This is a genomic window from Proteus sp. LHD240705 (assembly GCF_047921555.1).
Lineage (GTDB): Bacteria > Pseudomonadota > Gammaproteobacteria > Enterobacterales > Enterobacteriaceae > Proteus.
In genome coordinates, this window is sequence record NZ_JBLRMI010000003.1 from 1 (window position 1) to 115343 (window position 115343).

98 protein-coding genes, 7 tRNA genes and 1 pseudogene are annotated in these 115343 nt (G+C 39.0%); 38 read left to right on the forward strand and 68 right to left on the reverse strand.

What is annotated here, in order from left to right; genetic code table 11:
• Nucleotides 1-45: 45 nt before the first annotated feature.
• From ACNART_RS06085 to ACNART_RS06100, 4 genes are all read right to left on the reverse strand, one after another.
• Entirely contained in the window at nt 46-393 is a 348-nt protein-coding gene (locus tag ACNART_RS06085) for a YfiM family lipoprotein (RefSeq protein ID WP_198620366.1), read from the reverse strand.
• A 131-nt stretch (nt 394-524) separates the two neighbouring features.
• Entirely contained in the window at nt 525-1883 is a 1359-nt protein-coding gene (pssA, locus tag ACNART_RS06090) for a CDP-diacylglycerol--serine O-phosphatidyltransferase (RefSeq protein ID WP_198626177.1), read from the reverse strand.
• 178 nt (nt 1884-2061) lie between these two features.
• On the reverse strand, nt 2062-4731 hold the full coding sequence (locus tag ACNART_RS06095; protein ID WP_160230056.1) for a bifunctional acetate--CoA ligase family protein/GNAT family N-acetyltransferase: 2670 nt from the start codon (nt 4729-4731) through the stop codon (nt 2062-2064).
• Between the two features lie 28 nt (nt 4732-4759).
• Complete coding sequence (locus tag ACNART_RS06100; protein WP_368927252.1) at nt 4760-5461, reverse strand: tRNA-uridine aminocarboxypropyltransferase; 702 nt, start codon at nt 5459-5461, stop codon at nt 4760-4762.
• 231 nt (nt 5462-5692) lie between these two features.
• On the opposite strand from ACNART_RS06100, the gene ACNART_RS06105 reads away from it, so the two are divergent.
• Nucleotides 5693-6856, forward strand: a complete 1164-nt coding sequence (locus ACNART_RS06105) for a tRNA/rRNA methyltransferase (RefSeq protein ID WP_100159391.1) — start codon at nt 5693-5695, stop codon at nt 6854-6856.
• Nucleotides 6857-6946: 90 nt separating this feature from the next.
• On the opposite strand, the gene emrB is transcribed toward ACNART_RS06105, so the two are convergent.
• The 8 genes from emrB to ACNART_RS06145 all read right to left on the reverse strand — a co-directional run bounded on the left by emrB (nt 6947) and on the right by ACNART_RS06145 (nt 16500).
• Nucleotides 6947-8464, reverse strand: a complete 1518-nt coding sequence (emrB, locus tag ACNART_RS06110) for a multidrug efflux MFS transporter permease subunit EmrB (protein WP_368927242.1) — start codon at nt 8462-8464, stop codon at nt 6947-6949.
• A 15-nt stretch (nt 8465-8479) separates the two neighbouring features.
• Complete coding sequence (emrA, locus tag ACNART_RS06115) at nt 8480-9658, reverse strand: multidrug efflux MFS transporter periplasmic adaptor subunit EmrA (protein WP_109374059.1); 1179 nt, start codon at nt 9656-9658, stop codon at nt 8480-8482.
• A gap of 192 nt (nt 9659-9850) precedes the next feature.
• Nucleotides 9851-10378, reverse strand: coding sequence for a transcriptional repressor MprA (mprA, locus tag ACNART_RS06120; RefSeq protein ID WP_023581117.1), 528 nt, complete (start codon nt 10376-10378; stop codon nt 9851-9853).
• A gap of 491 nt (nt 10379-10869) precedes the next feature.
• Nucleotides 10870-12078, reverse strand: coding sequence for an MFS transporter (locus ACNART_RS06125; protein WP_198620369.1), 1209 nt, complete (start codon nt 12076-12078; stop codon nt 10870-10872).
• Between the two features lie 166 nt (nt 12079-12244).
• Entirely contained in the window at nt 12245-12652 is a 408-nt protein-coding gene (locus ACNART_RS06130; protein WP_349443406.1) for a hypothetical protein, read from the reverse strand.
• Between the two features lie 10 nt (nt 12653-12662).
• Nucleotides 12663-13994, reverse strand: coding sequence for a phosphatase PAP2/dual specificity phosphatase family protein (locus ACNART_RS06135; protein WP_368927237.1), 1332 nt, complete (start codon nt 13992-13994; stop codon nt 12663-12665).
• A 104-nt stretch (nt 13995-14098) separates the two neighbouring features.
• Complete coding sequence (locus ACNART_RS06140) at nt 14099-15868, reverse strand: bifunctional alpha/beta hydrolase/class I SAM-dependent methyltransferase (protein ID WP_198626101.1); 1770 nt, start codon at nt 15866-15868, stop codon at nt 14099-14101.
• The gene (locus tag ACNART_RS06145) at nt 15865-16500 is read right to left on the reverse strand and encodes a CDP-alcohol phosphatidyltransferase family protein (protein WP_198620373.1); all 636 of its coding nucleotides are present in this window, start codon (nt 16498-16500) and stop codon (nt 15865-15867) included. The genes ACNART_RS06140 and ACNART_RS06145 overlap by 4 nt, the downstream gene beginning before the upstream one ends.
• Nucleotides 16501-17048: 548 nt before the next feature.
• On the opposite strand from ACNART_RS06145, the gene ACNART_RS06150 reads away from it, so the two are divergent.
• On the forward strand, nt 17049-19382 hold the full coding sequence (locus ACNART_RS06150) for a TonB-dependent hemoglobin/transferrin/lactoferrin family receptor (RefSeq protein ID WP_368927233.1): 2334 nt from the start codon (nt 17049-17051) through the stop codon (nt 19380-19382).
• Nucleotides 19383-19483: 101 nt separating this feature from the next.
• Here the strand turns inward: ACNART_RS06150 and ACNART_RS06155 are convergent, their stop codons facing one another.
• The 8 genes from ACNART_RS06155 to nrdH all read right to left on the reverse strand — a co-directional run bounded on the left by ACNART_RS06155 (nt 19484) and on the right by nrdH (nt 28034).
• The gene (locus ACNART_RS06155; protein WP_198620374.1) at nt 19484-19834 is read right to left on the reverse strand and encodes a ribonuclease G; all 351 of its coding nucleotides are present in this window, start codon (nt 19832-19834) and stop codon (nt 19484-19486) included.
• A 275-nt stretch (nt 19835-20109) separates the two neighbouring features.
• Nucleotides 20110-21105: a glycine betaine/L-proline ABC transporter substrate-binding protein ProX gene (proX, locus tag ACNART_RS06160; protein ID WP_075671542.1), complete on the reverse strand. Its 996-nt coding sequence runs from the start codon at nt 21103-21105 to the stop codon at nt 20110-20112.
• 134 nt (nt 21106-21239) lie between these two features.
• Nucleotides 21240-22439: a glycine betaine/L-proline ABC transporter permease ProW gene (proW, locus tag ACNART_RS06165; RefSeq protein ID WP_368927228.1), complete on the reverse strand. Its 1200-nt coding sequence runs from the start codon at nt 22437-22439 to the stop codon at nt 21240-21242.
• Nucleotides 22432-23631, reverse strand: a complete 1200-nt coding sequence (proV, locus tag ACNART_RS06170) for a glycine betaine/L-proline ABC transporter ATP-binding protein ProV (RefSeq protein ID WP_100159403.1) — start codon at nt 23629-23631, stop codon at nt 22432-22434. Before proV ends, proW begins: the two co-directional genes overlap by 8 nt.
• Before the next feature lie 622 nt (nt 23632-24253).
• The gene (gene nrdF, locus ACNART_RS06175) at nt 24254-25222 is read right to left on the reverse strand and encodes a class 1b ribonucleoside-diphosphate reductase subunit beta (RefSeq protein WP_196534186.1); all 969 of its coding nucleotides are present in this window, start codon (nt 25220-25222) and stop codon (nt 24254-24256) included.
• Nucleotides 25223-25246: 24 nt separating this feature from the next.
• Nucleotides 25247-27373 carry a class 1b ribonucleoside-diphosphate reductase subunit alpha gene (nrdE, locus tag ACNART_RS06180; protein ID WP_198620378.1) on the reverse strand — a complete coding sequence of 709 codons (2127 nt, stop codon included), beginning with the start codon at nt 27371-27373 and terminating at the stop codon, nt 25247-25249.
• A gap of 5 nt (nt 27374-27378) precedes the next feature.
• A complete protein-coding gene (nrdI, locus tag ACNART_RS06185; protein ID WP_198620379.1) occupies nt 27379-27798 on the reverse strand; it encodes a class Ib ribonucleoside-diphosphate reductase assembly flavoprotein NrdI in 420 nt (139 codons plus the stop codon).
• An 11-nt stretch (nt 27799-27809) separates the two neighbouring features.
• Nucleotides 27810-28034 (reverse strand): glutaredoxin-like protein NrdH, encoded by a 225-nt coding sequence (nrdH, locus tag ACNART_RS06190; RefSeq protein WP_023581131.1) that lies wholly within the window; start codon nt 28032-28034, stop codon nt 27810-27812.
• Nucleotides 28035-28317: 283 nt separating this feature from the next.
• On the opposite strand from nrdH, the gene ACNART_RS06195 reads away from it, so the two are divergent.
• Both ACNART_RS06195 and cspE read left to right on the forward strand, forming a co-directional pair.
• Nucleotides 28318-28791, forward strand: coding sequence for a methylated-DNA--[protein]-cysteine S-methyltransferase (locus ACNART_RS06195; protein WP_198626103.1), 474 nt, complete (start codon nt 28318-28320; stop codon nt 28789-28791).
• 197 nt (nt 28792-28988) lie between these two features.
• Nucleotides 28989-29198, forward strand: a complete 210-nt coding sequence (gene cspE, locus ACNART_RS06200; RefSeq protein ID WP_023581133.1) for a transcription antiterminator/RNA stability regulator CspE — start codon at nt 28989-28991, stop codon at nt 29196-29198.
• A 98-nt stretch (nt 29199-29296) separates the two neighbouring features.
• Here the strand turns inward: cspE and crcB are convergent, their stop codons facing one another.
• The 10 genes from crcB to rsfS form a co-directional block, all read right to left on the reverse strand.
• The gene (gene crcB / locus ACNART_RS06205; RefSeq protein ID WP_023581134.1) at nt 29297-29671 is read right to left on the reverse strand and encodes a fluoride efflux transporter CrcB; all 375 of its coding nucleotides are present in this window, start codon (nt 29669-29671) and stop codon (nt 29297-29299) included.
• Between the two features lie 13 nt (nt 29672-29684).
• Nucleotides 29685-30650 carry a lipoyl synthase gene (gene lipA, locus ACNART_RS06210; RefSeq protein ID WP_198630170.1) on the reverse strand — a complete coding sequence of 322 codons (966 nt, stop codon included), beginning with the start codon at nt 30648-30650 and terminating at the stop codon, nt 29685-29687.
• A 102-nt stretch (nt 30651-30752) separates the two neighbouring features.
• Complete coding sequence (lipB, locus tag ACNART_RS06215; RefSeq protein ID WP_109374076.1) at nt 30753-31397, reverse strand: lipoyl(octanoyl) transferase LipB; 645 nt, start codon at nt 31395-31397, stop codon at nt 30753-30755.
• Nucleotides 31398-31560: 163 nt separating this feature from the next.
• Nucleotides 31561-31824 carry a DUF493 family protein YbeD gene (ybeD, locus tag ACNART_RS06220; RefSeq protein WP_036912266.1) on the reverse strand — a complete coding sequence of 88 codons (264 nt, stop codon included), beginning with the start codon at nt 31822-31824 and terminating at the stop codon, nt 31561-31563.
• 200 nt (nt 31825-32024) lie between these two features.
• Entirely contained in the window at nt 32025-33236 is a 1212-nt protein-coding gene (gene dacA, locus ACNART_RS06225; RefSeq protein ID WP_198620382.1) for a D-alanyl-D-alanine carboxypeptidase DacA, read from the reverse strand.
• A 122-nt stretch (nt 33237-33358) separates the two neighbouring features.
• On the reverse strand, nt 33359-34360 hold the full coding sequence (rlpA, locus tag ACNART_RS06230; protein WP_198620383.1) for an endolytic peptidoglycan transglycosylase RlpA: 1002 nt from the start codon (nt 34358-34360) through the stop codon (nt 33359-33361).
• A gap of 10 nt (nt 34361-34370) precedes the next feature.
• Nucleotides 34371-35483 (reverse strand): peptidoglycan glycosyltransferase MrdB, encoded by a 1113-nt coding sequence (gene mrdB / locus ACNART_RS06235; protein ID WP_198620384.1) that lies wholly within the window; start codon nt 35481-35483, stop codon nt 34371-34373.
• Nucleotides 35484-35488: 5 nt separating this feature from the next.
• On the reverse strand, nt 35489-37384 hold the full coding sequence (gene mrdA, locus ACNART_RS06240; RefSeq protein ID WP_198620385.1) for a peptidoglycan DD-transpeptidase MrdA: 1896 nt from the start codon (nt 37382-37384) through the stop codon (nt 35489-35491).
• 38 nt (nt 37385-37422) lie between these two features.
• Nucleotides 37423-37893 carry a 23S rRNA (pseudouridine(1915)-N(3))-methyltransferase RlmH gene (rlmH, locus tag ACNART_RS06245; protein ID WP_004246050.1) on the reverse strand — a complete coding sequence of 157 codons (471 nt, stop codon included), beginning with the start codon at nt 37891-37893 and terminating at the stop codon, nt 37423-37425.
• Nucleotides 37894-37895: 2 nt separating this feature from the next.
• A complete protein-coding gene (gene rsfS / locus ACNART_RS06250; protein ID WP_006537732.1) occupies nt 37896-38222 on the reverse strand; it encodes a ribosome silencing factor in 327 nt (108 codons plus the stop codon).
• Between the two features lie 514 nt (nt 38223-38736).
• On the opposite strand from rsfS, the gene ACNART_RS06255 reads away from it, so the two are divergent.
• Nucleotides 38737-39483, forward strand: a complete 747-nt coding sequence (locus tag ACNART_RS06255; RefSeq protein WP_198626105.1) for a YbgA family protein — start codon at nt 38737-38739, stop codon at nt 39481-39483.
• A 10-nt stretch (nt 39484-39493) separates the two neighbouring features.
• On the opposite strand, the gene nadD is transcribed toward ACNART_RS06255, so the two are convergent.
• The 8 genes from nadD to ACNART_RS06295 form a co-directional block, all read right to left on the reverse strand.
• Nucleotides 39494-40165: a nicotinate-nucleotide adenylyltransferase gene (gene nadD / locus ACNART_RS06260; RefSeq protein WP_198626106.1), complete on the reverse strand. Its 672-nt coding sequence runs from the start codon at nt 40163-40165 to the stop codon at nt 39494-39496.
• A complete protein-coding gene (gene holA / locus ACNART_RS06265) occupies nt 40158-41192 on the reverse strand; it encodes a DNA polymerase III subunit delta (protein WP_198620389.1) in 1035 nt (344 codons plus the stop codon). The genes nadD and holA overlap by 8 nt, the downstream gene beginning before the upstream one ends.
• Entirely contained in the window at nt 41189-41737 is a 549-nt protein-coding gene (gene lptE, locus ACNART_RS06270) for an LPS assembly lipoprotein LptE (protein WP_198620390.1), read from the reverse strand. The genes holA and lptE overlap by 4 nt, the downstream gene beginning before the upstream one ends.
• A gap of 12 nt (nt 41738-41749) precedes the next feature.
• Entirely contained in the window at nt 41750-44332 is a 2583-nt protein-coding gene (gene leuS / locus ACNART_RS06275; protein ID WP_368887923.1) for a leucine--tRNA ligase, read from the reverse strand.
• Between the two features lie 326 nt (nt 44333-44658).
• Complete coding sequence (locus ACNART_RS06280; RefSeq protein ID WP_109374086.1) at nt 44659-45384, reverse strand: amino acid ABC transporter ATP-binding protein; 726 nt, start codon at nt 45382-45384, stop codon at nt 44659-44661.
• A complete protein-coding gene (gene gltK, locus ACNART_RS06285) occupies nt 45385-46059 on the reverse strand; it encodes a glutamate/aspartate ABC transporter permease GltK (protein WP_006537724.1) in 675 nt (224 codons plus the stop codon).
• Nucleotides 46059-46799 (reverse strand): amino acid ABC transporter permease, encoded by a 741-nt coding sequence (locus tag ACNART_RS06290; RefSeq protein WP_099075884.1) that lies wholly within the window; start codon nt 46797-46799, stop codon nt 46059-46061. Before ACNART_RS06290 ends, gltK begins: the two co-directional genes overlap by 1 nt.
• Nucleotides 46800-46915: 116 nt before the next feature.
• A complete protein-coding gene (locus tag ACNART_RS06295) occupies nt 46916-47809 on the reverse strand; it encodes an amino acid ABC transporter substrate-binding protein (RefSeq protein ID WP_109374089.1) in 894 nt (297 codons plus the stop codon).
• A gap of 365 nt (nt 47810-48174) precedes the next feature.
• Between ACNART_RS06295 and ACNART_RS06300 the strand changes: the two genes are divergently transcribed.
• From ACNART_RS06300 to ACNART_RS06315, 4 genes are all read left to right on the forward strand, one after another.
• Nucleotides 48175-48564 carry a metal resistance protein gene (locus ACNART_RS06300; RefSeq protein WP_198620392.1) on the forward strand — a complete coding sequence of 130 codons (390 nt, stop codon included), beginning with the start codon at nt 48175-48177 and terminating at the stop codon, nt 48562-48564.
• A gap of 84 nt (nt 48565-48648) precedes the next feature.
• Nucleotides 48649-50688, forward strand: a complete 2040-nt coding sequence (locus ACNART_RS06305) for a protein-disulfide reductase DsbD family protein (protein WP_416303476.1) — start codon at nt 48649-48651, stop codon at nt 50686-50688.
• The gene (locus ACNART_RS06310; protein ID WP_151434551.1) at nt 50688-51419 is read left to right on the forward strand and encodes a DsbA family protein; all 732 of its coding nucleotides are present in this window, start codon (nt 50688-50690) and stop codon (nt 51417-51419) included. Before ACNART_RS06305 ends, ACNART_RS06310 begins: the two co-directional genes overlap by 1 nt.
• Nucleotides 51419-51922 (forward strand): protein disulfide oxidoreductase, encoded by a 504-nt coding sequence (locus ACNART_RS06315; protein WP_198626109.1) that lies wholly within the window; start codon nt 51419-51421, stop codon nt 51920-51922. Before ACNART_RS06310 ends, ACNART_RS06315 begins: the two co-directional genes overlap by 1 nt.
• An 87-nt stretch (nt 51923-52009) precedes the next feature.
• On the opposite strand, the gene lnt is transcribed toward ACNART_RS06315, so the two are convergent.
• The 5 genes from lnt to miaB all read right to left on the reverse strand — a co-directional run bounded on the left by lnt (nt 52010) and on the right by miaB (nt 57477).
• Nucleotides 52010-53536, reverse strand: a complete 1527-nt coding sequence (gene lnt, locus ACNART_RS06320; protein WP_198620396.1) for an apolipoprotein N-acyltransferase — start codon at nt 53534-53536, stop codon at nt 52010-52012.
• 7 nt (nt 53537-53543) lie between these two features.
• On the reverse strand, nt 53544-54425 hold the full coding sequence (corC, locus tag ACNART_RS06325; protein WP_023581153.1) for a CNNM family magnesium/cobalt transport protein CorC: 882 nt from the start codon (nt 54423-54425) through the stop codon (nt 53544-53546).
• A 71-nt stretch (nt 54426-54496) separates the two neighbouring features.
• The gene (ybeY, locus tag ACNART_RS06330) at nt 54497-54964 is read right to left on the reverse strand and encodes an rRNA maturation RNase YbeY (RefSeq protein ID WP_151434555.1); all 468 of its coding nucleotides are present in this window, start codon (nt 54962-54964) and stop codon (nt 54497-54499) included.
• Nucleotides 54957-56018 carry a PhoH family protein gene (locus tag ACNART_RS06335; protein ID WP_368927213.1) on the reverse strand — a complete coding sequence of 354 codons (1062 nt, stop codon included), beginning with the start codon at nt 56016-56018 and terminating at the stop codon, nt 54957-54959. Before ACNART_RS06335 ends, ybeY begins: the two co-directional genes overlap by 8 nt.
• A 28-nt stretch (nt 56019-56046) precedes the next feature.
• Nucleotides 56047-57477 carry a tRNA (N6-isopentenyl adenosine(37)-C2)-methylthiotransferase MiaB gene (miaB, locus tag ACNART_RS06340; protein ID WP_198620398.1) on the reverse strand — a complete coding sequence of 477 codons (1431 nt, stop codon included), beginning with the start codon at nt 57475-57477 and terminating at the stop codon, nt 56047-56049.
• 205 nt (nt 57478-57682) lie between these two features.
• Between miaB and ubiF the strand changes: the two genes are divergently transcribed.
• Nucleotides 57683-58870, forward strand: coding sequence for a 3-demethoxyubiquinol 3-hydroxylase (gene ubiF, locus ACNART_RS06345; protein ID WP_349443412.1), 1188 nt, complete (start codon nt 57683-57685; stop codon nt 58868-58870).
• Nucleotides 58871-58924: 54 nt separating this feature from the next.
• On the opposite strand, the gene fghA is transcribed toward ubiF, so the two are convergent.
• From fghA to nagB, 13 genes are all read right to left on the reverse strand, one after another.
• Nucleotides 58925-59755, reverse strand: a complete 831-nt coding sequence (gene fghA / locus ACNART_RS06350) for an S-formylglutathione hydrolase (RefSeq protein ID WP_349443413.1) — start codon at nt 59753-59755, stop codon at nt 58925-58927.
• Between the two features lie 53 nt (nt 59756-59808).
• On the reverse strand, nt 59809-60921 hold the full coding sequence (locus ACNART_RS06355) for an S-(hydroxymethyl)glutathione dehydrogenase/class III alcohol dehydrogenase (RefSeq protein ID WP_198626112.1): 1113 nt from the start codon (nt 60919-60921) through the stop codon (nt 59809-59811).
• A gap of 18 nt (nt 60922-60939) precedes the next feature.
• Nucleotides 60940-61215 (reverse strand): metal-sensing transcriptional repressor, encoded by a 276-nt coding sequence (locus ACNART_RS06360; RefSeq protein ID WP_036938507.1) that lies wholly within the window; start codon nt 61213-61215, stop codon nt 60940-60942.
• 264 nt (nt 61216-61479) lie between these two features.
• A tRNA-Leu gene (locus tag ACNART_RS06365) sits at nt 61480-61564 on the reverse strand.
• Nucleotides 61565-61616: 52 nt separating this feature from the next.
• A tRNA-Gln gene (locus ACNART_RS06370) sits at nt 61617-61691 on the reverse strand.
• 5 nt (nt 61692-61696) lie between these two features.
• A tRNA-Met gene (locus ACNART_RS06375) sits at nt 61697-61773 on the reverse strand.
• A 32-nt stretch (nt 61774-61805) separates the two neighbouring features.
• Nucleotides 61806-61880, reverse strand: a tRNA-Gln gene (locus ACNART_RS06380).
• Between the two features lie 41 nt (nt 61881-61921).
• Nucleotides 61922-61996: transfer RNA gene (locus ACNART_RS06385), tRNA-Gln, on the reverse strand.
• A 27-nt stretch (nt 61997-62023) separates the two neighbouring features.
• Nucleotides 62024-62108: transfer RNA gene (locus tag ACNART_RS06390), tRNA-Leu, on the reverse strand.
• 7 nt (nt 62109-62115) lie between these two features.
• Nucleotides 62116-62192: transfer RNA gene (locus tag ACNART_RS06395), tRNA-Met, on the reverse strand.
• A 411-nt stretch (nt 62193-62603) separates the two neighbouring features.
• Nucleotides 62604-63836, reverse strand: coding sequence for a DNA-binding transcriptional regulator NagC (gene nagC, locus ACNART_RS06400; RefSeq protein WP_088493435.1), 1233 nt, complete (start codon nt 63834-63836; stop codon nt 62604-62606).
• A 13-nt stretch (nt 63837-63849) separates the two neighbouring features.
• Nucleotides 63850-65010 carry an N-acetylglucosamine-6-phosphate deacetylase gene (gene nagA, locus ACNART_RS06405; RefSeq protein ID WP_109374101.1) on the reverse strand — a complete coding sequence of 387 codons (1161 nt, stop codon included), beginning with the start codon at nt 65008-65010 and terminating at the stop codon, nt 63850-63852.
• Between the two features lie 124 nt (nt 65011-65134).
• On the reverse strand, nt 65135-65941 hold the full coding sequence (nagB, locus tag ACNART_RS06410; protein ID WP_109374102.1) for a glucosamine-6-phosphate deaminase: 807 nt from the start codon (nt 65939-65941) through the stop codon (nt 65135-65137).
• A gap of 480 nt (nt 65942-66421) precedes the next feature.
• Between nagB and nagE the strand changes: the two genes are divergently transcribed.
• From nagE to ACNART_RS06440, 6 genes and pseudogenes are all read left to right on the forward strand, one after another.
• Complete coding sequence (gene nagE / locus ACNART_RS06415) at nt 66422-68464, forward strand: N-acetylglucosamine-specific PTS transporter subunit IIBC (RefSeq protein ID WP_198620402.1); 2043 nt, start codon at nt 66422-66424, stop codon at nt 68462-68464.
• A 196-nt stretch (nt 68465-68660) separates the two neighbouring features.
• Nucleotides 68661-70328 (forward strand): glutamine--tRNA ligase, encoded by a 1668-nt coding sequence (glnS, locus tag ACNART_RS06420; RefSeq protein WP_368927209.1) that lies wholly within the window; start codon nt 68661-68663, stop codon nt 70326-70328.
• A gap of 639 nt (nt 70329-70967) precedes the next feature.
• On the forward strand, nt 70968-72362 hold the full coding sequence (gene chiP / locus ACNART_RS06425) for a chitoporin ChiP (RefSeq protein WP_109374105.1): 1395 nt from the start codon (nt 70968-70970) through the stop codon (nt 72360-72362).
• Nucleotides 72363-72920: 558 nt separating this feature from the next.
• Complete coding sequence (locus ACNART_RS06430; protein ID WP_196534167.1) at nt 72921-73760, forward strand: DUF817 domain-containing protein; 840 nt, start codon at nt 72921-72923, stop codon at nt 73758-73760.
• A gap of 61 nt (nt 73761-73821) precedes the next feature.
• Nucleotides 73822-74099 (forward strand): annotated as a pseudogene (locus ACNART_RS06435) (toxin HicA).
• Nucleotides 74092-74445 carry a type II toxin-antitoxin system HicB family antitoxin gene (locus tag ACNART_RS06440; RefSeq protein WP_198626114.1) on the forward strand — a complete coding sequence of 118 codons (354 nt, stop codon included), beginning with the start codon at nt 74092-74094 and terminating at the stop codon, nt 74443-74445. The pseudogene ACNART_RS06435 and the gene ACNART_RS06440 overlap by 8 nt, the downstream one beginning before the upstream one ends.
• Before the next feature lie 81 nt (nt 74446-74526).
• Here the strand turns inward: ACNART_RS06440 and fur are convergent, their stop codons facing one another.
• The 4 genes from fur to ybfF all read right to left on the reverse strand — a co-directional run bounded on the left by fur (nt 74527) and on the right by ybfF (nt 77266).
• Nucleotides 74527-74973: a ferric iron uptake transcriptional regulator gene (gene fur / locus ACNART_RS06445; RefSeq protein WP_023581171.1), complete on the reverse strand. Its 447-nt coding sequence runs from the start codon at nt 74971-74973 to the stop codon at nt 74527-74529.
• Between the two features lie 189 nt (nt 74974-75162).
• Nucleotides 75163-75690: a flavodoxin FldA gene (gene fldA / locus ACNART_RS06450; protein ID WP_004244384.1), complete on the reverse strand. Its 528-nt coding sequence runs from the start codon at nt 75688-75690 to the stop codon at nt 75163-75165.
• A 273-nt stretch (nt 75691-75963) separates the two neighbouring features.
• Nucleotides 75964-76272, reverse strand: a complete 309-nt coding sequence (ybfE, locus tag ACNART_RS06455; protein ID WP_109373935.1) for a LexA regulated protein — start codon at nt 76270-76272, stop codon at nt 75964-75966.
• A 211-nt stretch (nt 76273-76483) separates the two neighbouring features.
• Nucleotides 76484-77266: an esterase gene (gene ybfF, locus ACNART_RS06460; protein ID WP_368927206.1), complete on the reverse strand. Its 783-nt coding sequence runs from the start codon at nt 77264-77266 to the stop codon at nt 76484-76486.
• 460 nt (nt 77267-77726) lie between these two features.
• On the opposite strand from ybfF, the gene seqA reads away from it, so the two are divergent.
• The 7 genes from seqA (at nt 77727) to ACNART_RS06495 (ending at nt 82849) form a co-directional block, all read left to right on the forward strand.
• The gene (gene seqA / locus ACNART_RS06465) at nt 77727-78278 is read left to right on the forward strand and encodes a replication initiation negative regulator SeqA (protein WP_196573948.1); all 552 of its coding nucleotides are present in this window, start codon (nt 77727-77729) and stop codon (nt 78276-78278) included.
• A gap of 74 nt (nt 78279-78352) precedes the next feature.
• A complete protein-coding gene (gene pgm / locus ACNART_RS06470; RefSeq protein WP_416303477.1) occupies nt 78353-79993 on the forward strand; it encodes a phosphoglucomutase (alpha-D-glucose-1,6-bisphosphate-dependent) in 1641 nt (546 codons plus the stop codon).
• Between the two features lie 147 nt (nt 79994-80140).
• Complete coding sequence (locus tag ACNART_RS06475) at nt 80141-80623, forward strand: DUF1456 family protein (protein WP_098943871.1); 483 nt, start codon at nt 80141-80143, stop codon at nt 80621-80623.
• 157 nt (nt 80624-80780) lie between these two features.
• On the forward strand, nt 80781-81023 hold the full coding sequence (locus tag ACNART_RS06480; protein WP_109373939.1) for a type II toxin-antitoxin system ParD family antitoxin: 243 nt from the start codon (nt 80781-80783) through the stop codon (nt 81021-81023).
• A complete protein-coding gene (locus tag ACNART_RS06485; protein ID WP_198620407.1) occupies nt 81016-81309 on the forward strand; it encodes a type II toxin-antitoxin system RelE/ParE family toxin in 294 nt (97 codons plus the stop codon). Before ACNART_RS06480 ends, ACNART_RS06485 begins: the two co-directional genes overlap by 8 nt.
• 367 nt (nt 81310-81676) lie before the next feature.
• Nucleotides 81677-81883 (forward strand): YbfA family protein, encoded by a 207-nt coding sequence (locus tag ACNART_RS06490; protein ID WP_036912074.1) that lies wholly within the window; start codon nt 81677-81679, stop codon nt 81881-81883.
• 222 nt (nt 81884-82105) lie between these two features.
• Entirely contained in the window at nt 82106-82849 is a 744-nt protein-coding gene (locus ACNART_RS06495) for a type 2 GTP cyclohydrolase I (RefSeq protein ID WP_109373941.1), read from the forward strand.
• Between the two features lie 94 nt (nt 82850-82943).
• On the opposite strand, the gene ACNART_RS06500 is transcribed toward ACNART_RS06495, so the two are convergent.
• From ACNART_RS06500 to ACNART_RS06525, 6 genes are all read right to left on the reverse strand, one after another.
• Entirely contained in the window at nt 82944-85016 is a 2073-nt protein-coding gene (locus tag ACNART_RS06500) for an SWIM zinc finger family protein (protein WP_416303478.1), read from the reverse strand.
• Nucleotides 85013-86167, reverse strand: a complete 1155-nt coding sequence (locus tag ACNART_RS06505; protein ID WP_416303479.1) for a VWA domain-containing protein — start codon at nt 86165-86167, stop codon at nt 85013-85015. The genes ACNART_RS06500 and ACNART_RS06505 overlap by 4 nt, the downstream gene beginning before the upstream one ends.
• Nucleotides 86154-88736, reverse strand: coding sequence for a DUF5682 family protein (locus ACNART_RS06510; protein ID WP_416303480.1), 2583 nt, complete (start codon nt 88734-88736; stop codon nt 86154-86156). Before ACNART_RS06510 ends, ACNART_RS06505 begins: the two co-directional genes overlap by 14 nt.
• 99 nt (nt 88737-88835) lie before the next feature.
• Complete coding sequence (locus ACNART_RS06515; protein WP_100159446.1) at nt 88836-89945, reverse strand: ATP-binding protein; 1110 nt, start codon at nt 89943-89945, stop codon at nt 88836-88838.
• Between the two features lie 25 nt (nt 89946-89970).
• A complete protein-coding gene (locus tag ACNART_RS06520) occupies nt 89971-93699 on the reverse strand; it encodes a DUF4132 domain-containing protein (RefSeq protein ID WP_368927198.1) in 3729 nt (1242 codons plus the stop codon).
• Between the two features lie 380 nt (nt 93700-94079).
• On the reverse strand, nt 94080-95210 hold the full coding sequence (locus ACNART_RS06525) for a multidrug effflux MFS transporter (protein ID WP_198620412.1): 1131 nt from the start codon (nt 95208-95210) through the stop codon (nt 94080-94082).
• A gap of 102 nt (nt 95211-95312) precedes the next feature.
• Here ACNART_RS06525 and ACNART_RS06530 point away from each other — a divergent pair, with 102 nt between their 5' ends.
• The gene (locus ACNART_RS06530) at nt 95313-96074 is read left to right on the forward strand and encodes an AraC family transcriptional regulator (RefSeq protein WP_109373948.1); all 762 of its coding nucleotides are present in this window, start codon (nt 95313-95315) and stop codon (nt 96072-96074) included.
• An 80-nt stretch (nt 96075-96154) separates the two neighbouring features.
• On the opposite strand, the gene ACNART_RS06535 is transcribed toward ACNART_RS06530, so the two are convergent.
• Nucleotides 96155-97438 (reverse strand): citrate synthase, encoded by a 1284-nt coding sequence (locus ACNART_RS06535; RefSeq protein ID WP_100159450.1) that lies wholly within the window; start codon nt 97436-97438, stop codon nt 96155-96157.
• Between the two features lie 623 nt (nt 97439-98061).
• On the opposite strand from ACNART_RS06535, the gene sdhC reads away from it, so the two are divergent.
• From sdhC to ybgE, 12 genes are all read left to right on the forward strand, one after another.
• A complete protein-coding gene (gene sdhC / locus ACNART_RS06540) occupies nt 98062-98442 on the forward strand; it encodes a succinate dehydrogenase cytochrome b556 subunit (protein WP_129586864.1) in 381 nt (126 codons plus the stop codon).
• Entirely contained in the window at nt 98436-98780 is a 345-nt protein-coding gene (sdhD, locus tag ACNART_RS06545; RefSeq protein ID WP_006537664.1) for a succinate dehydrogenase membrane anchor subunit, read from the forward strand. The genes sdhC and sdhD overlap by 7 nt, the downstream gene beginning before the upstream one ends.
• Nucleotides 98780-100546 (forward strand): succinate dehydrogenase flavoprotein subunit, encoded by a 1767-nt coding sequence (gene sdhA / locus ACNART_RS06550; RefSeq protein ID WP_023581183.1) that lies wholly within the window; start codon nt 98780-98782, stop codon nt 100544-100546. The genes sdhD and sdhA overlap by 1 nt, the downstream gene beginning before the upstream one ends.
• A 34-nt stretch (nt 100547-100580) precedes the next feature.
• On the forward strand, nt 100581-101297 hold the full coding sequence (locus ACNART_RS06555) for a succinate dehydrogenase iron-sulfur subunit (RefSeq protein ID WP_006537662.1): 717 nt from the start codon (nt 100581-100583) through the stop codon (nt 101295-101297).
• 244 nt (nt 101298-101541) lie between these two features.
• A complete protein-coding gene (gene sucA, locus ACNART_RS06560; protein WP_109373950.1) occupies nt 101542-104346 on the forward strand; it encodes a 2-oxoglutarate dehydrogenase E1 component in 2805 nt (934 codons plus the stop codon).
• A 13-nt stretch (nt 104347-104359) separates the two neighbouring features.
• Nucleotides 104360-105565, forward strand: coding sequence for a 2-oxoglutarate dehydrogenase complex dihydrolipoyllysine-residue succinyltransferase (odhB, locus tag ACNART_RS06565; RefSeq protein WP_023581185.1), 1206 nt, complete (start codon nt 104360-104362; stop codon nt 105563-105565).
• A 161-nt stretch (nt 105566-105726) separates the two neighbouring features.
• Nucleotides 105727-106893 (forward strand): ADP-forming succinate--CoA ligase subunit beta, encoded by a 1167-nt coding sequence (gene sucC / locus ACNART_RS06570; protein ID WP_075671649.1) that lies wholly within the window; start codon nt 105727-105729, stop codon nt 106891-106893.
• Nucleotides 106893-107762 (forward strand): succinate--CoA ligase subunit alpha, encoded by an 870-nt coding sequence (sucD, locus tag ACNART_RS06575; protein ID WP_006537657.1) that lies wholly within the window; start codon nt 106893-106895, stop codon nt 107760-107762. The genes sucC and sucD overlap by 1 nt, the downstream gene beginning before the upstream one ends.
• A 1486-nt stretch (nt 107763-109248) precedes the next feature.
• The gene (cydA, locus tag ACNART_RS06580; protein ID WP_109373951.1) at nt 109249-110817 is read left to right on the forward strand and encodes a cytochrome ubiquinol oxidase subunit I; all 1569 of its coding nucleotides are present in this window, start codon (nt 109249-109251) and stop codon (nt 110815-110817) included.
• 14 nt (nt 110818-110831) lie between these two features.
• Nucleotides 110832-111989, forward strand: coding sequence for a cytochrome d ubiquinol oxidase subunit II (gene cydB / locus ACNART_RS06585; RefSeq protein WP_088493410.1), 1158 nt, complete (start codon nt 110832-110834; stop codon nt 111987-111989).
• A 12-nt stretch (nt 111990-112001) separates the two neighbouring features.
• Entirely contained in the window at nt 112002-112115 is a 114-nt protein-coding gene (gene cydX / locus ACNART_RS06590; protein ID WP_099075922.1) for a cytochrome bd-I oxidase subunit CydX, read from the forward strand.
• The gene (gene ybgE, locus ACNART_RS06595) at nt 112115-112399 is read left to right on the forward strand and encodes a cyd operon protein YbgE (protein ID WP_075672722.1); all 285 of its coding nucleotides are present in this window, start codon (nt 112115-112117) and stop codon (nt 112397-112399) included. The genes cydX and ybgE overlap by 1 nt, the downstream gene beginning before the upstream one ends.
• A 91-nt stretch (nt 112400-112490) precedes the next feature.
• Here the strand turns inward: ybgE and ACNART_RS06600 are convergent, their stop codons facing one another.
• Nucleotides 112491-113378, reverse strand: coding sequence for a LysR family transcriptional regulator (locus ACNART_RS06600; RefSeq protein ID WP_368927193.1), 888 nt, complete (start codon nt 113376-113378; stop codon nt 112491-112493).
• A gap of 89 nt (nt 113379-113467) precedes the next feature.
• Here ACNART_RS06600 and ACNART_RS06605 point away from each other — a divergent pair, with 89 nt between their 5' ends.
• Together ACNART_RS06605 and ACNART_RS06610 are read left to right on the forward strand one after the other, a co-directional pair.
• A complete protein-coding gene (locus tag ACNART_RS06605) occupies nt 113468-114838 on the forward strand; it encodes an MFS transporter (RefSeq protein ID WP_368927191.1) in 1371 nt (456 codons plus the stop codon).
• Complete coding sequence (locus tag ACNART_RS06610) at nt 114828-115235, forward strand: DUF4440 domain-containing protein (protein WP_311747355.1); 408 nt, start codon at nt 114828-114830, stop codon at nt 115233-115235. Before ACNART_RS06605 ends, ACNART_RS06610 begins: the two co-directional genes overlap by 11 nt.
• The last annotated feature ends 108 nt before the right edge of the window (nt 115236-115343 follow it).

Below are 115343 nucleotides of genomic sequence, written 5' to 3' on the forward strand. Positions count from 1 at the left end.
GTTTGGGGTTTCTCTGTCTCTATTTTATTTTTGAGGAATAAAACACTATTTTAATTGCTGATAAAGCAATGAACCCGCCGCAGCTCCCGCAACATCGTAAGCAAAATCATGCCAGCTCCAGCCAGTACCTTCTGGACGACTATCATAAAGCTCTTTTGCTGCACCTAAACTAATCGAAAACGAGAGCCCAATTAATAATCCTTCTCTATGACCATAATTTTGATGATCTGCATACGCATTTGCGCCCGCTGAAGCAACCATAGAAAATAAAAAATGTTGAGCTTTATCTTTGCCTTGCCAATTATCATTGGCAAAATGAAATGACTGGCAACCCGTTAAAGTCATTATTGATAATAAAATGATCAGAGAACCACATTTAAGCCTTAGTTTCATAAAAAATAAAAGCCTTTTCACTGATAAAAATATTTTAATATAAATGCTTATTAAGTATAGAAGATAATTTTAGAAAACAAAAAAGCCTTACTGATATTTAAGTAAGGCTTTAAGACGGGAAGCGTTAGCGTTTAAAGTATACGGCTAATTAATCTATCAACACGAATACGTCGTAATCGTTTGATTAATTTCTTCACTTTTAGAGGATAAAGTTTAATATTTTCTAGATCTTGGTAATGTTTTACGACAATAGTATGTTGGCGAATACAGGCTAACTCATTGTGTCGTTGCTCATGTAATTCATGTTTAGGATCATGAATTAATATGGCATTTTCTAAATCTAATCCCCATGCACGCGGATTAAGATTATTACCAGTAATTAATTGCCAGCTATCATCAACCCACATGCCTTTTAGGTGATAGGTATTATCGTTATCTTTCCAAAGTCTTACTGTTAATTGGTCATTATCAATAAAGCGTTGGAAACGTTGGGTAAATTTACGCAGATTGATCTCATAGAGATAAGGTAGAGCACCAATAATTTTAAATGGCTCTTCTGGTGGAATATAGAAGTCATTTGCAGTTTTATCACCAATAATAATTTCGACTTGCTTGCCATTTCTTAATAAATGACTGATTTGACGTACAAGGATCGCAGGTAAATTAAAATAAGGTGTACAAATAACAAGCTTTTCTTCAGTAGAAGCCATAAGGTGAGAAATTGTCTTATTTAAGATATTTTTCTTACCTAAACCCATTAAAGGTGTTACTGCCAGCTCGTTGTTAGACGCATTGGCTTTAATATCATAGCCATCACGAGTGCGTAAATTGAAACGAAATTGACGAATACAGTTTTTAATTTCGGCACAACGAACTCTATCTTTGATATCCAATCGTTGAATCGCTTCTGATTGCAAAAGATCAGTCACAATAAATTGCTTCATTGTGGAGGCTAATTCGCTATTTTGGATGATGTGATATCTGTCATAACGATATTTATCTAGTTTGTGCAAATAAACATTATTAATACTTGCGCCACTATAGATAACTGTATCATCAAAGATAAAGCCTTTAAGGTGTAATACACCTAATGCTTCACGAGTGTTTACGGGAATACCGTAAATAGGGATCTCGACATCAGGGTGTTGCTGTGCAACGTGGTAGTACCAATCTGCATTCGTTGCATCAGCAGAGACACCAATACGCCCACGTTGAGCACGGTGCCAGTCAACAATAACTGTAATGGATAATTCAGGACGTTGTTGTTTTGCGCTGTAAAGCGCATCAAGGATCTCTTCACCAGCCTCATCGTGCTCTAGGTAAAGAGCCGTAATAAAGATCTCTTTCTTTGCTTGAGCAATATATTTCAATAAGGTGCTGCGAAACGCGGACGTCTGATAAAGCGTTTCAACATCAGCAACTGACTGAGCTAATTTAGGCAGTTGTGCAAGGTGTTGTTGATGCTTAGCAAGTTTTAGTTTAGACAACATCACAGTGCTTAATTCTCTTGTTTATGATGGCAGATGGAGCCATCGTCCATGTAGATTTTCTTTAACCGATCTTCTGATCATAACATTAGTTATATGGGATGTACGCATAAAATCATCATATATAGCTAATTTATCAAAGGATGCGTGAACAATCACATAAAGAAACTTTCTCTTATGATTATAGCGTTGGGCTATCTTTTGATGTTCCAAGCTGCAAATCAAGATTGACTATTCCTTCATCAAATTGTACTTCAACAGAAAATCCCAGTTTTTTCGCTAAACTTATCATGTTGCGATTCTCAGGCATGGTTATCGCGGTCAAACGTTTAATGCCATGTTCTCTAGTATAGTTGATAAGTTTAGTCATAAGTTGATGACCTAAAGTATTTCCTTTTAAATCAGAACGCACAAGAATAGCAAATTCTGCATGCTGATTATCCGGATCTGCCATTGCACGGGCAACACCAATGATTTCAGGCCGATCTTCTGGATTTCGGATTGCAACAAAAGCCATTTCTCGATCGTAGTCAATTTGGGTCATATTCGCGAGATCGTCATGCGTAAACTCACTGATCTCACTAAAATAGCGATAATAAAGATCTTCTTTTGTTACTTGGTTTATAAAGGTTTTAAGTAACGGTTCATCTTCCGGCAAAATAGGGCGGATAAAGCAAGGATTGTTATCTCTTAGAAAGAAGGTTTCTTCTAATTCATTGGGATAAGGGCGAATAGAGAGCCTTTGATGAGGATCGCCTTGTAGAGGCGCTAACTCCATCGCGACATCGAGTAGTGTAAAATCATTACCTGAAGCCAGTAGAGGATGAATATCTAATCTGACAATTTGTGGACAATCTAAAAGTAAGTGAGAAACCTGCACCAAAAAATGGCTTAGACTTAATATATTTAGAGGCTGTAAAGCGCTTCTAGGCTGTATTTTTCCGCTTTTTATCGCATTAATAACTAGATAACGGGCAAGCGCCATATTAAGAGGTGGTAAAGCAACTGCAGCTTTAGTTTCTATTTGCCACTCAACTCCCCCTTCACCTAATACAATTAATGGACCAAAAATAGGATCTTGCTCTATTGCGACTCGTAGTTCTTGAGAGCCAGCTCTATTCGCCATACTTTGCACCAATAATCCCTGAATTTGTGCTTGAGGGTAGAGTTCTGTAACACGCTCTATAATAGCATGAGCTGCTGATGATACTTCTGTACTGTCTCGAAGATAAAGCATAACACCTTGTACTTCGGACTTATGAGGGATATCAGGAGAACGCAACTTCAGCGCAACAGGATAACCAATCTTTTCAGCAATATTGACAGCTTCTTGTGCATTATGGGCAATCCAAGTAGGAAGAGTATTAAAGCCGTAAGCTTCCATAATTGGCTGAACTTGGTGTGTGTCTAATCGATATTGCTTATTTTTTAATGCCTCTTCAATGCAACGATGTGCTTGTTGCGTATTCATTTTGACATCTAAAGGTAATGCCGGTGTCTCTTTTAACTGCTTCTGGTTACGGCGATATTCCACCATATGCATAAATGCAGTGACGGCACCTTCAGGTGTTCGATAGGTTGGAATTCCTGCTTCACTAAATAATTTGCGTGATTGCTGAGAGGAATACTCTCCGCCCCAGTTAGTGAAAACGGTAAGCCATTTACGTCGAGGGTGTTTATTGATGGCTTCTATGACTCGTTGCGCAGTTTCAATGCTAGGAGCAATGGCACTTGGTGTGTGAATAAGGAGTAAAGCATCATGATCATGGCTATCTAACAAACAATTCAATGCCAAAATATAACGTTCAACCGTTGTATCATCACCTAAGTTTAGCGGGTTGCGAATGGCATTTTCTTCTTGAATAACACTTTGTAGTTTTTGTTTTGTTTCATCTGTAAGTTGTGCGAGCTTTCCTGAATGCAAAAATAGCTCATCAACTGCCATTGCAGCAGGTGCAGAGCCATTACTCATAATCATTAATCTTTCGCCTTTTAAAGGCGTCATATAGCTAAGTGTTTCAACGGCAGAAAACATCTCATGGGTATCTTGTACTCGTAATAAACCCGCACGTTGAAAAGCGGCATCATAAGCCACGTCATAACTCGGTGTATCGCCCAATAACAGTTGAGCTTTTTGAGTACGACCACTTTTTATCACCAGAATGGGTTTATTACGCGAAGCACTACGAGATGCTGACATAAATCGTCGTGCATCTTTTATATGTTCGAGATGCAATAAAATAGCACTGGTTTTACTGTCCCTTGCTAGAAAATCTAATAAATCATCGACTTGGATATCTTGATTATCACCTAGCGCAATAAAATAGGAAAAGCCGATATTACGATAATAAGCCCAATCTAAAATCGTGTTGGCGACAGCCGCTGATTGCGAAATAAAAGCTAACTTTCCTTTTTTAACGGGAAGAGGTGAAAAGCTGGCATTTAAACCTTGCCACGGTGCTAAAAGCCCCAAACTATTTGGGCCAAGTAAACGGATATGATATTGCTGACAAAGTAATTTTATTGGCTGAAATTGTTCAGGTTGTGCAGAAAGCACAATCACGGCTTTGCAACCAGATCCACCTAATTGTTTTAGTAGCTCAAGGTTGCGACGATGATGTGTACAAATAATCGCGAGATCAGGAACTTGAGGCAATTTATCAATAGAAGGATAAGTGAAAACACCAGAGACAGAACCACGAGAAGGATTAATCGGAAACACTGGGCCATTAAATCCACCACTGAGCAAATTTTTCATCATGGTGGTTCCTGCTCGACCTAATTTTTCAGAGGCACCGATCACCGCAATAGATTTAGGACGTAATAGTGCTTCAAGACCTCGTTGGCTCATATCCACTCCAGAGTTTCATTATCAACTGCTATTCAATGTAGCTGATTTGATCTTCTTTTGCCTGACTCCGGTCTGGTTTTCCAAGTAAATATTGTTGACGAAAGTAACTAAAATGAGAAAAAAGTTGTTGTGAGGCTTGAATATCGCCGACATTCTCTAAAATAGAAGCTGCAACTTCTGCTGTACAATGTTGATCTTCCCTTGCTGCTTGGCGAAGTATGTACTCACATTTACTTGCCTCATTTAAAGAAAAGAGGGGTAATGAATTGAGATAAGGGCTTTTGCGAAACATTTTGCGTGCTTCACTCCAAGTGCCATCAAGGAGAATAAACAAAGGTGGTTTGCTATTTGCAGGGAGTTGGTTGTATACAACACGTTCATTTGGCGCATAGCTTTCAGGGAAGACAACATAAGCTTGCCGATCTGGTGTATTGATTAGATCAAGCAAGGCCTGTTCTGGAGCGGTTCGGGACCATAAAAAAGCCTGCGTGTTTGGCAATACGTCGGCAATTAATTTCCCCGTATTACTTGGCTTCATCACTTCGGTGTCATACATCAATAAACAAAATTGGCTTTTTGCAGGTTGATTGACAATCGTGTCACAAAGACATTGTTTTTCAGGTAATAAGCAAAAAGAGCAACGTTTGGTACGAAAACCTCGTGCTTTAAAAGGGCGAGTCGAAATCGAAAGTCGATATTGACGAAGTCGAGAGACTGCATTGTCACGCATAACAGATTGACCAATACTCATAAAAAAGAATCGAATATTATCATGTTCAAAACAAACAAACTATTCAGTCTGTTTTTATCATAAAAATCATACTGATATATTGGTTATGCATGAGATGGAGTTAATTATCAATTGATCCTGATTAGTTTATCGATTCCTGTGCGTGATTCTCTCGGTGACAGTTGCTAAACTATCATGTAATCTGCGCCCCTATTGCAGTTGGAGAGACAAATGAACGATTCTTATGAAGGTAAAAACGGCAAGGTAAAAGTAATGTATGTCCGTAGTGAGGACAATGCCGATAATAAACCTAAAAAACCATCCCGCCGTCCTGAAAATGGTCGTGGTGATAGCCGTGATAACAAACGCGGTGATAACCGTGACGACAAAAATCGTGATAATAGACGTGGTGATAACCGCGACGATAAAAATCGCGATAACAGACGTGGTGATAACAAATTTTCTCGTCGTGATGACCGCGGTGCAGGTAAGCCTTCAGGGCGTGGCGCATCACGTAATGAATCAAAACCTTCTCGCGATAGCGAAGGCGGAAGTTTTTCTCCATGGAAAACAGTTTCTCGCCCTGCTGGCGAAGAGGCAATTAAAGAGCACGATGGCATTACTGGTAAGAGCCAAATCGATCCTGAACAGTTGCGCCGCCAACGTTTAGAAGAAACGCGCATTTATGGTGAAAATGCGTGTCAGGCTATGTTTAAAAATCGTCCTGATGCTATTGTTCGTGCTTGGTTTTTACAAGATGTGACACCACGTTTTCGTGATGCACTAAAATGGATGGCTGCAAATCGTAAAGCCTATCATGTTGTTGAAGAAGAAGAGATGGTCAAAGCGGCTCGTACCGATCACCATGGTGGCGTATGCTTCTTAATTAAAAAACGTGTTGGTCATGATGCAGAAACCTATTTGAAAGATGCACCTGAACATGATTGCGTTTTAGCACTTGAAGATGTGGGAAATCCACATAACGTCGGTGCAATTATGCGTAGTTGTGCGCACTTTGGTGTGAAAGGGGTTATCTCTCCTGATTCCGCTGTATTAGAATCTGGTGCTGCTGTTCGTACCGCAGAAGGTGGTGCTGAATATATCCAAGGTATTGATGCTGATAACTTTGCTCAAACTTTAGATAAATTTAAAAAAGCGGGTTATACGCTGGTGGCAACATCAAGCCATAAAGGCAGTGTGCCATTATCAAAAGCACAATTACCAGCGAAAATGGTACTGATCTTAGGTCAAGAGAAAGATGGCTTAAGTGAAAGCACATTAAATCAAGGTGATATGAGCATTTACATCGGTGGTACTGGGCACGTTGAAAGTTTAAACGTTTCAGTGGCTTCTGGTGTGTTATTAGCAGAATGGTGGCGTCAGCACCAAGGCTAATCGCTTTATTGCTTTAAAGAATAAAAAATCCCGCTTAATCATTATGATTTTTAAGCGGGATTTTTATTTATAAGATCTACGCTAATAGCATTATTTTCCTGGTGAGAATGGCGGTTTAGCAAACCAAACCACAATCATCATGATAAGAAAAATACCTGCTGCTAACCAAAAAATTTCATTGGCTGAAATAATCAATCCCTGTTCTGTAATAGTCTTAGCTAAATACGCTGACGCTTGTTCATTTGAAAGACCCAGATCATTCATTTGTTGGTACGCCATTTGCGAATCTGGATCGAGTGGATTAATTTTTTCTACAAAGGTTTCATGGTGAAGTGATTCTCTTTGTGTCCAAATTGTTGTGGTTAACGATGCGCCAATTGCCCCTGCCAATGTTCTTAAGAAGTTCGAAAGACTTGACGCTGATGCCATTTTTTCTGGTGGTAACCCAGATAATGTCATTGTCGTTAATGGCATAAAGAAACACGCAACTGCTAAACCTTGCCAGAATTGTGGCCATGCCACAGTGGCAAAGTCCATTCCTGGTTCGAAGGTATAAGCTCGCCAATAAAAACACACAGAAAACATAATAAAGCTAAAGCTGATGATATAACGTAAATCCACTTTACCACCAAACTTACCTATAATTGGTGTGATAATTAAAGGCAATAAACCTACGGATGCTGATGCTAATCCAGCCCATGTTGCTGTATAGCCAAAGACTTCTTGTAAAAGTAGTGGCAGTAAAACAATAGTACCAAAATAGATCATATAGGCGAGGCTGAGTGTGACGCAACCAATGGTAAAGTTTCGACTCTTAAAGAGTGAAAGATCTATCACTGGATGATCGTCTGTTAACTCCCAAACAATTAAGAAGCTAAGTGCGACCACCGCCACAATAGTGAGGACTATAATTTCTGTTGAATTAAACCAATCGAGCTCTTTACCCTGATCAAGCATGATTTGCAAAGCACCTATACCCACGACGAGTAAAACAAGGCCAATGGTATCTATTGGTTTAATTTCAGTTTTTGTTTCGCGCCCAGATAAGGTGTTTGATATACACATAATAATCAACACACCAAATGGAACGTTAATAAAGAATATCCATCCCCAATGATAGTTATCGCTGATGTAACCACCTAAGATAGGGCCTAAAATCGGTGCAACAACAATAGTCACTGACCATAGTGCAAGCGCCATATTTCGTTTTGCTGGTGGATAGTTATTCAATAACAAACTTTGTGACAAAGGAATAAGTGGTCCAGCTACTAAACCTTGAAGCACACGAAAGAAAATAAGCATTTCAAGACTTTGCGAAATACCACAAAGCCAAGAGGTTAACGCAAAAAGTGCCGTTGACCACATAAAGAGTCGAACTTCACCAATACGTTTTGCTAACCAACCTGTAATTGGGATAGAAATAGCATTCGCCACACCAAAAGAGGTAATAACCCAAGTCCCCTGTGAGTTAGAGGCACCTAAGTTTCCTGCAATAGTTGGAATGGCTACGTTAGCGATTGTAGAATCGAGAACTTGCATAAAGGTTGCCAACGCAAGGGCGATGGTCATTAAAGCAAGTTTTCCTCCTTGTAATGGCTCTTTGAACACCTTTACACCTCGCCTTTATTGTCCTGCATTTTGTTCAATGATTTCATTGATCAGTTTATTAATCTCTGACATATCAATGGTTAAAGCATCAGTATGGTAAGCAGGTGTTTGGCGTTCGCTGTGTGATAATACTTTTCCATCAAGGTTAATCGTATCGACAGTCACTTCAGAAGAAAGACCAATACGTAATGGTTTTTCTGCTAATTCTTTTTCATCTAATGAAATACGAACGGGTAAACGTTGAACGACTTTTATCCAGTTACCACTGGCATTTTGCGCAGGTAATAATGAGAAAGCACTCCCTGTTCCCATATCTAAACCTAATACCGTACCGTGATAAATAACTTTTTTGCCGTAAAAATCTGTTGTGATTTTTGCTGGTTGGCCAATACGCATATTGGCGAGCTGGGTTTCTTTAAAATTGGCATCAATCCACATACCCGTTACAGGAACAACGGCCATTAACGGTTTACCTGGTGAGACTTGTGCGCCAACTTGAACGCTACGACGTGAAACATAGCCATCTGTTGGGCTTAAAATTTTAGTACGTTCTAAGGCAAGCCATGCATTACGAACATCAGTTGATGCTTGTAAAACAGAGGGTTGTTTTGCAATTGGTGTATTTAATATAATTGCCTGGTTAGCATTATATTGCTCTCTTGCAACTTCTAAAGCCGCTCTTGCAGTAGAAACAGCTTCTCTGGCGTGTTGAAGTTCTTCTTTACCAATAACATTGCGTTCGCCTAAAACTTCACGGCGACGAAGATCATTCTGTAATTTAGTGAGCTCTGTTTCGCGTAAAACGATGTTTGCTTTTAATTGACGGCCGTTGATGATTTGCTGATGCATTTGGCGAACACTATTAGCTAATGCTGTTTTTGCTTTTTCTAATGCCAGTTTTTCATCACTTGAATCTAATAAAACTAAGGGTTCACCCGCTTTTACAAAATCAGTGTTATCCACATAAACGGTGGTAACAGAACCAGAAATCTGTGGCATCACCATGATTTGATTACCAGTCACATAAGCATTATCTGTCGTTTCATGATGTCTTAGCACCAAAAACCAATAAGCTGTGTAAGCTGCGCCAGCAACAATAAATAGGATGGTTAGCAACAGTAGAACATTTCGGCGAGTTCGTTTTTTATTGCGAATGGGAGCCTGAGGGGGGGTATTTTCCTCATTAACACTCATTTAGAAGATCTCCATAAAACCAGAAAAACATCATTAGATATGTTTCCAGTATTAAAACTGGAAACATAATTATAAAGTCAATCTTAGAATAATTATTAGCGTGAAGGTAAATTATAAATGCTAATGGGTAAGTATGTTTGCCGATTTATGGCGTAAATAGGATTAGATCAATAAAACTATTTATTATGCTACTTATTCACAACCTTTTTCAGCCAAAGTATCTAATTGTAATAATAACTTACGCATTAGCGTTTCAAGCTGTCTTTGTTCGGATTGATCTAATACAGACCAGATTTGTTTTAAACACTGATGCTGCGGTGGTAATAAGCTATTTAAAAACTCTTCACCTGCATCAGTTAAATGGAGATGTAAACAACGGCGGTCATTATGACTTTCACGACGTTCAATCCAACCTTGCTTTTCAAGTTCATCAGCAATACGGGTTGCATTTGTTCTTGAAGAGCCCAAAGCTGCACTTAATTCTGATGGTTGAATACTACGATTTTCTGTCGTATCTAAAATCATTAGTGCCATAAATAATGTCTCGTTAATACCCTGAGACTTCAACATATTATTACGACTTTCAAGAAGTTTGCTTTGAACATGCATAGAAAGGCGAGTTAACAAAATTTCTTGATAAGGAATATCTTTGTTAAGCGATTTCTGTTGTGTAGCGCGAGTGTTTAGTAATTCTTCTGTTGGCGTAAATGAGCTTTCCATTTTTAGACACCTTGTTAGTTTCGAAAATTAGGATAATTTTGTTATCAACATGTTAAATGGTATATTAAACACACAATTTAGCAATTTTTATTATTTATAGTCACTATGTTTTTTTGATTATGTTACCTGATTCATAAATTTTCTGAATGATAACACAAAAAAAAGATAGGTACTTATCTCTTTGCAATAAGTTAATAAAATCAATTTATCACTTATCTGACAATGAATAGTAGTCTATTTGCGAAAAAAGGGATCATTTTTTACGATAAAACACGTAATAAATTTATTATCACTATCAATGGTTGGTATGTAGATAGTATCTAAATGAAATTATTTATACAGTGCTTTATTGGGTAGATTGATATAATTTTCTTAATAAAGAATGGGATGATGATATACATTAATAGTAATCACGCTGTTAAAACATTCACATTTTATTCTGATTAGTGGGGGGGTGAAGAAATAATATAACCCATCCTTGGGTCTAAAAATTATTCGGCGTGGATTATTGGATCATTTTTATAACCTAAAAACCAAACAATCAGACCGATAACACCAATGACTAATCCGGCGATAGAAACACCTGTCCATCCATATTGATGATAAGCATAACCTGATAGTAAAGATCCTAGCGCACCACCAATAAAATAACTTGTCATATAAGCGGCAGTCAGGCGGTTTCTAGCATCAGGTAAAATACGGTATATGGTGCTCTGATTGGTGACATGAACACCCTGAACAGCTAAGTCTAGCAGGACAACGCCAATAATAAAGCTGATGAGCCCAACCCAGTGATAATAAGGTGCAACAATGATAAAACCCCAAGAAAGAAAGAGGATGATTAATCCTACTGTGGTGGTTTTCTTGCCTTTTCCTTTATCTACTAATACACCCGCTTTACCCGCCATTAATGCACCTGCGGCACCTACAAGACCAAATAAACCAATCACAGCATCCGAGTAATTAAAAGGATCAGAAGCCAATAAAAAGGCCATTGAGGTCCACAATAAACCAAAGTGAGCAAAAATAAGCGCACCAACTAATGAGCGAGTTCTTAATACGGGAGTTGTTGCAAATAATTTGAAAATAGAACCTAGCAATTGGAAATAATTTAAGTTGGTTTCACTTTTATAAGTGGGTAAACAGCGCCATAAGGTGATGGCTAAAATCGCCAGAAAAATACTGGCTATCCAGAAAATACCCTGCCAATTAGTAAATGACGCCATTAACCCAGATGCGGTTCTCGCCAGTAAGATCCCGAGTAAAAGGCCACTCATAATCGTTCCGACAGCCTTTCCACGTTGATGTGGCGCGGCAAGCGTTGCAGCAAAAGGAACAAGAATTTGAGCTACAACGGAGAACATGCCTGAGAGTGCAGTTCCTATTAACATCACCCAAATATTAGATGCCATGGCGGTAATTAATAGGCCACTTGCTGAAATTAATGTCATGGTAATAATGAGTGAGCGACGTTCAAAAATATCGCCAAGAGGCACTAATAACATTAACCCTATGGCATAACTTAATTGTGCGGTGGTGACAATAAATCCAGCCAAAGTAGCAGATATGTGGAAATAGTTTGCGATTGAATCAAGTAGAGGTTGTGCATAGTAGTTACTGGCAACAACCATACCTGTGGCAACCGCCATAAGTAAAATAAGGCCTTTGCTTAGCGATGTTTGTGGTGCGGTGTTTTCCATAATACTCGTAACAAATCATTTGTAAGGTAAATGATAGTAACATGAGTCATTTTTTTGAGAAAAGAATTACTGTGATAGAGATGTTCAATTAATTTGATACAAAACCTTAGAATATATTTTTATAACATATTGTTTTATATAATAAATAAACATTGGGTTTTGCTTGTTAATAACTAAAAAGCGTAAAAAAGAGCATAGCCAAACACCATATCCATTGAATTGAAACGCCAATCACGGCAAAAGAAAATAGGCGTTTAGTCCCTAGCCAACGGGCTTCTATAGTCTGTTTTTGGGGACGCTTAGGAAATAATATAGAGAGACTTTCATCAAAACTAACATCGTCTTGATAACGATAAAGAGCTTGAAAAAAATGGCTATCAAGCCATAAACGAAAAAGATGATATTGAGTAAATAAAAATAAAAGAGAAGCAATAAAGAAAGCCAATTTATTGTGAAAATAAAGGCTAAATACAGGCAATGTGCTTATATAAGGTAACAGTGATAACAGCAGTAAGTAGCGCCAACTTTGAGTTAAAGACACAATGACTTTACCGCTAGTTTTTGTTGTCAGCATAGTTCCCTCGTTATCTATTTTGTTGGAAACGTGAATACCAAATTTGTAATGCCTCTTGTGTTTCTGAATTTAAGATCACTTGAGGGCGTGTTTGATACACCTGTTTTATTGCGTCTTCCAAAGTATCTACTGTGCCATTGTAAACGAGCCATGCAACCGCAATGGTGGCACTGCGTGAATAGCCTAATTTGCAATGAATATAAACAGTACCTACTTGGCTAAGTTGTTCCATAGACAACATGGCTTTGCTGATATCATCTGGAGATAATGGTAATAAATCGATTTGAGGTTGGGCTAAATAAAGCTGATTTTGGCTAAATTTGTTTCTTGGCCATTCACAGGTTAAATCAAAAACTGCATTCGCTTTTAATTTATAAAGTGGGCGTCCACCTAATAAAATACCTTCAGTTACTAAACTGGGTGTTTGGCAGCAAGTTAAATAATAGCGATAAGTACACCAAGCAAAAAAGCGATAAGGTAATAGGATTATCTGTGCAGAAAGGGGAATTTCACCCTGTGCATTTTTTTGAAAAATAGAAGCTCCTGCCCCTAAATAACCTAAAGTCACAAAAGTTAATGTGATTGCAGGCCAGAGAAAAAACCAAAAGAAACCTTGTAAACCAAAAGATAACAGGTAGAACACTATTGCGGATAACGCATAGTTTTTACCAATACGTAAACTGCGTTTGCTGCCAGTAAAATGCCATTTCCAACGTGAATTTATTGGCAATAAATAACAGATAAATACGCCAACACCAAAGCCTGTAATAATATCAATAAAGTGATGTTGCCATGTTGTCAGTACAGAAACAGCAATAAGCAATGACCATAAATTTAAAAACCATTGCCATGATTTAGGCGTATGTGCGCGAAAACGTAACCAAAGTATCCACAATAAGATAATGTGCAAAGAAGGAGCTTGATTATAAGGTAAATCAAAACCTTCTAATTGGGTAAATAACCAACCAGAAAATCCTTCTGTTGTTGGGCGAATAAAACTAAATTTTAAAGGAAATAATAAAAAACCAGCACAAGCAATAAGAGAGGCCACAATTAAACGTAGCCCATGTATAAATTGTTCTCTCAATGTTGTACAAATAATCAGTGAAATACCATAGGCAATATTCACACTCCAATAAGGAATGATTGTCCAAGGTAAAAAGGGAATCGCTTTTTCCCACGAATAAACAAAAGAAGGAACATCAGATAAAGTGGAAGTGTAAGTGTTAACTTGCATATAAGTTAAATAGAAAAATGGGGCAAGAAACAACAGCCATACAATACCAGCAAGCCAGATACTTTTTCTCGATGATGTTATTTGAGTGTGTTGGGTTCCACCCATACTAAAATTCCTTTCTTTGTTTATGTTTCTATTTTTACAACAACTTAAAACTATCGCTATATGTTGCCATATAGCGATAGCTCAGTTATTGATGGTGCATTCCGTTAGCGACGTTTTGCTATTGATACACTGAAAATACCCCAATGATCAATTTGTTGATCTAACTTCTCAAAACCAGCTTCATTAACTAAAGCATCCATTTCACCCTGACTACGGCAACGCATGATCCAAGGTTGTCCATTTTGGTGACTCGGTAATACACGCGCAATCATTTCAAGTTGGGGGTGCCAAGGTTGACAGGTATAAATTAATAAACCGCCACTTGGTATGGCTTGCGATAACCCTTTTAAAGACTCTTTTAACAGATGATTTTCAGGGAATAATTCATAGAGCCCGCTGACAATACCTAATGTTGGTGAAGGCGAAACAGTACTCAAGCTTTCTGCGTCAAAAGCGTTACCTTCTTCAAAACGCACTTTATCTTCTAAGTGACGTTCTTTAATCACCATTCTGCCTTGTTCAACGTTAATAGCGCTATAATCGCGCATTAAAATCGAATCGACCTTACCATAATCATTAACAGCATCAAAAAGATAGCGACCTTGTCCTGCGGCGATATCCATAATATGCACAGGCATATTATTTTGTATTAATTGGCGAATGGCATAACGAATTGTATTTTCAATATTAATTTTTCGTTGGCGAATGCCTTGCCAACCAATACTATTTAAATATTGTCTATCAACGACACGACCAAATAAGCCTTTTCCCTGCGGTTGATTACGATAGACATAATCCAGAGTTGATCCAGAATCAAAACCTTTATCGTAACCCAGAGCAACACCTTCAGATGCTTTACCTAAAGTGCTCATAGAACGGCTAAGTATTTTGTAATAAAGTCTTTTTGGACAATATGTAGGAAGAGGGGTTTGTAATGTGCGATAAACATCTGCACTATGGCTCCAAGTATCTTCATATTGGTAATCATGTTGATAAAGTGGTTGTGCAAATAATTTTTCAATAAAACTGCGCATTTTATTGATAGGGATAACTCTATCTTTCTCACCTAAGGTATCGTGGTAAAAGCCTGGTAGAACATGTTTTTCTTTAATTGATGTGTTTAAACGTTCATAGAAAAGATGTTGAGGCTTGGCGTGAACAACATGATCATTGCCTGAAATAAATAACTGTGTTGGTAAAGTAATCGCGTTTGCGTCTTCAACAACACGATCTGCTGTTTTATAAAGCTCTAATAAAATATTGACAGCAATAGGGCGAGTGATTAGTGAGTCTTGGTTAAAAGAGTCGATACGACTTTGGTCATGGGTTAGGTATTTCGCTTTCACATACGAATTAACATAAAAAAGCCCGCGAACTTTTTGCATTAAGGCAAGACCTGTACGTGCAAAAGGAACATATAATTTCACTTTAAATGCAGGAGAAGCTAGCACCATGCCACGAATTTTGGGAGCGTAATCGTGTACCCAACCAGTAACTAAAACGGCACCTACACTTTGACCAACAACCAGAATATTCTCCATTGGAATATTATAGTTAGAAGAAACGTAATGAACGAATTCGTCTATATCTTTTATTGATGTTCCCATTGATGGGCTATAACCGCGAGCACCTTCATTTTTACCATGCCCACGAGCATCCCAAGCAAACATTGAAAAATCAGGAAGATCTAGCTCATCAACGAGATGAGCAACACGGCCTGAGTGCTCATGTCCTCGGTGAAATAAAATAATTGCTTTTGGCTCAGTGGTAATTTGAGCAGGCCAATGACGATAATACAACGGTGTCTTATCGCTGGTGGTAAATTCAGACTCAATCATATTCCTTTGAGTTTGATATTGCGGCTGTTGATTCATAACGATGTATCCTTATCTTTATCTGTCATCGTTGCTTCTTTTAGTGCGCGATGAATTCGGTGATAACAAGTCAACAAAAGTAATAAATTAATAATAATAAAAAGATAATGTGTGCTTTCTGATAATGTCAGTGAGGGGAATAATCCGATAAAAAACGCAATAGCACCAAAAATAAAAGCTCTATCACTTTTTCCCATCGGGCCATCATAACGACGAGAAGCATTAATAGTTTGGGCTAGAACGCCTAAGAACTCAGTCATTATCATTAAAAAAAGTGTCAGCATGATCCACCAGTAGGCTTGTGGAAAAATAAAAGCAAAAGGTAGATAGAGTGCAATGTCTGAAATAACATCACTGGCTTCGTTTAATATCGCCCCAAGCGCACTTTTTTGATTATGTTCTCGTGCAAGCATGCCATCTATGGCATTAAGCGCCATACGAAAAAAGAGGACAAAAGGGAGTAATAAAAATAAACGAGGGGAAGGATAAAGTAAAAGTAACCCACCAACGGCAATGGATAACAGTAAAGCAGAGAGCGTGACCTGATTTGCGGTGATCCCTTTTGTGAATAACTGTTCTACATAAGGGCGCAATAGAGATTGAAATTTGGGTTTTAGGTCATAAATTGTCATGACGCATCCTTGTGTTCAAAAGTGCGTATATTGCCTCAAAATTATTATTTTATTATTAGCTGATTTTTATCCCATTGAATATCTTTATTTCAATGGTTTAATTTATTTAAGATTTAAACATAAAACTAATATTTGAAATTTACTTGAATTAATAATTATTTAGCGCCTTAAAAAAGGGAAAATAAGATACGCATAATTGTAATTATCAGACTGTTCCGTGTCTGTTTTATTCTTTTTATTTTAAGAATGATTAAATTTTCTTTAGTAATATATTCGTAATTATAATTAGAGAATTAAATGAGAGGAATGAAATAAGGAATATCAAATACCTTATAGTAACTAATGAAATTAGTTTAATTTATTAAAAATATCATTTTAGATAAAATTTAAATCTAACAGGAGTGTATCAATAGAGTAGTTATCTGTATTGAGTGATAAATGCAAAAAAACTAGATAATGATAATTATTATCATTATCATAATTAGCGCTGTTAGTTACAGCTCTAACCATCTATCAAACTAATAACCATACAAAAAGATACTACTATTATGATCCATTTCTTAGCAAAAAATGATGCTTATCGTCAGGGAATTGGGATATTTTCATTTTCGTCATCAGCGATTGCATTATTATTGACTTCACTCACTTCGTTAAATAGCTATGCAACTGAAAGTGTAAAACCAGAAATAACGACATCCACAAAGTCGGAGAGTCCTGTACAACCAAAATCGAGTGAAAAGATTATTCTTGAACCTATCTATGTATCAGGTGAGCTCAATTCGAGTGTTGATGCAGGAAGTACCGTTCTGACATTAAAAGATATTGACAGAATTCAGCCTAATAATATTGCAGAGCTGGTGGATAAATTACCCGGAATTTCATCATCGGGTTCACCCAGACCAGGCGGTCAAACATTAAATATCTGGGGGATGGGTAATCCTGAAGATATTAAAATCACCCTTGATGGTACACCTAAAACCTTTGAGAAATATCGTCAAGGTTCAATTTTTATTGATCCTGAATTAATACGTCGTATTGATGTTGATAAAGGGCCTCATAATATTACTCAAGGAAATGGCGGATTTGGTGGTTCGGTGAGAATTGAAACCAAAGATCCCGATGACTTATTATTACCCGATCAGAATATTGGGATGTTTTTAAAATACGGACATCATACTAACGACAGACAAAATCGTTATAGTGGTGCGGTATATGGCAAATTACTTGATGGTCAAGCTGACGGATTATTCTATTTCAACCGCCGTGAAAGTGATGATCTGCGACGCCCGGATGGGACTAAATTTGGCTATTCACAGTCAGACCAAGATTCTTTTTTAATTAAAACGAATATCTATTTAACTGAAGCACAAACATTAACGTTATCAGCATCACGATCAGAAAGTGATGGTTGGACACCTTGGGCGGCTAAACGGGATGAATTAGCTAAACCTAGCCAAGCTGAAGTGGATAAATATGGCTTTGATGCGGCGATGAAACGTAAATTAGTTTATCGTGATCAAAAAGATGACACCTTCAGTGTGAAATGGAATATTCAGCCAGTTGATTCTGATCTAATTAATTTAACGCTTACCTACGGTTATTCAAAAACTAAGCAAAACGATAGTCGCCCAGAGACAGCAAGCTCCTATTTTAGCAGCAGCATGGGAAATCAAAGTTGGGTAGATTATCGAAATCATCAAATTGAAATTAAAAATGAAAGCACTATTATGCAAGGTGCTTTAGAGCATAAAGTATTAGTGGGAACACGTTGGCATCGTAATGATCGTGATGTCTTAATGTTTACTCGTGATAAAGCTAAGAATCCAAATTATAACTATGGATATTATGCGCCTCCTTATATGCCAGAAGGTACGCAAACGACAACCAGTTTCTATCTTCAAGATTCGATGAGTTATAGAAACCTGACGATAACACCAGGCGTTCGCTACGATATCGTTAAAAATCAAGGTAAAGGAAGCCGAGCTATCACTTATCAAGATCCTGATCCCTATTATGGCCATGATTATTCGGATGTGACTTATAGCGGGGCAACGCCTCACTTAGGTTTATTATGGAAAATGAATCAGAATTTCAGATTCTTTGGTGATCTAACCTACACATGGCGAGCGCCATTGATTGATGAGCAGTATGAAGTTCAAGGAAGTGTTTCTAGCTTAACGGGAACAAGTCGCCACCTAGATAAAGAAACAGTAAGAGCTGCACGAATTGGTGCAATTGCAGACTTTGAAAGTGTTATTCAGCAAGAAGACCAACTGCAATTAAGAACAACACTGTTTGATACTCGTGGCAAAGACGAAATCTTCCGCCGCCGTGGTGTCTATTGTGAAAGCCAAAAAGTGGATGGGCATAATGGAAATTGTCCGCCTTCAATAGGTAATTACCGTAATTTACCGGGTTACCATATTCAAGGGTTGGAAATTGAAGCCTTTTATAATAGCCCTAATGTATTCGGTCGTTTAGCGTATTCAACAATGAAAGGAAAACGTGACCAATCACCGCGTGATCCGTGGTTTGGTCAAAAAACATGGATTGCAGAGATCCAGCCTGACGCTTTACATGCCACCCTTGGCGTAAAAGTACCAAGTATTAATGTCAATATGGGATGGACGGGCGATTTTATTGGCGCTCAACGCCGCTCGCCAATAGATGCTGATCCTGATGCTGGCTATTGGTCATTACCAAAAAGTAAAGGTTATGCAATCCACGGTTTATTTGTGAATTGGGAACCTTCTTTTATAGATAATACTGAGGTTCGTTTTACGGTCGCAAATTTATTTAACCGTGATTATTACCCTTATTTAGGTGAATCAGTTTCAGGTGTAGGACGTGATTATCGATTTACTGTGGTAAAACGTTTCTAATATTACTGAAAATAAAAACTGCGGCCTTTGGTCGCTTAAATAAACCCCATAGATATTATGGGGTTTATTGTCATTTAGAATTCAATACTCAAGATATTGAATTAATAACCGTGTGATGCAGAAGTTGCAATCATTGCCATCATGGTAGTGAAGAAGAAAATAAAGAAAAGAACAGCCATAATGATACTAATAATAAAGTAAATAAAGCCCGCTCTGTTCCATGTTTCTTGCACTTTCATAAAGGTTTCAACAGAATCGTAATCACCACTTTTCCAAGCCCATTCATTCCCTTTAATACCACAGACAAAGATCCAAACAAGATTAAGTAAAGGAACAAGTACTAATAATGGAAGATAGGATTTATTACCGAAACCCCAAATAATATTAAACATGAAAGCACCCCAGTTCCAACGTTTAATTTCTTCAGGTACTGGTTTGTTAGTGTAAGACACAGTTTATTCCTTATTTAAAATAATAAATATAAAAATGAAAATGCCAACTGGAGAAAGGAATAATCATAATTGAATAAACGAGAGAATGAAAGACAGGTATATCTTTACCATTAATAAAAAGAATAATCTTAATAATAAAGTTGTATTAAGATCTTTTAATTTTTATATAAACTCGTTTTGCCTAATTACATGTAATTTTAGTTTTTTATAAATGAAAACAGGCCACAATAATGTGACCTGTTTTGTGATAATCTTAATTTAAGATTATTTATTGATTACTTTGCAGCAGCCTGAGCTTGTTCAATCCAACCATCAAAGGTTTTTTGATGTGCTTTGATCCATGCATTAGCATGACGTTCAATATCTGCTTGTGATTTTTGACCATTATGCATACGCAAGTTTTGCGCATTAATATCGGCAACAGACACTTTCATGACTTCAAAGAGTTTTGCCGCAGCGGGATTTTCTTCAGCCCATTTTTTATTTGCTGCAATATGCATAGTACTTGGTGGAAAGCCGTAGTTTTTACCATTTGCTAATGTGGTATCGGTTTTATCATCACCTGGTAACGAAGAGAAAGGGACTTGTAACCAAACAACATCTTTACCCGGTTTTAATACATCACTTATCCAGTAAGGCGTCCATGTGTAATAAAAAATGGGTTTGCCTTCTTTATAGCGAGTAATGGTATCTGCCATCATTGCCGCGTAATTGCCTTGGTTATGTGTAACAGATTTTTCTAATCCATAAGCTTTTAAGTGGTTGTTGATCGCTTCTTCACAACCCCATCCCGGATTACAACCTGTTAAATCAGCTTTGCCATCACCATTGGCATCAAATAATTTGGCAATTTTAGGATCTTTTAATTGCTCAATATTCGTAATGTTATATTTCTCTGCTGTTTTTTTATCAATCAAGTAACCTTGAGCTGCATTAACGACATAATCCCCTTTACGATAAAAGGTATTATCACCTCCTGCCGCTGCATATTGTGAATTATGAAGAGGAACCCAACTGACTGCCATAAAAGTTGCATCACCATTGGCGATAGAGGAATAAGCAACGTTATAGTCAACTTCTTTAATTGGCTGAACAGTGTAACCTAATTGTTCTAGTGCTTTATTGACGATTAACGTTTGAAAGGTTTCTTCAGAAATCGTACTTTGCACGGGTTGAACCGAAATCCCTTTTCCAGGCAAATCAGCAGCGGATAACTGGGTGCTTATCAGTGTGGCGGACAATACTGTTGCCCAGATAACTGGATTACGCATAGTTTTTCCTTCTGTTGTGATGGTAAGAGATAAATAGCGACAGCGAACTGTCGCCTCTATTTCTTGTATTGATTGAACGTGTTGTTCTTTATTGATTTTTGATACTGATTTTAAATAAATAGTGAAAATATTTATTACGATGCTTTTTTGCCAAAGAGTCGACAAATTAAACCGATAGGCCCTGTCATATACCAGCATCGATTGCCTTTATGACGGCTGTTTTGACCTAAAGATTGTGTTAATCGGTCAAGAATAATGGCGAGGATAACAATACCTGCACCTCCTACGGCAGCAAGTCCCATATCAAGGCGACCTATACCGCGTAATACCATTTGACCTAATCCACCAACGGCTATCATTGATGCAATAACAACCATTGAAAGCGCTAACATCAGTGTTTGGTTTACACCAGCCATAATCGTTGGCATGGCGAGTGGCAATTGCACTTTAAACAGCATTTGACGAGGATTTGCACCAAATGATTGTGCTGCTTCAATTAAATCTTCAGGAACTTGTTTGATCCCTAAAATAGTCAATCTCACAATTGGAGGTAAGGCAAAAATAATGGTGACCACAACGCCGGGTACGTTACCAATACCAAATAACATGACGATAGGCACTAAGTAGACAAACGCAGGTGTTGTCTGCATTGCATCCAGTAAAGGCCGAACAATTTTGGATGCTCTATCACTGTTAGCTAACCATATTCCTAATGGGAGCCCGATAATAAGACAAAATAGTAATGAAGTGAGTACCAATGCAAGGGTAACCATAGCTTCAGACCAAGCACCAATCGCACCAATTAAGATTAATGAGATAAAGGATGCGACACCCATGACTTTGCCTGAAAGTTGCCATGCAATCAGAGAAAACAGAATAATGGCGATAGGTGCTGGCATTGAGGTTAAGAAATTTTCAAAACCACTTAATACCAAATCAACTGGTACACGAATACCTTGGAAAACAGGGCGAAAGTGCAACACAATCCAGTCAATCGCATCGGTAACCCATGAATCTAATGGGATCAGCGTATTGTGAAACGGATCCATAAGATTGAAAGAATCGGGTGCGACATCCGTCGATGCGGCATCTAGCCAATCACTGCCAGCGGATGAGGTGTCAATATTGTCAGTACCACTGCCTGCACCCCACGGATCGGCATCTGTTGATATACTGTCAGCACTGCTCCAAGGATCACTTTCTGTTGCGCTAGTATCTGTTGTTGCCCAAGGATCATCATTTACGTGATTGGTTGTCTCTTGTGCAGTTTCGTTTGTCGCAGCCTCTTGGATCTTTGTATCCAAAACTGTATTTTGATCTGTTGCATTACTCATTTGGCGTCTCCTTATCCAGTGCTTGTAGTAACATTCCTTTAGAAATTAAGCCTATATAACGGTTTTTTTCATCAATAACAGGAATTGCACAGGGAGATTGTGCAACCGTTGAAATCAGCTCGTTTAACGGTGTATCACCATTAATGGCACAAGGCTCAGGTAAAATAGCTGACTCAATAGGTTGTTTATTCTTGAGTGCCTCTTCAAGAGATGTGACTGAAACAATACCAACAAATTTTCTTCCTCGTTCAATGAGATAGCCAAAGTTTCTATCTTCATCTTCGAGTACTTTTAATGCAGATCGAGGACCAAAACCGGGCGCAACATGCAGTAAGGTTTCTGGGCGACGTTTGGCTATATCTTTTGCACTAAATACGTGGCTAATATCAACACCACGGAAAAACGTACGCACATAATCGTTTGCTGGATTGTTGAGTATCTCATCTGGTGTTCCCGTTTGGACAACAACGCCACCTTGCATAATGGCAATTCGGTCACCAATACGCATCGCTTCATCCAGATCATGAGAGATAAAGACAATGGTTCGCTGTTTATCGCCTTGTAAGCTTAATAACTCATCTTGCATTTCAGTACGAATTAACGGGTCGAGTGCTGAAAAGGCTTCATCCATTAACAAAATATCAGGATCATTAGCAAGCGCACGCGCAAGGCCGATACGTTGACGCATCCCACCAGAAAGCTCATCAGGCCAAGAGTTTGCGTAACTACCCAAGTTGACTTGCTCTAAGGCATCCATCGCTTTTTTATAACGCTCGTCTTTGCTTAACCCCGCGAGATCCATTCCAAATGCAGTGTTATCAAGCACATTCATATGAGGCATCAATGCAAATGACTGAAACACCATACTGATTTTTTTACGACGAACTTGTCGTAATTCTTTATCTGACATGGTGGCAATATTTTCACCATCAATAAGCACCTCTCCCTTTGTCGGAGAGATCAGACGATTGAGAAGGCGGACTAGAGTGGATTTACCTGAACCAGATAACCCCATGATGACAAATATTTCGCCTTCTTCAATTGCCAGATTTGCATTTTGAACGCCCACCGTAAGCCCTGTTTTATCAAAAATCTGATCTTTATTCATACCTGATTCTAATAATTCAAAAGCGCGTTTAGGGTGCTCGCCAAATACCTTGTAGAGATTTTTTACTTCGAGTTTAATTGCCATGCAATATAGTGTTTCCTATTTAAATATTGAAAGGAATAAATTAAATATTAATAAATAAGTGTTGTTATTTTTCCTAAATAAGAATTTTAGTAAGAGAAATACCCTACCACAATGATTGAGTCTGACAACCCTATGTTAATTATAATTAATTAAATAATTTGGCTGTTTTTTCTTTATTTTTAATATGATTAATAATTAAATAAAGTGAAATAAATAAAATTTATTAAAAGAGATATTATCTTCTAACTAACTGAAATAACTTTATTTTTAGAGATATTGTTATTTTGATTAGGATCTCAATAAAAATGAAAACTCAATATCAAAATAAAAGGGAAAAAGAGATGAAAATTAAATGAAAAAAATCATAATACATTAGTTAAATTAATGTTTGTTATCTTATTATAAGCTCTATCTACTTAATGTAAGCTAAAATTATTCGAAAAAAATTGATTTTTTGACAATATTGAACGGCAAAAATCAATCAATTAGATTGTTTAGTGAACAAATAAAAATACACCAAAAAATAGTCTATATTTTTCAGTGTATTATGTTTTATATATGATACATAATTAAATTGAATGTATTGTGTTATTTATCTTAACTTCAACTAGGCTAATAAACCTTAAAAATCCCAATCATCGTCTTCAGTGTTAATGGTTTTTCCAATAACATAAGATGAGCCTGAACCAGAGAAGAAATCGTGATTTTCATTTGCATCTGGTGATAATGAAGAAAGAATTGCAGGACTGACATCAGTTATTTCATCAGGGAATAAAGCTTCATACCCTAAATTCATTAATGCTTTATTTGCATTATAATGAAGAAATTTTTTGACGTCTTCTGTCCAACCTACAGTGTCGTAAAGATCTTCGGTATATTTCACTTCATTGTCATATAAATCTAATAATAATGAGAAAGCAAAATCTTTAATATCTTGTTTTTCTAATTCTGATTTATTTAATAACTGATTTTGAAATTTATAGCCAATATAATAACCATGAACGGCTTCATCCCTAATAATAAGACGAATTAAATCAGCTGTATTGGTTAATTTCCCTCGACTTGACCAATACATTGGTAAATAGAATCCTGAATAAAATAAAAAGGATTCTAAAAAGACGCTGGCGATTTTTTTCTTTAAAGGATCTTTATCTTGATAATAACGCAAAATAATTTCTGCTTTCTTTTGTAAGTAAGGATTTTCCTCACTCCAACGGTATGCCTCATCGACATCGGTTGTTAAGCAGAGTGTAGAAAATATCGAACTGTAAGAACGAGCATGAACCGCTTCCATAAAACAGATATTAGATAATACTGCTTCTTCATGAGGCGTGAGTGCATCTGGCATTAAAGTAGGTGCGCCTACGGTGTTTTGGATCGTATCAAGCAAAGTTAACCCTGTAAAAACACGGATCGTCAGTTGTTTTTCAGCTTGAGTCAGCGTGTTCCATGAGGGAATATCATTAGAGAGTGGAATTTTTTCAGGTAACCAAAAATTCATGGTTAAACGGTTCCAAACTTCTAAATCTTTTTCATCTTCAATGCGATTCCAGTTAATCGCATTAACGTGGCTTAATAAAGGTGATGACATGCTATGTTCTCCTTATTGTTATTATTAAAGTGCGCACGAAACACAGCCTTTGATTTCAGTACCTGCTAATGCAGATTGTCGAATACGTATGTAATACAAGGTTTTAATACCTTTACGCCATGCGTAAATTTGCGCTTTGTTAATATCTCTTGTTGTGGCTTCATCAGAAAAGAACAACGTCAGTGATAACCCTTGATCGATATGTTGTGAAGCTTCGGCATAGGTATCGATAATTTTCTCAGCTCCAATTTCATATGCATCTTGATAATATTGACGGTTTTCATTGGTCATAAAGGGAGCAGGGTAATAAACTCGCCCAATCTTACCTTCTTTTCTGATCTCTATTGGCGCGGCAATAGGATGAATACTTGATGTAGAATGGTTAATATAGGAAATAGACCCTGTCGGTGGTATTGCTTGTAAGTTTTGATTATAGATCCCATGCGTCATAATAGATTGCTTGAGAGTCTGCCAATCTTCCTGTGTTGGAATATGAATATTAGATTGGCTAAATAGCTGGTGGACTTTTTGGGTTTTAGGCAACCACTGTTGTGATACATATTTATTAAAATATTCACCCGTTGCGTATTTTGAATTTTCAAAGCCTTTAAAGTGCTGCTTTTTCTTAATCGCTAATTGATTTGAAGCTAATAACGCATAGTAAGTGACGGTATAAAAATAGATATTAGTAAAATCTAACGCTTCCTCAGAGCCATAATAAATTCCTTCACGGGCTAAGTAGCCATGTAAATTCATTTGCCCTAAACCAATGGCATGAGAAGCGAGATTACCTTTTTCAATAGAAGGAACGGACTCAATTTTCGTCATTTCAGAGACATTACTTAATGCCCTAATTGCAGTGCTGACGGTATGTGCAAAGTTAGGTGAGTCCATTGCCATAGCAATATTCATAGAACCTAAGTTACAACTGATATCATGACCGATATGGCGATAACTTAAGTCAGGGTGATACTCACTTGCGCTGTTGACTTGTAAGATTTCAGAGCAAAGATTGCTCATGTTAATTCTACCAGCGATAGGATTGGCGCGATTTACTGCATCTTCAAACATGATATAAGGATAGCCAGATTCAAATTGAATTTCGGCAAGTGTTTGGAAAAACTCTCTCGCTTTAATTTTTTTCTTACGAATTTGCGCGTTATTCACCATTTCACTGTATTTTTCACTAATACTGATCTCTGACATAGGTACGCCATAAACACGCTGTACATCATAAGGTGAGAAGAGATACATATCTTCATTGCGTTTCGCTAATTCAAATGTGATATCAGGGATAACAACGCCTAAAGAGAGGGTTTTTATTCGCACTTTTTCATCCGCATTTTCTCTTTTTGTATCAAGAAAATGGTAAATATCTGGATGATGTGCATGAAGATAAACAGCACCAGCTCCTTGTCTTGCGCCTAACTGATTGGCATAGGAAAAAGCATCTTCAAGCATCTTCATAACAGGAACAACGCCAGAAGATTGATTCTCTATACGTTTAATGGGGGCACCAGCTTCACGTAAATTAGTCAGCAAAAATGCAACGCCACCACCACGTTTAGAAAGTTGTAATGCGGAATTTACCGATCGACCGATAGACTCCATATTATCTTCTATACGCAGTAGAAAGCAGGAAACCAATTCACCACGCTGTTGCTTTCCACAATTTAAAAAAGTCGGTGTTGCGGGTTGAAAACGGCCACTAATTATTTCATCAACAAGATGAAGTGCAAGATCAGTATCACCCTGTGCAAGCGTGAGAGCCACCATGCAAACGCGATCTTCATAGCGCTCAAGGTAGCGCTCGCCATCAAATGTTTTTAAGGTGTAACTGGTGTAATACTTAAAAGCGCCAAGGAACGATTGAAAGCGAAACTTTTTACTATAAGCATGTTTGAATAGCTGTTTGATAAAGGCAAATTCATACTGTTCTAACACTTGAGCTTCGTAATAGTGTTGTTGAACTAAGAATTCTAATTTTTCTCTTAGATCATGAAAAAATACTGTGTTTTGATTTACATGCTGACGAAAAAAATGGTGTGTCGCTAATTTGTCTTTATCAAACTGAATATTACCTTGCTCATCATAGAGATTTAGCATGGCATTCAATGCATGGTAATCCAGTTGTTCTGTTGATTGTGTCATGTTAATTATCTCGTGACGCATTGGTCAGTAAGGCTTGACCAAAATGTGCTTAAACCTGTTTTTACGCGGTTTACATCTTCTGGCGTACCTAATAATTCAAATCGATACAAAAAAGGGATCTGGCATTTTTGTGCAATAATATCGCCTGCTAATCCGTAAGCTGCACCAAAGTTAGTATTTCCAGAAGCAATGACTCCACGTATTAATTGACGGTTTTCAGGAATATTTAAAAACTGAATAACCGCTTTAGGCACTGCACCTTTAGTACCGCCACCGCCATAAGTTGGGCAAAGCAACACAAAAGGTTGTGTTGCAAGCAAGGTTTCATCTTCAATAATTCTGGTCGCCTTTAAATTGAGCTTTTGTACAAAGCGATGGCAGTTTTCAGAACGACTTGAAAAATAGATCAAAGGTGCAGTTTGCATGAGATGCTCCTTTAGAGCGTGATCTGTCTGATTTTATCAGGGCAGAAACCCGACCAATGTTGTTCACCGTGAACAACTACAGGTACTTGGCGATATCCCATAGAAACAATGTGAGCGAGGGCTTGTGTATCTTTGGTGAGATCAACTGCAACAAACGGAATATTTTTCTGTTTTAAGGCGCGTTCTGTGGCACTGCATTGAACGCAATTCGGTTTGGTATAGAGGATAACAGACATAAAAATAACCCTTATAAAAATATGGATGCGTCTGTTTTCACATCCATAATGAGAAGTCCTTAAATACTATATATAGATTTATTTATTTTCAACCACACAATATATGGTGATTTTCATTTTTGATAATGATTATCATTAAAATTAAATAGTTAGTGAATTAATTTTATTTTTAGATCGCTCGATTGATCAATTTTTATTAGATATACGAGTAATTAGATGATTGCTTTACCAATCAAGCATGATTTAATCTTGTTATTAAAGACAAATCAGCAGAGAAAACATTATGTACCAAGACTATCTCGATGCACCGAAAGGATTTCCGAAACCCTATATCTCTATCACTGCAAATGAAAAAGGGATCACAAGTCTCTATTTTGTGAATGATAAAGAGGTTGCTGTAAACACAAGCCCCGTGATTAAGCAATGTATGCAACAATTAAAAGAGTATTTTGCGGGTAAACGCACGACGTTTTCAGTGCCATTAGCGCCTGAAGGAACTGAATTTCAAAGCCGTGTTTGGAAGACATTACAGACAATCCCTTATGGTGAAATTTGGAGCTATAAAAAATTAGCGCTTACATTAGGTTCGATCAATTATTGCAGAGCGGTAGGAATGGCAAACTCGCGCAATCCAATTTCTTTAATTATTCCTTGCCACCGAGTGATTGGTCATAACGGTAAGTTGGTCGGCTATACTGGTGGATTAGATATTAAGCGTTGGCTACTTCACTATGAAAAAGTAGAAATTGATGAATAGTTCAGATTGTAAGTATTAAGTATTGTTTCTTAAGTGAACTATACGTTAAGGCATGGGATTTGTCTGAATATTAATCATTTGGCAGAAAAAAAATGTGAGTTTCGTGATCTAGACTGTGGACAGGGAATCATCATTTTTGTTTTACTATAGCCAACGCAAAACGCTTGCGTTTATTTTCTATTTTAAAGGTAAACTTGATGTCTAAATTAAAAGGTAACGTTAAGTGGTTTAACGAAACTAAAGGTTTTGGTTTTATCACTCCAGAAGATGGCAGCAAAGATGTATTTGTACACTTTTCCGCTATTACATCAGAAGGCTTTAAAACCCTTGCTGAAGGTCAAAAAGTAGAGTTTGAAGTTACTGACGGCGCGAAAGGGCCATCTGCTGCAAACGTTGTCGCTATCTAATTAACGACTTCTTTGAGACAGTAAAAACCCGTTTTTTAACGGGTTTTTATATACCTAGAGCAAAACCTGTTTTTTAACGATTTTTTACATTCCGAGTATTACATCTCTCGTAGTAACCAAAACGCAAATGCGGTCATTAAAAATGAACCCGCCAAGTTAGCACCCATCGTACTTAATGCCCATCCTATCTTTCCTTCAGTTAAGAGTGCGACAACTTCGACAGAAAAGGTTGAAAATGTTGTCAGACCGCCACAAAAGCCCGTAGTTAGCATAATTTTCCAAATAGGATCAATATGTGGCGCTTTGCTAAACCAAGCGATACCAAAGGCAATAATAAAAGCACCAATACAGTTAGCAATAAAGGTGCCCGTAGCAAAATGAGGAAAAATAGAATTTAGGCGGTAACTAATCAGCCAGCGCAATACGCTACCTAAACCACCACCTATAAATACAGCAATTGCAATGTTAAGCATGAGAGATTAATTGTTATTTAACCTCAATCCCCTGAGCTTGAAGATCAGCATGATAAGACGAGCGAACAAACGGCCCACAAGCTGCATGGGTAAAGCCCATCGCAAGTGCTTGCTCTTTCATATATTCAAACTCATCAGGACTGACGTAGCGTTGAACAGGAAGATGGTGACGACTTGGCTGTAAATATTGCCCTAATGTCAGCATCGTTACCCCATGTTTACGCAGATCACGCATAACGTCAATAATTTCTTCGTTGGTTTCCCCAAGGCCGACCATTAAACCCGACTTAGTAGGAATATCAGGGTGAGCTTGCTTAAAACGCTCTAACAATGTCAATGACCATTGATAGTTAGCACCTGGGCGTACTTGACGATAAACGCGAGGAACGTTCTCTAAGTTATGGTTGAAGACATCAGGTGGTGTGTCTGTGAGGATCTCAAGTGCTTTATCCATACGACCACGGAAGTCAGGGACTAATGTTTCAATACGGATCGTTGGATTTTTTGCACGAATCGCAGCAATACAATCAGCAAAATGTTGAGCACCGCCATCACGTAAATCATCGCGGTCTACGGAAGTAATTACGACGTAGCGTAACCCCATATCTTTAATCGTCTGAGCGAGTTTTTCTGGCTCTTGCGGATCGGGGGTATTTGGGCGGCCATGAGCAACATCGCAGAATGGGCAACGGCGTGTACAGATTGCGCCCAAGATCATAAAGGTTGCTGTTCCGTGGTTAAAGCATTCTGCAAGGTTAGGACAAGAGGCTTCTTCACAGACGGAATGAAGACCATTTTTACGCATTGCTGCTTTGATACCCTGAATTTTACTTGAGTCAGCGGGTAACTTTATTTTCATCCAATCAGGTTTGCGTAGCAGTTGTTCACGTTCTGTAGCGACTGTTTTAACAGGAATAAGTGCCATTTTATCGGCGTCGCGATATTTAACTCCGCGTTCCATCTGAATAGGTTTACTCATAATTGTGCCAGTTCCAGTTATCTAGAGTGATTAACACGATGTGACTGAGGTAATCAGGGTTTTAAAAAAATATGACAAATGTTAAAAAAAATTATAGCATTTTTATTGCTGTGGTTGGAATCCTAGTTGTGTACAAAAATGCTTAACTAATAACGGTGCTACCTGTGTCGTTGTCGTATTTGGTGCAAAATCAATTAACTGCGTCATTTTTAGATCAGAATAACCACAAGGATTTATTCGTGCAAAAGGGGATAAATCCATATCGATATTGAGCGCAAGTCCATGAAAGGAGCAACCTTTACGAATGCGTAATCCTAAAGAGCAAATTTTATCACCTTTTACATAAACGCCGGGCGCATCAACACGAGCATAAGCTTCTACATTAAACTCCGCTAGCGTATCAATAACGGTGTTTTCAAGAGCGGTGACTAATTGACGAACACCTACATGATTGCGTTTTAAATCAATTAAAACATACATTACTTGTTGACCTGGGCCATGATAAGTCACTTGACCACCACGATCAGATTGAATAACAGGAATAGACCCCGTATTTAATAAGTGTTCAGCTTTACCTGCTTGGCCTTGGGTAAAAACCTGTTCATGTTGAACGAGCCATATTTCATCAGGTGTGTGACTTTCCCGTTTTTCCGTAAACTGATGCATAGAATCAGAAACCGGTAAATAGGGTTTCACACCTAATTGGCGAATAATGATTGTCTTGTCTTGCACCGTGAAAATCTTCATTTGTAGCGTAATTGTGAAGAGCAGTATAACGCTCCAGTAAATGAACTACCAGATTGAGATGTTTTTTTTCCTCGGTAGGATGAAAAATGAAGGGATGCAGAATAAGAAAAAGCGCCTTAATGATGAAAGGCGCTTTTAAAAAGTTATCTATTAAAAGAAGAGATTACAGAACCATACGTACCAGTTCAAGTTCACCTAATTCTTTATATAACGTTTCTACTTGATCGATATGAGTTGCGTTGATGGTAATAGAAACAGAGTGGTAATTACCTTTGCTACTTGGTTTCACTGAAGGTGTGTAATCACCAGGAGCGTGGCGTTGAATAACTTCAACGACTTGATCCACTAATTCTGGTTTTGCGTGACCCATCACTTTATAAGTGAAAGAACATGGGAACTCTAACAGTTCGTTTAATTTTGTTTTCATCATAATGTAATTCCTTAAGACAACAGGTGCTGTTGTTTTAATAATTTATGTCTACACCTAATCTTAGCAAATAAAAAGCGCATTCCTTAAATAATAAGGAATGCGATACTGGTAATTAGGGTAAATATGGAAATGGTAAATGTGTTTGTGCCAATATCTAGATAATAGTTATATGTGGTCACATTTACCTTTTTCAAGCCTTAGCCAAACCAGTGTGAGAATAATAATTTGATGTAGTCGATAATACGACTAAAGAAGCCACCTTCTTTTACTTCATTCATCACAACAAGCGGACGTTGTTCAATAACTTGACCATCAAGTTGGAAATTAATTGTTCCCACAACTTGGTTTTTGGTCACGGGTGCATGTAATTCTACATTATCAAGAACATAGCTTGCTTTTAAATCTTTTAAACGACCACGAGGAATAGTTAAATAAACATCTTTATCTACCCCTAATTGTACTTTATCTGTTTCGCCATACCAGATAGGCTCAGCAGCGAACTCTTTACCCACTTGCAATGGTTTTACAGTTTCAAAGAAACGGAAACCCCAAGTGAGTAATTTTTTACTTTCGGCATCACGACCTTTAGATGAGTGACCACCCATAACCGCAGAAATTAAACGCATATCGCCTTCAGTTGCAGAAGCGACAAGGTTATAGCCAGCAGATGCAGTATGGCCTGTTTTAATACCATCAACGTTTAAACTGGTATCCCACAACAAACCATTTCGGTTAGTTTGGCGGATATTGTTGTAGGTGTACTCTTTTTCTTTATAGATAGCATACTCATCAGGTACATCACGAATTAATGCCGCACCAATTAGCGCCATATCGCGAGCCGAGCTGTATTGTCCTGGGGCATCAAGACCATGAACGGTTTGGAATTGTGTATTTTGTAAACCTAGGCGTTTAACGTAATCGTTCATCATGGTCACAAACGTATCTTGGCTGCCCGCAACATAAGAGGCCATTGCGACACAAGCATCATTACCTGATTGTAAGTTAATGCCGCGAGTTAACTGTGCAACTGTAACTTGATCACCCGGTTTTAAGAACATTAAAGAAGAGCCACGAAAAACAGGATTACCGGTTGCCCATGCTTCTTCACCAATGGGTACGATATCGCTATTAGAGATTTTACCTGCACGAATAGATTGACCGATAACATAGCTGGTCATCATCTTGGTTAAACTTGCAGGATCACGGCGAACATCGGCATTCATTTCAGCCAGTACTTTCCCAGAATTATAATCAATAAGAATATAAGATTCGGCTTCGATACTAGGAACAGCGGGTATCATTGTTTTTAGGGAATCTTCCGCAATACTTTGATGACTTACTGTGAGTAAAGCAAAAGTGGCACTTAATAGGCTTGTTCTTAGTAATTTTGCTGGGAGTATCTGTTTCATTCTGTTTGTTTAATCCGAAAATTCAGGGAAAAATAGGGACTGATAAATAAAATATCAGCAAATCCAGACGATTCTACGCTTGAATTTGCTGATATAAAAAGGATTTTACGTAAAATTATCCTTTATTGGGTAATAATAAACCCAGTGATATCTTTAACTTGTTTCAGCTTGCTTTTTATCACTTCGGCTTGATCCTTAGATGAATAAGGGCCGAGTTGCACTTTATATAATCCATCTGTTTTATTGATCACACCTTGGGTACTAACTGATGATGCTAAATCATCTAGCCAACGTTGTGCGTTATTTTCATTACTGAGAGCACCGACTTGAACATAAAAGCCTTGTGCTATGGAATTTGAGGATAATACTGGTTTTGGCGCTTTTGTTTCTGTCTCTACTGGAGCGGGCATTGGAACTGGCGCTGGCGTTGTAGTTTGGGCTGGAACTGGCGTTGGAGCAGGTGGCTCAACTGGCATATTGTTGTTGGTAGGCGTTGATGTCGCTAATGGCGCTGGCGTTGCTGGTTGAGCATTAAAATTAGGACGCTCAGGTAATGCCGTTGTTTTTTTCTCTATCTGCGCACCATGTGTACCAATACCACTCATATGGCCAGTTTGGTCAACAACAATTCCTTCAATAAGCAATGGAGTTGTCGGCATTAAACGTAAGCTATCAGAAACCGCTGGCGTAACTTGGATTTGTTTTCCATTAACATAGGGGCCTCGGTCGTTAATACGTACAACCATTGTGCGCCCATTGAGCAAGTTTGTGATTTTCGCATAGCTTGGGATCGGTAATGTAGGATGCGCAGCGGCAAATTCATAGGGATTTACGCGCTCACCAATGGTAGTTAAACGACTCATCGCTAAACTATCATAGACAACCGCTTCTCCTCGTTCACTGAAGTTTGCAGGATCAGTCACAATACGGTAAACCACCCCATTTTTTCGGTAATCTTGATTTGCCGTAGGGTGATAAGGCTCGTAACGAGGCTCTGCACCGAGAACACGTTGAGCTGGCACATTGGGTAATGGTGCTGGCTGTTTATTGGTATTCGGCTTATCAATAACACACCCTGACAGTAGCAATGTACTGATACCAATCAAAACCCATTGCAGACGCATAAAAACCTCATTATAAACTTTTCGATAGTAGTTTTCGGTGTGTATGAATTGACATCACGATACCAAACCCTGCCATTAACACAATAAGGGCGGAGCCTCCATAACTCATCAGCGGTAACGGAACCCCCACAACAGGAAGGATGCCACTCACCATTCCTATGTTGACAAAAACATAGACAAAGAAAATTAGCATTAACCCGCCAATCATTACTCTACCAAATGTATTTTGTGCTTTCGTCGCAAGGTAAAGGCCTCGCGCGATTAAGAGTACATAGAGAGTCAGTAGTATCAAAACACCAATTAATCCGAGTTCTTCAGCCAATACAGCAAAAATAAAGTCTGTATGGCGCTCTGGTAAGAATTCTAATTGAGATTGAGTGCCTTGTAACCATCCTTTTCCATGTAATCCACCAGAACCAATGGCAATTTTAGATTGGATGATATGATATCCTGCGCCAAGCGGGTCTGATTCGGGGTCCAGAAGCATCATTACCCGTGCTTGCTGGTAATCATGCATGAGGAAAAACCAAAGTATGGGGATAAAGGCGGCAACAAGTACAATTGCGATAGTAATAAGACGCCAGCTCATTCCAGCAAGGAAAAGAACAAATAGCCCTGAAGCAGCAACAAGGATGGATGTCCCCAAATCGGGCTGAGCTGCAACTAATAATGTTGGAACAAAAATAATGACCAGAGCAATGGCGGTATTACGTAACGTAGGTGGGCACACATCTCGATTCATAAATCGCGCCACCATCAAAGGAACGGCAATTTTAGCAATTTCTGAGGGCTGAAAACGTACAATACCTAAATCGAGCCAGCGTTGTGCTCCCTTGCTGATTTGTCCGAAAACATCAACGAGGATCAATAAGATAACGCAAAAGAAAAAGAGATGAGGCGCCCAACTTTCATAAACTCGGGGAGGGATTTGTGCCATGATGATCATGACCATAAATCCCATTGCTATTTGTCCTAACTTACGTTGCATCATTTCTGGATCTTGCCCGCTGGCACTCCACATAATAAATGCGCTGTATCCTAATAAAGCAATAATACAAAGTAAGAATAGAGGATCGATATGGATCCGTGTCCAGAAGGATTTTTTCTTATTATTTTCAGTCATGAGTATTATTCCTCTGAACCACGCGGTGCTGGTGGAGAAGCTGGCAATACCGTGTTGTTATCACCAAGGAGAATGTGGTCAAGAATTTGTCTTGTAATATCACCGACAGAAGGGCCTGCGCCACCATTTTCTAGGATAATAGAGATGGCTACGGTCGGCTTATCATAAGGCGCAAAGGCAATCATCAGTTTGTGGTCACGAAGATGTTCAGCCAATTGGCTCGCATTGTAGGTTTCGTAACTAAACACCTGTGCAGTTCCCGATTTTGCTGCTACTTTATAAGGAGCATCAGCAAAACTTCGGCGACCTGTACCATTAGGGAAGTTAGCCACACCATACATACCGTGTTTTGCTAATTCCCAATAACCTGAGTTGATATCGCCAATTTGGCGTGTTTCGGTATCAACATAAGGCAACATTTCATTGCCAAGTTTTGTACCGTAAAGTAGGTGAGGGGTTTTAACTTGACCATCATTAATCAATGTCATTAAAGCTTTCGCCATTTGAATTGGCGTTGCTGTCCAATAACCTTGCCCAATCCCTACGGGGATCGTGTCACCTTGATACCAAGGCTTTTTATAACGTTGCTGTTTCCACTCACGCGTTGGCATGATGCCATTGCGTTCTTCGGATAGATCAATACCTGTATATTCGCCATAACCAAAGCGCCCCATCCAAGTTGATATACGATCAATTCCCATATCATAAGCAACTTGGTAGAAGAAGGTATCCGCAGATTCTACGATAGATTTTGTAACATTAAGTTTTCCATGTCCCCAACGTTTCCAATCTCGATAACGTTTTTCAGAGCCAGGAAGTTGCCACCACCCGGGATCATGAATTGTTGTATTGGCTGTGATTACACCTTCACTTAATGCAGCAACAGACATAAACGGCTTTACGGTTGATGCAGGTGGATAAAGACCTTGGGTTGTACGGTTGATCAACGGTCTATCTGGGTTATTTAGTAACCCTTGATATTCGCTGTTCGAAATCCCACCAACAAATAAGTTAGGATCATAACTAGGGTTCGATACAAGCGCTAAAATCTCACCATTGCGAGGATCGGTTACTACAACCGCAGCTCGGCTTGTGGTGAGTAATGTTTCAATATAGGTTTGCAGTTCAAGGTCGATGGTAAGATAGATATCTTTACCTGCCTGTGGAGGTTGTTCGTGTAACTGGCGAATAACTCGACCACGACTATTAACTTCAACTTCTTCATAGCCTGTTGTACCGTGCAAAACAGACTCATAATAACGTTCGATGCCTAACTTGCCGATATCATGAGTCGCAGCATAGTTAGGTGATAAACCTTCTTTATCAAGGCGTTCAACATCCTTATCGTTAATTTTTGCGACATAACCAATTACATGCGTTAATGCTGAACCATAAGGATAATAGCGACGTTGATAGCCTTTAATTTCTAAGCCAGGATAACGGTATTGATTGATAGCGAAACGTGCGACTTGTACTTGGCTTAATGTTGTTTTTAAGGCAATAGAACTAAATCGACGTGAGCGCTTGCGCTCTTTTTCAAATGCAGCAATATCTTCGTCCGTTAAGTCAACGACATCCCTTAAACTTTCAAGTGTTTCTTGTAAGTTTGTTACCTTCTCAGGCACAACTTCTAATTGATAGATAGTACGATTGAGCGCAAGAGGGATACCTTTGCGGTCGTAAATAATGCCTCTGCTGGGAGCAATCGGTACTAATTTAATTCGGTTATCATTTGAACGTGTTTGATAATCATCATGGCGAGCGATCTGTAAGTGATTGAGGTTAAAAACCAAAACTCCACTCAATATAATAATTACTGAAAATGCGACAATCACACGACGGATAAATAGCTTTGATTCCGCAGTATAATCTCGAAACGGGGTACGTTTTTTTCTTTTCATCCCATTTGACTTCACTTACTGACCCGCCAATTTATTGATTATTCACGATGATAAGGATGGTTTGTGGTAATGCTCCATGCTCGATAAAGGCTTTCTGCAACCACGACACGAACAAGGGGGTGTGGCATTGTTAAAGGAGATAAAGACCAGCTTTGTTCAGCCGCAGCTTTACAAGCGGGTGCTAATCCTTCGGGGCCACCAATGAGTAAGCTGACATTTCTACCATCAAGCTTCCATCGATCAAGTTGTTCTGCAAGTTTTGGCGTATCCCAGCGAGCGCCAGGAATATCGAGAGTGACGATACGATTTCCTTTACCTACTGCTGCTAACATTTGTTCACCTTCTTTTTCGAGAATACGTTTAATATCCGCATTCTTCCCACGCTTACCAGCGGGGATCTCGATAAGTTCTAAAGGCATGTCTTTTGGGAATCGATTAAGATAATCCATAAAGCCGGTCTGTATCCAGTCCGGCATTTTTGTACCAACGGCAATGAGCTGTAATTTCAAACTCAGCTCCAGAGTTTTTCAAGTTCGTACATACGGCGACTATCTTCTTGCATGACGTGTACCATGGCTTCACCAAGATCAACGACAATCCAGTCAGAAACGCCTTGTCCTTCAACACCTAAAGGTTGTAATCCCGCTTCGCGGCAATCATCAACGAGATTATCTGCAACAGACATGAGGTGTCTGCTTGATGTACCCGTACAAATAATCATGTAATCAGTTACACTTGATTTTCCGCGGACATCTAATGCAATAATGTCTTGAGCTTTAGAATCTTCAAGTTTATCAATAATAAATTGTTGTAATTCAGAGCCTTGCAAAAGGATCACCTTTAATCTAATGAGTTAATTCAATCGAAAAATAACATACTCGTGATACTTCAAGTTGTAGCGTTGTTGACTACATTTATTCGCACTAGTTATATACTGTGGCATATGCCTAGCGACTTACTCCACTTGTTGTCTAACTGCATCTCAAATTATTTAGAATATGAATGCTATTTTAAAGGAATTTATACCAATAAATCTATTTTACTGGATGATTAATTCCAGTTAGCAATAACAAGAACATAAATCTCATTTTCTTGTTTTTCGACGTTTGATTTAGAAAAATTCATATATGCCCATTAACTGCGTCATAATAAATAACAAAAAGAAGGCAGATAAGAACTTTTTCGTTTAGACGACAGTTTTACCTTACAGTTCCCTTAAGGGAACAGAGGTGAGAATAACAGCTAAACCTCGTCTGTCAATGCTGATTAAACACCTAATTAGCGTGTTTTGACTTTGTTACGTTTAGATTATACAGACTAATACTCATACTTTTTAGTTAGAGAGAAAAAGAATGGAAAGAAAAGAAAATTATCTCGGGCTATCTTCAGAAATTGTGAGTAACAGCGATCGCCAATTACAAGAAAAGTTAGCGTTACTTTGTCGTGTCGTTAAAGATGAAAAAATAGGCATTATGCGGATAGATCTCCAAAACAGAGATCATCCGTTGCCGATTTATGGTTATATCGGAAAAGAAGGGGACAGACTTGTTTCGCCATCAAGTTTTATTTTACCTCAATTAAGTCTTGAGCAACTTTTGCAGCCTATTGTTCTCGATCACTTTCTTACTCAATTCTTTACACTATGCGATTATCAACAACAGGTTAATCAATCATTAAGTAAAGGGGCTTTGATTAAATTTCATAGTCGATATAAATATTTAATTATGGCTTATTCACAAGTAGCTTATCGTGAATTAGGGCGTTATATCGCTAATCTTTCTGACGAAATCTCTCTTGATGAAATTGCATCTAAATATCAACAAAAGTTAATGAAGGCATTAAGCGTTGCACCAAGTCGAGAAGGACAAACTAATGCATTAATGCATATGGCGGGTTACTTTAAGCGAGATCTGAGTTCGCAACAGAAACAAGAAATATCACAGACAATTTTGCTATATCGTCAAGGTGTCGTGCCTTTCTCTAAACCTTATGATTTACTCCAATATTGGTTAACCATTTACCCCGATGACTATTTGATTAACCAACGCTATTTTTCGCCTTATCCATCTGCTTTTAATTATTTAAGAGAACAACTTTAAAAAGAATACGTTATTTATAAAGTTGTTGTTGGCGAATATAGTTTTCAACGGAGTTGGGTAGCAAATCGTGGCAATCTAAACCTGCTTTGTGGCGAGCTCGAATGTCTGTCGCTGAAATATTATAAAGTGGTGTGTCAGCGAGGAATATTTTACCTGCGGGTAAGCAATGAATATCTTCTTGCTGTTTGGTTTGGTGCTTTTCCAACCATGCTTGCATTTGCGCTGATTCAAAATGAGTTTGATAACCAGGACGAGCACAAACTAATAAATGACACACGTCTAATAAACTTTCCCATTTGTGCCACGTATTTATTGAAAGCAATGAATCTTGACCAATAATAAAGGCTAAAGGTTGTTTCTCGCCAATTTCTTGTCTGAAGTCTCTTAATGTCTCGATGCTATAAGAGGGGGTTGGTTTTTCAAGCTCGCGGGTATCCACTTTAAAGGAGGAATACGGCTCAAGCGCAAGACGCACCATTTCAAGACGTTGTTGAGAGGATGCTTCTGGTTGAGGGCGATGAGGAGGAATATTGTTAGGTAACCAAATCACTTCTTTTAAACCAATTAATCCTGAGAGTGCTTCAACAGGACGCAAATGCCCATAATGAATAGGATCAAATGTACCACCATATAAAGCGATGGCTTGGTTAATTAAAGGTGTTGAGTGATTGGTTCTAGGCATGACTGACAAATCCTTCTGGTAGTGCTTTTCCACAAAGTAATAAGCCCAGAGCACTGAGCGAGGGCCAAACTGTCTGTCCGTAATCTTGCTTAATAGTAATTTCAATTGTTGCAAGTAATCGTATTGCTGTCAGCAATTGATGTTCAGATAAACGTTGTAGTGCTGCTGTGAATATTGGGCGTCGGTTTTGCCAAATTCGATGTTTATCAAAAATCGTTTTTAATGAAGCTGTTTTAGATTCACGATGTAGCGTAATCAGCTGCATTAACTCACGCTGTAAAGTTCTGAGTAAAATAACAGGTTCAGAGTCTTCTCTTTTGAGTTGTTGCAATATATGCCATGCTCGTTGTGTTTTCCCTGCAAGTAATGCATCAACCCAGTGATAAGGGGTAAAATGTGACGCGTCATTGACCGCCGCTTCGACTCTTGGGAGCGTTAATTTACCGTCAGGGTACAACAGCGAAAGGCGCTCGATGGCTTGTGCTAGTGCTAGTAAATTTCCTTCATAACAGTAGCAAAGTAATTGATTACCTTGTTCATCCAGCGCTAACCCTTTTTGTTTTGCTCGACGCGCAACCCAAGTAGGTAATTTATCAAGCTCAGGTGTCAGACAAGAAACATAGGTTCCATGTTGGCTTAATGTTTTAAACCATTCACTGTTTTCTTGCGCTTTTGTGAGTTTATTGCCACGTAAAATCAACAATAAATCTTGATGCAATTCTTGAGATAGGCGAGTGAGTTTCTCTGACATCGCTGCATTGGGGCCATTTTCAGGTAAATGCAGTAAAAGAGATTGTCTTTGAGAAAAAAGGCTTAGCGATTGACAAAGCGAGTAAATTTCATTCCAGTCTGTATTATTATCAAGGGTAAATTGATAATGCTCGATAAATCCTTGGGATTTAGCGACGGATTGAATAGCATCTTGAGACTCTTGGAGTAATAGAGGTTCATTACCCCAGAGTAGGTAACTTTGGCGCAGCCCCTCTTGGAGCTGCGCATTCAGTTGTTCTGGATATAAGCGGATCATTTGGCTGGTGAGATTATCTGTTTTGCCTGCTCAGCTTGTACGGCTTTTTGGCGTTCAGCGTTGTGAACAACCAATAATTTACGCACTAATATTGCTGTCGCTTGTTCACGCATCTCTTGCTTGATAATGTCATTTTCAGCATCTTTCGCTAATGCTTCTAATGGGTTATCGAAGAATGGGCGTGAAACCTGTGATGAAATTGGGTAAATCGTACCATCAGGCATAATCACTTGCGCATCAAGCACAAATGTTAACTGACGTTCTGCTGATTTACCGTCTTGATACACAGATACGGTTTCTTTACTTTCTGATGAGCCGACAATTTTAAGAATAGGGATATTGGCTGTTGGATCCTCAACAAGCTGAACACCACTAAGTCTAAGTTGTTGACGCATTACTCGAGATAATGGGCCATAAGGGTCACCAGAGCTAAGATAAAGCGTTTTTAATTCTGCTGGAACCTGAGTTTTACCTTGAAGGTGAAAACCACAGCCAGCGGTGATTAACACCGCCAAACCGAAAAATAGCGAAAATAGATATCGCACTAGGCCTCCTTATCAGCCAACAACGATGTTCAGTAATTTGCCTGGAACATAGATGACTTTACGAATAGCCACATCTTCCAAGTATTTTGCAACACTGTACTCTTTTGTCGCCATTTCCTGAACATATTCTTTTTCTGAATTAGCCGGAACAGTAACACGACCACGAACTTTACCATTCACTTGAACGATAATCAGTTTAGTGTCATCAATCATGGCTTCTTCATCAGCAACAGGCCATGGCGCAACATCAACGTCTTCTTTGCCACCTAATGCTTGCCACATAACAAAACATGCATGAGGAATGATTGGAGAAAGCATACGAACAATCGCTTCTAATGCTTCTTGCATTAATGCACGATCTTGTTCTGTTTCTTGTGTTGCACGAGTTAATTTATTCATTAACTCCATAATGGCAGCAATCGCGGTGTTAAAGGCTAAACGACGACCTACGTCATCAGATACTTTCGCAATCGTTTTATGTAAGTCACGACGTAAATCTTTTTGTTCTTCTGTCAGTGTAGAAAGATCAAGAGACTGTGTCGCTCCTTTTTGAGTGTGCTCGTGAACTAAACGCCATAAACGACGTAAGAAACGGTTTGCACCTTCAACGCTAGATTCTTGCCATTCCAGTGTTAATTCTGGTGGAGCAGCAAACATCATAAATAAACGAACGGTATCTGCACCATAACGTTCAACCATAGTTTGTGGGTCGATACCGTTATTTTTAGATTTAGACATTTTGCTCATGCCAGCATAAGTCAATTCATGACCTTCGCTGTCAGTCGCTTTAATGATGCGATTTTTCTCATCACGTTCAACAATCGCTTCAGTAGGAGATACCCAATGGCGAGCACCATCTTCACCAGTGTGATAGAACGCATCCGCTAATACCATGCCTTGGCACAGTAAGCGTTTTGCTGGTTCATCCGAGTTTACTAAACCGGCATCACGCATCAGTTTATGGAAGAAGCGGAAATACATTAAGTGCATGATGGCGTGTTCAATACCACCAATATACCAGTCAACAGGTAACCAATAGTTAGCTGCTTTAGGATCTAACATGCCTTTATCGTAATCAGGGCAGGTATAACGAGCGTAATACCAAGAAGATTCCATAAAGGTGTCAAAAGTATCCGTTTCACGCAGCGCAGGTTGACCATTAATTGTGGTTTTTGCCCACTCAGGATCTGCTTTGATTGGGCTAGTGATCCCGTCCATTTTGACATCTTCTGGCAGGATAACTGGCAGTTGATCTTCAGGAACAGGAACAACAGTGCCGTCTTCCAAAGTCGCCATTGGAATTGGCGCACCCCAGTAACGTTGACGAGAAACACCCCAGTCACGTAAACGGTAGTTAACTTTGCGCTCACCAACACCCATTTGTGCCAGTTTATCAGCAATAGCGTTAAAGCCAGCTTGGTTATCAAGACCTGTGAATTCACCAGAGTTAATCAGGCTATTTCTTTCAGTGAATACACAGGCAGAGACATCTGGTTGGTTACCTTCAGCATCTGCAATAACAGCTTTAATTGGTAAATTGTATTTAGTTGCAAATTCCCAGTCACGTTCATCATGACCTGGAACCGCCATTACAGCACCCGTGCCGTATTCCATTAAGACAAAGTTAGCAACCCAAATAGCGACTTTTTCTTTAGTTAATGGGTGAATAGCGTAAAGGCCTGTTGCAATCCCTTTTTTCTCCATTGTTGCCATATCGGCTTCTGCCATTTTCATGTTACGGCATTCATCAATGAATTGTTGAATTTCAGGATTATTTTGAGCAGCTTTTTGCGCTAATGGGTGACCTGCTGCAACTGCAACATAAGTGACACCCATAAATGTATCTGGACGCGTTGTATAAACGGTCATTGTGTCGTTGCTGTCAGCAACATCAAATTTAATTTCGACACCTTCAGAGCGACCAATCCAGTTACGTTGCATGGTCTTAACTTGTTCAGGCCACTCATCTAACGTATCTAAATCGTTTAACAGCTCTTCGGCATACTCGGTAATTTTGATAAACCACTGTGGAATTTCTTTACGCTCAACAGGGGTATCACAACGCCAGCAGCAGCCATCGATAACTTGTTCGTTGGCTAAAACTGTTAAGTCGTGTGGGCACCAGTTAACAGCAGAGGTCTTTTTATAAACTAAGCCTTTTTCATATAACTTAGTAAAAAACCACTGTTCCCAGCGATAATATTCTGGTGTACAGGTAGTGACTTCACGATCCCAATCGTAACCAAAACCCAGTTTTTTTAACTGGTTTTTCATGTAATTGATGTTTTCGTAAGTCCATGGTGCAGGGGCGGTTTTATTTTTTACTGCGGCACCTTCTGCTGGTAAGCCAAACGCATCCCAACCAATAGGCTGTAAGACGTTTTTACCTAGCATACGTTGATAACGGGAAATCACGTCACCAATGGTGTAGTTACGGACGTGTCCCATGTGTAGTCGGCCAGAAGGATAAGGTAGCATTGACAGGCAGTAATATTTTTCTTTGTTATTATCTTCTGTCACTTTAAATGTATTGTTCTTTTCCCAGTGTTCCTGGATAGTTTGCTCTATATCTTCGGGACGATATTGTTCTTGCATGGCACCGATAATCCTATGGTGAATTAATGGCTACCGGAGGGTAACCGCTATTATGAAATTAAGACTTGCATAGCATAGCTGATTTTGTCTAATAGCCACAACTATTGATCTCAATGAAAGCCACTGTTTGCATAACTTTTTCAAGACAATTGCGAGATATCTTGGAAAGAGTTAGAGCAAAAAGACAATAAATGCGTATTTTCTGAAAAAATAATAGGAATATTGCGAAAAAAGAAGATTATTTGATATTTAGTTGCGAGGTTAATCGAAATTATTATTTGGGGCTGACGTGCTAAAAAAGCACGCCAGCAGAGGAGATGTGGGGGTTAGTGTAGAATTTTAGCGAGGAAATCTTTTGCTCGCGCTGATTTTGGATTATCAAAAAAGTCATTTTTAGGTCTATCTTCCACAATTCGACCTTCATCCATAAAAATAATACGGTCAGCAACTTTTTTAGCAAAACCCATTTCATGGGTCACTACCATCATTGTCATACCTTCATTTGCAAGCTCTACCATTACATCAAGTACTTCATTAATCATTTCAGGATCAAGTGCTGATGTAGGTTCATCAAATAACATTGCAATAGGATCCATGCATAATGCGCGAGCGATGGCGACACGTTGTTGTTGGCCACCAGAAAGCTGAGCTGGATATTTGTTAGCATGGCTTGCTAATCCTACTCGCTCTAATAGCTTTAATCCTTTCTCTTTTGCGGCACCTTTCTCTCTATTAAGCACTTTAACTTGTGCCAGTGTAAGATTTTCAATAATAGAGAGGTGAGGGAAGAGTTCAAAATGTTGGAAAACCATACCCACTTTTGCTCGTAATTTAGCAAGATCAGTATGCTTGTCATTTACTTTGATTTCATTAACAAAGATCTCGCCTTGTTGTATCGGCTCTAAGCCATTCACTGTTTTGATCAGTGTTGATTTACCTGATCCAGAAGGTCCACAGACAACAACAACTTCCCCCTTTTTAACTTCAGTGGAACATTCAGTCAGTACTTGAAACTGACCATACCATTTGGATACGTCTTTTAGGGAAATCATCTAGGTAGTCCTTTTTTTAAGAAAGTTTACTAACATCGAAGCAGCGAAGCTAATGACAAAATAAACAAAACCAGCAAAGAGGATCATTTCAACTTGTGTACCATCTCGTTCTCCAATATTTGCCGCTGTTCTGAAAAAGTCAGTAAGACTTAAAACGTAAACCAAGGATGTATCTTGGAATAATACAATTCCTTGAGTCAGTAAAAGCGGGATCATGGCTCGAAAGGCTTGAGGTAGGATCACTAAACGCATGGTTTGTGATTTGGTCATACCTAACGCGAGTGAGGCTGAAAATTGTCCTTTGCTAACACTTTGAATACCTGCTCTTATAATTTCAGAGTAATAGGCCGCTTCAAATAAAGAGAACGCTATCATTGCTGAAATTAAACGGATATCACTTTTAGGTGAAAGTCCTAGAACATTTTGTAATATGTTAGGCACAATTAAATAAAACCACAGCAATACCATGACTAATGGGATAGAACGGAAGGTATTAACGTAAGCGGCTGCAAACCAGCTAATAGGCTTAAAGGTAGATAGGCGCATAACGGCAAGCACCGTTCCCCATAAAATACCGACCACAATAGCAGTGATAGTGATTTTTAGTGTGATAGCCATTCCATCGACTAAAAATGGTAGGCTTGGAACAACAGAACTCCAGTCAAATTCGTACATTATTGACCTCCTGTTGTGCCGGGTAAGCGAACGCGTTTTTCAAGCCAATGCATTATTAGCATAATGATGACATTGATAAATACATAGGCCAGAGTGATTGCTGTGAATGACTCATACGCTTTCGCGGAATAGTCGAGGAGTTTATTTGCTTGTGCCGCCATATCAATAAGTCCGATAGTAGAGGCAATCGCTGAGTTTTTCACGAGATTGAGCATTTCGGATGTCATTGGTGGAATAATGACTCGGTATGCATTGGGTAATAAAACATAACGATAAGTTTGAGGTAAAGTTAAGCCCAATGCTAAACCTGCGGCTTTTTGTCCGCGGGGTAATGAGTTTATTGCGGCTCTAACTTGTTCACACATACGCGCGGCGGTAAATAAACCTAAGCAGAGTGCTGATGAAACAAAAAATTGCACATTGGGCGCTAAGTCCATTTTAAACCAGTCGCCAATAGATTGAGGCAAGAGTTCAGGAATAACTAAATACCACGTAAAGAATTGAACAATAAGTGGTACGTTACGAAATAACTCAACATAAACAGTGCCTAAGCTTGAAAGCCAGCGATTAGGTACTGTGCGTAAAATTCCGAATAAAGAACCGACAAGAAAGGCAATAATCCAAGCGCATAAAGATAAGGCAATGGTGACTTGAAAGCCAGAAATCAGCCATCCTAAGTATGTGGTGTTTCCGAAAGGGGCTTCTTGGAAGAATATCCCCCAATCCCAATCAATCGACATGATTTCACCTCCGGTGAAAAAAGAGGGGCAGGGAACGGCTGCCCCAAACTTCACTGATCTGTCTGTCCAACAGATACTTTATAATTATTTATTTTGCATCAATTATTTATGTATTTTTAATTCAATGCCTTATCATTTGGTGATGCAAATAATGCTTTCATTTCATCAGAGATGGTGAATTCTAAGTTAAGATTTTTAGGTGGGATCGGTGCATTAAACCAGCGATTGAACGATTTTTCTGCTTCACCCGATTTTTGTGCTTGAGCGATAGTTTCATCAATTAGTGCTTTGAATTGAGCATCATCTTTACGCAACATACAACCATAAGCTTCTTCAGATTGCGGGGTTCCTACAATTTCCCACTCACCTGGTTTTTTCGCTTTAGCACGCTCACCAGCCAGTAATGCGTCATCCATCATAAAGGCAACAGCACGACCTGATTCAAGTGTACGGAATGAGTCTCCATGATCTTTTGCGCTGATAATGCGCATATTCATCTTTTTCTCATCATTTAATTTGTTGAGTAACATTTCAGACGTTGTTCCTGATGTTACGACAACGTTTTTACCTGACAAGTCAGCAAAATCTTTAATTCCACTGTCTTTTTTCGCCAGTAAACGTGTACCTACGATGAAAATAGTATTAGAGAAACCAGCTTGTTGCTGACGAGCTTCATTGTTGGTTGTTGAGCCACACTCAAAATCAAATGTGCCATTTTGTAATAATGGAATACGATTCTGAGACGTAATAGGAATGAGGCGAACTTGTAAGTTTGGTTTGCCTATTTTGTCTTTTACAGCCTGCACAATTAGGTTGGAATAGTCTTGCGAATAGCCAACGACTTTCTGTTGATTATCATAGTAAGAGAAAGGAACAGAGGATTCTCTGTGCCCAACAATAATAATATCGTTGTCATTGATTTTCTTTAAGGTTCCAGTGAGTTCTTCTGCCTGTACTGCTCCTGCCGCCCCTAAGATCATTAATGATAATGCTAGTTTACGCATGCGCATAATAACTCCTGTCGTGGTGATAAGTGATATTGGTGTTTTGCTTTGTGTTGCTTTTTTGTTTTAATTTGTTTTGATAATGTTAATAGATAGAACAAATAACATACTGTTGGGAAGTGCAATTTGTGAAATACGAGAGGTATCTCCCAATAAAAGAATGAAATCAAATGTAGTTGATTATTTTTTTGGAAGTTGTTTTCAATATTTAAAATTATTGTAGTAGAAACCTTATAGAAATAAAGGTTAAAGATGAAAATTTGAGATGATGCGAAAAATAAACTAAGTAGGGATTTGTAAAGTTTGTCTTAAGGAGTTGTTTGTCTGTGGATTACCGTTAAGATAGCGAGTCATATTGATGAGGAACATCTATGAGTAATTGGCGGTCAGGTCGCTGGCTAGTGGTGATAACAGTTTTGCTGATCTTGTGTTGCATTGTTCAGCGTTCATTAGGTGCCCACATCATTAGTGAGCGCTTAGCAACAGCTGTTGCTCAAACACAATACCCACTATCAACACCAATTGCTGATGAGAATAGCGTAACAGAGCACACTTTTTCATTGTCTACCTGTGAATTAAGCGCCAAATCATTATTATCTGTTCCTCCATTAACAATAGAGCCATTTTTCCATTCATGGGTTGTATTACTATTGTTAAGCATGGCTGCTATCTATGTATCGCGTCAGCGTAATCAGAAAAAACACTATCATCCACCTCCACCAATCAGACTTCACCTTCATTATTGTATTTTGAGGGATTAGAAATTTCCTTTTAGCTAAAAGATTGCTCGTCTATTTTGGACGTGGCTCTATGTGTAGCGTTGTAGGAATTTTTAGGGAGTTGTTATGTTTCGTTCTTTTGTTATGGCGTTGATATTAACGCTATTTACTTTATCTACTTCTCAAGCAGCAGATACAGGCTGGTTAACCACGCCTGATAATTCTCATGCACAAGTTAGGGCGACAGCACAAAAGTTCCCAACAGGTGATGTGAAAGTTTTACTTGAAGTACAGCTTGAGTCTGGATGGAAAACGTATTGGCGTTCTCCAGGAGAAGGTGGTGTTGCCCCTGAAATTAATTGGTCGCAAGATGTAAGTGCAATGATTTGGCATTGGCCTTCGCCTTCAGCTTTTGATGTAGCAGGTATTCACACGCAAGGTTATGATAAACAAGTTATTTTCCCCATTGAGTTATCTCCTGTTCACGCTGATCGTTTAACAGGGGTTTTAACTTTATCAACATGTAGTAATGTCTGCATTCTGACTGACTACACTTTAGATTTAGATCTTACCGAACCTGTGCCTGCTGATTTTGAATGGCAATATAATCAGGCAATGGCCAAAATTCCTGTTGGAACGGGATTAATATCATCAGTTTCTTCTGGTTATAACAATAGCCAACTCACTATCTCTTTACAAAAAGAGCAAGGTGCTTGGGTTAAACCTAATATTTATCTCGATCCTCCTGAAGGTATGCTTTACGGTATTCCAAAATTAAAGCATCAAGATAAAAACTTATTTGTCACGGTTGATGTGACAGATGATTGGGGGGATGCTGCTGGTAATATCTCAGGTAAGGTACTTTCTTTTGTTATTACTGACCAAGATTTCTCTCGCCAAGTTAATGACATAATAGGGCATGGAAAAGAGGAGACTGCTCCATCTTCTAATTCAGGTATTGGGCTTTGGGGTATTCTTGCTTTTGCACTATTGGGCGGCTTAATTCTGAATTTAATGCCCTGCGTATTACCCGTACTTGCGATGAAAATGGGATCAATTTTACATCTCGAAAATCGTGATAAAGGCGTTATTCGCAAGCAATTTTCTGTTTCTGTTTTAGGTATTTTAGTCTCATTTTGGGCGCTAGCTCTGTTTATGACAGGCTTACGTTATAGCCAAGAAGCTTTAGGTTGGGGGATCCAATTCCAAAGTCCTTGGTTTATTGGCTTTATGGTATTAGTTACCGCTATTTTTACCGCAAATCTATTCGGATTATTTGAACTGCGTTTAAGTAGCAATATGAATACTAAAATGGCAACAGCGGGTGGACAAGGATATAGCCGACACTTTTGGGAAGGTGCATTTGCAACCTTACTCGCGACACCTTGCTCAGCACCGTTTTTAGGAACCGCAGTCGCTTATGCACTTATAGCGCCTCTAAATAAACTATGGCTTATTTTTACTGCCCTAGGAATTGGAATGAGTTTGCCTTGGATCTTAGTGGCAATCTTTCCATCTATCGCCAAAGTACTACCAAAACCAGGTAAATGGATGAATCGCCTAAGAGTTGTTTTGGGCTTTATGATGCTGTTGTCGAGTATTTGGCTAATAACGCTCTTGATCCCTCACTTAGGAATGCCAATAGTTGCAGGTATTTTTGTTATTATTGGGCTGTTGTTATTGTTTGCTATCGCAAAACATTATGGCAAAAAAGTATTATTGATTTCTACCGTGGTAGCCTTCCTTTTAGGGGGAAGCACCTATCTATTTGTGGAGCAACCAGCAAGCCAAACACTTGCGGGTCAAGATACGATAAATTGGCAACCTTTATCAGAAGAAGCGATACACCAAGCATTAGCAGAAAATAAACGCGTATTTGTTGATGTAACAGCAGATTGGTGTGTAACCTGCAAAGCAAACAAATACAATGTATTATTGCGAGAAGAGATCCAAACTGCACTTTCTGCGCCAGATATTGTTGCATTAAGAGGGGATTGGACTAAACCCTCCGATAAGATCACTCAATTTTTAAAACAACGTGGTCAAGTTGCAGTACCTTTTAACCAAGTTTATGGACCTTGCCATAAAGATGGCGTGGTTTTACCTCCTATTTTAAATAAAGATTCAACATTGACAGTTCTTTCTGAGGCTAAAGGAGCCCAATAATGAAAAAAACACTTTCTGCACTGGTTATCTCTTCGTTACTTTTTGGTGCAAATGTACAAGCAGCAGCGTTAAGTGCGGATCAGGAAAAAGAAGTTCGCGCGCTGGTTCGTGATACGTTAATTAAAAATCCAGAAATTTTGGAAGAAGCTATCACAGCATTACAAGCGCAAAAAGCAGATGAGCAACAAGCTCAATTCCGTACTGCATTAAAAGCAGAGCATGACGCATTATATAACGATGCAGCAAGCCCTCGTATTGGTGCCAAAGACGCTAAGTTAGTGTTGGTTTCTTTTACTGATTATAACTGTCCTTATTGCAAACGCTTCGACCCATTATTAGAACAAATCACAAAAGATTATCCTGAAGTTGCCGTGGTTATTAAACCACTGCCATTTAAAGGTGAAAGTTCTGCAAAAGCCTCTCAAGCTGTGCTTTCAGTTTGGAAAGAAGATCCGAAAGCATTCTTAGCATTACACCAACGTTTAATGCAAAAGAAAACAATGCTCGATAACGCAAGTATTGATGATGCAATGAAAACAACCAATACAAGCAAAGTGAAATTAACCGATGAAAGCCTAAAAGTGTTACAAAACAACTTAGATCTTTCTCGTAAGTTAGGTATTCAAGGTACACCTGCAACGGTTGTTGGCGATATGGTTATCCCTGGTGCTGTTGATTACGCTCAGCTAGAAGTGATTGTTAAAGAACAACTGGCTAAAGTGAAAAAATAATGCGTAGTCGCTTACGAAAGTGGAGTAAAGAACTGATTGTTCTGATTGTCATTTTCGTTTTAGCTTCTTTTGCAATGGATTGGTGGCGTCAACCTACGCCACCAGCCTTAACGAATTTGCCTGAGCTATATACTGTTGATAATAAAGTTGTTTCTTTAGCTGAATTGAGTGCTGAAAAGCCTTTGTTAATCTATTTTTGGGCAACTTGGTGTGGAGTTTGTAAACTCACAACTCCCTCAGTAAATTCGTTAGCACTAGATGGCTATAACGTGACATCTGTTGCGATCCGTTCTGGTGATAACGCAAAGTTAGAACGCGGTATTCAGTCTAAAGGATTGGTCTTTCCTGTAATAAATGATAGCCGAGGAGAGATTTCTCAGCAGTGGGAAATTAGTGCAACACCTTCATTTGTTATTGTTTATAAAGGGGAAATGGTAGGCTTTACGAGCGGTTGGTCATCTTCGTGGGGATTAAAACTACGTTTATGGTGGGCTGGCCTTTGAACGGTATACAAGCAATCATTTTAAGCTTTAATCGATTAAAAATAACGGAATTCATTATTATATTGAATTCCGTTATTTTATTTTGCTTTACTCAACTCGCCGTTTAATAAAGGCGATGATAAAAAATAATCCAACCATTATCCACAATGGTGTATTACCCCACTTGTAATAAGGGGTTAACCCAGTTGTTGGTGTGATTTTTTCTGCTAAAGCACCTTCTTCAAACTGAGGAAGTTGAGAAATAACATCACCATTGGCTGCAATAAAGGCGGTAATACCGTTATTCGTTGAGCGTAATAATGGTCTTCCTAACTCTAAAGAGCGCATTCTTGCCATTTGAAAATGTTGCCAAGGGCCGATTGAATTACCAAACCACGCATCATTAGAAATCGTTAATAAGAATCGTGTATCGGGTTTAAAATTAGCGCGGACTTGTTCACCTAAAATAATTTCGTAACAAATAGCTGCGGTTATTTTGGCATCATTGACAGTGAGCTGAGGCTGTACATATTCACCTTGGCTTAATGATGACATCGGTAAATTAAAGAAAGGCGCAAGTGGGCGTAATAGCGATTCTAATGGTACATATTCACCAAAAGGAACAAGGTGATGTTTGTTATAGCGATCTGTTGCTGGGTATTGATAAGCATAGTGTTCACCTAATGTGATGACACTATTGTAGAAACGATAACCTTCTAATGTCGGTCGAGCATCAATAATTCCCGTCATTAAATGGGTATCTTGCTCTCTTAATTGCTTATCTAATTCTGCTAAAAAACCTTGCTGTTGAATTTCAACATCAGGGATCGCAGATTCAGGCCAAATAATGAGATTTGCATTACCAATAAAAGGGCGACTTAAGGTGAGATAGGTTTTTAATGTGCTCTCTAATGTACCTGGTTCCCATTTTAAAGATTGTGCAATATTACCTTGGACTAATGCAATTTCTTGCGTTTCATCAGGCAAAGGTTGATACCACTGATAGGACTTAAAGCTGATAGGTAATACTAATAAAAGCAGTGCAACCACGACGCTATAAATCGATTTGCGATAGAGTGCAAACGCAATTAATCCACTGATAATGGTTAGGAGTAGCGTTATCATGGTAACACCAAAAATAGGTGCAATACCTTTTAATGGGCCATCAATCTGGCTATAACCAAACTGCAACCAAGGGAAACCTGATAACACCCAACCTCTTAAGAATTCAGTGATTTGCCATAATGCAGGAGCTGCAAATACAAACCGCCAGAGCGTTGGTTTTGGAAAAAACTTATTCAGTAATCCTGCAAATAATAGCGTGTAGAGTGATAAATAGAGTGCTAATAAAATCACTAAAAAGATATTTATCGCAAACGGCATACCACCAAAATCAGCGATACTGACGTAAACCCAATTTACGCCACTACCAAATAACCCAAATCCCCAAGCAAAACCAAGGAATGCGCCTTGGCGAGTTGTGCGGTGAGTGATTATCAGTAATAAGCCAAGTAGTGAAATTAACGCAGCAGGCCAAAAATCAAATGGCGAAAATGCCAATGTGCCAATGGCACCGAAAAAAACCGCCAGAAGGGCGCGAACCCACTGGCGGTTTAAGAAAGAGATCTTATTCATTGATATCCTATGCATCATTACCTAGTTCAGGGATTGGCGCATCATCGGGGATATGCACATAAACCTGAATGATCTTACGGCTATCTGCCATAACAACTTTAAATTGGTAATTATCAATGGTAATAGTTTCACCACGAGCAGGAAGGTGACCAAAGGCTTGCATGACTAAACCGCCAATCGTATCAACTTCTTCATCGCTGAAATGCGTACCGAACGCTTCATTGAAATCTTCTATCTGGGTTAAAGCTCGAACTGAGTAAGCGTGACGACTTAATGGACGAATATCAATATCATCCTCATCATCATACTCATCTTCAATTTCGCCTACGATAAGTTCAAGAATATCCTCAATTGTGACGAGTCCAGATACGCCTCCAAATTCATCGATCACAATCGCCATATGATAGCGTTGAGAGCGGAACTCTTTTAATAGGCGATCAACCCGTTTGCTTTCGGGCACAACAACAGCAGAGCGTAAGACTTTATCCATACTAAATGGCTCTGCGTCGGTACGCATAAATGGCAGCAGATCTTTTGCCATTAATAAGCCTTCAATATGATCTTTGTCCTCGCTAATGACTGGGAAACGAGAATGTGCTGAATCAATAATCACATCTAAACACTCATCAAGGGTTTGATTGCGTTTTAGTGTGACAATTTGCGAGCGAGGGATCATTATGTCCCGAACGCGTTGTTCAGCAATATCCATTACCCCTTCAAGCATGTCGCGGGTGTCGGGATCAATTAATTCTTTCTGTTCAGAATCGCGGATAAGCTCCATCAGATCATCACGGTTTTTAGGTTCACCGTGGAACCACTGATTAAGCAGTGTGAGAAACCCTTTCTTAGGACCAGGGTTATCGTTACTCGAAGATTGGTCGTCGCTCATGGCGTTTTAACTATTTTTCCTCATTGAATGGTTAATTAGATATAGTATTTATCATAAAAATAAGAGAACTGTTACTCTTTTTCAATCAAATAGGGATCTGCATAACCTAAATTTTGTAAGATTTCTGTCTCTAAACCTTCCATTTCTTCGGCTTCATCATCTTCAATATGATCATAGCCTAAAAGATGGAGACATCCATGAATAACCATGTGTGCCCAGTGTTCTTCAACAGTCTTACTCTGCTCAACCGCCTCTTTTTCTACCACTTGGCGGCAAATAATCAAATCACCTAATAACGGCAATTCAATTTCAGGCGGAGCCTCAAAGGGAAAAGAAAGCACGTTAGTCGGTTTGTCTTTTCCACGATAAGTGAGGTTCAGTTCGTGACTTTCTGCCTCATCAACAATACGAATAGTCACTTCACTTACAGGTTGAAATTGCGGTAATACCGCTTCTAACCATGTCATAAATTGGGCTTCAGTAGGAAGCCCTTGCGCATTTTCACTTGCTACTTGTAAATCAAGGATAACTTCACTCATGATTTTCTCTCTGAAGCTTCTCTTTTTCTGCTTTGATAGCTTGGCGGCGTTTTTGATCTTCCGTTTCCCAAGCTTCATAGGCAATAACAATTTTGGCAACCACGGGATGGCGAACAACGTCTTCACTATGGAAAAAGTTAAAACTTAAGTCATTAACATCAGATAAAACTTCAATGGCATGACGTAAGCCTGATTTATTGCCTCTTGGCAGGTCAATTTGGGTAATATCCCCAGTGATAACCGCTTTAGAGTTAAAGCCAATACGTGTTAAGAACATTTTCATCTGTTCGATGGTCGTGTTTTGGCTTTCATCAAGAATAATAAAGGCGTCATTTAATGTGCGTCCACGCATATAGGCGAGGGGGGCGACTTCAATGACATTACGCTCTATTAGTTTCTCAACTTTTTCAAAACCTAACATCTCAAATAACGCATCATAAAGTGGTCGTAAATAGGGATCGACTTTTTGACTTAAATCGCCCGGTAAAAAGCCCAGTTTTTCACCCGCTTCAACCGCAGGACGCGTTAATAAAATACGACGCACTTCTTGGCGTTCAAGAGCATCAACAGCAGCAGCAACAGCCAGATAAGTTTTCCCTGTACCAGCAGGCCCAATACCAAAAGTAATATCATGAGTCTGGATATTGGCAATATATTGTGCCTGATTCGGTGTACGAGGTTTTATCACACCTCGCTTAGTTCGAATATTGGTTGATTTCCCAAATTCAGGAACATGCTCATCACTTTGCTCAAGCACACGACTTTCTTTGATCGCAAGGTGAATTTGTTCAGGGTCGATATCGGAGATCACGCCTTTAATTGGCGAGGTTTCCACATACAGGCGACGTAAAATTCCTGCGGCTGCATTGACACACAATGATTTTCCCGTGAGTTTAAAACGGTTATCACGATGATTAATCTCGATACCTAAACGGCGCTCAAGTTGCTTAATATTATCGTCAAATGGACCACATAGGCTCATTAAACGGGCATTGTCAGCTGGCTCTAAGAAGATTTCTTGGGTCGCTACCTGTGCATGTGCTATTACTGTCACTGATTATCCTTTTGTTCAATCTGATCAATTAAGGTTGGTAAACACCTACCCCTAATTCATCTTCTTTACGTGTACGTGCAATGACGGATTCTGGAGATTCGTGAATACGTAAATCCATTTGGTCTTCCGTTCTAATGACTTTACCACGTAGTGAGTTGGCATAAACGTCAACAATCTCAACATCAACGAACTTACCAATCATATCTGGTGTACCTTCAAAGTTAACCACACGGTTATTCTCAGTACGACCAGAAAGCTCCATCACATTTTTACGTGAAGGTCCTTCAACTAGAATACGCTGTACCGTATTTAACATTGCACGGCTAAAGTTCATTGCTTGTTGATTGATGCGCTGTTGTAGCAGATATAAACGTTGTTTCTTCTCATCTTCACTGACATCATCAGGTAAATCAGCCGCTGGGGTGCCTGGACGTGCTGAATAGATGAAACTAAAGCTCATATCGAAATTAACATCCGCAATTAATTGCATGGTTTTTTCAAAGTCGTCTTGGGTTTCACCCGGGAAACCAATGATAAAGTCTGAACTTATCAGAATATCAGGACGTGCTTTGCGTAGTTTGCGAATGATGCTCTTATATTCAAGTGCAGTATGGTTACGCTTCATTAATGTTAGAATGCGGTCAGAACCACTTTGCACTGGCAAGTGTAAATAGCTGACTAATTCTGGAGTATCTTCATAAACCGCAACAATATCGTCAGTAAATTCGATAGGGTGGCTGGTAGTAAAGCGAATGCGGTCAATGCCGTCAATTGCGGCGACTAAGCGAATTAATTCAGCAAAGCTACAGATTTGACCATCAAAAGTAGCGCCTCGGTAGGCGTTAACGTTTTGACCTAACAAGTTTACTTCGCGCACACCTTGTGCCGCTAATTGAGCAATTTCAAATAGCACATCATCACAAGGGCGGCTAACTTCTTCACCGCGAGTGTAAGGAACTACGCAGAAAGAGCAGTATTTGTTACAGCCTTCCATGATGGAGACGAAAGCAGAAGGACCTTCAGCGCGAGGCTCTGGTAAACGGTCAAATTTTTCGATTTCAGGGAAGCTAATATCGACAACAGGGCTTTTAGTCCCTTTAACCTGATTAATCATTTCAGGTAAACGGTGTAAAGTTTGTGGTCCGAAGATAATATCGACACACTGCGCACGTTGACGGATGTATTCACCTTCTTGAGAAGCAACACAACCGCCGACGCCAATGATAATATCGGGTTTATTATCTTTAAAATATTTCCAACGTCCTAACTGATGAAAGACTTTTTCTTGTGCTTTCTCACGGATAGAACAGGTATTTAGCAGTAGAATGTCCGCGTCTTCGGCGACATCGGTTAACTGATAACCGTGGGTGCTTTCGAGTAGGTCTGCCATTTTGGATGAATCGTACTCATTCATCTGACAGCCCCAAGTTTTAATGTACAGTTTTTTTATCGTCGACATTGTGTAAATCCGGTATTTTCAGTGAGACAATAGCTAATCATTGGAAAACGTTGCGTGTAATAAGCCAATAAGGCGGTTATTGTAGTCATTTGTGTGGTCAGTGACTAGAGCAAGTCGGCGCTAATTCTCTATGGCGTTTAGTTTAATCGAAATAAACTGAAACAGCGCTTACCTATTATTTAAAGTAATGAGTTATGGCATAACAATGATGAGTAATGTAAAAAACGATTTTGATGCAATCATCGCTGGTGGAGGGATGATTGGCGCTGCTGTTGCAATTGGGCTGGCGCAAGAAGGATTGCGTGTTGCAATGATTGAACGGCAGTCTCCAGCACCTTTTGATGCGTCATCTCATCCTGATATCCGTATTTCTGCGATTAGTTGCGCGTCTGTTAGTCTATTAAAACAATTAGGTGCATGGCAACATGTTTTAGCGATGCGTTCTGCGCCTTATCTTACCTTAGAAACATGGGAAGAAGAAAATGCCCATGTGGTTTTTGATGCTAAAAGCTTAGGTTTACCTGAATTAGGCTATATGGTTGAAAACCGAATTTTGCAATTAGCCCTTTGGCAAGAGGCTGAACGTTATAGCAATATCACTTTATTATGTCCAAATAGTCTAAGTAAAATGACGTATTTAGATGATAAATGGAAAGTAACACTTTCTGATGGCAGTGAGGTGAGTACAAATTTAGTGGTAGGTGCGGATGGTGCAAACTCTCAAGTGCGCCAATTTGCGGGTATTGGTAGCAATGGCTGGCAATATCGTCAATCTTGTATGCTGATCACGGTGAAAACAGAGTTACCTCCTGAAAAGGGTACATGGCAACGTTTTTACCCTTCAGGGCCTCGCGCTTATTTGCCGCTTTTTGATAATTGGGCGTGTTTGGTTTGGTATGACTCACCTGACAGAATTAGAAAACTGCAAAATATGTCAATGACGCAGTTAGAAAAAGAAATTCAACATGCTTTTCCTGAGCGATTAGGTAAAGCGACACCTATTGCAGCAGGTTCATTCCCATTAACGCGTCAGCATGCAAGTCGTTATGTTGATAAAGGTATTATTTTGTTGGGAGATGCGGCTCACACCATCAATCCTTTAGCGGGACAGGGCGTTAATTTAGGTTACCGTGATGTGGATTGTTTCTTAGATTTAGTCGCTGATGCCAAAAAACATTTTGAGCCTTGGGATTCAATGGCGTTATTGAAGAAATATCAGCGCCGTCGTATGCCTGATAATTTAGTCATGCAAGCGGGCATGGACGTATTTTATCACACCTTTAGCCACCAATTACCGGGTTTAAAAGTTGTTAGAAATATCGGTCTTTTAGCTGCTCAGCATGCAGGAAAAGCGAAAGAAGCAGCATTACGTTATGCGTTAGGTATTAAGTAATTAGAAATGCGATGATCTGCGTTGAATATCAGCAATAAGATCATCGCATTGTTGTTATGCTTTTAAATGCTTGGCATGAAAAGCAATATGCTCACCAATAAAGCTCGCCACAAAGTAGTAACTGTGATCGTACCCTTGATGTAAATTCAATTGATAAGGGAATTGTTTTGCATCGCAAGCTTGTGAAAATAATTCAGGCTTCAGTTGCTCTTGATAGAAAGGATCATCGACTCCGACATCAACACGCATAGGTAATACACTTTCTGCTTGGCTAATTAATGCCACCGCATCATATTGGTGCCATTGTGTCGTATCATCGCCTAAATAAGCGCTAAACGCTTTTTTACCCCAAGGAACAACTGACGGTGCTACTATCGGAGAAAACGCTGACACACTGCGGTAGCGTGCCGAATTTCGCAATGCAATCGTTAATGCCCCATGACCTCCCATCGAATGCCCACTAATAGCACGTTGATGAGTCACAGGAAAATGCATTTCTATCAGTGTAGGAAGCTCATCAACAATGTAGTCATACATATTGTAATGAGTATTCCACGGCGATTGTGTCGCATTAAGGTAAAAGCCAGCGCCTTGCCCTAAATCATAAGCACTATCATCAGCGACATTTTCACCGCGAGGGCTGGTATCAGGTACGACTAAAATAATGCCATGTTGTGCCGCAAATTGTTGAGCGCCTGATTTAGTAATAAAATTTTGTTCGTTGCAGGTTAAGCCTGATAACCAATATAAAACAGGGTATTTTTGTTCTTCTTCCATAGGAGGAAGGTAGATGGCAAATTTCATCTCACAATTTAACGTCTTTGATGTATGTTGATAGACTTCTTGCCAACCACCAAAGCAGGCGTGACGTTCAATCCTTTCCATTTTGACTCCTTTAAAAGCAAAGACAAACCTATGAGACATAGGTTTGAAGATGATTAATCGAAATGAATAACTGTACGGATTGATTTACCTTCGTGCATTAAATCAAAAGCTTCATTAATTTTTTCTAACGGTAGTTTATGGGTAACAAAAGGCTTAAGTTCGATATCGCCTTTCATTGCATCCTCAACCATACCGGGTAATTGGCTACGACCTTTAACACCACCAAAAGCGGTGCCTCTCCACGAACGACCTGTTACTAGTTGGAATGGACGGGTGGAGATCTCTTGTCCTGCACCAGCAACACCAATAATAATGGATTGACCCCAGCCACGATGTGCACTTTCTAATGCAGCTCTCATGACATTAACGTTACCAATACATTCAAAAGTATGGTCAACACCCCATTGTGTCATTTCAACAAGGACTTGCTGAATGGGCTTGTCGTAGTCATTAGGATTTAAGCAATCTGTAGCACCAAATTGACGTGCTAATTCAAATTTTTCAGGATTAGTATCAATCGCAAAAATTCGACCTGCTTTGGCTTGTCTTGCGCCTTGAAGAACAGCAAGACCAATGCCTCCTAAACCAAACACTGCAACCGAATCACCTTCTTGCACTTTTGCTGTATTGTGAACCGCGCCAATACCGGTTGTTACGCCACAACCTAATAAGCAAACTTCTTCGTGATTGGCTTCTGGATTGATTTTTGCTAGAGAAACTTCAGCCACCACAGTGTATTCGCTAAAAGTAGAGCATCCCATATAGTGATAAATAGGCTGCCCGTTATAAGAAAAACGTGTTGTTCCATCTGGCATTAAACCTTTACCTTGCGTTGCTCTGACTGCAACACATAAGTTTGTTTTGCCTGATTTACAGAATAGACATTCACCACATTCAGCAGTGTACAGAGGAATAACGTGATCGCCTGGTTTAACGCTAGTGACACCTTCACCAACTTCTACAACTACACCAGCACCTTCATGACCAAGAATTGCAGGGAACACACCTTCAGGATCATCACCAGAGAGTGTAAATGCGTCTGTATGACAAACGCCTGTGTGGCTAATTTTTATGAGCACTTCACCCGCTTGAGGTGGCATTACATCAACTTCAACGATTTTTAAAGGTTCTCCTGGTCCAAATGCGACCGCAGCACGAGATTTCATGGTGTATCCTTTTTGTTATTAACGCAGGTAAGTGCGGATAAGTGAAATGGCATCATCAACGGAATTTTTTTGATCTTCAGGAGAAGCGACGGCATCCATAAGACCTTCACGTAAATGACTTTCGAGCACACCTGCCATCAGACCGTTAATAGCACCTCTGATGGCGGCAATTTGTTGTAATACCTGACCGCATTCATTTTCATTTTCAAGTGCAGTTTCTAATGCAAGAAGCTGCCCTTTAATTTTTCTTACGCGAGTTAACGCGGCTTTTTTTTCTGCTGGTGAGTGTGGCATACATAATCCTTAAATATACTATGGGGGAGTATAGTATCTGGAGAGATATATGTACAGAGGGATCAATAAAGTGTGGAGTGATGAGAATAAATAAAAAATGATAATGTGGAGAATATTGATCTTTGAGAGTAGAGGAATAAGAAAAGAAGGGGGGAAGAATGATGTTTAGATAACAGATAGGAAAAAATGAAGAGATAAAAACAAAAAAGACCCGCTATTGCGAGTCTTATCTGTTGATTTCGTGATAAACACGTTAGTAATCAATGGTGCGGGAGGCGAGACTTGAACTCGCACACCTTGCGGCGCCAGAACCTAAATCTGGTGCGTCTACCAATTTCGCCACTCCCGCATACAACTTTTCAGAAAAAAAGACTCGCTCTGCGAGTCTCTCTTTCAAAATATGGCTGGGATACCAGGATTCGAACCTGGGAATGCCAGGATCAAAACCTGGTGCCTTACCGCTTGGCGATATCCCAAAAAATGGTGGCTATGACGGGATTCGAACCTGTGACCCCAACATTATGAGTGTTGTGCTCTAACCAGCTGAGCTACATAGCCTTATTGAATCTAGTTATCTTTCTTTTGAAAGATGGCTGGGGTACCAGGATTCGAACCTGGGAATGCCAGGATCAAAACCTGGTGCCTTACCGCTTGGCGATACCCCATCCGCTAATTCAATTGTCAACACACTTATTTATCAGAAATATGGCTGGGATACCAGGATTCGAACCTGGGAATGCCAGGATCAAAACCTGGTGCCTTACCGCTTGGCGATATCCCAACTGATAAATTCTTGACGAGGTTAAAATGGTGCGGGAGGCGAGACTTGAACTCGCACACCTTGCGGCGCCAGAACCTAAATCTGGTGCGTCTACCAATTTCGCCACTCCCGCAAAAAGATGGTGGCTATGACGGGATTCGAACCTGTGACCCCAACATTATGAGTGTTGTGCTCTAACCAGCTGAGCTACATAGCCATCTTTTTTTTGCATAACCTTCGTCGGCGTTGCGGGGCGCATTATGCGTATTACAGACAAATCCGTCAACTGCTTTTTGCATTAATTTTCGAGAAACGTGTCCGTTTGCTCGATGGTTAATCATTTTGTCGAAAAAAGATCCAAAAAACAACCTTGTTGATGAAAAATATCTCAAAAAATAAGACGCAATAGTGTGTGAATAAAAAGAAAAAACAAAGCAGTAACAGAAATGAGATTAAGTGAAAGAAGGAAAAGATGAAGAACAATGAGCATAAAAAAAGAAATGCGGTGAAAAAATCACGCTACATTTCTTTTTCTTTGGATATTACTGATTGAATTTTAGACTTATTTCGCAATAAAGGTCAGAAAAGTATACATTCAACTCAAAAAGTGTAATTTATCGACAATAAATTACTTTTCTAATAGCTGTTGAAGCAATTCTCCGTTAAGCATTGCGCGTTTAGTTAAGGCAAAAGCCCCTATGGCTGAACGATGATCAAGCTCTGATGTGACGACAGGAAGCTCTTCTCTGAATTCTTTTAATACTTGCGTATTAATACAACTTTGAATTGAGGGAAGTAAAACTTCAGCTGCTTCAGTCAATTCACCCGCTAAAACCACTTTTTGTGGGTTAAATAAGTTAATAGCGATCGCAATCGCTTTACCTAAATGTAAACCCACTTGTTTGATGGTTTCGACTGCTAGCGGGTCATTTTTTACAGCAGCTCGACAAATATCTTGGATTTGGCACTGTGTTGGCGATAAATACTGGCTTGGGTAGCCTTGCTCTAATTGATAGCGCACTTTGGCTTCGATAGCAGTATTGGATGCAATCGTTTCTAAACAACCAAAATTACCACAATGGCAACGTTCACCTAGAGGATCGATTTGAATATGACCAATTTCCCCAAGGTTACCACGCTGGTTGAGCAGAATTTTATTATTAATGATAACACCCGCACCTGCACCACGATGTATCCGGACGAGTAGTGAGTCTTCACAATCTCGTGTGGCACCAAAATAGTTTTCAGCTAGTGCAAGGCTTCGAATATCATGCCCAGCATAACAAGGCAGGCTAAAGCGTTTTTCTAAGCTATTTACCAGCGCCCAATTATCTACTTTCATATGAGGCATATAACGAACAATGCCTTTATTTGGATCAACAAGACCGGGCAAAATCACGGAAATTGAAATAAGCTCACGAATGCGACGTTGATTTTGTTTAATAAAGTCATCAATTGCATTGATGAGCAGGGCTTCAACTTCATTTTGAGTACTCTGCTCTAGAGGGTAGTGTTGCTCAATGATGACTTTACCGCTCAGATCGTAAAGAGCGACAGTGGCATCATTACGCCCCAATCGCACACTGACTGTATTAAAATTGCGGTGTTCAACAATAATAGAAATTGCGCGACGTCCACCTGTTGATGCCTGTTGATCAACCTCTTTGATTAAGCCTCGTTCAAGCAACTGACGAGTAATTTTAGTCACACTGGCTGGCGCTAGTTGGCTTTGTTCGGCTATTTGGATACGGGAAATTGGCCCGTGTTGATCAATCAGTCGATACACAATCGCACTGTTAAGTTGTTTAACAAGATCGATATTGCCAATTTGCGTTTCAGTGTTGTTATGACTCATCAGCATAGACATCCATTAGTTATTCAGTTATTTCGATACCATTGACAAACGTTGTGCAAAGGTTGAAGTCCTTGTCGAAAGAAGTGAGGTTTGCAATTTTTCCTGCTTCAATTGTTCCCAATTCTTTTTCCATTCCGATTGCACGAGCAGGATAAAGTGTTGCCATCCGCAATGTTTCATCTAATGGAATACCTACATGGATCACGCTATTTTTAATTGCACCAATCATGGTCAGTGATGATCCACTTAATGTGCCATCTGCATCGACACAAAGACCATTACGATAATATATGGTTTTACCCGCAAAAACGAAGCTATCCATCTCATTTTTACTAGGATCAAGCCCTGCTGGCGCAGTTGCATCTGTGACTAAAAGTAGTTTTTCACCTTTCAGACGCTTACTGTTACGAATATTTGCCCATGAAACATGTAAACCATCGGCAATGATACCAGCATAAACCTCAGGTGTATCATAAATGGCACCTACAAGCCCCGGACCTCTGCCTGTAATATAAGGCATTGCGTTGTAAAGGTGAGTCGATAATGAGATTCCATTACGGAATCCTTTACGTGCTTCTTCATAAGTCGAATTGGAGTGACCCGCAGAAACAATGATACCTGCTTTGATTAATTGACGAACATACTTTTCATCAACCATTTCAGGCGCGAGGGTTATTTTAGCGATAACATCAGCATTATCGCACAAATAGTCAATCATCTGTGCACTAGGTTGGCGAATAAACTGTGGATCATGAGTCCCTTTTTTAATTACATTGATATAAGGGCCTTCTAAATGTAATCCCAACACTTTATTTTCATGTTTCTTCATATAAGCACGAGTTGCGTCAATGCCTATTTTCATCAATTCATCAGAACAGGTAATTAACGTGGGTAAATAGCTAGTGCAACCTAAACGTTCATTTGCTTTTTGCATAATTTCTAACGTTTCAACGGTGACATTTTCAGGCGTGTCATTAAATTGTACGCCACCACAGCCATTAACCTGTAAATCGATAAAACCGGGAGAGACAATTGCACCTTTCATATCACGAACAGTGATATCTTTTGGCAGTTGATCCTGTGGGCAAACCTGCTCAATACGGGAGCCGTTAATAATAATGGCGTGGTTTTCTAAACGGTCGAAACCTGTATAAATAACAGCATTTGTTAAGGCAAACATACCTTTGTCTCCTGATAAGGGAAGTCAATCTAAAAATCCGATATCAGCCAGCAAATTCTGGCTGATAAGTAAGAGAGCTTAGCCTTTTCCACTACTTAATCAGTAGGTACTTATTTTACTAAACTTAGTCTTGGTATTTCTGACACTCTTGCGCTTCAATCTGTTGGAAATAACGCAATGTTTTTACTCGTAATTCCATTGTTGCAGGATCATCACACACTAAAATGGCTTTAGGGTGAAGTTGAACACAGGAAATCGTCCATAAATGGTTAACAGCGCCTTCTGTTGCAGCATGTACTGCTTGCGCTTTATTAAAACCAGTTGCCAAAATCATTAATTCTTCAGCATCTAATAATGTACCTACACCAACTGTCAGTGCATATTTAGGAACATGATTAACATTATTATCGAAGAAGCGTGAATTTGCTAAACGAGTGTCTTCTGTTAGCGTTTTCATGCGAGTACGTGAAGAAAGTGATGACGTTGGCTCATTAAATGCGATATGACCGTCGTTACCTACACCGCCCATAAACAAATTGATTTTGCCATAAGACTTAATTTTAGCCTCATAACGTTCGCATTCTGCTTGTGGATCTTCTGCATTACCGTTTAATAAATTGATATTTTCATCTTTAATATCAATATGATTAAAGAAGTTTTCATACATAAAAGTACGATAACTTTGTGAATGATCTGATGGAATACCAACATATTCATCCATATTGAACGTTACAACGTGTTGGAAGCTGACTTTTCCTGCACGATGTAATTCAATTAACTCTTTATATGTCGCCAATGGCGTGCCACCAGTTGGTAAACCAAGCACGAAAGGGCGCTCTGCTGTTGGATTAAACGCATTGATCTTCTCAATGATATAATTTGCAGACCACTTACCAACTTGTTTTGCCGTGGATAGGGGGATTAACCTCATAGTAACCTCATAGAAAAAAGACAAATCTGATAACTCAGTAACGTGTTATTTTATCGTGTGATTATCAGTGGCTCATCTATACTCGTCATCCTTCAAGTTGCAGGGGTGTTGGCTACGCTCAGCTACCCGAATCACATACATGAGTATATTCATCGGGATATCTTTGCTTGCCGCCTACCTGCAACTCGAATGATTTAGAGTGTATAACACGAATTTCTTTTCATTTTTAGCTGATGATCGAAATGTCCCGCCAAAAGATATTTTTAATCATAAAATAAGCTTTCTGACTTAGCCAGCATTTCAGCTAAAAAATATACTATATTGGTGACTTAACTCACAAATTATGACTAATTAATTTGCGATACGAAATAAATTTTTTAGACTAAAAATGGAATTAAATAATTAGCTCATCATTTTTCTTATAAAATATGAATGAGTATGAATAAGATCCCAATATAGGGGCTATCCAAGGGGGAGTTTGTGAATATTTTAAGTTATCTGCAGAAGATAGGACGGGCGCTGATGGTGCCTGTTGCTACATTACCTGCAGCAGCAATTCTGATGGGGATTGGCTACTGGATTGACCCAGTAGGCTGGGGTAGTGATAACGCGCTTGCTGCCTTACTTATCAAATCTGGTGCTGCTATCATCGACAATATGTCAGTCTTGTTTGCCATTGGTGTTGCTTATGGTATGTCGAAAGACAAAGACGGTGCTGCCGCTTTAACAGGGTTTGTTGGGTTCTTAGTTGTGACAACACTTTGCTCTCCAGCCGCGGTGTCAATGATCAAAGGCCTACCTTTAGAAGAGGTTCCAGTTGCTTTTGGTAAAATAAATAACCAGTTTGTTGGGATCTTAGTTGGTGTACTTTCAGCCGAGCTTTATAACCGCTTCAGTAGCGTTGAGCTGCCTCGCGCACTGTCGTTCTTTAGTGGTCGCCGTTTAGTTCCCATTCTGACCTCGTTTTTAATGATCATCGTCGCCTTTATTCTGATGTATATCTGGCCTGTGATTTATGGCGGATTAGTTAGCTTTGGTGAAAGCATTAAAGATATGGGAGCATTAGGTGCGGGTATTTACGCATTCTTTAACCGTTTATTAATTCCTGTGGGCTTACACCATGCGTTGAACTCTGTATTCTGGTTTGACGTTGCTGGTATTAATGATATTCCTAACTTCCTAGCAGGTCAGCAAGCTATTGATTCTGGCTTAGCAACAGTGGGTGTTACAGGTCGTTATCAAGCAGGTTTCTTCCCAGTAATGATGTTTGGTTTACCGGGTGCAGCTCTTGCTATTTATCACTGCGCACGTAAAGAACACAAAGCAAAAGTGGCTGGTATTATGATGGCGGGTGCGTTTGCCGCATTCTTCACTGGTATTACTGAGCCGCTTGAATTCTCCTTTATGTTCGTCGCACCAGTGCTTTATGTTATTCACGCATTCTTAATGGCGATTTCTGTTTATATCGCGGCAAGCATGGAGTGGATTTCAGGATTCGGCTTTAGTGCAGGCTTAGTGGATATGTTCTTATCTTCACGTAACCCACTGGCTGTTCATTGGTACATGCTGATTGTTCAGGGTATTGTTTTCTTCTTTATCTATTACGGTATTTTCCGTTTCACTATCACTAAATTTAACCTGAAAACACCAGGTCGTGAAGATGAAGTGACCGGTGATGAAACTGCTGATGGTTATGATGAAGATATCAAAACAGCGCCAGCAAATAGTAAAGAAGGTATTCAACAAGAAGCTCGCCAATATATCGCGGCTATCGGTGGTTCTGATAACTTAACGGGTATTGATGCTTGCATTACACGTTTACGTCTTAATGTAAAAGACTCTGGCGTTGTTAATGATGCATACGCAAAACGTTTAGGGGCTTCAGGCGTTATTCGCTTAAACAAACAAAGTGTTCAGGTGATTGTGGGTACACGAGCAGAGCTTGTCGCTAACGCAATGCGCGATGTATTAACACAAGGTCCTGTGCCTGCTTATGAAGGTGCTTCTGCTTCAACAGTTTCTACTGAAAAAGCACCCGTAAAACAAGCGAATGCCAATGCAAAAGTGTTACTTGAAATGATTGCACCTTTTGATGGTGAAGTGGTGGCATTAAAAGAAGTGCCTGATGAAGCGTTCTCTAGTGGTGTTGTTGGCGATGGTGTAGCAATCAAACCAACCTCTAATATCGTGATGGCGCCTGCGACAGGTACTGTTGTTAAGATTTTTGATACAAACCATGCATTTTGTATTGAGACTGACAATGGTGTGGAAATCATTGTGCATATGGGCATTGATACCGTTGCATTAGGCGGCAAAGGCTTCAAGCGTTTAGTTGAAGAAGGTGCAGACGTTAAAGTTGGTCAACCTATCTTAGAATTAGATCTTGAATATCTGAACGCTAATGCTAAATCGATGATAAGCCCTGTTATTGTCAGCAATATCGATGATTTTGATAAGATTGCTGAACAAGTTGCAGGTGTTGTGGTCGGAAATAAAACGGTTATCTACAAAGTGTTAAAATAAATTCTATATAGATATTTAATCCTCTATAAAGAGATGGTTAAATAAGACGATAAAACGGGGAGTCTTTCGAACTTCCCGTTTTTTATCTCTATTTTGATAAATATCTCAGGGGTGTATTTAGCTAAGGTATTTATGAAACCTGCTTATTGGATTATAGTGGGTTAATTATGCGTTTTGCTTTGAGGAAAAAATGACCATGAATGAGGCAGATGCCCGCCCAACGAACTTTATTCGTCAAATTATTGACGAAGATCTGGCTACCGGGAAACATGATAGCGTTCAAACGCGTTTCCCACCTGAACCTAATGGCTATCTTCATATCGGCCATGCGAAATCAATTTGCCTGAATTTTGGTATTGCTAAAGATTATCAGGGAAAATGTAATCTACGTTTTGATGATACCAATCCAGTAAAAGAAGATATTGAGTACATCAACTCAATTCAAAAAGATGTTCAGTGGTTAGGTTTCCAATGGGAAGGTAGCATTCATTACTCCTCAGATTATTTTGATCAACTTTATCAATATGCGATTGAGCTGATTAATAAAGGCTTAGCTTATGTTGATGAGTTAAGTGCTGAAGAAATTCGTGAATACCGCGGTACATTAAAAGAGCCAGGTAAAAACAGCCCTTATCGCTCACGTAGCGTAGAAGAAAACTTAGCGCTGTTTGAAAAAATGCGTGCGGGTGGCTTTGAAGAAGGTAAAGCGTGTTTACGTGCGAAAATTGATATGGCATCACCTTTTATTGTTATGCGTGATCCTGTTCTTTATCGTATTAAATTCGCTGAACACCACCAAACCGGAAATAAATGGTGCATTTATCCAATGTATGATTTTACCCACTGTATCTCTGATGCACTGGAAAATATCACACATTCTTTATGTACTTTAGAATTCCAAGATAACCGCCGTTTATATGATTGGGTGCTGGATAATATCACTATCCCTTGTCATCCTCGTCAATATGAATTCTCGCGTCTTAACCTTGAATATACAGTGATGTCAAAACGTAAGCTGAATCAGCTTGTGACAGAAAATATTGTGAATGGTTGGGATGATCCTCGTATGCCAACGATTTCAGGCTTACGTCGTCGTGGTTATACCGCAGAATCTATTCGTGAATTCTGCCTACGTATTGGTGTGACGAAACAAGAAAACAACGTCGAAATGGCAGCTTTGGAATCTTGTATTCGTGATGACTTAAACGAAAATGCACCACGCGCAATGGCGATTATCGATCCAGTTCGTTTAGTGATTGAAAATATGCCAGAAGGTGAAGAAATTCTTGTTGCACCAAATCACCCAAACAAACCAGAAATGGGTACGCGTGAAGTACCATTTAGCCGTGAGATCTATATTGATCGCGCAGACTTCAAAGAAGAAGCAAACCGTCAATATAAACGTCTGGTGCTAGGTAAAGAAGTGCGTCTACGTAATGCTTATGTGATTAAAGCAGAACGTGTCGAAAAAGACGAGCAAGGCGAAATTACGACCATTTACTGCACCTATGATGCAGAGACTCTAAATAAAGATCCTGCCGATGGGCGTAAAGTTAAAGGCGTTATTCACTGGGTAAGCATTCCACATGCTATTCCTGCTGAAATCCGTCTTTATGACCGTCTATTTAGCGTACCAAACCCAGCAGCAGAAGATGATTTCTTATCAACAATTAACCCTGAATCATTAGTTATTCGTGAAGGTTTTGTTGAACGTAGCTTAAAAGATGCCGCTATCGAAAAAGCGTATCAATTTGAGCGTGAAGGCTACTTCTGCGCTGATAAGCTTTCAACAGCGGATAAACTTGTATTTAACCGTACTGTGGGCTTACGAGACACTTGGGCGAAGATTTCTCAGCAAGGTTAATCCGCTGCCGCGTTTTAAGACACATTAGTACTTTAATGAATAAAATGCTCGGTAATTATTTATCGAGCATTTTTTATCTGTTTTACATCTTAGTTTGGATGATTTTTCATCTATTGATATTAAATATTTACCATTCTTAATTTGATTAGTCTCTCGTTTTTTCTTTTTTAGGTGATAACTTTTCATTTATTTCATTTGAAATAGTTTATTCACTATCACTTTATTCTTTTGTTTTTTCATACCATCACGCTAAATAAAACTGTAATAAGAAAAGTGTGATTAATACCACCTATTTCACATGGTTAAAAAAGATCATTTATAAATACTGCTTATTATTCCTTTCTATAAAAACGAAATTTCATATCATTTAAAGATTGTTTTATAAAATGCATTTAAATCAATTAATTATGATTGGTTTTAATCAATAATTATAAAAGCAAGAAAATGAAACGATCATTTGGTTATGTGCCCTTTGTCATATTTTGATAAAAATTCTTTTTTTTAGGTTGATAATTCGCGTCGCGAAAAATATGCTGTTTCTAACCTAATTTAGGTTTTTTCCCCACTTGGGGTTTTATATTTGGAAATAGGCATTGTGCTTATTTCTTTTTTAGTCAAAGTCAAAGAGGAAACAATGCTATGGTTATGCAACATGCTAAACCAGGCAGGGTGGCACTTGCCGTTATGGGCGCATTGCTTGTAACTGCACTACCTGCAAAAATGTCTCATGCTGAAGGATTTATTGATGACTCAACCTTAACAGGCGGTCTTTTTTATTGGCAACGTGACCGTGATAGAAAAGAGTTAACACCAAATAGTCCTGATTACGGCAAATACAAAGCTAACTTACACCATTCTACTTTCAACGCTAATCTAGATTTCTCATCAGGCTACCTTGGTGATTTTATTGGTATTGATTTAGCTGCTTTTGGCGCGGCTGAATTGAATAACAGTGGCCCAGCTGCACCTAATGAAATTGGTTTTAGTGATGCAAAAAGTCGCTGGGATGAAAAATGGACTGGCGATCGCAGTGGCATGAGTGTTTATAAAGCGGCTGCGAAATTCAAATTAGGCAATTTCTGGGCTCAAGGTGGATATATTCAACCTAAAGGCCAAAGCTTATTGCGTCCACATTGGAGCTTCTTACCGGGGACTTATCGCGGTGCTGAAGCGGGTGCTGTTTTCGATTTCGATAAAAGCGGTGAATTATCTTTCTCATATATGTGGACGGATGAATATAAAGCACCGTGGTATCGGAATATGTATAACTTCCGTAAAGCTGATCTAGAAACCAATATCAGCTATCTTCACTCTTTTGGCGCCAAATATGATTTTAAAAACAGCCTAGTGTTAGAAGCTGCATTTGGTCAGGCCGATGGTTATATCGATCAGTATTTTGGCAAAGTTTCTTATGATTTTCCAATTGCTGACAATGCATTAAGAACGTCTTACCAATTCTACGGTGCTAAAGATAAAGTTACCGGCGGTGGTGTTAATGACGTTTATGATGGGTTGGCATGGTTACAAGCACTGACTTTTGGTTATACCTACAATGTATTTGACTTCAAAGTAGAAGGAACGTGGGTTAAAGCTGAAGGTAATCAAGGTTATTTCTTACAACGTATGACTCCAGGCTGGGCAACCTCTAACGGTCGTCTTGATGTTTGGTGGGATGGTCGTTCTGACTTTAACGCCAATGGAGAAAAAGCACTTTATGCTGGCGTTATGTATGATCTGAAAAACTGGGATCTGTCAGGTTGGGCTGTCGGCACTTCATATATTTACGCATGGGATGCGAAACCAAGTGGTAAAGCCGTTTATGACCAAGGTCAGCGTATCAGAGAAAGTGCATGGAATGCGGATATTATGTATACGGTTCAAGAAGGTCGCGCTAAAGGTACTCTCTTTAAGCTTCATTATACCCGTTACGATAACCACTCCGATATTCCAAGTTATGACGGTGGTTTTGGTAATATCTTCCAAGATGAAAAAGACGTTAAGTTTAACGTGATAATGCCATTCACTATTTTCTAATATCAGCATAGGGATAAAGTGTATTAATTGCACTTTATCCTGAATGAAATTAAAAAAGCTAAATATGATTACGATAAGTAAAAATAAGTAGTAGAAAGATAGAGATGCATTAATTAAGAAGAACCTTACAAATAAGCCTCGTTAATAAAGTGAAGTAGTCAGCAGCAGTAGTAAGAAGTAAAAGAGCCGAAGTAAAGAGTCGTTTTAAAATCGCAGTATATAGTAAAAGTAATGTAGTAAAAGTAATGTAGTAAAAGTAATGAAGTAAAGTCGTCATGTCATGTCGTCTGAGATAAATGTGAGTGGGTTATGTTTATCTCCTGTGCTTCAGTTATTTCGCAGAATTTGCGTAAGGTATTTACCCTAAGTAAAGGCAGTCAGAGTGGGTATCGTAGTGGGGGGTAAATACCTTTATTTTTTCATTCCTTTCTTTTTCGTCCTTTTCATCCTTGTACGTTTTTTTATTCTATGGCAAATTTCTTGCCATTCATTTTATCTCACCTTATTTATTATTCTGCATTGAAGGCTGTTCGATAATGCGAGTTTTCAGGAAGAAACATGTTAAAGCGATTGGATGATTTTTTATTAGAACCACCATTGAAGCCCTTTAAAGGTATAAAACGATTTGTTGTTGAATTTCTCTTTTTTGGTGTGAAAGAGGCACGTTCTTGTTTATTTGCAGGATTTTTCTTTTTTATTTTATTTGCAACACCAAGCAACGGTGTTTTTGGTATACCTCGTTATGATGTGCTTCTTATTCTCGCTATCGCTTTTCAATTATGGATGGTGTGGGGAAAGTTAGAAACATGGGATGAATTAAAAGCGATTTGTTTTTTCCACATTGTTGGTTTTGTGATGGAGTTATTTAAAACATCAGCGGCAATTGGTTCATGGAAATACCCTGATTTTGCTTACACAAAATTGTGGGAAGTCCCATTATTTACAGGCTTTATGTATTCGGCTGTGGGGAGTTATTTAATTCAAGCATGGCGTTTTTTAAAGGTACGAATTGAACATTATCCACCTTATTGGCTGGCAACATTGGTTGCACTTGCGATTTATATTAATTTCTTTTCTCATCATTTTATTGGTGATTATCGTTGGTATTTAACAGCCTTTATTTTAGGTCTTTATGCTCGTAGTGTGGTTTATTTTACGCCTTATGATACAGAGCGAAAAATGCCCTTATTACTTGCTTTTGTTCTGATTGGTTTCTTTATTTGGCTTGCTGAGAATTTTGGTACGTTTTTCGGTGTTTGGCAATATCCAAACCAAATTGGTGCTTGGTCTGCCGTGCATGCAGGGAAGTGGGGCTCTTGGTCACTGTTAGTTATCGTTACTTTTACGATAGTGGTGCATTTAAAACATATCAAACACAGTATTAGTGTGGCGAAGTGAATTGTTATAGATTATGTTCTTTTTAAGATGACGTCATATGTTGACGTCAATGGAATGAATGATGATAAAGACCAACGAACTGAGTTCCAAACACTATAAGACACTCGCTGATATACTAACAGTGCCTCCAAAGTCAGGAATTAAGTGGATGATGTAAAGAGCCTAATAAATAATCTTGGTGGGAAAGTTAAAAATGGTAATGGCTCTAGACGAAAATTTATTTTAATGGGATCTGTTTATCAAACACACTAACCTCATCCTGAGAATGTTATGGATAAAGGCTCTGTAAATGGTCTACGTGAATGGTTTGAGAATGTGATAGGAGTAAAGCATGATTAAAAGTACGAATATCATGATAATAAGTGGGCATCCAGCATCAGTTGTTTATGAATCTGAAATTAAAGCCTTCAGAGGACAATTTTTAGATGTAAATGGATATTGTGATTTTGTGGCTGATAGTATTGATGGATTACAAAAAGAAGGGGCTATTTCCTTAACGGAGTTTGTTGAAACTTGCATTGAAGAAGGAATTACGCCTTTTAAAGAGGAAGATAAACTTAAAGCATTTACATTACGTTATCCTGCTTGGTTAGAAACTCGATTGAATGCAACCGTTGCAGCACATGCAATCTCAAAAAATCAGTTTATTGTCCAGTTATTAGAGCGTGAACTAGTTACACGATAATATTTGGGTTCATAACATAGGGCAATAAAAAAGGAACTGTTCACAGTTCCTTTTTTTTACTGAGAGATTATCCAGAATGAATTATTTCTCATCATGTGCGTGGCTATCTTCTTTACAATTACCTTCAGCACAATGGCCATATAAATAAAGGCTATGATTGGAAAGTTTGATACCATGACGTTCAGCGATATTTCTTTGGCGTAATTCAATTGCATCGTCTGTAAACTCAATAACTTTGCCACAATCAAGACAAATTAAATGGTCATGATGGTGTTGTTGAGTTAATTCAAATACTGATTTACCACCTTCAAAATTATGTCGGGTAACAATACCAGCATCATCAAATTGGTTTAAGACGCGATACACTGTTGCCAGACCAATCTCTTCACCGATATCGATAAGTTTTTTGTAGAGATCTTCAGCACTGACATGATGGCACTCAGGATCCTGGAGCACTTCCAAGATCTTTAAGCGAGGAAGTGTAACTTTTAACCCAGCATTTTTTAACGCTTTATTATTGTCGGTCATGCGGATTTAATCCTGTTGCTAATGGTGAATTTAATTTTTGTGCTCACAAATGGGCTTTATTCATTAATACTCGGGTGAATAAATAACCTCATTGATTATAGGCATGATATTTAAAAATAAACACCCCACCTATCACACTATCTTAGCACACCATTGAATAATTATCATTCTCAATATTGAGTATTTATATTATCCCAAAATTTCGTCTAGGCTCATTTCTTCTTTGATTTGAGCAACCCAAGCGTCAACACGCTCTTCGGTTAATTCTGGTTGACGATCTTCATCAATCGCAAGACCGATAAAATGATTATCATCTGCAAGCCCTTTAGAGGCTTCGAAATGATAACCTTCGGTTGGCCAATGTCCTACGATAACTGCACCACGAGGTTCAATAATATCGCGGATAGTACCCATTGCATCACAGAAATATTCTGCATAGTCTTCTTGGTCACCACAACCAAATAGTGCAACAAGCTTACCATTGAAATCAATATCTTCTAGTGTTGGGAAAAAATCATCCCAATCACATTGTGCTTCACCATAATACCAAGTAGGAATACCTAGTAACAGAATATCGAACGCTTCGATGTCTTCTTGACTGGATTTTGCAATATCATGAACTTCGGCATTATCAGCGCCCAGTCTTTCTTGAAGCATTTTGGCAATATTTTCAGTGTTGCCAGTATCACTGCCGAAGAATATTCCTATGATTGCCATAAAGTGAGATAACCTCTTTTATTCTAAATTCGTTATATTTCAAATTGTAGCGTTATTGACTACGTATATTTCCACAAGTCACATACTTCTTGTATGTTTCTAGTGATTCATTCACTTGTCACCTAGCTACACTTTAAAATATTTAGAGTATATTTGTCTGTGTTTGAACAATTACTAGTGAAAGATAAGCATTGTGTTTTCATAATAGAAAACTAAAAACGTATTTTGACGAAAATAGCAGGCTAATTCTGTCGAATTTGTGTGGTTTATCTGCTAGCTATTCTTGTTTTGATGCATTTTTAAGGCGTTATTTTGCGCCAATTGCTCTAGTAATATTTCTTCAATAAGTTCACTACGACTGACGTTTCTTTCTGTCGCCAACTCATTGAGAGCATTTACAGCATCTTCATTTAATTTTAACTCAACTCGACGTAAACCATTAACTCTGTCACGTCTTAATTGATTGCGTTTATTAATTCTAAGCTGTTCATCCCGAGAAAGCGGGTTTGTTTTAGGTCGCCCAGGTCTGCGTTCATCTGCGAACAAATCCAGTGTGGTGCGATCAGTTTGTTCTTTTGCCATAAATTTTGCTGTGAAAGGGCGTATACCAATGACTAAATTGCGAAACGCCCAATAATACCCCACATAGTGATGTCTCGCCACTGCTTCCTGAGTTTAACTTATTGTGATTTGGTCTTTTTATCAACAGACGCTATTTTTAAGCACAATAATTATACATTCTATTAAGTTATTATTTTTCAGTGGGGTTATTTTAAGCAGTTAAGTTTATTAATTAAGTTTTCTCTAAAAAACGACGAATGGCCTTAATAACGGTATCTGGCTTTTCTGAATGTACCCAATGCCCTGTATTTGCGACAACAAAGGCAGTCGCGAGCGGAAATTGACGAGCGATGTTTTCACGATACTCATCTAAAATGTAAGGTGATAAACCGCCACGAATAAATAATACAGGATGATGCCAAGCAGGCACCTCTTGCCAGCCAATAATGTCTGAATAAGCATTTTTTATTGCAGGTAAATTAAATAGCCACTCACCATTTTTGAATGATTTGAGTAAAAATTGGATCACACTTTCCTCTTTAATAAAAGGACGCATTATTTCCACAGCATCTTGACGACGTGTGACTTTAGCTTCTGTTACAGCTTCAAGCGCTGCAAAAATTTTGTCATGGCGGCGAACGTTATAAGCAACGGGTGACATATCAATCACAACAATATTTGCAATACGTTCGGGAGCTAATGCTGTCATCGCCATCGCAATTTTGCCTCCCATTGAGTGCCCAATAATAATGGCTTTTGAGATAGTTAAACTATCAAGCAATGCGAGCACATCTTGCGCCATATCTTGATAATTCATACTTTCGCTATGAGGAGAGTGTCCATGGTTACGCACATCAATTTGTATCACGGTATTATCTTGACGAAGTGCACGACCTAAAACACCTAAATTATTGAGATCTCCAAAGAGGCCATGGATCAAGACGATAGGTAAATTAGATACAGGTGTCGTTTCAGGTTGGTGTAATTGATAATTTAGTAATGTATTGAGTTTCATATTAATGACCAAGATGATTGCGATTTTCTTCTATGATGACATGCACAAGATGCTAAGCCAACTTATCGCAATAATATGAAAGAGTAATGAAGTTCAGAAATAATTAATAAGAGAAATTTATAAAAAACCATAAAAATGCCATTATCCAGATGTATATTCCAAACTTATTCAAAAAGTTGAAATCTTGACATTGCTCAAAAATAAATAATTAGAATTTTATATTATTTGGGGGCTGGGGTAGTGTGATATAGCGGCGTTTAAAACTGGCTTTGTGCGAATAAGTTCAAAGAATAGAAGATGATACCAAGATAAACAATAGGATAAATACCGAGCTTAGCCTTTAAAATGGAAGGATCTTGAATAGATCCTCTTTAAGTTATTGAAATTTTGCCTATTTTGTTTTTAAAGATTATATCTTATAATCCTAATTACTTTTTTTTGAAAATAGTACTGGGTAGCAATGAAAAAGATAGAAATTGATGACGAACTTTACCGCTATATTGCTAGCGAAACTAGACATATCGGTGAAAGCGCTTCAGATATTTTAAGGCGTCTACTGAAGCTCGATGCCAAACAGCCCGTACAACCAGTCGTTGTCACTGAGTCAGTACAAGTACCTGTTATTAAACAGGAAGCTGAACCTACACCTATAACACCAGCAAAAAATCCGATCCGTGAAATGCGAGAACTGCTGTTATCTGACAGTTATGCAGAAAAAACAAAATCAGTTGATCGTTTTTTACAGATCCTTTCTACGTTATATAGCCTAGATAGCGCTACTTTTACTCAATCTGCTGAAACAGTACATGGACGAACACGCATCTATTTTGCTGGTGATGAACAAACATTACTCGATAGTGGACGTCATACAAAACCGCGCCATATTTCAGGCACGCCGTTTTGGGTTATCACTAACTCGAACACAGAGCGTAAGAGAACGATGGTACAAAGCATCATGCAGGATATGCAATTCCCTGCAAATGAGATTGATAAGGTGTGTGGAACTATCTAACCACTATTGTTAATTGATGCATTGCAAAGGCTTTTGTTTAAAGCGTGATTGTGATGTCAAATAGGAGAAGATTTGTGGCAATTCATCCAAGAGCAGGGCAGCATACTCGTCAAAGTGATCTGATTAATGTGGCGCAATTAACGTCTCAATATTATTCACTTAAACCACAAGCTAGCAATAACGCTCATCGTGTGAAATTTGGTACATCTGGTCATCGTGGAAGTGCAAATCGCCATAGCTTTAATGAAGCACATATTCTGGCAATTGCACAGGCTATTGCTGAAGTACGTGCTAAGAATGGAGTAACAGGGCCATGTTACGTGGGTAAAGATACCCATGGACTGTCAGAGCCTGCATTTATTTCTGTTTTAGAAGTACTTGCTGCCAATAAAGTTAAAGTGATTATTCAAGAAAATAATGGCTATACACCAACACCGGCAGTCTCTTTTTCTATTTTGACATACAACGAAGCACATCAAGATATTGCTGATGGTATCGTGATCACTCCATCTCATAATCCACCCGAAGATGGCGGTATTAAATATAATCCATCAAATGGTGGACCTGCTGATACCGATTTAACTTCAGTGATTGAAAAACGTGCCAATGAACTGTTTGAGAACAATTTAGCAGGGATCAATCGTCTTTCTTATGATGAAGCATTAGCAAGTGGTTATATTCAAGCACAAGACTTAATTATGCCTTATGTCAAAGCGTTAGGTGACGTTGTTGATATGCAAGCAATTAAGAAAGCGGGCTTAAAATTAGGTGTTGACCCATTAGGCGGTTCAGGCATTGAGTACTGGAAACGTATTGGTGAGTATTATGATCTTGATCTTGAATTAGTTAACGATCAAGTTGATCAGACATTCCGTTTTATGACGCTTGATCACGATGGTGTTATTCGTATGGACTGTTCATCACCATGGGCAATGGAAGGCTTATTACAATTACGTGATAAATTTGATTTAGCCTTTGCTAACGATCCTGATTACGATCGCCATGGTATTGTGACACCTTCTGGTTTAATGAATCCTAACCACTATTTAGCGGCTGCAATTAACTATCTTTTCCGTCATCGTCCACAATGGGCTAAAGATGTAAAAGTGGGTAAAACACTGGTTTCAAGTGCAATGATTGACCGTGTTGTAGCAGATTTAGGTCGTGAATTAGTTGAAGTGCCTGTTGGCTTTAAATGGTTTGTTCAAGGCTTATTTAGTGGTGAGTTTGGCTTTGGTGGTGAAGAGAGTGCAGGTGCATCTTTCTTACGCTTTAATGGTAAACCTTGGTCAACTGATAAAGACGGTATCATTTTATGTCTGTTGGCTGCTGAAATGAAAGCAATAACAGGTAAAGATCCGCAAGAGCATTACAACGAATTAGCACAACGTTTTGGTTCACCAAGCTATAACCGTATTCAAGCATCAGCAACCCATGAACAAAAAGCGTTGTTATCACGTTTATCACCTGAAATGGTGACTGCAAGCACCTTAGCAGGTGATCCAATTACTGCACGTTTAACACATGCATCAGGTAATGGTGCATCTATTGGTGGCTTAAAAGTAATGACCGATTACGGTTGGTTTGCGGCTCGTCCTTCTGGCACTGAAGAAGCCTATAAAATTTACTGTGAAAGCTTCCGTGGCCCTGAGCATCGTGAATTAATTGAAAAAGAAGCCATTGAAATAGTAAATAATGTTTTTGCTAACAAATAAGTTAGTACAATAAACTATTTATATAGAATAACACTCTACCTAAAGGTAGAGTGTATTTTTTTAATTATTGAATATTTTTAGATCACAGCATTGATATCCATCATTGAGGTTGATTTAGAATTAAAAATAGAGTGGATAATCAATACAATGCAAAATAATTTTGTTTTACGAAGTGTACGTTACATGCTGGATCTAAGTGATGCACATGTTGTTGAAATCATGAAACTGGCTGATTTCACAGTCACAAAAGAGTTAGTAAATAGTTGGCTGAAAAAAGACGATGAGCCTGAGTTTGTTGAGTGTGACGATAATGCGATGGGGCATTTTTTAAATGGTCTAATTTTTTATCGTCGTGGCAAAGATGAGAATTTTCCAGCACCTGAAGTTGAAAAACGTATAACCAATAATATTATCTTAAAAAAACTGCGTGTCGCTTTTGAGTTAAAAGATGTTGATATTTTAAAGATTTATGAGCTTGCAGACTTCCGTGTTTCTAAGCCAGAACTCAGTGCAGTATTCCGTAAGCCTGGACATAAAAACTATCGTAACTGTGGCGATCAACTCGTGAGATATTTCCTTAAAGGGTTAACCGAAACCCTACGCGGTAAAGGCAAAACGGTTAAGAAATAAAGTTTAGGGTATTTTAAGATATAAAATTCTCTATTTATTAAATAATACCCCAAAATTGGTTTTCGATTTTGGGGTATTTTTTTATGGTATTAACTGGCGAAAGAATGAATTTACTGCTAATGTTGTATTACTAAGTAATACAATGTAGGAAGGATTTATGGCTCGAGTAACTAGTGTGACTTTGGGTGAACACTTTAATGGCTTTGTTGGTGAAATGATCAACTCAGGACGTTATGGAAATACCTCTGAAGTAATAAGAGACGCTTTACGTATGATGGAAATTAGAGAAGAACGGATCCAAATAGTTCGTAAAATGGTGCTAGATGGTGTGAATTCACCAGAAAGTAAAAATAACATGGATGATATTTTTGCAAGAGCTGAAAAGGATTTAAATGTATAAACTTTCTGAGTTAGCAGAAGAAGATATTTATCAAATTGCGCGTTATACCATACAACAATTTGGTGTAATTCAGGCAAAGAAATATCATGATGACTTGAAACGGACATTTGAGCTACTTGCTAGAGCACCCTGGATTGGGCGAGAGTGTAGTTGGGTGTGTAATGGTATGAGACGATTGGAGTTTAAAAAACACTCAATCTATTATCTACCAAAGAATAATACCTTATTTATTGCTCGCCTTATTCACCATTCAATAGATGTTGATTCTCTTGATTTTCCTGAATAAATATTTAATTATTCACTGTTGAATATATTGTTCATCATAATACTATTTAGCAGTGGATCTGTATTTTTAGCAGTAAACCTCATTCTCGAATATCTCATATCTCCTCACCGATTTGATTTTTTTCCTTTCTGATAATATATGGCTGAAATTATTTATTATGAACTTAATTAAGTAAAAATACTGATCTTACTTTGTTAATAATCGTGTCATTTTTGTTTCTTTTTTGTTTTCATTATGAAATTTAATTACATATCAAGCAAAATAAAGGTGATTTTTCGCACGAATTAAGTGGTCTGATCAGTAGTAAAATTTCATCAAATGAGGTAAAATTTCAGTCATCAAATTAATCTCTATACAGGAGAGCACTATGCCAGCTTATAACGAATATACAAAAAAACATGTTTTAGCCCGTCGTACTGGTGCTGTTGCGCTAGGTGTTGTGGCATTTCCTGTTATGATTTTTCATCCTAAACGCGCACAATTTTATAGCTATATACACCGTGTATGGTCTAAAACAAGTGATAAACCCGTTTGGTTGGCAAAATCAGAAGTGGCACTAAATAGTCACAAATAACAGAATATTAAGATAACGCCTGCAAAAGTAGGCGTTATTCTTATCCCTCTTTAAGCACTTTTTTGGTGCTACCTTCTTGTTTTTCCTTATCTGTAAATAACCTTCAATTTTTACGTTACAATAAACAGTAATGAGTCATTTAAACGAAGGCGATTCATCTATTGCTATTTATCTTATTGTTAGATAAATAGTGGCATTCGTGATAACAGGGAAATAAATGAAATGAAGAATACTGATCTGGAATTAGTGATTAATGAGAAGTTAAGCATTGAAAACTTTCAAGATTATGCACCTAATGGACTTCAAGTCGAAGGACGCCCTCATATTCAAAAAATAGTAACGGGTGTAACGGCAAGCCAAGCATTACTTGATGAAGCTGTACGATTAAACGCGGATGCAATTTTAGTACACCACGGTTACTTTTGGAAAAATGAGCCTGTTGTTATTCGCTCAATGAAGCGTAATCGCTTAAAGACATTACTTTGTAATGACATTAATCTTTTTGGTTATCACTTGCCGTTAGATGCTCACCCAATCTTAGGTAACAACGCTCAGTTAGCGTTAAAAATGGGCGTTAAAGTTGAAGGTGAAATATTACCTTTGGTGCCTAAAGGTGTGTTTGATTTACCTTTAACACCTCTTGAATTAAAAGCACGTTTAGAAAAAGCATTACAACGCAATGTATTGCATTGTGGTGATAATGCACCTGAAACTATTCGTAATATTGCTTGGTGTACAGGCGGTGGACAGGGCTTTATTCAAGATGCAGCAGAGCAGGGTGTGGATGCTTTTGTGACTGGTGAAGTTTCGGAACAAACTATTCATATCGCAAGAGAAATGGGCGTTCATTTTTTTGCAGCAGGACATCATGCGACAGAGCGTTATGGTATTAAAGCATTAGGTGAATGGCTTGCTCAAACACATCACTTCGATGTGACATTTGTCGATATTGATAATCCAGCATAAGCCTATTTATTCTTATCCTATAAGCTATCTCTCTAATTAAAGAGAGATAGCTTTTTGCTTATTACTACTTATTACTACTTATTACTACTTATTATTACTCATTAAGCTGAATGGGTAATGGGCTTTGTAATTGTTGCAGATTATCGCATAGCCAAATTAACTGTAATAAAGCTTGTGGATCTCGTGTCGTTAATGTCAGATAACGAGCTAATTGGTTGGCAATTAATGTCATTCCTAAATCGTCAGCAGTATGCTTGCTTATCTCTAACTGCTCTTTTTGCATTTCAGAAAGCAATTCTCTCCCAGTACATGCTTGGGCTTCTAATACTGACAAAATAGGGCGACAGAATTTTTGTGCCAAGGTCGGCTCGCTGTGATGCATTGCTGTTTGTTGCTTACGTTTAGCCATATATTCTTGAATACGGCTAATAAACTCTGATTGTTTTTTCTTACGCGGAAATTGGTCAAAATCAAGATAAAATAGTTCAATGCCTTTTGTCGTTTTAAGCCAAATGGTCGTTGGCAATAAATCTATATTTAAATCACGTCGAACAGGTTGCACAGTGACTGCGACTATCTCTAATTCTCGTTTAGTGAGATAACGTAATTCTTCCAGATTATTTTGCATTGTTCCTTCCCAGTAAAGACGTAAGAAGGCTGAATTGTCATGATTATCTGAAACATCCCAAATAACACATTGCTCTATTTCATACCAAATTAATGGCTTATAGCTTTTGATATGTAAGACGAGAGGAGAAAGAAATCCTTCAGGTTGATTAGCAAAATAGTCTGGCAACTCTTGCCAATTGTTGATCCCTAATTCAGTTTGTAGGGTGCGATAATCCGTAATATCAAGAAAATCAGTTTGGTTTTGTGCAAAGCTTTCGCCAATAGTCGCCAGTTTTCCTTCATCAGAAATACGAGGCTCTTGTAATAAAAAAGGGCGACGCATTAATTTATCGGATGTTTGTTTCCATAACGATAAACTATTCCAAACACTATAACGGTTAAACAGAGTATCAAGTTGATTAGGGCGTGCTTGTGTCGCTTGTAAGAGCTGTTTCTCTTCTTTATCCCAGAAGGTAAAAGTTGCGCCTAATGCACCACTTTGTGCCGTCCACCAGTTTGCACCAACAGGAATAAGCGAGAGACTCATGTTTTTATCGTCATATTGACGACGAAGTTGTCCTCGTAACATTTTTAACTGTTCAGGTGTCGCATTGGTCAATTGGAATAGATAAGCTGAAATATGAGCTAACAAGCGCAAGACATTGCTTTCATCCATCGTGAAATGTCTTTCTGCCAATAGTTTGACTTGGGTGCTTAATGTTCGCAAATAAGACGCTAAACGAGGTAAACCTTCTGCTCGAGCCGACATATTCAACAAGTGCAACTGTGTGGCACTGCTTAAGCTGATATGTGATAGCCCTTGGCGCAACAAATCATAAATAAATTGTTCAACCGTCGTAATTAACGCGGACTCTTCTTCATTGAGAGGGCGCTTTGAAGATTGCACTGTGATTAAATCTTCAGGCCAACCCCATGGTTGAGCATGTTGTTCAAATATTTTAGCCACAATAGCGAGATGGAATGCTTTTTTCTGTGAGTCAGAAAAAGGCGATAACATGCCATCGTAACCACTACCTTGTAAGAAAATAACTGGCTCTTCAACATCAGGGAGTTTAATTTTTAACTGTGTTCCTGTGTCTTCTAAATTTAATGTTGTCGTTTCCCATTGCTCAACTAATTTAATCGCCACACGACAGGCGGGTTTCCCGGCTTTTTTGATTAATGCTTCCGGATCAAGCGCCAATAGCGTGGGTAACAGAGGGGCGATTTCGATAGGTTCAACAATGGCTTCTGAAGATGTTTCACCACTTTTATCGTCATTTGAATTATCAGCACTATTATTGGCTTGTAGCCATAAAACGGCCGCTAAAATGTGTTTACAACACCCTGATGCAGAACAATCACAACTGGCTTGTTGAATACCTGCTTCGTGTAAAACAACATTTTGCCCATCACTACTGAACTGCCCTGTATCAGCATCAGTGAGCGAAACTTTTTCGTTATCAACATCTTTTTTTGCGCGTCTTAATAATCCTGCATTAGCAAATACAGTGAGCGCATCTTCATCGTAATGAAAGTAAACAGTTTGCCAACTCATTGCATTACCTCTGCCAACCATTGTGCGAAATGTTCAGGTGTTAACGCTGCAACTTGCATGCCTCTGTCTGCAAGTTTTTGTGCAATCGCAGAGTCATAAACAGGTTGAGCCTCATCATCAAGAGCCGCAAGCCCTAATAATTTAACTTGTTGGCTATTAAGGCGCTGTGTGCAATCTAATAAGCGATTTAAGGAGCCACCTTCTTCAAAGTCACTAATAAGTGAAATAACCGTGCGTTTAGGATTTTTAACTAAGCTTTCGCAATATTGGATTGCACCTGCAATATCCGTACCGCCCCCTAATTGTACCGTCATTAAAACTTCAACGGGATCGTCTGCTAAGTGCGATAAATCGACAACTTGGGTATCAAAAACCACTAAAGAGACATTAACCGCCGGTAAAGAAGCTAAAATACTGGCGCAAACAGCGGCATACATAATTGAGCTAGACATTGACGCACTTTGGTCAACACAAAGAATGACATCCCACGGAAAATGCTGTTGCATCCGTGAGTTAAAATAAGGTGTTTCAATCACTAAGCGACGATTTTGGGTATCGTAATGTTTTAAGTTTGCAGCGATGGTTGCGCGCCAATCAAAGTTGCGACTGTTAGGCACCAAAGAGCGTCTAAAGCGATTACGACGTCCCGTTAATGATTGGCGAAAGTTATTGCGAATTTGGCGCAAAATATCATCAACCACTTGACGAATAATGGTTTTAACCGCATCTCGCGTTTCTTCACTCATTCGCCCACGTAAGCTTAATAATGTTTTAGCTAACGCTTTTGTTGGCTCCATTGCTTTTAACGTATTGGGATCTTTAAGAAAACTACTGATTTGATAACGCTCAATAGCTTGTGATTGCATTCGTTCAAATGTGCTATTAGGAAATAGCTTACGAGCTTGATTTAGCCAGTTTACCGCAGTAAGTTGCGATGCATCGAGTGATCCATGACGTCCTCGTTCTTGGCGAAGACCTCTGCGTTGATATTCTCGGCGATAGAGAAAGTCGAGCGTGCGCTCCACTTTTAAATCATCAGCATTAAAAGTCGCTTGTCCAAGAGCATCATCAGCATATTGACCTAAAATCAGACGCCAGCGTTTTGCTTGTTTTATTTTATCTTCAGGCATATCGTCATTATGCTGACTCATGAGCCGTATCTCCTTTCTCTATTTTCTTAGCATCAAACCAAGAAATCATGCCTTGTTCCATTATTCGCTGCTGTAATTTTTGATTGAGTTTAGTGGCTTCAAGCATCTGTTTAGCACTAAATTCTGACTGCCACAAAGATAACGCTTGCGTATCTAAACCAATATCATTGGCAATATATTGTGCAAGCTCTGCATTTTGTTTGGGATTAAGTTGGCTAAAGGCAAAACGCAGATCAGGTAAGATCTGAATAAATCGTTCTTCATCCCATTGTTGCAACAAGGTGTTTAAGTGATCGACTAATAACGGTAGGCGGATCACCAGCTCTGGTGCAGTTCGCATCATACCGACGAAATAACCAATGGCATGCTCGGGAGAACTGCCTGTACTAAAGGTTGTATTTAGCGCGGTCACCAACGTATTTTCGTCAATATATGAACCTAAATAACGTAATGCATCTACCGCACCTTTTAATAAAGGCACAGCATCTAATTGACCATCAAGGCGATTGAGTTGCTGATAGAAATCACTTTTATAATCATGCTGATTATTGAGTGATGGCATAAATTCAATCAATTCACGCAAAGAGAGCAGAGCTTGTAAATGGCTTTCTTGCTGTTGCTCATCACCTTGAGCCAGTTGTTCTAAACAAAAGAAAGCTTGTGGAATAACTTGATATAGGCGATTTTCAAGTGAAAGTTCATCAGTAATGTCAAGATATTGGCGACCCCGCCATAAATGGATCAGTTTATGCCCACATTGAGTGAGTGACTCAAGACGAAAATCTTGCTGAATATAGCTATCTAATAGTTTAAAAAGTGATGGTATGCGCTGGTGAAGCCCTATTAATGCCGCTTGGATTAATAACGTGACCGCACTCTGACTTGAACGGCTTTGCCCTTGTTCTTCGAGCTGTTTTTCCATTGATAACAGCTTATTTAGGGCGATGGCTTCAAGTTGAGAGCCTTTCTCTGATAATGAAATTAGCTCGCCTTCCACATTGGGTGTCCAAGCGTATTGCCACTCTTCAAATAGCAGATCTAATTGATGACCAGAAAGAAAATCAGGGCCATTAACACGGTGTGCAAAATGGATCTCTAAGAAGGCTAATAAGTGTAAAAAACGGCTTCTTAATCGGTGTTGCGGATTACGGTAAACATCACATTTAGTGGTTTTTGCTAATGTATCATCTAGCTTGAAGCGAAATGCTCTTGCGCGCTCATAAGTTTCATTGACTAAAGGCGGAGTTGCCGTACCTAATGGAATTTTACCTAAGAGATAGCCTGAAAAGCAGGTTTTAATTTCAGCCCATAATTCGCTTTGGCTATCATCTAAACTGCCCTTAATAAAGGCACTTTGTAAACCATCAAGCAAGTCATAGCGACCTGTACCTGCGTGATCTCTTAGTAATGCGAGGCGTAAACTTTGTTCAGCCGCGAGTTTTACGGCTAAATAGCTAGGGGGATTATCAAATTGTTTTTCTCTGATAGCCTGAGCTACCGAGCTTAGAAAAGCGATCCCCATTTTATTGCGATAAACTTGGGTTGGCTGTTTTGCCGCATCATTATGCTCTAATTTATCATGATGTTGTTGCATCAAACTTTGCCAAGCTTGTTGATAAAAGGCGGGTGATGGCATGCCTGAAGCATAGCCATTAAGTGCATCTAATCTGTCAAAACTATAGCGAATAAGCCAAGCTTGTTCTTTTTCACCCATTTTTTGCATTTTAGTGAATTGCTTTTGTTCTGTGCTAGAAATGGCGAAAGAGTGAGGTTGTGAATGCGCTAGACCTTCAATTAACGCAAGGGTATGAAATCCGCCCGTGACGATTAAAATCTTTGCATTCGGCTCTTGGTTTTTGATTGCCTGAATATGAGTGAGCATATGCGCTTCACGTTGTGAAGATCCCTCAGATTCAAGCACCTCAGGTTCATAATCAAGGCGCGCAAGTGCGCACCAAATAAAGGTGTCATTAAACAGTGTTTGCCAATCTGCTAAGGCTTCGATACTGCGTAATTCAAAAAGATGCTCCCAAACATCATCATGATCACGACAGTGGCATTTTTTGGCTAATTGCGCGATAAACTGACTATGTGCTAAATAACGTTCTTTTTGTAAGCTACGACTTTGTGAGTCGCTATACTCTTCGTTATTAATTTGTGCTGCCCAAGGTAAATCGATAAAACGTGTTTTGGCATTGATGCGCAAACCACCCCGTAAAGCTTGCCATTCAGGCGAATATTCACAAAATGGAAAATAGGCAGAGTGAAGTGATTTTTCTCGCTCTTCTTGGTTTCCATCATTATGCAAATACTCTGCTTGTCCCATAATCGCAACGGGAGGCAGGGTATCTTTATCTGTTAGGCTAGGAATAAGCGAATTAAAGGTATCTGGACCTTCAATTAAAATATAATCAGGTTTTACAGAATCAATTAATGATAAAACCGCATAAGCACAAGCAGGACTATGGTGGCGTATAGGGGCAAAATAGAGATGTTGTTGCTGTAACGACGTCCATTTCAGTCGTGCTTGGTCAATTCTTTCTGGCAAAGGTATTGAAGGTAGCGTCACCGTGTCGATCCCTTTTCTGGGTGAAAAGGCAGAGTGAGTTAACTCTGCCTTTAATAGGTAAATAACGTATTTTAATGTGTAGCCACGAGTCTTAGCGTTTTATTGCCAAAACTCTTTTGATGCATCAAAGAAAGCTTTCCACTCTTTACTATTTCTTGCTCTCTCTCTGGCTACGTTGTCCATGTAATAACGAATACGTTTGATATCATCAGCATTGTCTTTTAATACAACACCAATTAGTTGGCGGGCAATTGCACCCGCATTCATTACGCCATCACCTAAATAATGTGCTTCTAAAGCACAAGCATAAGCAATGTTCACGGCTTCTGCGGTTGACATAACCGCATCAGGTGTTTTGATATTGCCACCATCTTTCGTATTACCTGAACGCAACTCTTGGAATGTTGTGACCAGTAATTCCACAACATCTGCGGGTACAGTGACTTCATTTGCTAAAGAGCCTAATTCATTTTCAAGCTGTGATTGGATTAAGCTAATTTCAAATGCAGGATCACGAATAGGTTTCACGGTTTCAAAGTTAAAACGGCGCTTTAATGCAGCCGACATTTCATGAACACCGCGATCACGTAAGTTTGCTGTACCAATAAGGTTAAATCCCGGTTTTGCACTAATACGTGCACCATCACCCATTTCAGGGATCATCAATTGTTTCTCTGACATCAAGGAAACCAGCACATCCTGAATTTCAGGAGGGCAACGGGTTATCTCTTCAAAGCGAACAATTTTACCTTGCAACATACCTTGATAAAGTGGTGATCCCACTAAAGCGCGTTCTGTTGGGCCTTCTGCTAATAGCAATGCATAGTTCCAAGAATACTTAATATGATCTTCTGTTGTGCCGGCAGTGCCTTGGATAGTTAATCCTGAATCACCACTGATGGCAGCAGCAAAAAGCTCTGAGAGCATTGATTTTGCTGTACCAGGTTCACCAACCAGCATTAAACCTTGTTTACCCAATAATGTGACAATTGCACGATCAACCAATGCATCATCGCCGAAAAACTTAGGTGTGATGCCTAATGCATCATCACCTAAAATAAATTGGCGTACAGCACGAGGAGAGCGAAGCCATCCTTGTGGTTTAGGATTATTAGCATCAGCTTTTGTTAAACGCTCTAACTCTTGGGCAAATCGAACCTCAGCGCTTTCCCTAATTGCTTGTTGATCTGCGGGTGCTTTTTTAGCCATATTTTTTCCTAATTATCCCTATTCTTTACCAAGGTGTTTTCTTTTCCCATTCAGGATCAAATCCTGCACAAGCTTCAGCGACTTTTAGATAATCAGCATAGCTTTCTGCTAATAGAATGGGTGGTACATCTTTTAGCTCAACATTATTACGATCCCAGTAATCTTGCTGATTTTTTTCAAAGCTCAAATCAAATAAGACCGCTGGAATGTTTTCTTCTGGAACATAGCTACCACTGAAACCGATATTTACATAGTAGTTTAAACTAGAGAAGAATTTGTAATAGTGAGAGAACGAACCACCATCTTCAGCTGGTCCACGTTGATAGCCCATTTTGGTTAAAATGCCACGTAGTGTGAAGGTATCAGTGATCCAACCTTTTCTATCTTCAATCTCAGTCAGTTTTAGATCTAACTCAGGGATTTTATGTTCCATTTGTGAGAACAAGAATTTCACTTTGTAATCTTTGAAATGAGCCATCCATGCCTTACGTTCATCTTCATTAACCAATGCTGCGTGAGCAAGCTGGATCAACGAATCGTTTTGTAAAGTCACTTCATCATCTTCTAGATCAAGCAATGCACCGTCATCAGAAGGACGGAATGTATTGATAACCTTGCCATCTTTCACTTCTTGCCAAACCAGTTGTTCAATCAGTTTATGCATGATTGGGTGAGCTAAGATATATTCTTGCCAATCTGCGCTTAGCCACTGACGTTGAGCACACATGGCTTCATATAAACGCACACTTTGTAGCTCAATAACTTGTTTAAGTTCTTTTTTACTTGAAGTGAAGAGTTTTTTCGCTTCTTTGATAAGCTCTGCATCGTCATTTTTACGCGCAGCAGGTAAGGCTTTAACTTCTTTACCTTCAGGATTAAACAAGACCAGTTTTTGTTTTGCATCCATCTTCGCGGTAAAGATACGCTCACCATATTCCAGTACTAATGTACCAGTATCATCAAAGCCAGCGGTTGGAATGGTTCTATCTGCTAATTCATCTGCACTCCAGCCATTACGCTCAGCAATTTGCGTGACTAAATTACGCGCTTTTTCTTGTACAGACGCGGTGCGATAGCGACGTGATAATGAAAGAAGAAGCTGAATGATAATAGGATCATTGCTTGATGCTACCGCATCAATCATGGCTTCAATTTGTGCACGGCGCTGATAGTGATCACGCATATAGTTACGTAATACAGATACTGCAACATGGCCTTCAATACCGCAAACCAGGGCAAGCATACCTTTATCACTAATGGCAGAGCCTAAATAACGACGTAGCACCTCGTTTTTAATCTCTTCAATCACTTGCTCTAAAGTATAGGTTTCATATTTAGCATAATATTCAGGATAACGTTTAGCCCAATCTTTGTATTGCGTTAAGCGAGAAGGGGCATTTTTTCGCGCTTCTAACATCGCTTCTTCAAGTGTTGGTCCTTTAATATCCTGAGCCACGAAGGTATGCAGAATAAAGCTTGAAAGTTTATGTTGGCTATCGGTAGAAAGCAGTCCGATATAACGTTGTAATAACGCGTTTCCTCCTGGCATTTTTAGTTTTACTGCCAGAATAATCCACCAACGAATAATCGCTGGATCAACTGCTTTTTTGTTTTCCCACGTTAATGCAGGAATAGCATCAAAGTTAAACCAAGCGAGGCTTGCAGGTGCTTTGGCTTTAAGACCTTTTTCAGCTTCAGCTAATAGCGTTTTTGGTGATAAATAACTTGAGATATCTTCACCAAGTTCCTCTAACGCGGTTAATAAAGAGGCTCGTACTACTTCGCGTTTCTCTTTTTTCAATAAGGCATTCAATGCAGGTAATGATTCTGGATTTTTTAAACGTGCCAACCACTCAATAGCGGTAACGCGAATTTCTTGTTTCGCAGAAGATAAACCTTCTTGAGCACTTGTATGAATATTTGGTAGTGTCTCAAGTAAATTCTGCGCTGAAACGCGGTGCATTTTATTTTCACCCAATGCCAGCTCCATAATTCGAGGCACGAATTGTGCTGGAATGGTAGGGAAACGACCTAGTACTTTAATGCCTTGTGAAATTTCAAACTGGCGATAGCGACGCTCGCTTTGACTTGGCATTAAATTCAGCGCTTCAGCGATATAATCTGGATGTTGAGAGAAGAAAGGCCAAATTTGCTCTGGTCTACGGAAGCGTTTTAAACCATCTTCATAAGATTCTAAACATAATGCAGCAGTCAGGCGGGTTGCATTTTTAAAGTTGCAACGTTGCAGTACGTCTTCAAGATGGCGTAATTCAATATCACTAAACAAGCGTTCAGGAATTTCGCCATTAAAATAATGAGAGGAGAAGTGATCGGCATGTTGGCGATTATTCACTATCACACGTACAGCATGAAATAGAGTATATTCAGGTAAATTTAAAACACGATTTTTATGTTTAATGATTTGAATTTCATTTGATTGAATAGAGCCTTGTCCACTGTTCAGTTTATCTACTATTGCACGACACTGTTTTTCATCAATTTTAGATAAATCTTTTAAATGGCGTTGTGCCCAATTATAAGTGTGTTTAGCCGTTTTATTTTCTTCAATTTCACGTTCAGCATTTTCTTTGGCTTTGATCAATATCTCATTGAAGTTATTGACCATCATATCGCGAACGCTATCAGGTAATGGCGTGTCTTCTAATGGCGTAAAATCAGGAGTCTCAATGGCCTCTACGGTATTGGCATCTTCTGCAACATTAAAACGTAGTAGGGCGCTTTCAATACTTTTCATTACCGCTTTTGAGGTTTCATGTTTTAACGCTTCTTCTAGTACATCACGGTTTTCACCTTGGCGTGCAAATAAATCTGCTGCTTGAGTACGTTGTTTTGGCGTACCATTCATTAAAACATGGGTAAGATTTTGTTTAACAATTTCAGGCGGTAAGGTGACTAAAATTGGCTCTGCGGCTTTTTTAACGGTTTTTAAACTGCTGGTGGCAAGTAAAACGATAATATCGGCAAAGGTGTCGCGCAATACGGTATTCTTATTTAAGTAATTAATCAGTTCTACTAAGCCGTTAGCTGAAAGTTTTTCAATTAATTCTTTTCGGATAAATTCTTGATGCGTCATTAAATAATCAGAGAGATCATCTAATTCATAAATACGTTTAAGATTAGTGCCATAGTATTCAGAAATGTCTTTTCTATCAAACACAGCAAATAAGGCATTTTCACCCGCAATATTCGCTTCTTGTTCGACCATATTAGCAATAAATGCCATATTCCAATGTTTACGGTGTTCTAAGTTTAGATTACGCGCATTTTCATAGGTGTTATAAAATACGTCAATAAGCAGATAAAGCACCCAAGATGGCACTTCTTTGGTTGTTATTTTGATATTGATATCTTGGCAAGCCGCAGCCAGCACTTTTCCGTAACGAGCCACTTGTTCTGCTGAAAAGCCATCACCGACTTTAGAATAGAGTTTGTGTCGAGCATTTAGCCCTTGCGTGATAATTTTACTGTATTTTCCTGTATTTACGCCATGTGCATACCACCACTCTAACGTACCGGGTTTATCAAAGTAAACGGCCGCTTTTGAAGCATCCAGCTTATTTAATTCAAAAAGCACTTCAGGGTTTTCACCTGTAAGGACATAATTTAATGCACGTTTAGGTAATCCTTCATCGAATACAGCAAGTAATACGAGGGATTCTTGGAGGTGTTTTTCAGTAATTGCGACGTCTTTTTTCCCAAAAATTGGAAAAATGTCTAAGATTTTTTTTATCACGCCAGTTCCTTAAGCTATGTATGGATAAACAGTTTTTTTTACCATGAAATAGCAATGCGAACAATTTGATTATCACTATCATAAATAAAGATAAGAGGTGTTATTGGTTAAATTAATAGAGATAAACGCTAAAAAATTTAACTGAACTTTATTAATATTCAATTTAGCTTTATATAAATAGGTATATTAGGAAAAAGTGCTGAAAATGAAGAAATGAGAATAAAGGTGTTTTTTGTTGAATTTAAAAAGATTAAGAATTGTCTGTTTAGCAAAATAAGCGTTAACCCTTAGCTAAATTGATTAAAAATTAACAGTAAAAAACGAAACTTAATATTGCTAGAAAAAATTCCGTACCTTTTATTCAGTGCGGGATCAATTTATTATTTTGTCGTTTGACGAGAAAAAGAGAGTAACAATGAACCTAGACTACAAATCAGTAAAGTGATTGCTAAACTTTGACCCCATCCCGCAAGAGCAAGCCCGCCACCAATTAATAGATAGTAGAATAAACCTAATAATGCCCCCGCAGTGCCTAAACGATCTTTATATTGTGCTAATGCTGTGGCTAAAATATTTGGAATAGCAATGCCATAAGCCACAACACTGGCCATCATCGGAATAACAAAGCTAATGTGGTTACGTAATAAATAAACACCGACTGCACTTATCAATGCAATAAAACTCGCGAGTAATACTAATTTCTCACACTGCCAATGCTGGTTTAATAAGGCTTTATTAATATAAGAACCTATGCCCACACCTATTGCTAACACAATACCACTATAGCCAAAAGTACTTGCGCTATAACCTTGATTATCAAACATAAAAGGAGCCAATTGATAATAAGCAAATAGGCTGATATTAAAAAAGGCAATTAATAATACTGTTTTAGCAATTTGCTTATCCTTAAGCATGTTTATTGCAGTTTCTCCTAACGGTGCTGTTTTTACTGTTTTAGGGCGACTTTCAGGTAAAGCAAAAGTACTCCATAACAGTAAAATCATAGCGAGGAGGGCAAGGCCACTAAATACACCTTGGTAACCAGCATAACTCACTAATAATGAACCACTTAGCATCCCAATTGCTGGGCTTAGAGCGATAGCTGCCCCCATAACAGAGAAAACTTTAGCCAGTTCATCACCACTGTACACATCACGCATAATGGTTTGTGTGCCGACTGAGCCTACCGCAGCACCAAAAGCAGAGAGCATGCGCAGCCCAAGTAATACAGAAAAGTCATTGGTCATAAAAACGCCAAGGCAAGCAATAGCATAAATAAACAACCCAGCTAACATTGTCGGACGACGACCAATGACATCACATAATCGACCCCATATAATGACGCCCAATGCAAACGCAAAGAAATAGAGCGAAAGTGTTTGTCCAGCCTCGTTTGCACTGACATAAAAGCCGTTTGCAATATCAGTAAGTGCTGGGCTATAAATGGTTTCTGCAATTTGTGGAAACATCATTAACGCAATTGCTAACCATAAAGAGAGTTTTTTGTTCATCTTTTTTATCCTACATCCTTAAATCTTGATGAACAGAATACAGAGATAATGAATGTCTCGTTATATATATAAAGACATATTATATTTCAAATAGGACAAGTGATGGCTTGGCTTAATCAATACGACCACTTTGTGCCAGAAGAGCATCTTGCATCAGTCGTTGGTATTGCAGCAGAAATGGGAAAGCACGATTCAGGATTTCATTCTCATGATAGAGGGCAGTTATTATTTACGCAGTCAGGATGTATGCGAATTACTTTGGCCTCCCGCGTTTCTGTATTACCTCCCATGAGGATTGCGTGGATCCCCCCAAGAGTTGAGCATCGAGTCGAAATGTATGCCTCTGTTGGATATCGTTCAGTTTATATTAGTGAAGAATTTCATGATAATTTTCCAATTGAGAGTGAAATATTAACAATTTCACCTCTTTTACGAGAAATATTAGAGCGAATTTCCATTGCTGATTTTGATACTCAATGGGAAGAAGGGCGCTACGCTAATCTATTGGCAGTTTTCTTTGATGAAATCACTCAGGCACCGCGACAACCCAATCATTTATTTATGCCTAAAGATAGACGGCTAAGTCGTTTATCCTTTGATGATTTACCGCCAGCATTACAAGAAATGGCAAAGTTCGTAGGGGCGAGTGAAAAAACGATCACACGCTTATTTTACAAAGAAACAGGACTGAGCTATCAACAATGGCGCCAACAATGGCGGTTAATGAAAGCCATTGAGTTGTTAGCTACCCATCATCGCTATATTGATATTAGCCAGATATTAGGATTTGCCAGTGATAGTGCCTTTATTACCTTTTTTAAAAAAATGACAGGGCAAACTCCGCAAGAATATTTAAAAAGCTGATTAGATTTTGTTGATAATTTTAAAACATAAAGCCCCGATTTAAACGGGGCTTAGCAAGATAAATAATTAATAAAACTCAATTATTTCTTTTTAATTTCACTTTTGAAATCGCGCTCATCATAACCAGTATAAAGCTGACGAGGACGCGCAATTTTCAGACCATCTTCGTGCATTTCATTCCAGTGAGCAATCCAACCAATTGTACGTGCAATAGCAAAAATAACCGTAAACATATTGGATGGGATACCTAACGCTTTAAGGATAATACCAGAGTAGAAGTCAACGTTAGGGTACAGTTTTTTCTCAATAAAATACGGGTCGTTTAGGGCAATACGTTCTAATTCCATTGCCACTTCAAGTAAGCTGTCATTGAGGTTTAATTCTTTTAACACTTCATGACAGGTTTCACGCATTACTGTTGCACGAGGATCGTAGTTTTTGTAAACACGGTGACCAAAGCCCATTAAACGGAAGGAGTCATTTTTATCTTTTGCACGTTTAATAAATTCAGGAATGTGTTCAACCGTTTTGATCTCTTCCAGCATACGCAGACAAGCTTCGTTAGCACCACCGTGAGCTGGCCCCCAAAGTGACGCGATCCCTGCTGCGATACAGGCAAATGGATTTGCACCAGAAGAGCCCGCAGTACGTACAGTCGAGGTTGATGCATTTTGCTCGTGATCTGCGTGAAGGATGAAAATTCTATCCATTGCACGTTCAAGTACTGGATTAACAACATACTCTTCGCATGGTGTTGCAAACATCATATGCAAGAAGTTACCTGCATAGGAGAGGTCATTTTTTGGATAAACAAAAGGTTGGCCAATCGAGTATTTGTAACACATCGCTGCCACTGTTGGCATTTTTGATAGTAGGCGATAAGCCGTGATATCACGGTGAACTGGATTACTGACATCCAATGCATCGTGATAGAACGCAGCTAAAGCCCCTGTAACACCACACAGTACGGCCATTGGGTGTGAGTCACGACGGAACCCATTGAACAGTCGGGTGATTTGTTCATGGATCATGGTGTGACGAGTTACTGTGGTTTTAAATTTATCGTATTGCTCCTGTGTCGGTGCTTCACCGTACAGTAGGATATAACAGACTTCCAAGTATGTTGATTCAGTCGCTAATTGCCCGATAGGGAAACCACGGTGAAGTAAGATACCGTTATCACCATCAATAAAAGTGATTTTTGACTCACAAGAGGCGGTTGAGGTAAAGCCGGGATCATAGGTGTAATAACCTTTGGAGCCGAGAGTACGAATATCAATAACTTTGGAACCGAGTGTAGGGGATAGAACGTCCAAGTCTACAGATGTTTCAGCAATCGTTAGCTTAGCTTTGTTATCAGCCATTTATAATCTCCTTAGCGCTTATATGTCTCCTAACAATATCGAGGGTATCTTCATAAAGATGCACTTCGATAGTGAAACTATAGTTGATGTAAGGTACCCAGCCGAGTTTTATTTAGTGCCCGTAATGTCTAGGTCTATAGTGTGTCACTTATGTTAAGGAGCTTTTGATGTTATGTTTTTTTAGGTGCTTTTTTATGCAATGCACTTAGAATTAGTACTGCTATCACTTTTACATAAGTTTGAGGTTTCTGGAAGCGTGTTTGCGCACAAAAAAAACATAAACATTAAAATAATGCAGTGAATGTAATAAAAATGTTGTGTATGTGTCAAAAATGATAACCATTTTTGCATCGGATGTATTAAATAGTGATCCCTCTCACTGTTCGAGGCAAATGTCGGGCACACAAGTTGTGTGGTAATTGTAATAATTTTGTGAAGCACTTATACTGCGCGCAGGTCTCCGGAACCGTTGTTGTATGGAGAACCAGCGTAACGAATCCACACTTTTTGTAAAATAGACGGATTTAACATTTTACTTAAAATGTGCCTTTGTACCCCATTCGCTGTTTGATTTCCATCCAGGTCCGGAGGAAGGAAAAATTATAAAAGCTGTGTGGGCATAAATTGTGAAAAAACAAAGACCTGTCAATCTGGATTTACAGACGATACAGTTTCCACTCCCTGCTATCGCATCGATCTTACATCGTGTCTCTGGGGTTATCATGTTAGTCGCAGTTGGCATCTTACTGTGGTTACTTGGCACCTCTCTCTCCTCTCCTGAAGGTTTTCAGCAAGCTGCTGAAATTATGACTGGCTTCTTCGCGAAATTTATTTTGTGGGGCATCCTAACGGCATTGGCATATCACATTTGTGGTGGTATTCGTCATATGTTAATGGACTTCGGCTTTATTGATGAAACCTTGATTGTAGGTCGCAACTCAGCGGCTGCATCAATGGTTATTACAGTTATTTTATCAATATTGGCGGGGGTATTAGTATGGTAAGTAATTCTTCTACTTTAGGCCGTACTGGCATACAGGATTGGTTATTCCTTCGTGCCTCAGCCATTATTATCGTTTTATATGTTCTTTATCTTGTGGGATTTATTGCTACAACAGAAATAACCTATGAGGTATGGCGTGGGTTCTTTAGCTCATCCTTAACCAAAGTGTTCACCATCTTGACCCTGCTTTCTATTCTTATTCACGCGTGGATCGGAATGTGGCAAGTGTTAACGGACTATATTAAACCGCTGGCATTACGCCTGACTTTACAACTGATTATTGTTGTTGCGCTGTTGGTTTATCTTATTTATGGAACAATTGTGGTGTGGGGTGTGTAATGAATCTGCCAGTAAGAGAGTTTGATGCCGTTGTTATTGGTGCAGGTGGTGCTGGTATGCGTGCCGCTTTACAGATTTCTCAAATGGGTCTGTCTTGTGCACTGATTTCTAAAGTTTTTCCTACTCGTTCTCATACTGTTTCCGCTCAAGGTGGTATTACAGTTGCACTGGGTAATACCCATGAGGATAACTGGGAATGGCACATGTACGATACGGTAAAAGGTTCCGACTATATTGGTGACCAAGACGCTATCGAATATATGTGTAAAACCGGCCCTGAAGCAATTTTAGAGCTAGAACATATGGGACTCCCATTTTCTCGCCTAGATGATGGTCGTATTTATCAGCGTCCATTTGGTGGTCAGTCAAAAAACTTTGGTGGTGAACAAGCTGCACGTACAGCTGCTGCCGCTGACCGTACTGGGCACGCATTGTTGCATACCCTTTATCAGCAAAATTTAAAAAATCACACAACCATCTTTTCAGAGTGGTATTCACTGGATTTAGTGAAAAATCAAGATGGCGATATCGTTGGTTGTACTGCAATTTGCATCGAAACGGGTGAAGTCGTTTATTTCAAAGCAAACGCTACGATTTTAGCTACTGGCGGTGCAGGTCGTATTTACCAGTCAACCACAAATGCGCATATCAACACAGGTGATGGTGTGGGTATGGCTGTTCGCGCAGGTGTTCCTCTGCAAGATATGGAAATGTGGCAATTCCACCCAACGGGTATTGCGGGTGCGGGCGTATTAGTGACTGAAGGTTGTCGTGGTGAAGGCGGATATCTGTTAAATAAAGACGGTGAACGCTTTATGGAACGTTACGCACCGAACGCCAAAGACCTTGCCGGTCGCGATGTGGTTGCGCGTTCTATTATGATCGAAATTCGTGAAGGTCGTGGTTGTGATGGTCCTTGGGGTCCTCATGCGAAATTAAAACTCGATCATCTGGGTAAAGAAGTTCTTGAGTCTCGTTTACCAGGTATTCTTGATCTTTCTCGTACTTTCGCACACGTTGACCCAGTTAAAGAACCAATTCCTGTTATACCTACTTGTCACTATATGATGGGGGGTATTCCAACAAAAGTAACGGGTCAAGCTATTCGTGTGAACGAGAAGGGCGAAGATGTCGTTATTCCTGGATTGTTCGCAGTAGGTGAAATTGCTTGTGTATCTGTTCATGGTGCAAACCGCTTAGGTGGTAACTCACTGTTAGACCTCGTTGTATTTGGTCGTTCAGCAGGAGTTCACTTAAAAGAGTCACTGATGGAACAAGGTACAATGCGTGATGCGAGCGATTCTGATGTTGAAGCCGCATTAACTCGCTTAAATCGCTGGGAAAACAACCGCTCTGGTGAAGATCCAGTTGAAATCCGTAAAGCGCTGCAATCTTGTATGCAACATAACTTCTCGGTATTCCGTGAAGGCGATGCAATGGCAAAAGGCTTAGAAGAACTGAAAGTTATTCGTGAGCGCTTACAAAATGCACGACTGGATGATAATTCAAGTGAATTTAATACACAGCGTATTGAATGCTTAGAATTAGATAACCTGATGGAAACTGCTTATGCCACTGCGGTATCTGCAAACTTCCGTACAGAAAGCCGTGGAGCTCATAGCCGTTTCGATTTCCCAGAACGTGATGATGCGAACTGGTTATGCCATACATTATATCAACCGCAAACCGAAACAATGACACGACGTGAAGTCAATATGCAGCCAAAACTGCGTGAAGCCTTCCCACCAAAAGTGCGTACATATTAATTAGCGGTGTTATTGAAGTTGCGGAGACTTAAATATGAAACTTGAATTTTCGATTTATCGTTACAATCCCGACGTTGATAATGCGCCGCATATGCAAGATTACACCCTCGAAGTTCCTGAAGGGCGTGACATGATGCTGTTGGATGCATTAATTCAATTAAAGGAAAAAGATCCTACCTTATCGTTCCGTCGCTCTTGTCGTGAAGGTGTTTGCGGCTCTGATGGCGTGAACATGAATGGTAAAAATGGTTTGGCTTGTATCACACCTATTTCATCTTTACAGAAAGGAAGTAAGAAAATTGTGATCAGACCGTTACCCGGTTTACCAGTAATTCGTGATTTAATAGTGGATATGACTCAGTTCTATACACAGTATGAGAAAATTCGCCCGTATTTAATTAATAATGGCAAAAATCCTCCTGCTCGTGAGAACTTACAGTCACCAGAACAGCGTGAAAAGCTTGATGGACTTTATGATTGTATCCTTTGTGCTTGTTGTTCAACCTCTTGCCCGTCATTCTGGTGGAATCCAGATAAGTTTATCGGACCTGCTGGATTGTTAGCGGCTTATCGTTTCTTGATTGATAGTCGTGATACAGAAACTGAATCTCGTCTTGATGATCTTAACGATGCGTTCAGTGTGTTCCGTTGTCATGGCATCATGAACTGTGTCAGCGTATGTCCTAAAGGACTTAATCCAACAAAAGCGATTGGTCATATTAAGTCAATGTTGTTAAAACGTAGTGCATAAAATAATAACCGCCCTAAAATAGTTAGGGCGGTTAATGGAAAAACTAAATTAGACGTTTGCGGTAAAAATAGTAAGGCACCTTTAAACACTGAAGACAGTGCTTAAAGGTTCCTTGAGAGCTAAAGCTCCATATTTAAAGAACCTGCGAGATAGCGGGTCATAAGAGAACCTTGCAATCGACACCGTTTAATCACGGTATTAGTTATCCACGGCGAACTAAAGCTGTATAGCTTAAGGGATCATAATGCAGAACGGCGCAATGAAGGACTGGCTAGAATCAACTTTTCTAGCAGGAGAGAATCAGTCTTACATAGAAGATATCTATGAAGATTACCTAACTGACCCAAACTCTGTTGACGAAAGTTGGAGAGAGATTTTTCAACAACTGCCCGCAAGTCAAGGCATAGAACAGTCGCATTCTCAAACCCGCGACTACTTCAGACGCCTCGCAAAAGAATCCACTCGATATCATACCTCGGTAAGCGATCCGGCAATGGACTCAAAACAAGTTAAAGTTTTGCAGCTCATCAATGCCTTCCGTTTTCGTGGTCACCAAAACGCTAATCTCGACCCACTTGGTTTATGGAAACAAGAATCTGTTCCAGATTTAGATCCCGCTTTCCATAATCTAACTAAAGAAGACTTTGAAGAAACTTTCAACGTCGGTTCTTTTGCTATCGGCAAAGAAACGATGAAATTAGGTGATTTATATGAAGCACTGAAACGCATTTACTGTGGTTCAATCGGTGCTGAATATATGCATATCACTAATACTGAAGAAAAACGCTGGCTACAACAACGTTTAGAATCAGTGAATGTTGCAGACCAATTCACTAAAGAAGAAAAGTTACGCTTCCTGACAGAGCTAACAGCAGCTGAAGGCTTAGAGCGCTATTTAGGCGCGAAATTCCCAGGTGCAAAACGCTTCTCTTTAGAAGGTGGTGATGCATTAGTTCCGATGTTAAAAGATTTAATTCGCCATGCAGGCAAACAAGACACTCGTGAAGTGGTTCTTGGTATGGCGCACCGTGGACGTTTAAACGTTCTGGTTAATATCCTAGGTAAAAAACCGGCTGATTTATTTGATGAATTTGCGGGTATTCATAAAGAGCATTTGGGAACAGGTGATGTTAAATATCACCAAGGTTTCTCGTCTGATTTTGCGACTGAAGGAGCGCAAGTTCACCTTGCATTAGCCTTTAACCCGTCTCACTTAGAGATTGTTAGCCCTGTTGTTATCGGTTCTGTTCGTGCTCGTCGTGATCGTTTAGATGAAGCGCGTAGCAATATGGTTCTTCCTATCACTATTCATGGTGATGCTGCTGTGACTGGTCAAGGTGTTGTGCAAGAAACCCTGAACATGTCTCAAGCGCGTGGCTATGAAGTAGGCGGTACAGTTCGTATTGTTATCAATAACCAAGTTGGTTTTACGACTTCAAATCCAAAAGATGCCCGTTCAACACAATACTGTACTGATATTGTGAAAATGGTTCAGGCACCAATTTTCCACGTTAATGCAGATGATCCTGAAGCAGTCGCTTTTGTAACTCGCTTAGCATTGGATTTCCGTAATACCTTTAAACGCGATGTGATGATTGATCTCGTTTGTTACCGTCGTCATGGTCACAACGAAGCTGATGAGCCAAATGCGACTCAGCCTCTGATGTATCAAAAAATCAAAAAACATCCAACTCCACGTAAAATTTATGCGGATAAACTGGTTGCACAATCATTGCTTGATGCCAATGATGTGACTGAACTGGTTAATCTCTATCGCGATGCGCTGGATCGTGGTGATTGTGTTGTTGAAGAATACCGCCCAATGGGTCTGCATTCTTACACATGGGAACCGTATTTAAATCACGAATGGAATGAAGAGTATCCACATAAAGTAGAGAAAACGCGTTTACAAGATTTAGCGCGCCGTGTGAGTACCGTTCCTTCAGAAATCGTGATGCAGTCTCGTGTTGAGAAAATTTATGCTGACCGTGCTGTTATGGCAGAAGGTGAGAAACTACTCGACTGGGGTGCAGCAGAAACATTAGCGTATGCGACTTTAGTTGACCAAGGTATCACCATTCGTCTTTCTGGTGAAGATGCGGGACGTGGTACATTCTTCCATCGTCATGCCGTTATTCATAATCAAACAAATGGCTCTGTTTATGTACCATTAGCTAATGTTCATAATGCTCAAGGACAATTTAATGTCTGGGACTCTGTATTAACAGAAGAAGCAGTACTTGCATTTGAATATGGTTATGCCACAACGGAACCTCGTGGTTTAACGATTTGGGAAGCACAATTTGGTGACTTCGCAAACGTTGCTCAAGTGGTTATCGACCAATTTATTAGCTCTGGTGAGCAAAAATGGGGTCGTATGTGTGGTTTAGTCATGCTGTTACCACATGGTTATGAAGGCCAAGGTCCTGAGCACTCCTCTGCACGTTTAGAACGTTATCTGCAACTGTGTGCAGAACAAAATATGCAGGTTTGTGTGCCATCAACTCCGGCTCAGGTTTACCATATGTTACGCCGTCAAGCGTTACGTGGTATGCGTCGCCCACTTATCGTAATGTCACCAAAATCACTGTTACGTCATCCATTAGCGGTTTCTGCATTGGATGAATTAGCAAATGGTAAATTCTTACCTGTCATTGGTGAAATTGATGATTTAAAACCTGCTGATGTGAAACGTGTTGTGATGTGTTCCGGTAAGGTTTACTACGATTTATTAGAACAGCGTCGTGCTAATGAGCAAAACAACGTTGCCATTATTCGTATTGAACAACTGTATCCATTCCCTCACGAAGATATTGCGCAAATTCTCGCACCTTATGCTCATGTAAAAGAGTTTATTTGGTGTCAAGAAGAGCCTCTGAATCAAGGTGCTTGGTACTGTAGTCAGCATAACTTCCGTGATGCTATTCCTACAGGCGCAACATTACGTTATGCAGGACGTCCTGCATCAGCCTCTCCAGCAGTTGGTTATACCTCTGTTCATCAGGAGCAACAAAAAGCTCTGGTTGAAGATGCACTGAAAGTTGAATAAATAAGGATAGAAAATGAGTAGTGTAGATATTCTAGTACCGGATCTCCCTGAATCAGTTGCTGACGCATCAGTCGCAACTTGGCATAAAAAACCTGGTGATAGCATTCAACGCGATGAAGTGCTGGTTGAAATCGAAACAGATAAAGTTGTTTTAGAAGTCCCTGCAAGTGAAGCAGGTGTTTTAGAAAGTATTCTTGAAGAAGAAGGCGCTACTGTTGGTTCACGCCAATTACTAGGCCGTATTCGTTTAGGTGATAGCACTGGCATTCCTGCTGATGTGAAACCTGCTCAAGATAGCACTCCAGCACAGCGTCAAAGTGCTGATATTGCTGAAAAAGGCAATAATGATGCCTTAAGTCCAACAGCGCGTCGCTTAGTGGCTGAACACGATATAAACCCTGCTGATGTGAAAGGTAGTGGTGTGGGTGGACGTTTAACTCGCCAAGATATCGAAGGTCATGTTGCGAATAAATCAACGGCACAACCGGTAGCAGAAGTTCCTCAAGCACTGTTATCTCACCGTAGCGAAAAACGTGTACCAATGACACGTTTACGTAAACGTGTAGCAGAGCGCTTGTTAGAAGCGAAAAATACCACTGCAATGTTGACAACGTTTAACGAAATCAACATGCAACCAATCAAAGATTTGCGTGCCCAGTATGGTGAAGCATTCGAAAAACGCCACGGTGTACGTTTAGGCTTTATGTCTTTCTATATTAAAGCGGTTGTTGAAGCACTGAAACGCTATCCAGAAGTCAATGCTTCTATCGATGGTACTGATGTGGTTTATCACAACTACTTCGATATCAGTATTGCAGTATCAACACCGCGTGGTCTGGTAACACCAGTATTACGTGATGCGGATGCAATGAGCATGGCGGATATTGAGAAAAACATCAAAGCGTTAGCGGTAAAAGGCCGTGACGGTAAGTTAACTGTTGAAGACTTAACAGGTGGTAACTTCACTATCACAAATGGCGGTGTTTTCGGTTCATTAATGTCAACTCCAATTATCAACCCACCACAAAGTGCCATTTTAGGGATGCATGCAATTAAAGATCGCCCAATGGCAGTAGATGGTCAGGTTGTTATTCTACCAATGATGTATCTGGCTCTGTCTTATGACCACCGTTTAATTGATGGTCGTGAGTCTGTCGGTTTCTTAGTAACCGTTAAAGAGATGCTAGAAGATCCAGCTCGTTTATTACTGGATGTATAGGTAATAAATATCGCTTTTAGGCAGGAGATGCTCCTCCTGCCTACTTAGCAACAGACACAAGCATCAAAGAAGTACAGTGTGTTCGTGAAGCCAGATTTCTCTGGCTTATAGTCAAAAAAATAAGAAAGCCCGACTTTCAACAAGATTATGGATAGAACATCATGAATTTACACGAGTATCAGGCAAAACAGCTTTTCACACGGTATGGATTACCAGCACCTGCTGGTTTCGCCTGCTCCACGCCGCGCGAGGCAGAAGAAGCTGCATCAAAAATCGGTCAGGGCCCTTGGGTCGTGAAATGTCAGGTTCACGCGGGTGGACGTGGTAAAGCGGGCGGCGTAAAAGTCGTTAAATCTAAAGAAGAGATCCGCGCATTTGCTGAACAATGGTTAGGCAAACGTTTAGTCACTTATCAAACAGACGCTAATGGTCAGCCTGTTACACAGATTTTAGTTGAAGCTGCAACTGATATTGCTAAAGAGCTTTATCTTGGAGCGGTTGTTGACCGTGGTACCCGTCGCGTTGTCTTTATGGCCTCAACAGAAGGCGGCGTTGAAATTGAGAAAGTGGCAGAAGAAACGCCAGAACTTATTCATCGCGCCATTATTGATCCACTGACAGGCCCTATGCCTTATCAGGGAAGAGAATTAGCATTTAAACTGGGTTTAAAAGGCAAGCAAGTTAGTCAATTTGCTAAAATCTTTATGGGATTAGCCTCTATTTTCTTAGAGCGCGACCTTGCTTTAATCGAAATTAACCCACTGGTTATTACTAAAGAAGACGATCTGATTTGTCTTGATGGTAAATTAGGCGTAGATAGCAACGCGTTGTATCGTCAACCAGAAATGCGTGAAATGCACGATCCTTCACAAGAAGATCCTCGTGAAGCACAAGCTGCACAATGGGAACTGAACTACGTTGCATTAGATGGCAACATTGGCTGTATGGTCAATGGTGCTGGTTTAGCGATGGGGACAATGGATATCGTTAAACTCCACGGTGGCGAGCCTGCAAACTTCCTCGATGTAGGTGGTGGTGCAACAAAAGAGCGCGTAACTGAAGCATTTAAGATTATTTTGTCAGATGAAAATGTCAGTGCTGTATTAGTCAACATTTTCGGCGGTATTGTTCGTTGTGACTTAATCGCAGACGGTATTATTGGCGCAGTTGAAGAAGTTGGCGTTAATGTTCCTGTGGTTGTTCGTCTTGAAGGAAACAATGCAGAGTTAGGCACCAAGAAATTAGCGGATAGTGGATTAAATATTATCGCTGCTAAAAGCTTAACTGATGCCGCGAAACAAGTTGTTGCAGCAGCGGAGGCAAAATAATGTCTATTTTAATCGATAAGAATACCAAAGTAATTTGCCAAGGCTTCACGGGTAGCCAAGGAACATTCCACTCTGAGCAAGCTATTGCTTATGGTACGCAAATGGTCGGTGGTGTAACACCAGGTAAAGGCGGTACTACGCACTTAGGTTTACCTGTATTTAATACAGTACGTGAAGCTGTTGAAGCAACAGGTGCAACTGCGACAGTTATCTATGTACCCGCACCATTTTGTAAAGATTCAATCTTAGAAGCGATTGATGCAGGCATCAAACTAATTATCACTATTACTGAAGGTATTCCTACGCTGGATATGCTGACTGTTAAAGTTAAATTAGATGAAGCTGGCGTACGTATGATTGGCCCTAACTGCCCGGGTGTTATCACGCCAGGTGAATGTAAGATTGGTATTATGCCAGGACACATCCACTTACCAGGCAAAGTAGGTATTGTATCTCGCTCAGGTACATTAACTTATGAAGCGGTTAAGCAAACAACGGACGTTGGCTTAGGCCAATCAACCTGTGTTGGTATTGGTGGCGACCCAATTCCGGGTTCTAACTTTATTGATATTCTGAAGCTATTCCAAGAAGATCCACAAACTGAAGCGATTGTGATGATCGGTGAAATTGGGGGCACCGCAGAAGAAGAAGCGGCTGCTTATATCAAAGATCACGTTACTAAGCCAGTTGTTGGCTATATCGCGGGTGTAACAGCGCCTAAAGGTAAACGTATGGGACATGCTGGTGCCATTATTGCTGGTGGTAAAGGCACTGCGGACGAGAAATTTGCTGCCCTAGAAGCTGCTGGTGTTAAAACAGTTCGTAGCTTAGCGGATATCGGCGAAGCAATTAAATCACTGATCAAGTAAGTAACAATTCTGTTAATAATTTCAGATTGATACTATTTTAAATGCCAGTTTTCTAAAAAGAAGCTGGCATTTTTTATTTCTAGTTTCATTTAATAGTCATATCAATAGCTGATATTGTAATTAACACATCAATATCCTACCTAAATTTACGCTAATAAATTGTTTTATATTGTTTTTTTCTTAAATTGATCTGTATTCAAAACATCATTTTTCTATTTATTTACTTTCTTGTAGAGCCTAAAAATAATGATATAAACCATAAATAAGTCTCCTGAATTGTTAAAAATAATATTTTAAATACGTGTTTTGAGTGAAAAAGAGTGTCGTTAGAAAAAATGAACACTTGTTTCATGTTGTTTTCAATATAAGTGCTTCTATAAATATCGTAATAACTAGCTTTAATTTTATACAAGGATCACGCTGTAAGACTGATTTTTGCTAAGAAAATAGACTTTTAAACATGTTAATGAATGCGTGGGGAAGAGGGGAAGGTAAGTTCTTTGATAGGAAAAAATACCTTTTTATTATGATAAAACATCAAAATGACGATTAAAGATGAATTATGACCTTCTTACCGTTATAAAAATTGATAATAAGACGTTCGTGAGGATCTCGAAAAGCACCCCATTTAGATAAGAGAATATAGTAAAAGAGTTTTTGTGTTTTTGCTCATTCCATTCAATAAATAACTTATTTTTATTGGGTATCTGATTGATTTTTATTGATATTTATTTTTATTGATAATAACGGATTCGTGCTTTATCAATTAAATACACATTTATTGCACTTCGTTTATTTAGAATAAAAAAGAAACTAAAAAAGAAATAACATTAGGAATGGATAATCAAGATCAGATTTTTTATATATCTTTATTAGATAAAATAATTAAGAGTATTTTTTTATATTTACATTTTTGTAAATTTCAACTTATTAATTAATAGATTATTTTTTTAAAATATTTATTATTTACCTGCAAAAAAATGAAATTGATATTAAAATTAATAAAACACAATTAAAAGTGTTTATTTTTAAGTCTTTTATGAAAATAAAAAGTTAATTTTTTTATGGAAAATATAAGGAGGTAAATTACACTTAAAAATAAAAACAACATTGCATTAACACAATGGTAACTATTGGGTAATTTATTCGCAACTAGTTAACATTAAAGTGTTTTTTTGATGTGGGTCAAGTTATTAATTGTGGCAAAAATTTCTGAATATGCTTAAATTGGCACACGATCAAATATGCTATTACAAACCTAAAAGTCGTATTGTTGACCTAAGCTCAGAATTCAAATCTGGGTCACGCAAAATATATTTATTATATGTAAATATAAGCGTACTATTTGTAAGGTATTGTGTTTTTGGTCTTTAATATTCGTTGTTGTTTTTAGAGGCATTTATTGCTGGTAGTTATGAGGCTTTATAATTTAATAAAGTCGGGTTGCCGCAAGTCGGTGTCTTCCTGCTAGGAGCAAGGAGTCAAGATGTTTGATATTGTCGAACTGTCACGGTTACAGTTTGCCTTAACAGCAATGTATCACTTCCTGTTTGTCCCATTAACGCTGGGTATGGCGTTTATGCTGGCAATCATGGAAACGATATATGTTCTGTCGGGTAAACAAGTTTACAAAGATATGACAAAGTTCTGGGGTAAGTTATTTGGTATTAACTTTGCTCTGGGTGTCGCAACTGGGTTGACCATGGAGTTCCAATTTGGTACTAACTGGTCATATTTCTCTCATTACGTCGGTGATATCTTCGGTGCGCCTTTAGCAATCGAAGGTTTAATGGCGTTCTTCTTAGAATCAACTTTCGTCGGATTGTTCTTCTTTGGCTGGGATCGCTTAGGTAAGAAGCAGCACTTGATGGTAACTTGGTTAGTTGCTTTCGGTTCTAACTTCTCTGCACTGTGGATCCTTGTTGCGAATGGTTGGATGCAAAACCCTGTCGCTGCAGACTTCAACTTTGAAACCATGCGAATGGAAATGTTGAGTTTTGCTGATCTGGTTTTAAACCCTGTCGCTCAAGTTAAATTTGTTCACACCGTTGCTGCTGGTTACTGTACTGGTGCATTCTTTGTTCTGGGTATCAGCTCTTACTACTTGCTCAAAGGTCGTGATATCGGTTTTGCAAAACGTTCTTTCGCAGTTGCTGCTACTTTTGGTATCGCAGCTGTATTATCTGTTATCGTACTGGGTGATGAATCTGGTTACGAAATGGGTGACGTACAGAAAACCAAACTGGCTGCAATTGAAGGTGAATGGCATACAGAAGCCGCTCCAGCTGCATTTAATCTGATTGCATTCCCTAATCAAGAAAAAATGGAAAACTCGTTTGCATTACAAATCCCTTATGTGATGGGTATTATTGCAACGCGTTCTTTCGATACACCAGTATTAGGTCTTAATGATCTGATGAGTCAACACGAAGTTCGTATTCGTAATGGTATGAAAGCTTACGAATTATTAAGTGAATTGCGTTCAGGTAATACTGATCCTGCTATTCGTGCTGCCTTTAATGACGCTAAACAAGACTTAGGCTACGGTTTATTACTGAAGCGTTATACTGATAAAGTTGTTGATGCAACAGAAGAGCAAATCAAATCTGCTGCAAAAGACACTATTCCTAATGTCGCACCACTGTTTTGGTCATTCCGTATCATGGTTGCCGCAGGCTTCCTGATGTTACTGGTTGTTGCGATTTCCTTCTGGACAGTTCTGTCTAACCGTATTGGTAACTATAAATGGTTACTGCGTGCTGCTCTGTTAAGTATTCCATTACCATGGATTGCAGTTGAAGCAGGTTGGTTTGTTGCAGAATATGGACGTCAACCGTGGGCAATTGGTGAAATCCTTCCTACGGCTGTAGCAACTTCTTCACTGACACAGGCTGATATCCTTGTATCTATGGGTCTTATCTGTGGTCTGTACACATTATTCCTAGTTGCTGAAATGTTCCTGATGTTCAAATTTGGTCGCCTTGGGCCGAGTAGCCTGAAGACGGGTCGCTATCACTTTGAACAGAAGAACGCATCTTCTGCACAAAGTAAGTAACACAGGAGTCCACTATGTTTGATTATGAAGTATTGCGATTTGTTTGGTGGCTACTGATTGGTATCTTACTGATTGGCTTTGCAGTCACTGATGGTTTTGATATGGGTGTGGGTGTGTTACTACGCGTGATCGCTAAAGATGACACTGAACGCCGTATTTTAATTAACTCTGTTGCTCCTCACTGGGATGGTAACCAAGTATGGTTAATCACAGCGGGTGGTGCATTATTCGCTGCATGGCCAATGGTTTATGCTGCGGCATTCTCTGGTTTCTATTTCGGTATGATCTTCGTACTGGCGGCATTATTCTTCCGTCCAGTCGGTTTTGACTACCGCTCTAAACTGGAATCTCCAAAATGGCGCGGCATGTGGGATTGGGGTATCTTTATTGGTAGCTTCGTTCCACCATTAGTTATCGGTGTCGCTTTTGGTAACCTGCTACAAGGTGTTCCATTAGAAGTCGATAGTATGCAACGTGTATCTTATAACGGTACGACTAACGCCCTGATTAACCTGTTAAGCCTATTAAACCCATACGGTTTATTAGCGGGTGTGGTTAGCTTAATGATGATTGTTGCACACGGTGCAAGCTATCTTCAAATGCGTACTACTGGTGAGTTACATGAGCGTACTCGTAAAACAACGTATATTACCTCATTAATTACGTTTATCGCATTCGCATTAGCAGGTGTGTGGTTAATCTATGGTATTGATGGCTTTATTATTACAAGTGCTATTGATACAGCAGGTCCATCATCTCCACTGCTGAAAACCGTTTCTCACGAAGCGGGTGCTTGGATGACTAACTACAACAACTATCCAGTATTATGGGCGCTGCCTGCATTAGGTCTGTTATCTCCATTACTGGCGATTGTTGCAACTAAAGCAAACAAAGGTGGTTGGGCATTCCTGTTCACTTCACTGACTATTGCTTGTGTTATCCTGACTTGTGGTGTGACTATGTTCCCATTTGTGATGCCTTCAAGCACTTTCCCAGATGTGAGCTTAACAATGTGGGATGCAACTTCTAGCCTGTTTACTCTTCAGGTAATGACAGTTGTTGCGATTATCTTTGTACCTATCGTTCTCCTTTACACCATTTGGTGTTACTGGAAAATGCACGGTCGCCTCGATAAGAAATTTATCGAAGGCAATAATCATACTCTTTACTAAGGAGCATAGAGAATGTGGTATTTTGCATGGATCCTCGGCACACTCTTCGCTTGTAGTATTGCGGTGATCGCAGGACTGGCTTTCGAACACGCTGAAGCTAAAAAAACTTCAGAAAGTGAAGAATAATGTTGGATAAAAGCTACCAACTACTAGACAAGGGCCCTATTAGGGCTCTTGTTTTAATCATGGCGTTGGTCATGGCATTTTGTGTCATGTGGGATCCTAGCCGATTTGCAGCGAACACAAGTTCACTTGCAATTTGGCAAGGTATTCTTCTTATTTGGTCTGTGTGTGCTGGTGCAACTTTTGGTCTAGCATTTCGTCCTAAACATGTTGTTGCAAAATGTTTATTACATCCAATCCCTGCAATTATTATTTTAGTTGTTGGGTTAAGTTACTTTTTCTTCTAAAAAAATACCTTATTTCTGCTCATAATATGAAAAAGAAATAAGGTATTTTATTTTCTATAAAACCGCGCTAAATTCTTTCGTCCCCGTGTTTCTATAATTGAATATTCTCTTTTAAGTAATCAATAAATAAACGTGTTTTTCTTGGGATGTATTCGCTATAAGGAAAAATAATATTAACGGATTGTGTTAATAGCGATAGTTCAGGAAATAGCACTACTAATTGATTTTCCAATAATTCTTGATGAATATACCAATGTGGTAAAATAGCCATTCCTGAATGCGCTAGTGCCATTTTCTTTAATGCAGCAATAGTATTTGTTTCGAAGCAGGCATCTTGAGCTAATTGAGAGAGAAGGGTATTGAATTCTGAAGAGGCTGAAAGCTTACTTTGGCGCAAATTACTATTTGTTAAATAAGGAATAGTGTTCAAGTCATTAATGGTTTTTATTGAGAACTTTTGCAACAAATAAGGTGAGATAACTAAACATATCTCATAATCCGCCAGTTTTGTAGAGCGATAATTACTGTCTTTTAATGTGCCAAGACGAATGGCAAGATCAAGTTTATGGTTTATTAAATCCTCAATAGAAGAATTAAACGCATATTGTACTTTTAGCTTTGGGTGCAACTGCATAAATTGATTAAGTAATGGCAAAATATAGTGTTCACCAAATTCAGCCGTTGAGCTTAATCTCAACGATCCCTGTAATTCTTGTTGTCCTAATCGCGCCTTATCTAAAGTTTGTTCTAACTGATTTAACACTTGGCGAAAATCTTGATAAAGCATTTCACCAGTTTCAGTTAGTGAAAATCGCCGCGTATTACGATTGAGTAATGACACATCTAATTCTGTTTCTAACGCTTTGATATGAATACTCACCATCGATTTACTTAAACGCAAGTATTTTGCCGCTTGAGTAAATGATCCCGTATCAACAACAGCAATAAAAGAGCGAATTCGATCAATTTGATTTTGCATGATTGTTTACTCTGATTAAACAATAAATTCTATTTTGTCAGATAGACGAAATTCGTCAATCTTCCGTACTCTATGCGTGGAGGATTTTTATGACTTACCGCTATCGAATTGCATCTATATTTCTGCTGGGCTTCTTTATAGATTGCATTAACATTTTTATGTCAGCAATTGCATTACCTGCAATTGCCGATGATATGCAGATCTCTATTGTTTCTGTTACATGGGTTTCAAATAGTTATATTCTGGGATTAACATTAATTATTCCATTGAGTCACTGGTTATCTCAACGTTTTGGAATTAAAGCATTGATGGTAACGTCAATGTTGATGTTTAGTTTATCGGTCGCATTAGTGGGATATTCTCACTCTTTCATCGAACTTATTTTTTGGCGCTTTATTCAAGGTGTGAGTGGTGGACTGTTAATCCCAATAGGGCAAGCATTAACTTTTCAATATTTTCAAGGGCATGAGAGAAGTAAAATATCAACGCTTATTATGGCGATAGCGCTGATTGCACCAGCAATATCACCCACACTGGGTGGATTTATTGTTGATGTGGTTTCGTGGCGTTGGGTTTTTTATAGCAATATTCCTTTCTCATTACTTACGGCATTTCTCGCCTTTATCTGGGTAAAAGAGCTTTTACCTAAAGAAAATGTAATGCCTAATATTAAAGGTATCATTCTTATTAGTTTGATTATTGTATCTGGATTGTTTGCGTTATCTGCATATGGTGAATATCACTCAACATTACTTGCTTTAGTGATTGCCGTACTTTCAACAATTTTTGCTGTACTTTATTATTACCATTATCGACGCCATTCATCGCCGGTTATTAATCTAGCATTATTAAAAAATAGAAATCTATCGCTCTCTATTTTTATTTACTACTGTATTCCAGGTGTTTTTACTGGAGTGAATATCCTCGCTATTTTTTATTTACAACAATATTTAAAATTTACAGCTCAAGGCACGGGGATTTTTATGTTGTTGTATGCACTGGGTGCCTTTATTTCAATGATAATAAGTGGTGCACTTTATAATAAATTAGGTATGAAATGCTTATTTATTATTGCATTGCTATTACACAGTATTGGTATCTCCTTATTAACCTTTGTAAATAGCAATACAGATATTCCATTACTTATTATTGCATATCTAATTATCGGAGTGGGTGGGGGAATTGGCGCAAACACGGCGCAAACCACAGCATTGTATGACTTTAGTGCAAAAAAATTAGTTCAAGCAAGTGTTATTTGGAATATTAACCGACAAGTTGTTTTTAGTGTTGGGGCAACTATGGTTGCTATGTTATTTAATATTTTTTCTCTTTTTTGTTTACCACAAACTGCTTATAGCATGACTTTTTTAATATGCGCCTTGATAGGCATATTACCTCTTACTTTATTACTTACACTAAAGACAAAAGTTATTACACAGGAAATACAAGATGAATTCTAATAGTGATTTAATTATAGAAAGCATTAAATCTTTGCATGATGAGATTGAAACTGTTTTTACGCAATATCCACTACCAGTTGCTGCTATTACAAAAATAGAAAATCTTTTATCTCAAGAGTTTTCAATGGTTGGGATCAGCGGAAAAGCGGTGAGTTATGATGACGTTATTGCGATGTTCAGACAAAATGCAGGAAAAAGAAGTAGTCTGAAAATAAAAGCGGATAATTATAAAATAATTTACCAATCAGATTGTTTGGCGCTTGTCAGATATCAAGAAACACATAGTGAAAATAAGAAAATTCTTATGCGCGAGTCTGTGGTGTTATTAAGACGCAATTCTCATGATGGGAGTTGGCAATGGCACTATCTTCATGAAACCCCAATCTCAAATAATTAATTGATTTATATGGAAAACCAGTTTTTTAACTGGTTTTTTTCTGTCATTAAAAATAATACTACTAAATTAGACAATCTATGAATTTCTAATTAGCAAGCATTTTTATGC

Bases quoted from the DNA above. Each gene is read 5' to 3' on its own strand.
- ACNART_RS06535 (WP_100159450.1), bottom strand. From the start codon at position 97,438: ATGGCTGATAACAAAGCTAAGCTAACGATTGCTGAAACATCTGTAGAC.
- ACNART_RS06100 (WP_368927252.1), bottom strand. From the start codon at position 5,461: ATGCGTGACAATGCAGTCTCTCGACTTCGTCAATATCGACTTTCGATT.
- mrdA (WP_198620385.1), bottom strand. From the start codon at position 37,384: ATGAAAAGAAAAAAACGTACCCCGTTTCGAGATTATACTGCGGAATCA.
- ybfF (WP_368927206.1), bottom strand. From the start codon at position 77,266: ATGAAACTCAATACATTACTAAATTATCAATTACACCAACCTGAAACG.
- ACNART_RS06360 (WP_036938507.1), bottom strand. From the start codon at position 61,215: ATGCCACACTCACCAGCAGAAAAAAAAGCCGCGTTAACTCGCGTAAGA.
- ACNART_RS06530 (WP_109373948.1), top strand. From the start codon at position 95,313: ATGGCTTGGCTTAATCAATACGACCACTTTGTGCCAGAAGAGCATCTT.
- nrdE (WP_198620378.1), bottom strand. From the start codon at position 27,373: ATGACACAATCAACAGAACAACTGGATTACCATGCATTGAATGCCATG.
- sucD (WP_006537657.1), top strand. From the start codon at position 106,893: ATGTCTATTTTAATCGATAAGAATACCAAAGTAATTTGCCAAGGCTTC.
- sucA (WP_109373950.1), top strand. From the start codon at position 101,542: ATGCAGAACGGCGCAATGAAGGACTGGCTAGAATCAACTTTTCTAGCA.
- ACNART_RS06255 (WP_198626105.1), top strand. From the start codon at position 38,737: ATGGAAAGAAAAGAAAATTATCTCGGGCTATCTTCAGAAATTGTGAGT.
- ACNART_RS06300 (WP_198620392.1), top strand. From the start codon at position 48,175: ATGAGTAATTGGCGGTCAGGTCGCTGGCTAGTGGTGATAACAGTTTTG.
- ACNART_RS06440 (WP_198626114.1), top strand. From the start codon at position 74,092: ATGATTAAAAGTACGAATATCATGATAATAAGTGGGCATCCAGCATCA.
- ybeD (WP_036912266.1), bottom strand. From the start codon at position 31,824: ATGAAAACAAAATTAAACGAACTGTTAGAGTTCCCATGTTCTTTCACT.
- proV (WP_100159403.1), bottom strand. From the start codon at position 23,631: ATGGCAATTAAACTCGAAGTAAAAAATCTCTACAAGGTATTTGGCGAG.
- nrdH (WP_023581131.1), bottom strand. From the start codon at position 28,034: ATGTCTGTTATCCTCTATACCAAACCGAATTGCGTTCAATGCAGTGCC.
- ACNART_RS06130 (WP_349443406.1), bottom strand. From the start codon at position 12,652: ATGCTGACAACAAAAACTAGCGGTAAAGTCATTGTGTCTTTAACTCAA.
- lipB (WP_109374076.1), bottom strand. From the start codon at position 31,397: ATGAAGATTTTCACGGTGCAAGACAAGACAATCATTATTCGCCAATTA.
- seqA (WP_196573948.1), top strand. From the start codon at position 77,727: ATGAAAAAGATAGAAATTGATGACGAACTTTACCGCTATATTGCTAGC.
- ACNART_RS06485 (WP_198620407.1), top strand. From the start codon at position 81,016: ATGTATAAACTTTCTGAGTTAGCAGAAGAAGATATTTATCAAATTGCG.
- nrdF (WP_196534186.1), bottom strand. From the start codon at position 25,222: ATGTCATCACCTTTATTAAGCCACGTTAATGCGATTAACTGGAATCGC.
- holA (WP_198620389.1), bottom strand. From the start codon at position 41,192: ATGATCCGCTTATATCCAGAACAACTGAATGCGCAGCTCCAAGAGGGG.
- ACNART_RS06505 (WP_416303479.1), bottom strand. From the start codon at position 86,167: ATGAGTCAGCATAATGACGATATGCCTGAAGATAAAATAAAACAAGCA.
- proX (WP_075671542.1), bottom strand. From the start codon at position 21,105: ATGCGTAATCCAGTTATCTGGGCAACAGTATTGTCCGCCACACTGATA.
- lipA (WP_198630170.1), bottom strand. From the start codon at position 30,650: ATGAGTAAACCTATTCAGATGGAACGCGGAGTTAAATATCGCGACGCC.
- fur (WP_023581171.1), bottom strand. From the start codon at position 74,973: ATGACCGACAATAATAAAGCGTTAAAAAATGCTGGGTTAAAAGTTACA.
- ACNART_RS06610 (WP_311747355.1), top strand. From the start codon at position 114,828: ATGAATTCTAATAGTGATTTAATTATAGAAAGCATTAAATCTTTGCAT.
- fldA (WP_004244384.1), bottom strand. From the start codon at position 75,690: ATGGCAATCATAGGAATATTCTTCGGCAGTGATACTGGCAACACTGAA.
- proW (WP_368927228.1), bottom strand. From the start codon at position 22,439: ATGAGTAATGCAACAGATCAAAATACAGTTTTGGATACAAAGATCCAA.
- dacA (WP_198620382.1), bottom strand. From the start codon at position 33,236: ATGAAACAGATACTCCCAGCAAAATTACTAAGAACAAGCCTATTAAGT.
- ACNART_RS06490 (WP_036912074.1), top strand. From the start codon at position 81,677: ATGCCAGCTTATAACGAATATACAAAAAAACATGTTTTAGCCCGTCGT.
- ACNART_RS06290 (WP_099075884.1), bottom strand. From the start codon at position 46,799: ATGTCGATTGATTGGGATTGGGGGATATTCTTCCAAGAAGCCCCTTTC.
- glnS (WP_368927209.1), top strand. From the start codon at position 68,661: ATGAATGAGGCAGATGCCCGCCCAACGAACTTTATTCGTCAAATTATT.
- cydX (WP_099075922.1), top strand. From the start codon at position 112,002: ATGTGGTATTTTGCATGGATCCTCGGCACACTCTTCGCTTGTAGTATT.
- nagC (WP_088493435.1), bottom strand. From the start codon at position 63,836: ATGCTGATGAGTCATAACAACACTGAAACGCAAATTGGCAATATCGAT.
- ACNART_RS06135 (WP_368927237.1), bottom strand. From the start codon at position 13,994: ATGGGTGGAACCCAACACACTCAAATAACATCATCGAGAAAAAGTATC.
- ACNART_RS06500 (WP_416303478.1), bottom strand. From the start codon at position 85,016: ATGAGTTGGCAAACTGTTTACTTTCATTACGATGAAGATGCGCTCACT.
- ybgE (WP_075672722.1), top strand. From the start codon at position 112,115: ATGTTGGATAAAAGCTACCAACTACTAGACAAGGGCCCTATTAGGGCT.
- ACNART_RS06085 (WP_198620366.1), bottom strand. From the start codon at position 393: ATGAAACTAAGGCTTAAATGTGGTTCTCTGATCATTTTATTATCAATA.
- ACNART_RS06140 (WP_198626101.1), bottom strand. From the start codon at position 15,868: ATGAATCAACAGCCGCAATATCAAACTCAAAGGAATATGATTGAGTCT.
- ACNART_RS06430 (WP_196534167.1), top strand. From the start codon at position 72,921: ATGTTAAAGCGATTGGATGATTTTTTATTAGAACCACCATTGAAGCCC.
- sdhA (WP_023581183.1), top strand. From the start codon at position 98,780: ATGAATCTGCCAGTAAGAGAGTTTGATGCCGTTGTTATTGGTGCAGGT.
- chiP (WP_109374105.1), top strand. From the start codon at position 70,968: ATGGTTATGCAACATGCTAAACCAGGCAGGGTGGCACTTGCCGTTATG.
- ACNART_RS06605 (WP_368927191.1), top strand. From the start codon at position 113,468: ATGACTTACCGCTATCGAATTGCATCTATATTTCTGCTGGGCTTCTTT.
- ACNART_RS06150 (WP_368927233.1), top strand. From the start codon at position 17,049: ATGATCCATTTCTTAGCAAAAAATGATGCTTATCGTCAGGGAATTGGG.
- cydB (WP_088493410.1), top strand. From the start codon at position 110,832: ATGTTTGATTATGAAGTATTGCGATTTGTTTGGTGGCTACTGATTGGT.
- ACNART_RS06495 (WP_109373941.1), top strand. From the start codon at position 82,106: ATGAAGAATACTGATCTGGAATTAGTGATTAATGAGAAGTTAAGCATT.
- sucC (WP_075671649.1), top strand. From the start codon at position 105,727: ATGAATTTACACGAGTATCAGGCAAAACAGCTTTTCACACGGTATGGA.
- nagB (WP_109374102.1), bottom strand. From the start codon at position 65,941: ATGAGGTTAATCCCCCTATCCACGGCAAAACAAGTTGGTAAGTGGTCT.
- ACNART_RS06095 (WP_160230056.1), bottom strand. From the start codon at position 4,731: ATGAGCCAACGAGGTCTTGAAGCACTATTACGTCCTAAATCTATTGCG.
- ACNART_RS06310 (WP_151434551.1), top strand. From the start codon at position 50,688: ATGAAAAAAACACTTTCTGCACTGGTTATCTCTTCGTTACTTTTTGGT.
- ACNART_RS06355 (WP_198626112.1), bottom strand. From the start codon at position 60,921: ATGAAATCTCGTGCTGCGGTCGCATTTGGACCAGGAGAACCTTTAAAA.
- ACNART_RS06525 (WP_198620412.1), bottom strand. From the start codon at position 95,210: ATGAACAAAAAACTCTCTTTATGGTTAGCAATTGCGTTAATGATGTTT.
- emrA (WP_109374059.1), bottom strand. From the start codon at position 9,658: ATGAGTGTTAATGAGGAAAATACCCCCCCTCAGGCTCCCATTCGCAAT.
- gltK (WP_006537724.1), bottom strand. From the start codon at position 46,059: ATGTACGAATTTGACTGGAGTTCTGTTGTTCCAAGCCTACCATTTTTA.
- lnt (WP_198620396.1), bottom strand. From the start codon at position 53,536: ATGAATAAGATCTCTTTCTTAAACCGCCAGTGGGTTCGCGCCCTTCTG.
- ACNART_RS06125 (WP_198620369.1), bottom strand. From the start codon at position 12,078: ATGGAAAACACCGCACCACAAACATCGCTAAGCAAAGGCCTTATTTTA.
- cydA (WP_109373951.1), top strand. From the start codon at position 109,249: ATGTTTGATATTGTCGAACTGTCACGGTTACAGTTTGCCTTAACAGCA.
- mrdB (WP_198620384.1), bottom strand. From the start codon at position 35,483: ATGACTGAAAATAATAAGAAAAAATCCTTCTGGACACGGATCCATATC.
- ACNART_RS06280 (WP_109374086.1), bottom strand. From the start codon at position 45,384: ATGATTTCCCTAAAAGACGTATCCAAATGGTATGGTCAGTTTCAAGTA.
- ACNART_RS06515 (WP_100159446.1), bottom strand. From the start codon at position 89,945: ATGGCTAAAAAAGCACCCGCAGATCAACAAGCAATTAGGGAAAGCGCT.
- odhB (WP_023581185.1), top strand. From the start codon at position 104,360: ATGAGTAGTGTAGATATTCTAGTACCGGATCTCCCTGAATCAGTTGCT.
- ubiF (WP_349443412.1), top strand. From the start codon at position 57,683: ATGATGAGTAATGTAAAAAACGATTTTGATGCAATCATCGCTGGTGGA.
- nagA (WP_109374101.1), bottom strand. From the start codon at position 65,010: ATGTTTGCCTTAACAAATGCTGTTATTTATACAGGTTTCGACCGTTTA.
- ybeY (WP_151434555.1), bottom strand. From the start codon at position 54,964: ATGAGTGAAGTTATCCTTGATTTACAAGTAGCAAGTGAAAATGCGCAA.
- ybfE (WP_109373935.1), bottom strand. From the start codon at position 76,272: ATGGCAAAAGAACAAACTGATCGCACCACACTGGATTTGTTCGCAGAT.
- leuS (WP_368887923.1), bottom strand. From the start codon at position 44,332: ATGCAAGAACAATATCGTCCCGAAGATATAGAGCAAACTATCCAGGAA.
- rlpA (WP_198620383.1), bottom strand. From the start codon at position 34,360: ATGCGTCTGCAATGGGTTTTGATTGGTATCAGTACATTGCTACTGTCA.
- crcB (WP_023581134.1), bottom strand. From the start codon at position 29,671: ATGCTTAACATTGCAATTGCTGTATTTATAGGTGGTGGTTTAGGTAGC.
- ACNART_RS06295 (WP_109374089.1), bottom strand. From the start codon at position 47,809: ATGCGCATGCGTAAACTAGCATTATCATTAATGATCTTAGGGGCGGCA.
- ACNART_RS06145 (WP_198620373.1), bottom strand. From the start codon at position 16,500: ATGACAATTTATGACCTAAAACCCAAATTTCAATCTCTATTGCGCCCT.
- sdhD (WP_006537664.1), top strand. From the start codon at position 98,436: ATGGTAAGTAATTCTTCTACTTTAGGCCGTACTGGCATACAGGATTGG.
- ACNART_RS06195 (WP_198626103.1), top strand. From the start codon at position 28,318: ATGTACCAAGACTATCTCGATGCACCGAAAGGATTTCCGAAACCCTAT.
- ACNART_RS06555 (WP_006537662.1), top strand. From the start codon at position 100,581: ATGAAACTTGAATTTTCGATTTATCGTTACAATCCCGACGTTGATAAT.
- corC (WP_023581153.1), bottom strand. From the start codon at position 54,425: ATGAGCGACGACCAATCTTCGAGTAACGATAACCCTGGTCCTAAGAAA.
- ACNART_RS06305 (WP_416303476.1), top strand. From the start codon at position 48,649: ATGTTTCGTTCTTTTGTTATGGCGTTGATATTAACGCTATTTACTTTA.
- ACNART_RS06315 (WP_198626109.1), top strand. From the start codon at position 51,419: ATGCGTAGTCGCTTACGAAAGTGGAGTAAAGAACTGATTGTTCTGATT.
- pssA (WP_198626177.1), bottom strand. From the start codon at position 1,883: ATGTTGTCTAAACTAAAACTTGCTAAGCATCAACAACACCTTGCACAA.
- fghA (WP_349443413.1), bottom strand. From the start codon at position 59,755: ATGGAAAGGATTGAACGTCACGCCTGCTTTGGTGGTTGGCAAGAAGTC.
- mprA (WP_023581117.1), bottom strand. From the start codon at position 10,378: ATGGAAAGCTCATTTACGCCAACAGAAGAATTACTAAACACTCGCGCT.
- nadD (WP_198626106.1), bottom strand. From the start codon at position 40,165: ATGCCTAGAACCAATCACTCAACACCTTTAATTAACCAAGCCATCGCT.
- miaB (WP_198620398.1), bottom strand. From the start codon at position 57,477: ATGTCGACGATAAAAAAACTGTACATTAAAACTTGGGGCTGTCAGATG.
- ACNART_RS06475 (WP_098943871.1), top strand. From the start codon at position 80,141: ATGCAAAATAATTTTGTTTTACGAAGTGTACGTTACATGCTGGATCTA.
- ACNART_RS06105 (WP_100159391.1), top strand. From the start codon at position 5,693: ATGAACGATTCTTATGAAGGTAAAAACGGCAAGGTAAAAGTAATGTAT.
- nrdI (WP_198620379.1), bottom strand. From the start codon at position 27,798: ATGCAAACTGCACCTTTGATCTATTTTTCAAGTCGTTCTGAAAACTGC.
- cspE (WP_023581133.1), top strand. From the start codon at position 28,989: ATGTCTAAATTAAAAGGTAACGTTAAGTGGTTTAACGAAACTAAAGGT.
- ACNART_RS06480 (WP_109373939.1), top strand. From the start codon at position 80,781: ATGGCTCGAGTAACTAGTGTGACTTTGGGTGAACACTTTAATGGCTTT.
- ACNART_RS06600 (WP_368927193.1), bottom strand. From the start codon at position 113,378: ATGCAAAATCAAATTGATCGAATTCGCTCTTTTATTGCTGTTGTTGAT.